This window comes from Salinirubellus litoreus, assembly GCF_037335815.1.
Taxonomy (GTDB): domain Archaea; phylum Halobacteriota; class Halobacteria; order Halobacteriales; family Haloarculaceae; genus Salinirubellus; species Salinirubellus litoreus.
Genome location: NZ_CP147841.1, coordinates 3,133,205 through 3,244,693 on the forward strand (window position 1 = coordinate 3,133,205; position 111,489 = coordinate 3,244,693).

At 69.5% G+C, this 111,489-nt stretch carries 105 protein-coding genes and 1 pseudogene (2 of these 106 only partly in view); 56 read left to right on the forward strand and 50 right to left on the reverse strand.

The window, feature by feature from the left end; all coding sequences use genetic code 11:
* A protein-coding gene (locus WDJ58_RS15660) for a RimK family alpha-L-glutamate ligase (protein WP_338914210.1) crosses the window boundary here: on the forward strand, positions 1–359 show its 3' portion. It extends 1,021 nt beyond the left edge of the window; 359 of the gene's 1,380 nt are visible here — the last part of the coding sequence; its start codon lies off the left edge, out of view; the stop codon is at positions 357–359.
* Between the two features lie 181 nt (positions 360–540).
* A complete protein-coding gene (locus WDJ58_RS15665; RefSeq protein ID WP_338914211.1) occupies positions 541–948 on the forward strand; it encodes a VOC family protein in 408 nt (135 codons plus the stop codon).
* A 79-nt stretch (positions 949–1,027) separates the two neighbouring features.
* On the opposite strand, the gene WDJ58_RS15670 is transcribed toward WDJ58_RS15665, so the two are convergent.
* Entirely contained in the window at positions 1,028–2,251 is a 1,224-nt protein-coding gene (locus tag WDJ58_RS15670) for a PLP-dependent aminotransferase family protein (RefSeq protein WP_338914212.1), read from the reverse strand.
* Positions 2,252–2,578: 327 nt separating this feature from the next.
* On the opposite strand from WDJ58_RS15670, the gene WDJ58_RS15675 reads away from it, so the two are divergent.
* The gene (locus tag WDJ58_RS15675; protein WP_338914213.1) at positions 2,579–3,310 is read left to right on the forward strand and encodes an RraA family protein; all 732 of its coding nucleotides are present in this window, start codon (positions 2,579–2,581) and stop codon (positions 3,308–3,310) included.
* Positions 3,311–3,333: 23 nt separating this feature from the next.
* Here the strand turns inward: WDJ58_RS15675 and WDJ58_RS15680 are convergent, their stop codons facing one another.
* From WDJ58_RS15680 to fba, 4 genes are all read right to left on the reverse strand, one after another.
* On the reverse strand, positions 3,334–3,765 hold the full coding sequence (locus tag WDJ58_RS15680; RefSeq protein WP_338914214.1) for a cupin domain-containing protein: 432 nt from the start codon (positions 3,763–3,765) through the stop codon (positions 3,334–3,336).
* Between the two features lie 469 nt (positions 3,766–4,234).
* Entirely contained in the window at positions 4,235–5,281 is a 1,047-nt protein-coding gene (locus WDJ58_RS15685; protein ID WP_338914215.1) for an NAD(P)-dependent oxidoreductase, read from the reverse strand.
* A gap of 102 nt (positions 5,282–5,383) precedes the next feature.
* A complete protein-coding gene (locus WDJ58_RS15690; RefSeq protein WP_338914216.1) occupies positions 5,384–6,925 on the reverse strand; it encodes an FGGY-family carbohydrate kinase in 1,542 nt (513 codons plus the stop codon).
* A 54-nt stretch (positions 6,926–6,979) separates the two neighbouring features.
* Positions 6,980–7,996 carry a class II fructose-bisphosphate aldolase gene (gene fba / locus WDJ58_RS15695; RefSeq protein ID WP_338914217.1) on the reverse strand — a complete coding sequence of 339 codons (1,017 nt, stop codon included), beginning with the start codon at positions 7,994–7,996 and terminating at the stop codon, positions 6,980–6,982.
* Positions 7,997–8,251: 255 nt separating this feature from the next.
* Here fba and WDJ58_RS15700 point away from each other — a divergent pair, with 255 nt between their 5' ends.
* Positions 8,252–9,241, forward strand: coding sequence for an aldo/keto reductase (locus tag WDJ58_RS15700; RefSeq protein WP_338914218.1), 990 nt, complete (start codon positions 8,252–8,254; stop codon positions 9,239–9,241).
* 91 nt (positions 9,242–9,332) lie between these two features.
* Here WDJ58_RS15700 and WDJ58_RS15705 read toward each other — a convergent pair whose 3' ends face one another.
* The gene (locus tag WDJ58_RS15705) at positions 9,333–10,379 is read right to left on the reverse strand and encodes a mannonate dehydratase (RefSeq protein ID WP_338914219.1); all 1,047 of its coding nucleotides are present in this window, start codon (positions 10,377–10,379) and stop codon (positions 9,333–9,335) included.
* A 235-nt stretch (positions 10,380–10,614) separates the two neighbouring features.
* Between WDJ58_RS15705 and WDJ58_RS15710 the strand changes: the two genes are divergently transcribed.
* Entirely contained in the window at positions 10,615–12,294 is a 1,680-nt protein-coding gene (locus WDJ58_RS15710) for a thiamine pyrophosphate-binding protein (RefSeq protein ID WP_338914220.1), read from the forward strand.
* 85 nt (positions 12,295–12,379) lie between these two features.
* Here WDJ58_RS15710 and WDJ58_RS26365 read toward each other — a convergent pair.
* Both WDJ58_RS26365 and WDJ58_RS15720 read right to left on the reverse strand, forming a co-directional pair.
* Positions 12,380–12,786: pseudogene (locus tag WDJ58_RS26365) on the reverse strand (VOC family protein).
* Between the two features lie 98 nt (positions 12,787–12,884).
* Complete coding sequence (locus tag WDJ58_RS15720) at positions 12,885–13,805, reverse strand: dihydrodipicolinate synthase family protein (RefSeq protein ID WP_338914221.1); 921 nt, start codon at positions 13,803–13,805, stop codon at positions 12,885–12,887.
* A 132-nt stretch (positions 13,806–13,937) separates the two neighbouring features.
* On the opposite strand from WDJ58_RS15720, the gene WDJ58_RS15725 reads away from it, so the two are divergent.
* The 3 genes from WDJ58_RS15725 to WDJ58_RS15735 all read left to right on the forward strand — a co-directional run bounded on the left by WDJ58_RS15725 (position 13,938) and on the right by WDJ58_RS15735 (position 16,609).
* Positions 13,938–14,759 carry an NAD-dependent epimerase/dehydratase family protein gene (locus WDJ58_RS15725; RefSeq protein ID WP_380661628.1) on the forward strand — a complete coding sequence of 274 codons (822 nt, stop codon included), beginning with the start codon at positions 13,938–13,940 and terminating at the stop codon, positions 14,757–14,759.
* Between the two features lie 165 nt (positions 14,760–14,924).
* On the forward strand, positions 14,925–16,283 hold the full coding sequence (locus tag WDJ58_RS15730) for an acyclic terpene utilization AtuA family protein (protein ID WP_338914223.1): 1,359 nt from the start codon (positions 14,925–14,927) through the stop codon (positions 16,281–16,283).
* Positions 16,280–16,609, forward strand: a complete 330-nt coding sequence (locus tag WDJ58_RS15735; protein WP_338914224.1) for a hypothetical protein — start codon at positions 16,280–16,282, stop codon at positions 16,607–16,609. The genes WDJ58_RS15730 and WDJ58_RS15735 overlap by 4 nt, the downstream gene beginning before the upstream one ends.
* A 113-nt stretch (positions 16,610–16,722) precedes the next feature.
* Here WDJ58_RS15735 and WDJ58_RS15740 read toward each other — a convergent pair whose 3' ends face one another.
* Both WDJ58_RS15740 and WDJ58_RS15745 read right to left on the reverse strand, forming a co-directional pair.
* Complete coding sequence (locus tag WDJ58_RS15740) at positions 16,723–17,025, reverse strand: hypothetical protein (RefSeq protein WP_338914225.1); 303 nt, start codon at positions 17,023–17,025, stop codon at positions 16,723–16,725.
* Positions 17,026–17,153: 128 nt separating this feature from the next.
* Entirely contained in the window at positions 17,154–18,419 is a 1,266-nt protein-coding gene (locus WDJ58_RS15745) for an MFS transporter (RefSeq protein ID WP_338914226.1), read from the reverse strand.
* 190 nt (positions 18,420–18,609) lie between these two features.
* Here WDJ58_RS15745 and WDJ58_RS15750 point away from each other — a divergent pair, with 190 nt between their 5' ends.
* The 5 genes from WDJ58_RS15750 (at position 18,610) to WDJ58_RS15770 (ending at position 21,150) form a co-directional block, all read left to right on the forward strand.
* Positions 18,610–18,945 carry a hypothetical protein gene (locus WDJ58_RS15750; RefSeq protein WP_338914227.1) on the forward strand — a complete coding sequence of 112 codons (336 nt, stop codon included), beginning with the start codon at positions 18,610–18,612 and terminating at the stop codon, positions 18,943–18,945.
* A gap of 99 nt (positions 18,946–19,044) precedes the next feature.
* Complete coding sequence (locus tag WDJ58_RS15755; RefSeq protein WP_338914228.1) at positions 19,045–19,338, forward strand: DUF433 domain-containing protein; 294 nt, start codon at positions 19,045–19,047, stop codon at positions 19,336–19,338.
* Position 19,339: 1 nt separating this feature from the next.
* The gene (locus WDJ58_RS15760; RefSeq protein ID WP_338914229.1) at positions 19,340–19,552 is read left to right on the forward strand and encodes a hypothetical protein; all 213 of its coding nucleotides are present in this window, start codon (positions 19,340–19,342) and stop codon (positions 19,550–19,552) included.
* A 156-nt stretch (positions 19,553–19,708) separates the two neighbouring features.
* A complete protein-coding gene (locus tag WDJ58_RS15765) occupies positions 19,709–20,788 on the forward strand; it encodes an amidohydrolase family protein (protein ID WP_338914230.1) in 1,080 nt (359 codons plus the stop codon).
* A complete protein-coding gene (locus WDJ58_RS15770) occupies positions 20,785–21,150 on the forward strand; it encodes a Rieske (2Fe-2S) protein (RefSeq protein WP_338914231.1) in 366 nt (121 codons plus the stop codon). Before WDJ58_RS15765 ends, WDJ58_RS15770 begins: the two co-directional genes overlap by 4 nt.
* Before the next feature lie 156 nt (positions 21,151–21,306).
* Here WDJ58_RS15770 and ddh read toward each other — a convergent pair whose 3' ends face one another.
* A complete protein-coding gene (gene ddh / locus WDJ58_RS15775; RefSeq protein ID WP_338914232.1) occupies positions 21,307–22,239 on the reverse strand; it encodes a D-2-hydroxyacid dehydrogenase in 933 nt (310 codons plus the stop codon).
* A gap of 121 nt (positions 22,240–22,360) precedes the next feature.
* Positions 22,361–23,818 (reverse strand): amidase, encoded by a 1,458-nt coding sequence (locus WDJ58_RS15780; RefSeq protein ID WP_338914233.1) that lies wholly within the window; start codon positions 23,816–23,818, stop codon positions 22,361–22,363.
* 91 nt (positions 23,819–23,909) lie between these two features.
* On the opposite strand from WDJ58_RS15780, the gene WDJ58_RS15785 reads away from it, so the two are divergent.
* Positions 23,910–25,043, forward strand: a complete 1,134-nt coding sequence (locus WDJ58_RS15785) for a serine hydrolase domain-containing protein (RefSeq protein WP_338914234.1) — start codon at positions 23,910–23,912, stop codon at positions 25,041–25,043.
* Between the two features lie 9 nt (positions 25,044–25,052).
* Here WDJ58_RS15785 and WDJ58_RS15790 read toward each other — a convergent pair whose 3' ends face one another.
* From WDJ58_RS15790 to WDJ58_RS15805, 4 genes are all read right to left on the reverse strand, one after another.
* A complete protein-coding gene (locus WDJ58_RS15790) occupies positions 25,053–25,955 on the reverse strand; it encodes a DMT family transporter (protein WP_338914235.1) in 903 nt (300 codons plus the stop codon).
* 26 nt (positions 25,956–25,981) lie between these two features.
* Complete coding sequence (locus WDJ58_RS15795) at positions 25,982–26,956, reverse strand: D-2-hydroxyacid dehydrogenase (protein WP_338914236.1); 975 nt, start codon at positions 26,954–26,956, stop codon at positions 25,982–25,984.
* 11 nt (positions 26,957–26,967) lie between these two features.
* Entirely contained in the window at positions 26,968–27,837 is an 870-nt protein-coding gene (locus tag WDJ58_RS15800; RefSeq protein ID WP_338914237.1) for an SMP-30/gluconolactonase/LRE family protein, read from the reverse strand.
* Positions 27,838–27,930: 93 nt separating this feature from the next.
* Complete coding sequence (locus WDJ58_RS15805; protein ID WP_338914238.1) at positions 27,931–28,896, reverse strand: D-2-hydroxyacid dehydrogenase; 966 nt, start codon at positions 28,894–28,896, stop codon at positions 27,931–27,933.
* 100 nt (positions 28,897–28,996) lie between these two features.
* Between WDJ58_RS15805 and WDJ58_RS15810 the strand changes: the two genes are divergently transcribed.
* Entirely contained in the window at positions 28,997–30,151 is a 1,155-nt protein-coding gene (locus tag WDJ58_RS15810; RefSeq protein WP_338914239.1) for an enolase C-terminal domain-like protein, read from the forward strand.
* Between the two features lie 48 nt (positions 30,152–30,199).
* Here WDJ58_RS15810 and WDJ58_RS15815 read toward each other — a convergent pair whose 3' ends face one another.
* On the reverse strand, positions 30,200–31,420 hold the full coding sequence (locus WDJ58_RS15815) for an MFS transporter (protein WP_338914240.1): 1,221 nt from the start codon (positions 31,418–31,420) through the stop codon (positions 30,200–30,202).
* A gap of 128 nt (positions 31,421–31,548) precedes the next feature.
* Between WDJ58_RS15815 and WDJ58_RS15820 the strand changes: the two genes are divergently transcribed.
* The 3 genes from WDJ58_RS15820 to lhgO all read left to right on the forward strand — a co-directional run bounded on the left by WDJ58_RS15820 (position 31,549) and on the right by lhgO (position 34,861).
* Complete coding sequence (locus WDJ58_RS15820) at positions 31,549–32,760, forward strand: MFS transporter (protein WP_338914241.1); 1,212 nt, start codon at positions 31,549–31,551, stop codon at positions 32,758–32,760.
* Between the two features lie 59 nt (positions 32,761–32,819).
* On the forward strand, positions 32,820–33,542 hold the full coding sequence (locus WDJ58_RS15825) for a fumarylacetoacetate hydrolase family protein (RefSeq protein ID WP_338914242.1): 723 nt from the start codon (positions 32,820–32,822) through the stop codon (positions 33,540–33,542).
* 116 nt (positions 33,543–33,658) lie between these two features.
* Positions 33,659–34,861 carry an L-2-hydroxyglutarate oxidase gene (gene lhgO / locus WDJ58_RS15830; protein WP_338914243.1) on the forward strand — a complete coding sequence of 401 codons (1,203 nt, stop codon included), beginning with the start codon at positions 33,659–33,661 and terminating at the stop codon, positions 34,859–34,861.
* Positions 34,862–34,864: 3 nt separating this feature from the next.
* Here the strand turns inward: lhgO and WDJ58_RS15835 are convergent, their stop codons facing one another.
* Both WDJ58_RS15835 and WDJ58_RS15840 read right to left on the reverse strand, forming a co-directional pair.
* Entirely contained in the window at positions 34,865–35,968 is a 1,104-nt protein-coding gene (locus WDJ58_RS15835; RefSeq protein WP_338914244.1) for an Ldh family oxidoreductase, read from the reverse strand.
* A gap of 585 nt (positions 35,969–36,553) precedes the next feature.
* On the reverse strand, positions 36,554–37,945 hold the full coding sequence (locus WDJ58_RS15840; RefSeq protein WP_338914245.1) for an FAD-binding oxidoreductase: 1,392 nt from the start codon (positions 37,943–37,945) through the stop codon (positions 36,554–36,556).
* 95 nt (positions 37,946–38,040) lie between these two features.
* Here WDJ58_RS15840 and WDJ58_RS15845 point away from each other — a divergent pair, with 95 nt between their 5' ends.
* Positions 38,041–38,724, forward strand: coding sequence for an AzlC family ABC transporter permease (locus WDJ58_RS15845; RefSeq protein ID WP_338914246.1), 684 nt, complete (start codon positions 38,041–38,043; stop codon positions 38,722–38,724).
* Complete coding sequence (locus WDJ58_RS15850) at positions 38,725–39,060, forward strand: AzlD domain-containing protein (RefSeq protein ID WP_338914247.1); 336 nt, start codon at positions 38,725–38,727, stop codon at positions 39,058–39,060.
* Positions 39,061–39,080: 20 nt separating this feature from the next.
* Here the strand turns inward: WDJ58_RS15850 and WDJ58_RS15855 are convergent, their stop codons facing one another.
* On the reverse strand, positions 39,081–39,866 hold the full coding sequence (locus tag WDJ58_RS15855) for an SDR family NAD(P)-dependent oxidoreductase (protein WP_338914248.1): 786 nt from the start codon (positions 39,864–39,866) through the stop codon (positions 39,081–39,083).
* Between the two features lie 272 nt (positions 39,867–40,138).
* Between WDJ58_RS15855 and WDJ58_RS15860 the strand changes: the two genes are divergently transcribed.
* The gene (locus WDJ58_RS15860; protein WP_338914249.1) at positions 40,139–41,197 is read left to right on the forward strand and encodes an isocitrate/isopropylmalate dehydrogenase family protein; all 1,059 of its coding nucleotides are present in this window, start codon (positions 40,139–40,141) and stop codon (positions 41,195–41,197) included.
* Positions 41,198–41,269: 72 nt separating this feature from the next.
* Positions 41,270–42,043: an SDR family NAD(P)-dependent oxidoreductase gene (locus tag WDJ58_RS15865; RefSeq protein WP_338914250.1), complete on the forward strand. Its 774-nt coding sequence runs from the start codon at positions 41,270–41,272 to the stop codon at positions 42,041–42,043.
* A gap of 60 nt (positions 42,044–42,103) precedes the next feature.
* Here the strand turns inward: WDJ58_RS15865 and WDJ58_RS15870 are convergent, their stop codons facing one another.
* The 3 genes from WDJ58_RS15870 to WDJ58_RS15880 all read right to left on the reverse strand — a co-directional run bounded on the left by WDJ58_RS15870 (position 42,104) and on the right by WDJ58_RS15880 (position 45,023).
* Positions 42,104–42,796 carry a haloacid dehalogenase type II gene (locus tag WDJ58_RS15870; protein WP_338914251.1) on the reverse strand — a complete coding sequence of 231 codons (693 nt, stop codon included), beginning with the start codon at positions 42,794–42,796 and terminating at the stop codon, positions 42,104–42,106.
* A gap of 2 nt (positions 42,797–42,798) precedes the next feature.
* Positions 42,799–44,022 (reverse strand): enolase C-terminal domain-like protein, encoded by a 1,224-nt coding sequence (locus WDJ58_RS15875; RefSeq protein ID WP_338914252.1) that lies wholly within the window; start codon positions 44,020–44,022, stop codon positions 42,799–42,801.
* A 98-nt stretch (positions 44,023–44,120) separates the two neighbouring features.
* On the reverse strand, positions 44,121–45,023 hold the full coding sequence (locus WDJ58_RS15880; RefSeq protein ID WP_338914253.1) for a dihydrodipicolinate synthase family protein: 903 nt from the start codon (positions 45,021–45,023) through the stop codon (positions 44,121–44,123).
* Between the two features lie 95 nt (positions 45,024–45,118).
* Here WDJ58_RS15880 and WDJ58_RS15885 point away from each other — a divergent pair, with 95 nt between their 5' ends.
* The 7 genes from WDJ58_RS15885 (at position 45,119) to WDJ58_RS15915 (ending at position 52,322) form a co-directional block, all read left to right on the forward strand.
* Positions 45,119–45,868 carry an SDR family oxidoreductase gene (locus WDJ58_RS15885; RefSeq protein ID WP_338914254.1) on the forward strand — a complete coding sequence of 250 codons (750 nt, stop codon included), beginning with the start codon at positions 45,119–45,121 and terminating at the stop codon, positions 45,866–45,868.
* Between the two features lie 60 nt (positions 45,869–45,928).
* A complete protein-coding gene (locus WDJ58_RS15890) occupies positions 45,929–46,906 on the forward strand; it encodes an aldo/keto reductase (RefSeq protein WP_338914255.1) in 978 nt (325 codons plus the stop codon).
* 93 nt (positions 46,907–46,999) lie between these two features.
* Entirely contained in the window at positions 47,000–47,965 is a 966-nt protein-coding gene (locus WDJ58_RS15895; RefSeq protein WP_338914256.1) for a hydroxyacid dehydrogenase, read from the forward strand.
* Between the two features lie 86 nt (positions 47,966–48,051).
* The gene (locus WDJ58_RS15900) at positions 48,052–48,831 is read left to right on the forward strand and encodes an HpcH/HpaI aldolase family protein (protein ID WP_338914257.1); all 780 of its coding nucleotides are present in this window, start codon (positions 48,052–48,054) and stop codon (positions 48,829–48,831) included.
* A gap of 65 nt (positions 48,832–48,896) precedes the next feature.
* Positions 48,897–50,345, forward strand: coding sequence for an amidase (locus WDJ58_RS15905; protein WP_338914258.1), 1,449 nt, complete (start codon positions 48,897–48,899; stop codon positions 50,343–50,345).
* 69 nt (positions 50,346–50,414) lie between these two features.
* Positions 50,415–51,206 carry an SDR family oxidoreductase gene (locus WDJ58_RS15910; protein ID WP_338914259.1) on the forward strand — a complete coding sequence of 264 codons (792 nt, stop codon included), beginning with the start codon at positions 50,415–50,417 and terminating at the stop codon, positions 51,204–51,206.
* A gap of 24 nt (positions 51,207–51,230) precedes the next feature.
* The gene (locus WDJ58_RS15915) at positions 51,231–52,322 is read left to right on the forward strand and encodes a mandelate racemase/muconate lactonizing enzyme family protein (protein ID WP_338914260.1); all 1,092 of its coding nucleotides are present in this window, start codon (positions 51,231–51,233) and stop codon (positions 52,320–52,322) included.
* 82 nt (positions 52,323–52,404) lie between these two features.
* Here WDJ58_RS15915 and WDJ58_RS15920 read toward each other — a convergent pair whose 3' ends face one another.
* The gene (locus WDJ58_RS15920) at positions 52,405–53,571 is read right to left on the reverse strand and encodes a mandelate racemase/muconate lactonizing enzyme family protein (protein WP_338914261.1); all 1,167 of its coding nucleotides are present in this window, start codon (positions 53,569–53,571) and stop codon (positions 52,405–52,407) included.
* A 106-nt stretch (positions 53,572–53,677) separates the two neighbouring features.
* On the opposite strand from WDJ58_RS15920, the gene WDJ58_RS15925 reads away from it, so the two are divergent.
* Positions 53,678–54,973, forward strand: a complete 1,296-nt coding sequence (locus tag WDJ58_RS15925) for a DUF362 domain-containing protein (RefSeq protein ID WP_338914262.1) — start codon at positions 53,678–53,680, stop codon at positions 54,971–54,973.
* 35 nt (positions 54,974–55,008) lie between these two features.
* On the opposite strand, the gene WDJ58_RS15930 is transcribed toward WDJ58_RS15925, so the two are convergent.
* A complete protein-coding gene (locus tag WDJ58_RS15930) occupies positions 55,009–56,283 on the reverse strand; it encodes a hypothetical protein (protein ID WP_338914263.1) in 1,275 nt (424 codons plus the stop codon).
* A gap of 189 nt (positions 56,284–56,472) precedes the next feature.
* Here WDJ58_RS15930 and WDJ58_RS15935 point away from each other — a divergent pair, with 189 nt between their 5' ends.
* Positions 56,473–58,143 carry an aldehyde ferredoxin oxidoreductase family protein gene (locus tag WDJ58_RS15935; protein ID WP_338914264.1) on the forward strand — a complete coding sequence of 557 codons (1,671 nt, stop codon included), beginning with the start codon at positions 56,473–56,475 and terminating at the stop codon, positions 58,141–58,143.
* A 32-nt stretch (positions 58,144–58,175) separates the two neighbouring features.
* Here WDJ58_RS15935 and WDJ58_RS15940 read toward each other — a convergent pair whose 3' ends face one another.
* Positions 58,176–58,487 (reverse strand): ubiquitin-like small modifier protein 1, encoded by a 312-nt coding sequence (locus WDJ58_RS15940; protein WP_338914265.1) that lies wholly within the window; start codon positions 58,485–58,487, stop codon positions 58,176–58,178.
* A 123-nt stretch (positions 58,488–58,610) separates the two neighbouring features.
* On the opposite strand from WDJ58_RS15940, the gene WDJ58_RS15945 reads away from it, so the two are divergent.
* Both WDJ58_RS15945 and WDJ58_RS15950 read left to right on the forward strand, forming a co-directional pair.
* Positions 58,611–58,853: a MoaD/ThiS family protein gene (locus WDJ58_RS15945; protein ID WP_338914266.1), complete on the forward strand. Its 243-nt coding sequence runs from the start codon at positions 58,611–58,613 to the stop codon at positions 58,851–58,853.
* Positions 58,854–58,922: 69 nt separating this feature from the next.
* Entirely contained in the window at positions 58,923–60,092 is a 1,170-nt protein-coding gene (locus WDJ58_RS15950) for an enolase C-terminal domain-like protein (RefSeq protein ID WP_338914267.1), read from the forward strand.
* Positions 60,093–60,218: 126 nt separating this feature from the next.
* On the opposite strand, the gene WDJ58_RS15955 is transcribed toward WDJ58_RS15950, so the two are convergent.
* Positions 60,219–61,358 carry a mandelate racemase/muconate lactonizing enzyme family protein gene (locus WDJ58_RS15955; protein WP_338914268.1) on the reverse strand — a complete coding sequence of 380 codons (1,140 nt, stop codon included), beginning with the start codon at positions 61,356–61,358 and terminating at the stop codon, positions 60,219–60,221.
* Positions 61,359–61,522: 164 nt separating this feature from the next.
* Here WDJ58_RS15955 and WDJ58_RS15960 point away from each other — a divergent pair, with 164 nt between their 5' ends.
* From WDJ58_RS15960 to WDJ58_RS15970, 3 genes are all read left to right on the forward strand, one after another.
* Positions 61,523–62,731: a PQQ-binding-like beta-propeller repeat protein gene (locus WDJ58_RS15960; RefSeq protein WP_338914269.1), complete on the forward strand. Its 1,209-nt coding sequence runs from the start codon at positions 61,523–61,525 to the stop codon at positions 62,729–62,731.
* Between the two features lie 71 nt (positions 62,732–62,802).
* Complete coding sequence (locus WDJ58_RS15965; RefSeq protein ID WP_338914270.1) at positions 62,803–63,582, forward strand: HpcH/HpaI aldolase family protein; 780 nt, start codon at positions 62,803–62,805, stop codon at positions 63,580–63,582.
* A 127-nt stretch (positions 63,583–63,709) separates the two neighbouring features.
* A complete protein-coding gene (locus WDJ58_RS15970) occupies positions 63,710–64,507 on the forward strand; it encodes an MBL fold metallo-hydrolase (RefSeq protein ID WP_338914271.1) in 798 nt (265 codons plus the stop codon).
* Positions 64,508–64,578: 71 nt separating this feature from the next.
* On the opposite strand, the gene WDJ58_RS15975 is transcribed toward WDJ58_RS15970, so the two are convergent.
* From WDJ58_RS15975 to WDJ58_RS15990, 4 genes are all read right to left on the reverse strand, one after another.
* On the reverse strand, positions 64,579–64,854 hold the full coding sequence (locus WDJ58_RS15975) for a hypothetical protein (RefSeq protein WP_338914273.1): 276 nt from the start codon (positions 64,852–64,854) through the stop codon (positions 64,579–64,581).
* A gap of 60 nt (positions 64,855–64,914) precedes the next feature.
* Positions 64,915–66,180, reverse strand: a complete 1,266-nt coding sequence (locus WDJ58_RS15980; protein ID WP_338914274.1) for a mandelate racemase/muconate lactonizing enzyme family protein — start codon at positions 66,178–66,180, stop codon at positions 64,915–64,917.
* Between the two features lie 129 nt (positions 66,181–66,309).
* A complete protein-coding gene (locus WDJ58_RS15985; protein WP_338914275.1) occupies positions 66,310–66,774 on the reverse strand; it encodes an MOSC domain-containing protein in 465 nt (154 codons plus the stop codon).
* 75 nt (positions 66,775–66,849) lie between these two features.
* Positions 66,850–68,019, reverse strand: a complete 1,170-nt coding sequence (locus WDJ58_RS15990; protein ID WP_338914276.1) for an enolase C-terminal domain-like protein — start codon at positions 68,017–68,019, stop codon at positions 66,850–66,852.
* A gap of 120 nt (positions 68,020–68,139) precedes the next feature.
* On the opposite strand from WDJ58_RS15990, the gene WDJ58_RS15995 reads away from it, so the two are divergent.
* From WDJ58_RS15995 to WDJ58_RS16020, 6 genes are all read left to right on the forward strand, one after another.
* Positions 68,140–69,363, forward strand: coding sequence for a mandelate racemase/muconate lactonizing enzyme family protein (locus WDJ58_RS15995; RefSeq protein WP_338914277.1), 1,224 nt, complete (start codon positions 68,140–68,142; stop codon positions 69,361–69,363).
* 189 nt (positions 69,364–69,552) lie between these two features.
* Positions 69,553–69,711 (forward strand): hypothetical protein, encoded by a 159-nt coding sequence (locus WDJ58_RS16000; protein WP_338914278.1) that lies wholly within the window; start codon positions 69,553–69,555, stop codon positions 69,709–69,711.
* A gap of 69 nt (positions 69,712–69,780) precedes the next feature.
* Positions 69,781–70,911, forward strand: a complete 1,131-nt coding sequence (locus WDJ58_RS16005; RefSeq protein WP_338914279.1) for a mandelate racemase/muconate lactonizing enzyme family protein — start codon at positions 69,781–69,783, stop codon at positions 70,909–70,911.
* Entirely contained in the window at positions 70,908–72,422 is a 1,515-nt protein-coding gene (locus WDJ58_RS16010; RefSeq protein ID WP_338914280.1) for an alpha-N-arabinofuranosidase, read from the forward strand. Before WDJ58_RS16005 ends, WDJ58_RS16010 begins: the two co-directional genes overlap by 4 nt.
* 49 nt (positions 72,423–72,471) lie before the next feature.
* Positions 72,472–73,311 carry a sugar phosphate isomerase/epimerase family protein gene (locus WDJ58_RS16015; protein ID WP_338914282.1) on the forward strand — a complete coding sequence of 280 codons (840 nt, stop codon included), beginning with the start codon at positions 72,472–72,474 and terminating at the stop codon, positions 73,309–73,311.
* 97 nt (positions 73,312–73,408) lie between these two features.
* Positions 73,409–75,007, forward strand: a complete 1,599-nt coding sequence (locus WDJ58_RS16020) for an N-acyl-D-amino-acid deacylase family protein (RefSeq protein ID WP_338914283.1) — start codon at positions 73,409–73,411, stop codon at positions 75,005–75,007.
* 214 nt (positions 75,008–75,221) lie between these two features.
* Here WDJ58_RS16020 and WDJ58_RS16025 read toward each other — a convergent pair whose 3' ends face one another.
* Both WDJ58_RS16025 and WDJ58_RS16030 read right to left on the reverse strand, forming a co-directional pair.
* The gene (locus WDJ58_RS16025; protein WP_338914284.1) at positions 75,222–76,157 is read right to left on the reverse strand and encodes a carbohydrate ABC transporter permease; all 936 of its coding nucleotides are present in this window, start codon (positions 76,155–76,157) and stop codon (positions 75,222–75,224) included.
* A 191-nt stretch (positions 76,158–76,348) separates the two neighbouring features.
* Positions 76,349–77,401: a zinc-dependent alcohol dehydrogenase family protein gene (locus WDJ58_RS16030; protein ID WP_338914285.1), complete on the reverse strand. Its 1,053-nt coding sequence runs from the start codon at positions 77,399–77,401 to the stop codon at positions 76,349–76,351.
* Positions 77,402–77,522: 121 nt separating this feature from the next.
* Between WDJ58_RS16030 and WDJ58_RS16035 the strand changes: the two genes are divergently transcribed.
* Entirely contained in the window at positions 77,523–78,323 is an 801-nt protein-coding gene (locus tag WDJ58_RS16035) for an HpcH/HpaI aldolase family protein (protein WP_338914286.1), read from the forward strand.
* Between the two features lie 28 nt (positions 78,324–78,351).
* On the opposite strand, the gene WDJ58_RS16040 is transcribed toward WDJ58_RS16035, so the two are convergent.
* The gene (locus WDJ58_RS16040; protein WP_338914287.1) at positions 78,352–79,401 is read right to left on the reverse strand and encodes an NAD(P)-dependent oxidoreductase; all 1,050 of its coding nucleotides are present in this window, start codon (positions 79,399–79,401) and stop codon (positions 78,352–78,354) included.
* Positions 79,402–79,539: 138 nt separating this feature from the next.
* Complete coding sequence (locus tag WDJ58_RS16045) at positions 79,540–80,760, reverse strand: mandelate racemase/muconate lactonizing enzyme family protein (RefSeq protein ID WP_338914288.1); 1,221 nt, start codon at positions 80,758–80,760, stop codon at positions 79,540–79,542.
* A gap of 174 nt (positions 80,761–80,934) precedes the next feature.
* Between WDJ58_RS16045 and WDJ58_RS16050 the strand changes: the two genes are divergently transcribed.
* Complete coding sequence (locus WDJ58_RS16050; RefSeq protein ID WP_338914289.1) at positions 80,935–81,342, forward strand: double zinc ribbon domain-containing protein; 408 nt, start codon at positions 80,935–80,937, stop codon at positions 81,340–81,342.
* A gap of 71 nt (positions 81,343–81,413) precedes the next feature.
* Here the strand turns inward: WDJ58_RS16050 and WDJ58_RS16055 are convergent, their stop codons facing one another.
* The 4 genes from WDJ58_RS16055 to WDJ58_RS16070 form a co-directional block, all read right to left on the reverse strand.
* Positions 81,414–82,517, reverse strand: coding sequence for a mandelate racemase/muconate lactonizing enzyme family protein (locus tag WDJ58_RS16055; protein ID WP_338914290.1), 1,104 nt, complete (start codon positions 82,515–82,517; stop codon positions 81,414–81,416).
* A gap of 72 nt (positions 82,518–82,589) precedes the next feature.
* Positions 82,590–83,624, reverse strand: coding sequence for a hypothetical protein (locus tag WDJ58_RS16060; RefSeq protein WP_338914291.1), 1,035 nt, complete (start codon positions 83,622–83,624; stop codon positions 82,590–82,592).
* A 2-nt stretch (positions 83,625–83,626) separates the two neighbouring features.
* Positions 83,627–83,911 (reverse strand): hypothetical protein, encoded by a 285-nt coding sequence (locus WDJ58_RS16065; protein ID WP_338914292.1) that lies wholly within the window; start codon positions 83,909–83,911, stop codon positions 83,627–83,629.
* A gap of 94 nt (positions 83,912–84,005) precedes the next feature.
* Complete coding sequence (locus WDJ58_RS16070; RefSeq protein ID WP_380661038.1) at positions 84,006–84,977, reverse strand: D-2-hydroxyacid dehydrogenase; 972 nt, start codon at positions 84,975–84,977, stop codon at positions 84,006–84,008.
* A gap of 150 nt (positions 84,978–85,127) precedes the next feature.
* Between WDJ58_RS16070 and WDJ58_RS16075 the strand changes: the two genes are divergently transcribed.
* From WDJ58_RS16075 to WDJ58_RS16095, 5 genes are all read left to right on the forward strand, one after another.
* The gene (locus WDJ58_RS16075; RefSeq protein ID WP_338914293.1) at positions 85,128–86,420 is read left to right on the forward strand and encodes a DUF362 domain-containing protein; all 1,293 of its coding nucleotides are present in this window, start codon (positions 85,128–85,130) and stop codon (positions 86,418–86,420) included.
* Positions 86,421–86,579: 159 nt separating this feature from the next.
* Positions 86,580–87,371: an SDR family oxidoreductase gene (locus WDJ58_RS16080; RefSeq protein ID WP_338914294.1), complete on the forward strand. Its 792-nt coding sequence runs from the start codon at positions 86,580–86,582 to the stop codon at positions 87,369–87,371.
* Positions 87,372–87,512: 141 nt separating this feature from the next.
* Positions 87,513–87,857 (forward strand): cupin domain-containing protein, encoded by a 345-nt coding sequence (locus WDJ58_RS16085; RefSeq protein ID WP_338914295.1) that lies wholly within the window; start codon positions 87,513–87,515, stop codon positions 87,855–87,857.
* Positions 87,854–88,687, forward strand: a complete 834-nt coding sequence (locus WDJ58_RS16090; RefSeq protein ID WP_338914296.1) for a fumarylacetoacetate hydrolase family protein — start codon at positions 87,854–87,856, stop codon at positions 88,685–88,687. The genes WDJ58_RS16085 and WDJ58_RS16090 overlap by 4 nt, the downstream gene beginning before the upstream one ends.
* Before the next feature lie 299 nt (positions 88,688–88,986).
* Positions 88,987–90,153: an enolase C-terminal domain-like protein gene (locus tag WDJ58_RS16095; protein WP_338914297.1), complete on the forward strand. Its 1,167-nt coding sequence runs from the start codon at positions 88,987–88,989 to the stop codon at positions 90,151–90,153.
* A 21-nt stretch (positions 90,154–90,174) separates the two neighbouring features.
* Here WDJ58_RS16095 and WDJ58_RS16100 read toward each other — a convergent pair whose 3' ends face one another.
* Positions 90,175–90,939, reverse strand: coding sequence for an HpcH/HpaI aldolase family protein (locus WDJ58_RS16100; RefSeq protein WP_338914298.1), 765 nt, complete (start codon positions 90,937–90,939; stop codon positions 90,175–90,177).
* Positions 90,940–91,066: 127 nt separating this feature from the next.
* Between WDJ58_RS16100 and WDJ58_RS16105 the strand changes: the two genes are divergently transcribed.
* The 4 genes from WDJ58_RS16105 (at position 91,067) to WDJ58_RS16120 (ending at position 95,445) form a co-directional block, all read left to right on the forward strand.
* A complete protein-coding gene (locus WDJ58_RS16105) occupies positions 91,067–92,161 on the forward strand; it encodes a Gfo/Idh/MocA family protein (protein ID WP_338914299.1) in 1,095 nt (364 codons plus the stop codon).
* Positions 92,162–92,328: 167 nt separating this feature from the next.
* Positions 92,329–93,060: a fumarylacetoacetate hydrolase family protein gene (locus WDJ58_RS16110; RefSeq protein WP_338914300.1), complete on the forward strand. Its 732-nt coding sequence runs from the start codon at positions 92,329–92,331 to the stop codon at positions 93,058–93,060.
* 154 nt (positions 93,061–93,214) lie between these two features.
* Positions 93,215–94,381 carry an enolase C-terminal domain-like protein gene (locus WDJ58_RS16115; RefSeq protein ID WP_338914302.1) on the forward strand — a complete coding sequence of 389 codons (1,167 nt, stop codon included), beginning with the start codon at positions 93,215–93,217 and terminating at the stop codon, positions 94,379–94,381.
* 80 nt (positions 94,382–94,461) lie between these two features.
* Positions 94,462–95,445, forward strand: a complete 984-nt coding sequence (locus tag WDJ58_RS16120; RefSeq protein ID WP_338914303.1) for an aldo/keto reductase — start codon at positions 94,462–94,464, stop codon at positions 95,443–95,445.
* Between the two features lie 22 nt (positions 95,446–95,467).
* Here the strand turns inward: WDJ58_RS16120 and WDJ58_RS16125 are convergent, their stop codons facing one another.
* The 10 genes from WDJ58_RS16125 to WDJ58_RS16170 form a co-directional block, all read right to left on the reverse strand.
* Positions 95,468–96,523, reverse strand: coding sequence for an isocitrate/isopropylmalate dehydrogenase family protein (locus WDJ58_RS16125; protein ID WP_338914304.1), 1,056 nt, complete (start codon positions 96,521–96,523; stop codon positions 95,468–95,470).
* A 116-nt stretch (positions 96,524–96,639) separates the two neighbouring features.
* Positions 96,640–97,812, reverse strand: a complete 1,173-nt coding sequence (locus WDJ58_RS16130) for an ABC transporter ATP-binding protein (protein ID WP_338914305.1) — start codon at positions 97,810–97,812, stop codon at positions 96,640–96,642.
* 86 nt (positions 97,813–97,898) lie between these two features.
* Positions 97,899–98,711, reverse strand: coding sequence for a carbohydrate ABC transporter permease (locus WDJ58_RS16135; RefSeq protein WP_338914306.1), 813 nt, complete (start codon positions 98,709–98,711; stop codon positions 97,899–97,901).
* A 49-nt stretch (positions 98,712–98,760) separates the two neighbouring features.
* Positions 98,761–99,642 carry a carbohydrate ABC transporter permease gene (locus tag WDJ58_RS16140; RefSeq protein WP_338914307.1) on the reverse strand — a complete coding sequence of 294 codons (882 nt, stop codon included), beginning with the start codon at positions 99,640–99,642 and terminating at the stop codon, positions 98,761–98,763.
* Positions 99,643–99,879: 237 nt separating this feature from the next.
* Positions 99,880–101,490 (reverse strand): ABC transporter substrate-binding protein, encoded by a 1,611-nt coding sequence (locus WDJ58_RS16145; RefSeq protein ID WP_338914308.1) that lies wholly within the window; start codon positions 101,488–101,490, stop codon positions 99,880–99,882.
* A 226-nt stretch (positions 101,491–101,716) separates the two neighbouring features.
* Positions 101,717–102,976, reverse strand: a complete 1,260-nt coding sequence (locus tag WDJ58_RS16150; RefSeq protein ID WP_338914309.1) for a mandelate racemase/muconate lactonizing enzyme family protein — start codon at positions 102,974–102,976, stop codon at positions 101,717–101,719.
* Between the two features lie 122 nt (positions 102,977–103,098).
* Positions 103,099–104,001, reverse strand: a complete 903-nt coding sequence (locus tag WDJ58_RS16155) for a dihydrodipicolinate synthase family protein (RefSeq protein WP_338914310.1) — start codon at positions 103,999–104,001, stop codon at positions 103,099–103,101.
* Between the two features lie 223 nt (positions 104,002–104,224).
* A complete protein-coding gene (locus WDJ58_RS16160) occupies positions 104,225–105,199 on the reverse strand; it encodes a C-terminal binding protein (protein ID WP_338914311.1) in 975 nt (324 codons plus the stop codon).
* 102 nt (positions 105,200–105,301) lie between these two features.
* Positions 105,302–106,618 carry a phosphopyruvate hydratase gene (gene eno, locus WDJ58_RS16165; protein WP_338914312.1) on the reverse strand — a complete coding sequence of 439 codons (1,317 nt, stop codon included), beginning with the start codon at positions 106,616–106,618 and terminating at the stop codon, positions 105,302–105,304.
* Positions 106,615–107,637 carry a phosphotransferase family protein gene (locus tag WDJ58_RS16170; RefSeq protein ID WP_338914313.1) on the reverse strand — a complete coding sequence of 341 codons (1,023 nt, stop codon included), beginning with the start codon at positions 107,635–107,637 and terminating at the stop codon, positions 106,615–106,617. Before WDJ58_RS16170 ends, eno begins: the two co-directional genes overlap by 4 nt.
* Before the next feature lie 143 nt (positions 107,638–107,780).
* Here WDJ58_RS16170 and WDJ58_RS16175 point away from each other — a divergent pair, with 143 nt between their 5' ends.
* From WDJ58_RS16175 to WDJ58_RS16185, 3 genes are all read left to right on the forward strand, one after another.
* Complete coding sequence (locus WDJ58_RS16175) at positions 107,781–108,548, forward strand: HpcH/HpaI aldolase family protein (RefSeq protein ID WP_338914314.1); 768 nt, start codon at positions 107,781–107,783, stop codon at positions 108,546–108,548.
* Positions 108,549–108,650: 102 nt separating this feature from the next.
* Entirely contained in the window at positions 108,651–110,387 is a 1,737-nt protein-coding gene (locus tag WDJ58_RS16180; protein WP_338914315.1) for a TCP-1/cpn60 chaperonin family protein, read from the forward strand.
* 88 nt (positions 110,388–110,475) lie between these two features.
* Positions 110,476–111,489, forward strand: the 5' portion of a protein-coding gene (locus WDJ58_RS16185) for a Gfo/Idh/MocA family protein (RefSeq protein WP_338914316.1). It continues 96 nt past the right edge of the window; the window shows 1,014 of its 1,110 coding nt (coding positions 1–1,014); its start codon is at positions 110,476–110,478; its stop codon lies beyond the right edge, outside the window.

Consider the following 111,489-nt stretch of genomic DNA (forward strand, 5'->3'; position numbering starts at 1 on the left):
AGCGGGTCGTCGTCAGCGGGACCAGCGGGACCCGGACGATCGTCGGTAAATCGGACACCGGTGCCGCTCGGACGAGCATCGACCTCCAACTGGCGGCGGAGATCGGTGCCGGCCCCATACACACGGTGAGTCGGGTCCGCTCGGGGTCGAGCGACCGGAGCCGTCCGCGGCCGGTAGTGGACCTCGTCGTCGGTATCGCGGGCACACAGCACACCGTCGAGGCGAACGTCGAGGACCGCTCGCACATGACCCACTCGCTGTTGCTCGGCCGGGACGTCCTCAGGCACTACCACCTCGACATCAGCCGGCGGGTCGACGATACGTCCGTCACCGGCGAGGAGCAGCCACCGGAAGAGTAGCCGGCGAGGGGAGCGTTTCGCGCCCCGCTCGTCGCCCTGGAGACCGGTCGAGTCGTCACACCACGCCCGGAGGGGAACGGCTGTCAGGTTCGGATCCGACCGTTCGGCTGATTCGTGGAACGCGAGTGCGGCGAGGAGTGCCCGTCGAACGACCTATGCTCGCAGAGCGTCTCCGTGGAGCATGACCGCCATCGAGGGCCTCGGCGAGGTCGCCTTCCGGACCGAGCGGCTGGGCGAGATGGTCGAGTTCTACGGCGAGGTGCTGGGGCTCGAACGTATCGACGACCCGCCCGGCGAGACGAGCGCGTTCTTCCGGGCGGGCGACGGCGTCGCCGGCCACACGCAGGTGCTCGTGGTGTTCGACCGGACGGGGACCGAGGGGTACGTCCCGCCGGATCCCGACCGGACGACCGTCGATCACGTCGCGTTCGGTATCCGCCGCGAGGCGTTCGACGCCGAGGCCGAGCGGCTGGAGGGGCTGGGGTACGACCTCGACTACGCGTACCACGACTGGGTCGAGTGGCGCTCGCTCTACCTCGCCGACCCGGACGGGAACAGCGTCGAACTCGTGTGTTTCGACCCCGAGTGAGGTCGACAGATCTGATCGACGGATCACGTGCGGTCTGCACCCTAACGGCGGCCCTCGCGTCCCCCTCGGGGTTCGCCCGTCAGTGCTCCGCCATCCTCGACCGGGTCGCGCGGGCCAGTGCCTCGATCCCCCGCTCCATCTCCTCGTGCGAGACGTGGCTGAACGAGAGCCGCAGGCAGTCCTCGCCCCGGTCGTCGGGGAAGAACTGTTCGCCCGGGAGGTACGTGACGCCCTCCTCTGCGGCCCGCGGGAGCAGTTCATCCGTGTCGATACCCTCGGGGAGCGTCACCCACACGAAGAACCCCCCGTCGGGTTCTGTCCAGTCCGTCCCCGGCGGCATGTGTTCCTCCAGACGGTCGAGCATGTGATCGCGCCGCTCGGCGTAGCGCCCGCGCAGTTCGGCGACGTTCTCCTCGAACGGCCCCTCGGTGCAGTACCGACCGAGGACGCCCTGGGTGAACGTGTTCGCACCCCCGGCGCGCATCCGGGTGACCTCCTCGAGTATCTCCTCGTCCGCGAGGACCCACCCCGAGCGCACGCCGGGCGCGATGGTCTTCGAGAACGTGTTCGTCCGCACGACCCGTCCCGACTCATCGAGCGCCGCGAGCGGCGGCAGGTCCTCCCCGTGGTACCGGAGCGCGCCGTAGGCGTCGTCCTCGACGATGACGAAGTCGTGTGCCTCTGCGAGGTCGAGCAGCCGCTCGCGGCGCTCGCGCGACAGGGTGGTGCCGGTCGGGTTCTGGAAGGTCGGGATGGTGTAGAGGAGCTTCGGTGGGGTCTCGCCCGCCTCCTCGCGCCGTTCGAGTTCGTCCGCGACCGCGTCGACCCGCAGGCCGTCGGCGTCGTTCCCGAACCCGGTGATCTCGACGCCGTAGTTCCCGAGCAGTTTCAGCGTCCCCATGAACGTCGGTGCCTCGACGAACACCTCGTCGCCCCGCTCCAGGAACGTGTGACACACCACGTCGATGGCGTGGGTCGCCCCGTTGGTCAGCAGGACGTTCTCCGTCCCGCAGTCGATCCCCCGGTCGCGCTCGCGCTCGGCGACGACCTCGACCAGCCGGTCGGCGTAGTCGCCGCCCCCGTACTGCAGCGCCGTGTCGCGCTCCTCCTCGAACACGGCCTCCGCAGCCGCGACGAGTTCGTCGTGCGGGAACGATTCCGGGTAGGGGAAGCCAAAGCTCAGCGACACCGCGTCGGGCTCGTCGATCGACCGCCAGCTCCCGTAGCCCTCCTCGCCGAGGCCGTCCCGGACCGCCGCGGTGAACAGGTGGTCGAACGCGCCCGAGCGCTCGTCGTCGCTCACGTCCGGTACCTCCGCGTGCCGCGAGCCGGTCCGTCCGCGGCGGGCCCCGACCCGAGCGGGTCCCGGCCCGCTGGCGGACTCTCCGTCGGTCCCGCGTTCGACCCCCACCGCGTCGAACGGCTCGGCGCGTACGTGTCTCCGGTCTTCCCCTCGCCGCCTTCGAGTTCGATGTCGTGTAGCATCCTTCGGTTCGGTCCCTACCCTCCGATCTGGTGGGTCCTACATCAACGCTGTGCGAGGCCCCGGCCGTCCTCGTACCGCGGAATCGGCCGACTGCCCGGGAGGCGTGGGAAAGGTTATTCCCCCCACTCCTCGACGGGCGGACCGATGACGACGCAGGAGAAACTGGCGGAGCTGGAGGAGTTCGACACGCCCTCGATCACGAACGTCGTTGCCACGTATCCGGACGACCCGCTCTGTCTCGGGCTGTACAACCCGTGGAGCCGGGACTGGTACACCGATCAGACCGTCGAGACCATGTACCCCGAGCTGGGGCCGCGTGCGGGGTTCGCCGTGACGTGCGTCTACGGGCTGCCGGACCCGAACTTCGGCGAGCTGAGCTTCATGAACGTCGTCGACGCGCTCGACGACTCGGAGAAGCCCACGATACTGGCGCTCGAACAGGACTTCCCGGAGGAGATCGCGGGGAGCGTCGGGCTCACCGGCGGGAACATGACCACCGCGATGCAGTCGCTGGGCTGTATCGGCTGTGTCTCGAGCGGCCCGATACGCGACGTCGACGAGGTACGCCCGATGGAGTTCCAGTACCTCGCGACGGGCACCGCGGCAGGTCACGGCGACATGGCCGTCCACGCGGTGAACGTCCCCGTCTCGATCCAGGGGATGGACGTCGCGCCGGGTGAGATCATCCACATGGACGAGAACGGCGCGGTGAAGTTCCCCGCGGACCGGCTCGACGACGTCCTGGAGAACGTCAAGGCACTCGAGGACCGCGAGGAGGACCTCCAGGAGCAGGTCCAGGCGGCGTCGAACGCGGCCGACGTGCGTGCCGCGTTCGGTGGCGAGGAGTACGGCGACGACGAGGACGAAGGCGAGTAGCCGTTCCCGGATCCCGGGGGGCGCTACCCGGTGGGGACCTCCTCGCCGTAGCGCTCCTCGAGGAGGTCGGCGGTCTCGCGGACCATCTCGACGGGGTATCGGCCGTCGGGCGGCCACCCGACGGCGACCACCTCGCAGGGCTCGTCGTAGGGGTTGTGGAGGACGTGGACGCCCGCCTCGCCGGCCTCGAACGTCACCACGTCGCCCCGCCCGAGGGCGTACCCGCCGTCCGCGACCTCGACCCGGCACCGGCCGCTGGCGACGTAGCAGAGTTCGGCCTGGTTCTCGTGGTAGTGATAGTGGTTCTTCGAGAGCCGATCGCCCGGAGCGACGACGGCGACGTTGAAGTTGAACGGTTCGATACCCAGCTCGGGCGAGAGCTCCCACCGCGTCCCCGGTCTGTCGGGGCGGGGATCGAGTTCGTCGCGGATTCGGACGGTGTAGCCGGACGACATGGATTCCCTTTCGCGGTCCCCGACTTATACTCCGACGTCGGACGGATCCGAAGCGACGATTTCGACCGAAACTACATCTACTAATATATGGTCCGGTCGATCCCGTGTGAAATCACGCAACGCTCTCGTCCGGTTTCGTTCGGTTATCGGACCTAATACGCGATTCGAGCCGGTACCAACCGATCGAATCTCGAACCGGACGGAACGACGAACGGCTGTTCTTGTGCTGGTTTAGACACGTCTCAGAGGCGGTACGCTCGTCTCAGCCCGTATTAGTGGAATCCGTTCGTCGTTCGGGCGGAGTCGTTATCGATAGAAGTAGCCGTAATAATTCGTCGGGGCGACCCCGGCTGGAGAGCCGGGCATCGAGGCCGACCGACGGGATTCGAGATCGGCCTGGCGTGCGATGGAGCCTGGCTTGGCCCGCCCCCGACCGACGAGGCAGGCCCCGGATCCCGCGCGGACCGACTCAGGTCAGTTCGTTCCCCGGCGTCTCCCCGTCGAGGATCGCCAGCAACCCCTCGACGACGATCGCCGAACCGTTGAGCACGGCGTCCCGGGTCGACCCGGCCGTGTGTGGTGACAGCGTCACGTCGTCGCGTCCGAGCAGCGGGTGGTCCTCGGGGAGCGGTTCGTCCTCGAAGACGTCGAGTGCGGCCCCCGCGATCTCGCCCGCGTCGAGCGCCTCGACGAGCGCGTCCTCGTCGACGAGCCCGCCCCTGGCCGTGTTGACCAGGAACGCGGATTCCTTCGTCCGCTCGAACGCCTCGGCCCCGAGGAGGTCCCGCGTCTCCTCGGAGAGCCGGACGTGTAGCGTGACGATGTCCGACCCTTCGAGCAGGTCCTCCAGGGAGACCGGCGTCGCGCCGGTCTCCCGGACGACGTCGTCCTCGACGTAAGGGTCGTGGACGAGTACGTCGCCCTCGAACCCCGCGAGTCGACGGGCCACCTTCCGCCCGACGTTCCCGAATCCGACGACTCCCGCCGTGAGGTTCACGAGGTCCCGTGGAAGCCGGTCGGGGTCGAACTCCAGTTCCCAGTCGCCGGCGGTCGTCGTCCGGTCGAAGAAGGGGACCCGGCGGTGGTGTGCGAGCATCGTCGCCAGCGTGTAGTCGGCGACGGCGTTCGCGTTCCGGCCGGGTGCGTGGAGGACGCGGACACCGTCCTCCCTCGCCGCCTCGACGTCGACGTTCTCGGTCCCGCCGCGGGCAGCGCCCACCACCTCCAGGTCCTCGGCCGCCTCGACCAGCCCGGCCGAGACGGGGGCCTTGTGGACGACGAGGTAGTTCACTCCATTCAGGTTCGCCCTGATGGACGAGTCGTCGTAGTCGGCCGGCCCCCGCTCCTCCATCTCCATCGTCACTTCGCGGAACTCGGCGGCCGAGACGTCGGCCCGCCAGTCCATCGTCCGTACTTCGATACCGCGCTCCTCGAGCGCGGCCGCGTTCTCGTACATGTACTCGCTCGGCTGCTGCGGGTCGCCGCACAGCAGGCAGGTGGGTGTATCGTCTGTCATGTGTCGTGGTGGTCGTCGGTCGCGGTCGTGGTCGTGGTCACGTGTCGTCCGCCTTCTGTCGATCTCCCTCGCCGTCCGCCCGGGTCGCGATCGTCGGTCATCTCAACCGTCCTCCGTGGCCGTCCGCTCGCGAAGTTCCTCCAGTCGGTCCCAGGTGGGCTCGATCCGGTCGAGCGTCTCGCGGAAGGTCCGCTGGAGGTGTCGGTACGTCTCCGCCCGGTCCGGATCGGGGTCGTGGGCCCGTTCGAGGCCGACCATCGCGTCGACGGCGTCGCCGTGCGAGGCGTGGACGCCGGTGGCGACGGCGGCACAGATGGCCGCGCCGCGCGCGCCGGCCTCCGAGCCGTCGGCGACCTCGATCGGCGCTTCGAGCAGGTCGGCGAAGATCTGTACCCAGACGGGGCTCTTCGCGCCGCCCCCGCCGAGACGGACCGTCGAGAGCGACGACGGGTCGGCGATCCCTCGTACTCCCTCGCACTGGGCGATGGCGACCCCCTCGTAGACCGCCCGGAGCATCTCGGCCGAGCCGTGTGACTCCCGGAGGCCGTAGAACCCCGCCCTCGCGCTCGGCCGCGCGGTCGACCCGTGGAGGAACGGGTGGAAGAGCAGCCCCTCCGCGCCTGGCGGGACCGAGTCGACGACGCGCTCGTACACCTCGTAGGGGCTCACTTCTTTCTCCCGAGCCTCGCGATGCCAGTCCGTCCCGGCCCGCTCGGCGAACCAGTCGACGCAGGTCGCCGCCGATCGGTTCCCCCGGTAGACCAGCCAGCCGTCCTCCAGGTACCGCCGGGTGATGCTCCCCGCCGCCTCGTCCCGCCCGGGGGGCTCCTCCCGGACGACGATGCTCTGACCCCACGTGCCGACGATGAGCATCGCCTGACCGTCCCGGTGGACGCCGGACCCGAGCGCGGTCGCGCCGACGTCGTGGAGCCCCGACGCGACGGGTGTGCCGGGGTCGAGCCCCGTCTCCGCGGCCGCCTCCTCGGTCACCTCACCACAGACCTCCCAGCTGGGCGTGATCGGCGGGAGCGCATCGGCTACCTCGCCGATGCCCAGCGAGTCGAAGAGGTCGGTCGCGTACTCGCTGGTCGAGTGGTCGGTGAAGGCGCTCGCCTCCATCTCGTCCGTACAGACGACACCCGTGAGGCGGTGTTTCAGGTAGTCCTTGCAGAAGAGGACCGTCTCGACGGCGTCGTAGGCGTCGGGTTCCTCGCGCTTCAGCCAGGCGAGCAGACAGAGCGGGTCGCCGGCGAACGGCCGGTAGCCGGCGACCGCCTCGACCTCGTCGAGCAGGCCCTCGCGTTCCCACTCGTCTCGGATGCCCACGGCCCTGTTGTCCGTCGACTTGATCCCCGGTCTGACGGGGTCACCCGATCCGTCGAGGGCGTACAGCCCGTGGCCGTGGGCGGTCACGCCGACGCCGGTGACGTCCTCGTCCGAGATGGGTGCGTCCTCTATCGCCTCCGAGACGGCCGACGTGACGACCGACCAGAGTTCGTCGAGGTCGCGCTCGGCGCGGTCCGGGGCGGGCGCGAGGTCCGCCGGACTGGCGACTCCCACGCTCCGCTCGGCCCCGGATTCGTCGTAGACGGCCGCCTTCACGTTCGTCAGGCCGGCGTCGATACCGAGCAGCCAGTCGGTCATCGCGACCTCCACGTCCGTCCGCCGTCGGTGACCAGCCGTCTCCTCGCGATCCGCTCACTCATCGGCGCTGGAGTCGGCGTACAGGCTCTCGCCGGCACTCCCCGTGAGGTGGGTCAGGTCGGCCATCACCTCGGCGATGCGCTCGCGGATCTCCTCGATCACCACCGGCGGGCCGAACTCGGCCTTCCGGGGCGACCACTCGGCGTCCGCGAAGAACCCCTCGCGGTCGTCCTCGACCCCCTCGGGGGGGACGATGGCGTCGCCGTGGGCGGCGTAGAAGTCGTGGGCCGTCCGGGCGTACTCGTACTGGTAGCGGGTGTTCTTGTTGAACTTGCAGACGCCCGTCTCGAGGAGCCGACGGATCTGGTCGTCCTCGAGGCCCGACGCGCCGTGGACGACCAGCGGGACGTCGAGGCCGTGATCCCTGAGCGCCCGGTCGATGTCGGCGGCGAGGTCGGGACGGAGGTCGAGGTCCCGGCCCGCCGAGACGCCGTGTTCCGTCCCGATGGAGACCGCGAGCAGGTCACACCCCGATCGGTCGACGAACTCGACGGCCTCCTCGGGGTCGGTGTAGAACGCCTCGTCCGTGCGGACGCCACCCTCCTCGCCCTCGATGGTGCCGAGTTCGGCCTCCAGGAGTATCCCGTCGTCGCGGGCGTCGAGTCGTTCGCGGATCTCGCGGGTGATGCGGACGTTCTCCTCGAAGGGCTCGTGGGAGGCGTCGATCATCACCGACGCGGGGGTCCCGACGTCGAGGCAGGAATCGAGGAACGCCTCCTCGCCCGGGCGGAGGTGATCGACGTTCAGGAAGACGCCGACGTCGGCGTTCTCGCCGATCGTCCGGAGGTACTCGCCGATGATCGAGGCACCCGCGGCCGGGTCGCCCGCGCCGACGTGTTCGGCGGTGTCGCGCTTGAGCTGGAGCACGACGTCCGAACCGGTGCGCTCGGCCCCCCGGATCAGCCCGACGAGTATCTCCGGGGTGGTGACGTTGCTGGCGAAGAACCCGTGACCCTCGGCCCGCGCGTGGTCGTACACCGTCTCGAGTTCCGGGCCGCCCCGGAACGTCATCCGACCGCCCCCGTCGCCCCGTCCCCGGTGTCCGACGGGTCGGTCGCACGGACGCCGGGCGGTTCACCTGACTCCCTGGGTGCTGTGGCCCGCATACCGAAGCGGATGCTCGGGCTGGAGGGATAAAACTACCAGTCCCACCGCTCTCGATCCACGAGTCTCCGCAGAGGTCGCCGGCGGGACGACGACTCTCGCGACCCGAGCGTACGTCCGCCGAGCGAACGCTTATGTCGCGTGCCGTCGCGTGGGGAAGTCATGGAGTACACGACGCTGGGGTCGACCGGCATGACGGTTTCGCGGATCTGTCTCGGGTGCATGTCGTTCGGGTCGAGCGACTGGCGCGAGTGGGTCCTCGACGAGGAAGGGGGACGGGAGATCATCGAGCGGGCGATCGACCTCGGGATCAACTTCTTCGACACCGCCAACATGTACTCGGTGGGGGAGTCCGAGCGGGTCCTCGGGAACGTCCTCGCGGACTACGACCGCGATTCGCAGGTCGTCGCCACGAAGGTCTACAACCCGATGGATCCCGACAACCCCAACGCCCAGGGGCTCTCGCGAAAGGCCGTCGAGCAGGAACTCGCCAACTGCCTCGACAGACTGGGGATGGACACGGTCGACCTCCTCCAGACCCACCGCTGGGACTACGACACGCCCATCTCGGAGACGATGCGGGTGATGGACGACGCGGTCCGGCGGGGGCAGGTCCGCTACCTGGGTGGGTCCTCGATGTGGGCCCACCAGTTCGCCGAGGCGCTCCACACCAGCGACTCGCTGGGCCTCGACCGCTTCGCGACGATGCAGAACCACTACAACCTGGCCTACCGCGAGGAGGAACGCGAGATGCTCCCCCTCTGCGAGAAGGAGGGCGTCGGCGTCATCCCCTGGTCGCCGCTCGCCCGCGGCTACCTCTCGCGTCCCCACGAGGCGTTCCTCGACACGGTCCGCGGCCAGCACATCGAGGGGAGCCGTTTCCAGAAGCGCGTCGACGCCTACCGGGCGAACGGGGGCGACGAGATCAACGAGCGGGCCGAGGAACTCGCCGCGGAGAAGGGCGTCTCGATGGCCCAGATCGCCCTCGCCTGGCTCCTCCACCAGGACGCCGTCGACGCCCCCATCGTCGGTACCACCTCGGTCGAGCACCTCGAGGCCGCCGTCGAGGCACTCGAGGTCGACCTCTCCCAGAGCGACCAGGACTACCTCGAAGAACCCTACGGGCCGGTCCAGGTCGTCGGCCACGAGTAGAGACGGGACCCGGAGCCCCGTTCGTCACGGGCGATCGGAACGGTGCCGGTCGGGACGGGAGCGATCCGATGTGCGCCGGTACGCTACTCGGCTACTCCGACCGGACCGTGTCGATGACGCCGCGCAGGTAGCCGACGGTGAACCCGCGGGCGCGGTGTCGCCAGTCGTCGTCGCCCTCCATCTTCGGGACGTGGTCGGGAATCACCACGCCGTCGAACCCGACGTCCCGGAGGGTCCGGACCGCCTCGACGGTGTCGAAGTTCCCCATGTCGACGAACGTCTCGTGGAACTTCGGCACCGTGCCGACGACGTCCCGGAAGTGGATGAACACGATCTGGTCGCGCTCGCCGAACCGACGCAGGACCTCGTTCATGTCCTCACCCATCTGCGAGAAACAGCCCATGCAGAGCTTGAGGCCGTGGTAGTCGCTCGGGACGATCCCCATCGCACGCTCGAAGTTCTCGACGTTCCGGAACAGCCGCGGGATCCCCTTGAGCGACTCGATCACCGGCGGATCAACCGGATGCAGCGCGAGTCGGACGCCCGCCTCCTCCGCGACGGGGACGATGTGCTCGACGAACCGCTCGTAGTTCTCCCAGAACTCCTCCTCGGTGTACGCGCGGTCGATACCGGGCGCGAGCGCGTCGGGGTCCTCGACCTCGTCGAAGTCGAACGCCGTACCCTCCGCCTCGCCGCGGGTCCTGACCGGCGCGGTCCGCATGGGTACGACGCCGCGCGGGTTCCACTGGTAGCCGAGGATCGGGACTCCCGCTTCCCCGAGGTTCCGGATCAGGGTGGTGATCTGCGAGAGCGCCTCCTCCTCGCCCTCGCGGCCAAACATGATATCGCCGTACAGGGAGTACGGTAACGACTGGATCCCCCGGAGCGTCAGCCCGTGGGACTCGACGCGCTCCTGGGCGGCCTCCAGTTCCTCGACCGACGGGATCATGTCGCGGCCGACGGCGAGCGTGTTCGTCCCCTCCCGGTCGTTGAACTCGTCCGGCTCCTCCTCGATGTCGGCGTGGTCGACGAAGATGTCGGTCGCTCCGAGCTGTCGGACGAACCGGAGTCGCTCGGGGGACAGCGTTCGCGTCCGTACCCCGACGCGGATTCCCGTCTCTCCCGTCCCTTCTGGCATATCACCGCTGAATCCCCCATCCAGTTACCTGTTACGACCGGTCGAGCGCGCCCCGGCGGGGATACACGGGGTCCCGGAGTGGCCCGTGCATCCCGGGGGAGCCCGGCGGAGAGGTCCCGTCCCCGATCCGTTCCGCACGGGCCCGGTGCCCCGTTCCCGTGGTCGACGCTCCGTGGGCCCGTTTCGTCGTCGCCGAGGGCAAGGACTAACCTCCCCGGGGGTGGCAGAGGCGTCCATGAGTGACCAGCCGACCCGACGGGGGAGCGAGTACGTCTACGACGCGCTCGTCGACGCGGGCGTCGAACTCCTCGTCGGCCTGCCGGGGACACAGACCCTCCCGCTCGACCGCGCGGTCGCCGAGCGGGACGACATGACCTACGTGATGTGCCGCCACGAGACGGCTATCCCGCACGTCGCGTGGGGCTACAACGAGGTGAGCGGCCGGACCGCCGCCACGCTCACCGTTCCCGGGCCGGGCGACACGAACGCCATGCACGGGCTCAAGAACGCCACGGAGGACTGCGTGCCCATCCTGCACGTCTCCGCGGACGCCGCGCCCGAGGACCGCGGGAAGGGACCCATCCACGAGATCGATCCCGAGACGTTCGACCACGCCGTGAAGGCGAACGTCAACGTCGAGCGGCCGATGGACCTCCGCGAGGAGGTCGCCCGCGGCATCGAACTCGCACACACGCCGCCGACCGGTCCCGTCCGTCTCGGCGTCCCGAGCAGCATCCTCGACAGCGAGTTCGCCGCCCCGCCGGTCACCGTCGATCCCGAGCGTGCCGAGTACGACAACGAGGGCGAGATATCCCGCGCGGCCGACCTGCTCGCCGGGGCCGACCGTCCCGTGATCTACGTCGGCGGAGGCGCGCGCCGGACGCCCGAAGGCGTCCGCGTGATCGGCGAACTGGCCGACGCGCTCGACGCGCCGGTCGCCGCCTCCTACAAGGGCAAGGGCGTCTTCCCCGAGGACGACCCACAGTTCCTCGGCGTCACCGGGAGCCACTTCCCGGCGGGTGCCAGCCGGGTGCTCGACCGCGCGGACGTCGTGCTCGCCCTGGGAACGGATTTCGACGGCGTCACAACCGCACACTGGGAGCTGCCGATGGGCGAGACGCTCGTCCACGTGAACCTCGCGCCCGAGGACATCGGGGCCGCCTACGAGGCCGACGTCCCTATCGTCGGTGACGTCACCGCCGTCGGCGACGCGCTCCTCGACGATCTCGACGGTGGCGGAGCCGGCGGGTGGGACGGTGCCGAGGTGTCCACGTCCGTCCGCGAGGAGTACTACGACGCGCTCGAATCCAGGGGCCTGTACGAGGACGATCCGCCGCTACACACCCCCCGCGTGCTCGGGGAGGTGCGGGAGGCCACGCCCCGGGACGCGGTCGTGACGACCGACGTCGGCGGCTTCAGGTTGTGGAGCATGCAGGTCTTCGAGACCTACCGTCCGGACCGGTTCGTCAGCGCCGGCTCCTGGGCCGGCATGGGTGTCGGCCTCCCGGCGGCGGTCGGGGCCGGCCTCGCCGAACCCGACACGCCGATCGTCTGTCTCTCCGGCGACGGCGGCCTCCTGATGTGTATCCACGAGCTCGCGACCGCCGCCGAGGAGGACATCGACCTCACTCTCGTGGTCTCGAACAACCGCGACTACGGCATCATCAGCAAGTCCCCCGCCATCGAACAGTACACCGAGGGGCACCGATTCACCTGGGAGACGCCCGACTACGCGAAGATCGCCGAGGGGTTCGGCTGCTCGGCCGTCCGGGTCGAGACCGCCGACGAACTCGGCGAAGCCGTCACCGAGTCGATCGGTAGCGAGGGCCCGACGCTGATCGACGTCGGCGTCCGCACGGACGAGCCGTCGGCCGCCGAGGCCGCCGACTACGATTCGACTATCGACCTACCCTGACCGCGATCGCCGTTCGCAGCTCCTCCGCCCCACGCCTCGGACGGTCCGTATCGCACTTCCGGGGGGAGCCGCCACGGGACGACGGTCACCCCTCTATCGGGAAGTCGGGGGCCCAGGCGACCTCCCAGAGGAACCCGTCCGGGTCCGAGAAGTAGCCCGAGTAGCCGCCCCAGAAGATGTCCGCCGGCGTCGTCGTGATCTCCGCGCCGGCCGACTCGGCCTCGGAGAGGACGGCATCTACGTCCTCCTTCGATCCGACGTCGTGTGCGAGCGTGAACCCTCGAAATCCCGTCCCCTCCGCCGGGACCGTCGCGTCCTCGGCTAACGCCTCCTACGGGTACAGCGCGAGCCACGCACCCGACATCGTGAAGAAAGCGACGTCCCCCTCCTCCTCGTTCGTCCGCTGGGGTAACCCGAGCCCGTCCCGGTAGAACGCCGTCGATGCTTCAGGTCCCGTACGCCGAGTGTGACGATGCTGATCCGCGGGTCCATACCCTCCGAACGTCGCGCGAGGGCTTTGGCCCGCCGTACGCACGGATCTCGGTTCGGGTGCGGTCGAACAGTCCCGGGACTCCCGGGCCGATCGGACCTCAGAGGTCGGCGGTGACGATACGGTCGTAGTACTCGCGTGCGCGCTCGCGGTCGGCCTCGGAGAGGTCGACCAGCGGCTCGCGCACGGGCCCGCCGTGGAGGTCCGCGAGCTCCATGCCGAACTTCACGGCGGGGACGTTGTTCCCCGCCGAGATCGTGCTGCCCTCGCCGGGCTCCTCGCGGAGGTCCTCGTACGGTCTGAGGACGTCCCGGATCTCGCGGGCGCGCTCCCAGTCCTCCTCGCGGAGCGCCTCCATCAGCGCGAGCGTCGCCTCGGGGACGAAGTTGCCGATGCCGGTGGTGTAGCCCTCCGCGCCCTCGACGGCGAAGGAGGGGCCGAACCGCTCGGCGATACCGTTCGACCAGACCACGCCGTCGATCGAGGAGGCCGCCGAGGAGAACGCCTTTACGTCGTTGTCGGCGTACTTGACCGCGACGACGTTGTCGTAGTCGGCGAGCGAGGCGAGGTGGTCGTGAGTGAGTTCGGGACCGCGCTTGTAGAGCACCACGCCGAGATCCGTCGCCTCGATGATCCGCCGGTAGTACTCCTCGACCCCGCGCTCGTGCATGTAGGTGTGGACGGGATGCATCACGAGGAGCGCGTCCGCGCCGGCCTGCTCGTACCGTTCGCTCAGGTCGAGTGCGGTCTTGGTGCTCCCGCCAACGCCCGCGACGACCGAGGCCGAGTCGCCGACCGCCTCGACGGTGGTCTCGACGACGGCGACCCGCTCCTCGTTCGTCAGCGAGTAGTACTCGCCCGTGTTGCCACACGGGATGATCAGGCGTCCCCCCGCGTCGACGATGGCCTCCAGGTTCTCACGCATCGCCTCGTGCCGGACGCTCTCGCCGTCCTCGGTGAACGGGGTCGGGTTCGTGAACGCGACGCCTCGCAAGTCCTCCTTCAGCGACTCGTAGCTCATGCTAGTCGTCAGCAACACTGACCCCAGGTTCAAAGTCTTTGCGTCCGGGGGGCCCCGGTGGTCGCGAGAGCGGGCGACCGGACCGGCATCGGCACAACAGCTATTAGGGCGTTCCCGGAGGTGGGAGACGAGATGGACGTGCTACTCACGGGAGCGTACGGTCGCGTCGGGACGGCGCTCGTCGACCACCTCGCGGACGAGGACGCCTACGAGTTCACCTACCTCGACCGGGAGAACCACCCCGAGCACGAGACGGTCGTCGCGGACGTGGCCGACTACGACGCCATCCGACCGGCCTTCGACGGCAAGGACGCCGTCGTCCACCTCGCGGGCTACCCCGAGACGGACGGGACCTGGCGGGAGATCCTGGAGAACAACGTCGTCGGGATGCAGAACGCGCTCGAAGCCGCCGCGGACGCCGGTGTCGAGCGGTTCGTCTTCGCCTCCTCGAACCACGCCGTCGGGATGTACGAGGTCGAGAACGCGCCCGAGGTCTACTACCCCGGACACGGAATCACGGTCGATCACACCGATCCGCTCCGGCCCGATTCGTACTACGGCACCTCGAAGGTGTTCGGCGAGGCGCTCGGCCGCCAGTACGTCGAGACCCGCGATGCCCCCACGAAGTTCTACGCGATACGTATCTGCTCGGTCCGTGATCCGGAGTACGACCACCCGTACGGGGACGCCGAGCACGGCGTCGACCGCGGCGACTGGGAGCGCGGGAGCGAGGCGTACGATGAGCAGGCCGCCCGGATGAAGGCGATGTGGCAGTCCCGGCGGGACTTCGCCCAGATGACCGATCGGTGTCTGCAGGTCGACGGTCCCGCGTTCGATATCTTCTACGGCGTCAGCGACAACGAGCGCCGCTGGTTCGACGTCGACCACGCGCGTGAGGTGATCGGGTACGACCCGCAGGACGACGGCGAGAAGTGGGACGCCCCGCCCGAGTGAGTCTCTTCGTTCTCCCCCGCCCGAGCCCGTCCCGACGGGCGTAGCTTTACACTCCCGCCCGGAGCAGGCGACGGGCATGGTATCCACGAGTCCGTTCCGCAAGCGACCGTCAGCCCGGGGATCGGCGACCGACGACTCGATCGACGCCTCGAAGGGGTCGAACGCGTGACCGTCCGCATCGGAGCCGGCGCGGGCTACGCCGGCGATCGGATCGAACCCGCCGTCGAACTCGCTCGGGATGGAGACCTCGACTACCTCGGGTTCGAGTGTCTCGGCGAGCGGACGCTCGCGCTCGCCCAGGAGCGGATCGGGCGGGGGGAGCCGGGGTACGACCCGCGGCTCCGCGAGCGGATGCGGCGTGTCCTCCCCGAGTGCGTAGAGCGGGAGACGACCGTCGTGACGAACATGGGCGCGGCCGACCCGGAGGGGGCCGCCGAGGCGACGAGCGAGATCGCCGAGGAGGTCGGCCTCGACGTGACGGTGGCGAGCGTCGCCGGCTCGGACGTCCGCGACCGGCTCGACCTCGTCGAGGAGGAGACCTACGGGGGCGGGCGCGTCTCGGAGATCGAGGGCGTCGTCGCGGCGGACGCCTACCTCGGCGTCGAGGGGATCGTCGCCGCGCTCGACACCGGCGCGGACGTGGTGATCACCGACCGCGTCGCGGACACCTCGCTGTTCCTCGCCCCGCTCGTCTTCGAGTTCGGCTGGTCGACCCGAGAACCCCGCGGCCCGATCGGGCAGGGCGTCGTCACCGCGCATCTCCTCGAGTGCGCCGGGCAGGTGACCGGCGGATACTTCGCCGATCCGGGGTACAAGGACGTCGACGGGCTCGCCGACCTCGGTTTCCCGCTCGCCGAGGTGGAGTCCGACGGCGGCCTGATCGTGACGAAGCTCCCGGATGCGGGCGGGGAGGTCACGGTACGGACCTGCACCGAGCAGCTCCTCTACGAGGTCCACGACCCGTCCGCGTACGTCACGCCGGACGCCGTCGCTGACTTCTCGGCCGTCGAGTTCGAGGCCGTGACGGAGGGTCGTGTCCGGGTCACGGGCGCTCGCGCCCGGCCCCGAACGGACACCCTGAAGGTGAACGTCTGCTACGAGGACTCGGTCGTCGGCGAGGGGTCCATCGGGTACGCCGGGCCGGGGGCGCTCGACCGGGCCGACCTCGCGGCGTCGGTGGTCGAGACGCGCCTGGAGCGCCGGGGCACCGAGTCGGATATCGAGGAGCTCCGCGTCGACCGGATCGGCGTCGATTCGCTGCACGGCGACCTCGGACGCGGACATCCGGGAGAACCCTACGAGGTGCGACTCCGCGTGGCCGCCCGGTGTCGTGACCCGACGACCGCGCGGGCGGTCGCGAACGAGGTCGAGACGCTCTACACCAACGGTCCCGCGGGCGGCGGCGGCGTGACGACCGATACCCGGCGGGTCGTGGGGATCGCCTCGACCCTCCTCGATCGCGACCTCGTGGATCCCACTGTCACCCTCCACCCCGAGGGACGAACGGTGGAGGTAGAGCGATGAACGTCCGCGACCTGGCTCACGTCCGGTGTGGCGACAAGGGGAACACGCTCAACGCATCCGTCGTCGCGTACGACGCCGAGGGGTACGCCCTGCTCGAAGAACGGCTCACCGCGGACCGCCTCGGCGCGGCGCTCGACCCCCTGATCGAGGGGACGGTGACGCGCTACGAACTCCCCCAGCTACGCGCGCTGAACTTCGTCGTCGAGGACGCCCTCGCCGGCGGGGTCACCACCTCGCTGCGGCTCGACGGCCACGGCAAGTCCCTGTCCTTTGCCGTCCTGGGCATCGAACTCGACGCCGAGGACGGACCGTCCTCGGAGGGATGAGCACGAACGCCGGGCGCAGGTCCGTGCATGACCCCGACTCTCGACCGTTCCCGGAAGCATAGCGGTTCGGGTTCCGTCCGAGGGGGACACGTGAGGGCGACACCCGGGCCGGCTCACTCGCGTCGGAAGGCGTCGGCCAGCCAGTCGATCAGGCCCGTCTTCCCGCCGCGCCCGGGATCACCCATCGGTTTTCGACGGAGCGTTCCGGGGTACTTCGTGTAGCCGACGGAACTCCCCTCCTCCTCGTACAGGTGGAAGGCGGCCGCGAGGTTCCCGTACGCCTCGGCCTCGACCTTGCCGATGCCGGTGCAGCCAGTCTCGGGGTCGCGGGCGGTCCACATCGCCCGTTCGAGGCCGTGGACCGGCGGCTCCCAGTGGGTGGTCACGGCGCGGTCGCGCAGGCTGCGGTCGTCCACGGCCGAACCATGTGTCGAAGTACCAAAGATCTCCGGGTGCCGGCGACTTCCAGGGGCGCTCGTGGTGGCGTCCCGGCGAGCGGTCGACCGGAGAGGGGAGCGCCGACGAACGACCCCGCGTAGCCGGGTCAGTCCTCGGGAGCGGCGGTCGTGCGGGTTCCCGCGCCCTCGTAGCTCTCGACGAGCCGCCAGGCGACGAGCGCGGTCCCGCCGAAGGCGAGCAGGCTGGCGGCCGCGAAGGCCGTCTCGAAGGTCGTCACGGTGGCGACGAGCCCGATGAGCGGCGGGCCGACCATCCCGCCGAACCCGCGGAACGTCGAGTGGAGTCCCATCAGCTCCGACTCGCGGGCCGTCGGGGCGATGTCGCCGATGAACGCGTACGTCCCTGTCGTCTCCGCGGAGAACGCCGCCGCCAGCACGAACAGCCCCCCGGCCGCGACGACCGCCCGGAGCGGGATCGTCCCCGGGAGGACGGCGGCGGCCATCACGAGCGCGTGGACGCCCGCCCCGGCCATCCCGGCGACGACGAGCGGTTTGCGCCCCCAGCCGTCCGCGACGCGGCCGAACAGGTACATGAACGCCATCTGGGCGGCCGGGTTGATCGCGAGCAGGATCCCCATGAGGAACTCCGAGACGCCGACCTCCGAGAGCAGGTACACCGGGAGGAGGCTCGATATCCCGAGCACGGTCATGTTCCGGACGAGCACCGCGGCGTAGAGCGACCGGAGCCCGTTTCGTCGGAGGTGCTCGCGGTTGCCCTGTGCGGGGAAGAGCCGGTGGCGGACCTCGCTCGTGACCTCGCTCAGCGTGGCCGAGGTATCCGACGGTGGCGCGGGGTCGCTGACGAACATCGCGGCGACGAAGACGACCGCGCTCACGCCGGCGACGAAGAGGTAGAGCGCCCAAGGGGCGACCAGACCCAGCAGGACGCCGGCGAAGAACTGTGCGCCCATGAACCCGACGGCCTGCATGCTGTTGAAGTAGCCGAGTGACTGGCCCCGGCCCGTGGACCCCCCGCGCTCGCTCACGACCGTGAGCATCACGGGGAGGAACCCGGCGGCGAAGACGGCGAACAGTCCCCGAAAGGCGAGCGGGGCCCACACGCCGTCGACCACCGCGAGCGGGAGGATCGCGACCGTCGAGAGCAGCGCCGTCCCGACGAGGACCGCACGCCGCCGCCCCGTCACGTCCGCGACGGCCCCCGCGACCGGCGAGAACGCCATCAGCCCGAACCAGTAGACGGTGAAGACGAGGCTCACCTCGAACGGCGTCCCGACGCGGCCGATGTACACCGCCATCGCCGTCCCCATCAGGACGGCCCGGCCCTTGTTCGCAGCCGCCGCTACCCCGATGGCGAGACGCTGGAGGCGCTCGGTCCGCGGTTCGTCCGTCACTCGGCTCTCCGACCTCGCCTGCCACAACCGCGACCCCGGGTCATAAATGGGACGGTCGGGGGGTGACTGGCCGATAGACGGACGCCGCCGACGGCCCTCGTCCGGCCTCCCGCGGCGAGTCGGGGGACGCCCGAACCACGCGGGCCAGCGTGCCGGTGGTTTCTTGCCGACGCCCGTCCCTCATCCGGGCGTGACCGGGGCCGACGACGTGTCGCCCGACGACCGCCCGTCCTGGTGGGTCGAGAACGAGCGACTCCGCGAGGAGATGTCGCTCCCGCCGTACGAGCCCTCCCGGTTCGCCGACGACGTCTACACCTACCGCGTCGTCGAGCGCCTCGAGGAGGAGTACGGGTGCACCCTCCGGTTCGTCTCCCTCGAACCCCGGTACCCCGAGGACTGGGAGGTCCGCGCGGACGGCGAGCGGATCTTCCCCATCGGGAGACACCGCGACGAGCACGGCAACACCGTCTACGAGATGGAGTCGGCGGAGTTCGAGCGACTGGTCGCGGAAGAACTGGGGGGATAGGCCGAGGGGTTGCGGGTCAAATGGCGTCGAACGAGGTTCGGATGTGACCGAATTCTCGGTCAGCAGTACGCTTTTGAACACCTGGTGGATAGATCACCCATGGCCGAACGCGATGTACGACGGATCGCTCACGATCACCTGAGCGAACCGCACGTCCGTGGTCGGCGGATCAGCGTCAGACAGGTTTACGCACTCGTCGAGGAGCGCGGGGAGGACCCCGAGGCGGTCGCCGACCGCTACGACCTCGACGTCGCCGACGTCTATCACGCACTGGCATACTACCACAACCACCCCCGCGAGATGCGCGAGGTGGAGGACGAGCGGGCGGACGCTGTCGAATCGTTCCGCGAGAGGGTCGACCGCCCCGACGGTGTCGGGCCGGACGCGGCATGAGATGAGCGCCTGGCGGTTCCTCCTGGACGAGAACGTCGACCCGAAGACGGCAACCTACCTGGAGAAGGAGGGACTGTACGCCGAGCACGTCCGTGATGCGCTCTGGCTAGGCGCGACGACGAGGAGGACGTTCTCCCGTACGCACGCGAGCACGACCTCGTCATCCTCTACGACGACACGATGGCCGCCTACCGGGAGGCTTCGGCACTCGTAACGATGGTCGACGCCTATCGGGATCGCGAGGAGTTCACGGGGCGTGAGGAACTCGACCCCTGGGCGTAACCGGTACGGATCGCCGGACTCGACCCGATGGCCGTCACCTCCGCCACGGGACGAACATATTTACGGGCGGTTCCCCTCGCTCCCCGACATGGCAACGCAAGCCGAGCAGAGTCCCCTGACGAAGCACACGGTCGTCGACGCCGACCTCCACCTCCGGATCCCGCTCGAGGACCTGGCCGACTACTGCGACGAGCCGTACCGTAGTTCCATCAAGAACCCCACGTACACCCCCGTGAACCGGAGCGGCTGGGACCGCTACATGGGGGGGAACATCAAGAAGGAGTCGCTCCCGGACGCCGAGACGGTCAACGAGAAGGTCTGCGAAGGGTTCAACATCGACTACCCCATCATCAACGCCTTCCCGGTGCTCGCGTCGGTGCCCGAGTCGGACAAGGCGGTCAACATGATGTACGCCTACAACGACTACCTGATGGAGCACTACCTCGATCACTACGACCACTTCCGGGGGCTGGTCTCGGTCGCCACGCAGAAGCCCGAGAAGGCAGCCGAGGAGATCGACCGGATGGCCGACGAGAAGGGGATCGTCGGGGTCTACGTCCTGAACAGTGGGGCACACCTCCCGCTAGGTAACCCGGACTTCGACCCGATCTACCGCGCCGCCGAGGACAACGGCCTCCACGTCGCTTTCCACGCCTCGGCGGGCGCGCCGTTCGCCCGGGACTTCCCCATCCAGGACAACGCCATCGACCGGTTCGCCGCGACGCACGTCCTCGCACACCCCTGGGCACACATGCTCACGCTGTCGAGCATGCTCGTCAACGGCGTCCCCGAGAAGTTCCCCGACCTCAACTTCACGTTCCTCGAAGCCGGCATCTCGTGGGTGCCGTACATGATGTTCCGCTGGAACAAGGAGTACGGGATGCGCCGGCGCGAGGCCCCCCTGCTGGAGAAGAGCCCCGAGGAGTACATCCGCGAGTCGTTCTACTTCGCCAGCCAGCCCCTCGGGGAACCGAACGACCCCGCACACCTCAAGTCGATCATCGACATCCTCGGAACCGACCGGCTGATGCTCGCCACCGACTACCCCCACTGGGACTTCGACCACCCGGACGCGCTCGACAACCACATGAAGCGGTTCTACGCCGCGGAGGACCGCGAGCGGGTGCTCTCGGGGACCGCGAAGGAAGCGTTCGACCTCGATATATGACGGAGTTCGTGGTCGCGGCCGCCGAGGAGGTCGGCGAGGGAGAGCGGGTCGTGACGGAGCTGAAGGGCCGGGAGATCGCCGTGTTCAACCTCGGCGGGGAGTACCGCGCGTACCTCAACTGGTGCCGTCATCAGGGGGGACCGATCTGCGAGGGGAACCTCACCGGGACGGTCGAGGCGAGCTACGATCGCGATTCGGGGGAGACCTCCCTCTCCTGGTCTCGGGAGGGCGAGGTCCTGATGTGTCCCTGGCACGGCTGGGAGTACGACGTCACGTCGGGCGACTGCCTCTCGAAGCGTTCGGTCGGGCTGCCGTCCTACCCCGTCGAGGTCCGGGACGGGGAACTGGTCGTCACGCTCTGATAGGGATCATCGTCGTGGTTCGTAGATTCCCCGCCGGGAGTTACGCCCCGCGACCCACGTCGAACGGTCGAATCCTCCGGCTGGCTACGATGATCCCTACGATATCGCACGCGAGACCACACCTACGGCCCGTCACGCGCTACTCCGAGCGGCCGCTCACACCACCCGGTTGATCAGTTCCTCCCCTCGTTCGTCGCGTTCGAGGTTCTCGTAGACCAGCTCACCCACTAGCTGGTAGTACTCCCAGGTCGACCCGGACTTGTGTGGTGTCACGAGCACCTCCTCGAAGTCCCACAGCGGCGAGTCGGCGGGAAGGGGTTCCTCCTCGAAGACATCGAGTGCGGCACCGGCCAGTTCACCCCCGCGAAGCGCCTCGACGAGCGCGTCTTCGTCGATCACGGATCCCCGTGCGACGTTTAGGAGGTACGATCCATCATCCATCGCCGCCAGCACCTCCTCGTCGACGAGGTGGTGCGTCTCCTCGGTGAGCGGGCACGCGAGCGCGACGAAATCCACGCCCTCGACGGCCGAGAGGAGCTCGTCCTGGGGGTGGACTTGCTGGACGTCCGGGACCGGCTCGACGGTCCGCTTGACGCCCGTGACGCGCATGCCGAGCGCCGACGCCCGGGAGGCGATGCCGCGCCCGAGCGTCCCCAGCCCGACGACGCAGACCGACCGTCCGTTGAGGGTGAACGGCTCGTCCCACGCCGGAGTCGTCCACTCGTGGTCGCGCTGATTGTGGAGGTAGACGTGGAGCCGGCGGGCGAACGTCAGCATGTAGCCGACGACGGTCTCGCCGACGCTCTCGCCGTGGATACCCGTACTGTTGGTGAGGGTGATCCCGTTCGATTCGAGATCCTCGAAGGGGAAGCGGTCGACGCCGGCCTGGATCGAGTGGATCCACCCGATCCCCGCGTCGAGGAACCGCTCGTCCCAGGCGAGCGTCACCAGCAGGTCACACCCCTCGACCTCGTCGGGGTCGCCGACGACCGCGACCTCCGGGCCCGCGTCGTCGAGGAACTCGCGCAGTTCTTCGGGGGGGAAGACCCGTTCGACCGACTCGTGTACACCGATCCGCGCTACGTCCATGCGGGGGGCTTCTCGGGTCCCCGAGTTGAACCTTCGTGTGCGACCCGTCGCACTCGCCCGTGGACCCCGCCCAGGTCCCGGATCGCGGGCGACTCGCGCGCCTCGGATCTCGTCCACCCCCTCAGATGGCGTCGTAGGTGTCGTGCCAGGGTCGCTCGCGCTCGAACGCGGCGCTGGCCGCCAGGACGGTTTCGTCCTCGAAGCGGCGTCCCGCGAGCTGTAACCCGACGGGGAGGCCGTCCCCGTCGAGCCCCGCCGGGATCGACGCGACGGGGTGGCCGGTCATGTTGAACGGGTAGGTGAGACACCAGCCCACCAGCGGGTCGACGGGCTTCCCGTCGATCTCCGTCGGCCCGACGGTGTTCCCGTCGTCGCGGTTCTCGACCGGGGGAACGGCGAGCGTCGCGGAGGCGAGCAGGTCGTACTCGGAGAGGAGGTCCTGTACCGCGAGGAACGCCGACGTCCGGACGTTGTCGGCGCGTTTGTAGTCGACGGCCGACATCTCCTGCCCGGTCTCGATGGCCTCGGCGAACGCCGGCGTCGTGTCCTCACGGTCGGCACCCAGGTAGTCTATCCCCTCCGACTCCCGGAGGTTCTCGGCCAGCGCGGCGAACTTCACCTCGAACCCCCGTACCCACGCCGCGTAGAGCTCCTCGTGGGGCTGTCGGAACACCTCATCGACCCGCTCGACGGTCGCGCCGGCCGCCTCGAACGCCCCGACCGCGTCGTCGACGACGGTCCGGACGCGTTCGTCGACCGGGAAGACGCCGAGGTCGGGACTGTAGGCGATCCGGAGGTCGGAGACGTCGCGGTCGAGCGCTTCCGTGTAGTCGGTCCCGTCGTCGGGGAGGACGAGCGGATCGCCCGGTCCCGGTCCCGAGAGGACGTCCATCATCAGCGCGGCGTCCTCGACGGTTCTGGAGTGTGGGCCGAGCTGGGAGAACGGCGTGTGCGAGAAGGCGTCCGGCTCGCTCGGCCGGGGGATACGCCGGTAGGTCGGCTTGAGGCCGAAGATCCCACACCACGCCGACGGGATCCGTACGGAGCCCCCGCCGTCGGAGCCCTGCGCGATCGGGGCCATGCGGGCGGCGACGGCCGCCGCGCTCCCGCCGGAGGAGCCACCGGCGTTACGCGAGGGGTCGAACGGCGTCCCCGTCGCGCCGAAGAGGAGGTTGTCGGTCGTCCCCTTGTGCCCGAACTCCGGCGTGTTCGTCTTCCCGAGGACGATCGCGCCCGCGTTCCGGAGGCGTTCGACGAACAGCGCGTTCTCCTCGGCGACGTTGTCTTCGAGGGGTTTCGAACCGTCCGTCGTCGGCAGGCCCGCGACGTCCTCCAGGTCCTTCACGGCGACCGGGACGCCCGCGAGCGGCCCGGGATCCTCGCCCGCCTCGATCTCTCGCTCCACCTCGCGGGCTTCCTCGCGTGCCTCGTCGGCACGGAGCGCGACGAAGGCGTTGATCTCGTCGTCCAGGGCCTCGATCCGGTCGAGGTGCGCCTCGACGACCTCGACCGGCGAGACGTCGCCCGCGCGGACCCGCCGGCCCAGTTCAGCCGCCGACACCGCAGGAAGGTCGGTCATGGACCCCTCTCTCGGTGGACCGGCATAACGTTGGGGTGCTCGCGCTCGTCCCGGGAACACGCTTTTGTCCCCGCTCCGCCCACGGCGACCGATGACGCTCCACTTCCCGAATGCCGAGTTCGAGCGCCGCGCTCCGGAGTCGGTGGGTCTCGACCCCGATCGGTTACGCGAAGCGGTCGACTACGCGAAGGTGAACGACACGCCGGCCGAGCAGGTCCGTTTCGACCTCGCCAACCGCGAGCGGTACGACGAGTCCGAGGACGAACACGGCGAGATCATCGGGCCGATGCCGGATCGACGCGGGGGCGCGAACGGACTCGTCCTGAAGGACGGCCACGCGGTCGCCGAGTGGGGCGATACGACCCGTACGGACCACGCCTTCAGCGTCACCAAGAGCGCCCTCTCGCTGGTCGCCGGCGTGGCCCACGACCGCGGGCTGTTCGACATCGACGACCCGGTGGCCGAGACCGTCGACGACGGGGGGTTCGACTCGCCACAGAACGCCCCCATAACCTGGGAACACCTCCTCCAGGGGACCAGCGAGTGGGAGGGGACGCTGTTCGACAAGCCCGACTCCGTCGACCGCAATCGGGCAGTGGGAAAGGACGCGAGCGACGTCGGCGAACACGGCGTCCGCGAGCTCCGCGATCCGGGGACCTACTGGGAGTACAACGACGTCCGCATCAACCGGCTCGCGCTCTCGCTGCTCCGGGTCCTCGGCGAACCGCTCCCGCAGGTCCTCCGGGAGTCCGTCATGGATCCCATCGGTGCATCCGGGAACTGGGAGTGGCACGGCTACCGGAACTCCTCGGTCGAGGTCGACGGCCGTCCGATCGAGAGCGTCTCGGGGGGTGGGCACTGGGGCGGCGGGCTATGGATACCCACGAGGGACCTCGCGCGGATCGGACTGCTCGCGCTCGCCCGCGGCCGGTGGGGCGACGAGCGTCTCGTCTCGGAGGCGTGGATGGAGGCGAGCACGACCCCCTGCCCGATCAAGCCGACCTACGGCTACCTCTGGTGGCTCAACACCGATCGCGAACTGTGGCCGAGCGCGCCCGAGTCGAGCTTCGCGGCCATCGGCCACGGCCACAACGTCCTCTGGGTCGACCCCGAGCACGACCTCGTGGCGGTCGTCCGCTGGCTCCGCGACCACGAGGGCGAACCCCGCGCGGACTACCCGGTCATGGACGGCTTCTTCGAGCGCCTGCTCGACGCCGTCGAGTAGCTCGGGGGTTCAGACGGCGGTCGCGGTCAGCAGCGCCACGCCCCCGACCACGAGGACGACGCCCGCGGCGAGGCGGGGGGTGACCCGCTCTACGTCCCGGAGGACGAGCGCCGCGACGGCCGTGGTGACGAGCGGCGCGGTCGCGGTGACGGGGTCGACGATGGAGACCGGGCCGGCCCGGAGGGCGACGAACACGGCGAGCAGCCCGACGGCGGCAGTGACACCGTTGAGCGCGAAGTAGCCGAACGCCCGTCGGGGCGCGCCGTCGGCCCCCAGCCGTCCGGTCGCGGCCGCGAACGCGACCATCGAGACGAGGGCGGCCGTCTCGCCCACCGTCACCGCCTGGAGGCTCGTCACCGGCGAGATCGTGAACCCGAACCGGCGGACGACGTTGCCGGCGGCGAAGACCACCGCGGCGAGCAGGGGGAAGACCAGGTCCGACCGCTTCCACCCCGAGAGGTCGCCGCCGCGAGAGAGCGAGAGGACCGCGAGCCCGAAGACCAGCACGAGGACGCCCGCGGTCATCCCGGGCGTGACGGTCTCGCCGAGCCACACGACCGCCATCAGGACGGCGAACAGCGGCCGCGTGTTGGTGAACGCGTTGCTCAGGCTCGACCCGATCCGGTCGATGCCGATGGCGAAGACGATCCGGCCGATCCCCGAGGCGAGGACGCCGCCGAGGACGAACACGCCCGCGACGAACGGCGAGAGGCCGGCGAACGGGTCGGTGCCGGCGAGTCCGACGAGGGCGACCCAGAACAGGGAGGTCCGGACGCCGAGGACGAGGAGGACGGCCTGCATCCAGGTCCCGCCCATCGAGAGCCCACGCTTCGAGATCGCCGGCCCGAGACCGAGGAACAGCGCCGCGGCTCCCGAGAACAGGAACACCTCCGGGCCGGCGCTCGCGGCCATCCGGTCGACTCTTTCGGGGGACGCGTTTAACCGGTTCGGTGCCCCTCGCCCTCGACGACGGTCCCGTGCGGTGACTCTCCTCGATACCACCGGTCGTAGCTCCCGAGGAACCGCTCGATCACCCGGTCGGCGTACCACCGCGAGTGGACCGCGACGTGCGGCGTCAGGAGCGCCTCGTCGAGATCCCACAGCGGCGACTCCTCGGGGAGCGGCTCCTCCTCGAAGACGTCCAGTCCAGCGCCCGCGAGTTCGTTCTCCCGCAGCGCATCGACGAGCGCCTCCTCCTCGACGACCGGTCCCCGGGCGACGTTCACCAGCACGGCGGTCTCGGGGAGTGCGTCGAGCGCCCTCGTGTCGATCATCCCCTCGGTCTCGTCGGTGAGCGGACACGCGAGGACGAGCACGTCGGTCGCTCCGAGGACGTCGAGGAGCGCGTCGGGCGGGTGGACCGCTCCGGACTCCAGTCGGCCGTCGTACGCCTCCGGACGGCGGGTGACGCCGACGACCCGCGCCTCGAAGGCGAGCGCACGCCGGGCGATGGCCTCGCCGATCTCGCCGAGCCCGACGACGGTCAGGGTCCGGCCGGCGAGCGAACCCAGCCCCGCACCGAGCGGGCGGTCCCACTCGCGCTCGCACTGGCGGTCGCGGAACGTCGGGAGGCCACGGAGGACCGAGAGCGCCAGCGCGAGGGCGTGTTCGGCGACCGCCGACCCGTGGACGGTCCCACGGGAGAAAGTCACGCGGCGGTCGCGGAGCGCCTCCAGGGGGACGGTGTCGTTCCCGGCGCTCATGCTCTGGACCCAGTTCCCCCGAACGAGCCCGTCGAGGTAGGCGTCGTCCCACGACTCGTTCGAGAGGAGGAGGACGTCCGCACCGGGGACGGCTTCGCGGAAGACGGCCTCGTCGTCGGGACGCTCGACCGCGAGGTCCTCGCGGGCGTTACGGAGGCGCGAGCCGTCGAGCCCCAGCGGCAGGCCGGGGTGGACGAGGACGGTCGGCACGGCGGGTCGGTTCAGGGCACGCCCAGCAGACCCCGACGGTCGGTCTCGGCCCGGTGGAGGTGGCCCGAACTGCCGGTGACGTAGATCGTCTCGAGGTCCTCGCCGCCGAAACAGCAGTTTGTGGGCCGCGGGACGTCGATCGGGTGGGTCTCCAGGACCCGTCCCTCCGGGGTGAAGACGTACAGCATCGGCCCCGGGCCGCCCTCGTCGTAGCCCGCCGTCGCGACGACGTTCCCCTCCTCGTCGAGGCACATCCCGTCGATCCCCCGGTGGGGGTAGAAGTTGTGGAGCACCTCGTACTCGCCGACGTCCTCGCCCTCGATGGGGTAGGCACGGAGTTCGCGGTCGCCGTCGTAGTCGCTCTGGGCGACGTAGAGGTAGTCGTCGTCCGGCGAGACTAACAGCCCGTTCGGGTTCGTCGTGTCGTCCGTCATCCGGGTGAGGGTGTCCGGGTCGGTGGGGTCGACGCGGTAGACCGAGCGGTGGTCGAGGTCGAACCCGTGGGTCTCGGCGTCGAGCCAGCCGGTGGCGTAGAACGGGTCGGTGAACCACAGGCGCCCCTCGGAGTCGAACGCGAGGTCGTTCGGGCTGTTGAACCGCCCGCCCTCGTACTCGTCGACGACGGTCTCCGCGCCCTCGTCGGTGTAGCGGGCGACCCGTCGACCCTCCATCTCGCAGGCGTAGAGCGCCCCGTCGGGACCCAGTTTGAGCCCGTTGGCCGCGTTCGTCCCCTCGTGATGGACGGCCGTCTCGCCCGTCCCGGCGTCGTAGCGCAACACCCGACTGTTCGGGATGTCGGTGAACAGCACGCCGCCGCCGTCCCAGACCGGTCCCTCGGTGAACTCGTACGGACCCGCCACGGGCTCGAACTCCCAGCTCATGGGGAGGAGTGTCACCCCTCGCAATATAAACGTGCGTCCGATCCGCGGCCGTCGGGCAGGTCCGCGAGTCGGGTCCGACCTCCCGGCCGCCGCTCACACGACGCGGTTCTCCATCGCGTCCGCGTCCCCCTCGACGAAGGCCTCGAGGTTCGACGCGAACAGGTCCGCGAGGCGGTGTTCCTTGTGCGGCGTCGACCCGGCCATGTGCGGCGTGACGACGACGTTCGGGAGGTCCCACAGCGGCGAGTCGGGTTCGAGGGGCTCCGCCTCGAACACGTCGAGTGCGGCCCCCCGGATGACTCTCTGTCTGAGCGCGTCGACGAGCGCGTCCTCCTCGACGATGGGGCCGCGGGCGACGTTGACGAGGACGGCGTCGTCGTCCATGATCCCGAGTTCCTCGCGGCCGACCAGACCGCGGGTCTCGTCGGTGAGCGGGCAGGCGACGACGACGTAGTCGGCCCGCGAGAGCACCCCGTGGAGGCCGTCGGGCGCGAGGATCTCGTCGACAGCGTCGGGGGCGGTGCTCGTGTCGCGCTTCGTTCCGACGACGCTCATCCCGAGCGCGGAGGCGAGTTCCGCCACGCGACTCCCGATCGCTCCCACGCCGACCACTCCGAGGGTCTTCTCGCGGAGCTCCCCACCCTCGTAGCGGAGCCACTGTCCCGTCTCCTGCTGGCGGATCCCCCGGAGGATCTCGCGCTCGAACAGGAGGAGATACCCCAGAACCTGTTCGGCGATGGGCTGGGCGTGGACGCCCGCCGCGGTCGTCAGGACGATCCCGGCCTCCGCCAGCGCGTCGTGGTCGTAGAAGTCGACGCCGGCGCTGAGCGCCTGGACCCACTTCAGGTCCTCCGCGGCGGCGAAAGCCGCCGACGGGAGCCACGCCGAGAGGGCGACCTCGGCGTCCGCGATCAGTTCCCGCGACTCGGCGGGCGTCCTCGCCACCCGCAGGTCGAGGTCGGGGAGCCGGTTCCGCACCGCCGCGGCGAGCGCGTCGGCGTCGGTCCAGTGACTGCTCGCGGCAGTGTGGAGCAGTACGGTCGTCGGCTGTCGTGGCATCGAACGGGAGAACTCGCGAGGGGGAGATCAACCTTGGCCCCGGCGGGGCGGGCCCCGCCTCGGCCCAACGGTTTTGTGAGCCGATCCCGTGGGTGTGCCGATGCGCATCAGCGAGGTGGAGATCCACGAGTTCGAGTACGACCTCCCCGGCGTCGGGTCCGCCGGCGGCAACTGGGTGTACGACCCGGACGCGCGGCGCGAGCCTCCGGGGTTCGTCCTGACGATCCGAACCGCCGACGGGACGGAAGGGAACTACCGCGGGTTCGCGTTCACGCCGCCGATGGTCGCCCAGATCGGGATGGTCGCCGAGGAGCACCTGCTCGGGCGCGATCCCCTCGAACGGGAGGGTATCTGGACGGAGCTCTGGCGGGCGCTCCGGCACACCGACCACCTCGGCCTCGGGCCGATCGACGTCGCGCTGTGGGACCTCGCGGGCAAGCACCACGGTGCGAGCGTCTCGACCCTCCTCGGTGGCTACCGCGAGCGCCTCCCCACGTACGCCTCGACGTTCTTCGTCGACGAGGAGGCAGACGGGCTCGATACTCCGGAAGCGTTCGCCGACTACGCCGAGGCGTGTCTCGACCGGGGCTACGATGGGTTCAAGTTCCACGGCCACCCCGACTCCCGGCCCGAGTTCGACATCGCCATCTGCGAGGCGCTCGACGAGCGGGTCGGCGGCGAGATGGACCTGATGATCGACTCCTCGAGCCTATACCGGACCTACGCCGACGCGATCGAGGTGGGCCGGGCGGTCGACGACCTCGACTTCTTCTGGTACGAGGACCCGCTCTGCGACGGCGGGGTGAGCGGCTCGATGGTCCGGAAGCTGGTCGAGGAACTCGAGACGCCGGTGATCGGTCTCGAACACGTCCGGACGGGGCCGTACGGGACCGCCGACCACCTGCGGGACGAGGCCCTGGACTTCGTCCGCTCCAGCGCGCACCTCGACGGCGGGATCACGGGCGTCATGAAGGCCGCGAACACCGTCGAGAGCTTCGGACTCGACGTCGAGCTCCTGCTCGGCGGGCCGGCCCACGCCCACGCGATGAGCGCGATGCGGAACTCGAGCTACTTCGAGCACGGACTGCTACACCCCGAGGTCGACTGGCTCCACGACCAGGGGTTCGAGGGCGAGCCCGAGTCGCTCGACGACGACGGGACGATACGCGTCCCCGAGGGACCGGGCCTCGGTGTCGAGATCGACTGGGAGTTCGTCGAGGAGCGTCGAACCGGGCACACCGTCTTCGGCGGATAGGCGGCCGTCACGGGGGTGGTCGCACTCATCGGAAGGTTGGCAGGCCCCTCAGTGGCCGACCGATCCGGGGCCGTGCGTGCGGACGAGCCAGGACGTGACGCCGGCGTACGCGACCAGACAGATGGCGAGCCCGACGAACGCTGTCCCGAACCCCGCTCGTTCGGCGACCAGCCCGACGTATCCCGGCCCGAGGCTCCCGACGGCGATGAAGACGGTCCCGACCGCACCGAAGTCACCGCCGACACTGGAGGAGGGGACCGCGTCCATCAGGTGGGCGAGCATGACCGGCCAGTTCGCCGTGAGGCCGACGGCGAGGACGGCGACCCCGGCGAGTGCGACTGTCGGACCCTCGGCGAGGACGAGCAGGCCGACGCCGGCGGCGCTCACGAGCCCGGCCGTCGTCGCCACGCGGAGCGGGCCGAAGCGGTCGCCGAGTCCGCCGGCGAGGGGATTGACCAGCATCCCGACGACGAAGAACGCCGCGAACGCGTTGCTGGCGAGCGCCGGTGCCAGCCCCTTCTCGACCTGGAGGAACGTCGGGAGGAAGGCGATGGCCCCCTCGTTGGCGAACGCGAGGAGGGCGAAGGCGACGACCAGCCGGCGGATGCGGCGGGTCGCGAACACCCGACGGACGGTCTCCTCCAGCCCGAGCGCCGGGACGTCGAGGTCGTACGACTCCTCGCTCCAGTAGTGGAGCAGCACGGCGACGACCACCAGCAGGGCGGCCATCACGAGGTAGCCGTCTCGCCACCCGAGGACGGCCGGGACGAGCAGGGCGGTCCCCGCGGCGGCGACGCCGCCGAGGTTGAAGAACGCCTCGTAGACGCCGTAGGCCTGCCCGCGGCGCTCGACGAACAGGTCCGAGACCGACACGACCGCGGCCGGCAGCCAGAGCCCGATACCGACGCCGAGGACGGCCGCGGCGAGCAGGAACGTCCAGTAGGTGCGCGCCCCGAGCATGAGCGCGGCACCGGCGGTGGCTCCCACGAGGCCCGCGGCGAGGACGGTCTTGCGGGAGAGCCGGTCGGCCAGCCGCCCGCCGGGGTACCGGCAGAGGGCGACCATCGCCCACATGACGGAGAGCGCGACACCGGCGAGCCCCGGCGAGATCCCCAGGTCCTCGATCACCCGCGGGAGGACCGGCGCGAGCACCAGCCGGGTCGTCATCACCACGGTCGTGCCCGCGGAGACCAGAAGCAGGAGTCGGCCGGTGTAGCCTGTCAGCAGTCGTTCCCGGTCCGTCCCCGTGGCCTGTGCGTGTTCGCCCACGGTCACCCTGCACCCGACCGGTACTTGACTCTGTATGACGGCCGTGAGGTGGGGTGGAATCCGGGCACGGGTATCGGACACGAGAAGCACACCGAACGGTTATCAGCACCCCACGCCGGACGTAGCCCGTGAGAGACGTGGCGCGAGAGGAGTGGGTTCTGGTGCTCCCGCTGGTCGCCCTCTCCGCGCTGTCGAACGCCTACATCATCGTCCCGGCGAGCGTCCTCCCGCTGGTCCGACGGGGCCTCGACATCGACGCGACGGCCGCGGGGTGGGTGGTGAGCGCCGTCTTCGCCGCACAGATCGTCTCGAGCGTTCCCGCGGGGGTCGCACTCGACCGATTCGGGGCCCGGAATCTGCTCGGGCTGGCGGCCGCCGGGCTCGTCGCTGCCGGTCTGTGGGGGACCGCGAGCGCGGCGAGCGGTGACTACGCCTCGCTGGTCGCCTCGCGGCTGCTCGGCGGTACCGCCAGTATCGTCGTCTGGAACGCCGGCGTCACGGTCATCGGTGCCGCATTCGAGGCGGAACGCCGTGCGACCGCCGTCGGTCTGTTCACCGCCGCTTCACCCGCCGGGTTCGCGCTCGGTCACCTCACTGGGCCGCTCGTGGCGGCGGTCGACTGGACCGCGATCTTCGCCGTCTACGCCCTACTCGCGGGCTTCCCCCTGGCGGTGTTCTGGTTCGGGAGCACGAACGCCCGGACAGGAGCCGACGATGCTCGGCCCGAAGTGGTGGACTCCGGGTCCCTCGGAGACGTACTCTCGATATCGAGCGTCCGCGTCCTCGCCCCGACGGCGTTCGCGGCGATGTCCGTCTACGTCCTGCTCAACAGCTGGACCCCGACCTACCTGGCCGAGGAGCTGGGTGCCACGCTCGCAACCGGCGGCCTCGTCGTCGCGGTGCTACCCGCCGTCGGCGTCCTCTCGCGGACCGGCGGGGGCGTCGTCTCCGACCGGCTGTTCGGCGGCCGTCGCCGGCCCGTGGTCGCGCTCTCGTTTCTCGTCCCGCTCCCGCTGCTCGCGGCGCTCGCGGGCGTCTCGACGCTCGCGACGGCGCTCCTCGTACTCCTGCTGGCGGGGTTCTTCGTCCAGCTCGCCGTCGGCGTGCTGTTCACCGCGGCCGGCGAACTCGTCGAGCCGTCGATCGCCGGAACCGCCGTCGCCACCGTCACCGCGGCGGGGGCGGTCGGATCGTTCACCGCGCCGCTCGTCGCCGGCGCGCTCATCGACGCGACCGGCTCGTTCCTCCCCGCCTTCGGCTACGGCGGACTGGTCGGACTCGTGGGGCTCGGGCTGGCGTACCTGCTGCCGGAGCCCGGTCGCCGTCGGGGGAACGAGTAGTCCGGATGCACACCGGCCACCCGAAGGACTAACCCGCAGAGCGTCGAGGCCCGACCACCATGCGCACCGCGAGGGTCCGCACGCCGGACGGAGTGGTCACCGGGGAGTACGACGACGAGAGCGTCACCGCCGACGGGGAGACGCACGATCTCGCCGACGGGGACGTCGAACTGCTCGCGCCGGTCGAACCACCGGTGTTCTACTGCGCCGCCCGAAACTACGGGTCGTACATCGAGGAGAACGAGTTCGAGGACCCGGGAGGTGTGGAGTTCTTCCTCAAACCGCCGGTGTCCGTCCACCCGCCCGAGGCGACCATCCCGTACCCGTCGTTCTCCGGGGAGATCGGCTACGCCGGGGAGCTCGCGGCGGTGATCGGGACCGAGTGCAGGGACGTCCCACGGGACGAGGTGGCCGACGTGGTGCGCGGATACACCATCATGAACGACGTGGATGCGAAGGACCAGCCGCGTATCTCGATGCGCAAGGCGTTCGACGCGGCCGCGCCGCTCGGCCCCTGCATCGCGACGGACGTGGATCCGACCGACCTCGATATCGAAACGCGGATCGAGGGTGAGCTCCGCCAGCAGGCCAACACGGGCGAGATGAACCACCCGCCGGACGAGGTGATCTCGTTCCTCTCCGAGCGGTTCACCCTCCGGCCGGGCGACGTGATCGCGTTCGGGAGCCCCGCCAACCCGGGGCCGTTCGAGCCCGGCGACGAGATCGCCGTGACATACGAGGGGATCGGCACGCTCCGGAACACGCTCGGCTCGCCGGAGTGATCCCGTAGTCGGCCAGCCGAACTCGCCGACACGGTCGGTGATCAGCGCCGTCGAGCGGACGGCTCGTGCCGACATGACGCAACCGTCAAGTCCCCACGTGACTGAGCCGTAGCAGTATGTCAGACCACGACGTCGCCGTCATCGGGGGCGGGTGCGTCGGCCTGTCGGTAGCGAAGCATCTCCTCGAACGCGACAGCACCCTGGACGTCTGCGTGATCGAGAAGGAGTACCACCTCGCGGAGCACCAGAGCGGGCGTAACTCGGGGGTACTCCACCCGGGGTTCAACTACCCGCCCGGATCGCTCAAGGCCCGCTTCGCCACCGAGGGGACGAGCCGGATGAAGTCCTACTGCCGGGAGAACGGCATCCCGCTCGAGGAGTTCGGCGTCGTCGTGGCGGCGACCGACGACGCCGAGGTCGAGCGCCTCGACGACCTCGACGAGCAGGCCGAGGCGAACGGCGTCGAGGCCTCGATCATCGACGGCGACGAGCTCCGCGAACACGAGCCCCACGCGGCTGGCATCGCGGCGCTGTACTGTCCGGAGGCGGCCTCGGTCGACTCCCAGCAGTACGTCTACACGCTGGCGCGCGAGGTGTCAAGCCAGGGCACGACGTTCTACATGGGGCACGAGGTCGAGTGCCTCGACGAGGTGGCCGGCGGGCACCGGATCGAGACGTCCAACGGGAGACTGACCGCCGACTACGTCGTGAACGCCGCCGGCCTGTACGCCGACCGGCTGGCACAGCAGGTCGGCGTCGGGCACGACATGCAGGTCGTCCCGTTCCGCGGGGAGTACTACGAGCTCGTACCCGAGCGCCGGGACATCTGTCGGACCATGATCTACCCGACGCCGGACCCCGAGCTACCGTTCCTGGGCGTCCACTACACGCGGCGGACGGACGGGAAGGTCATCGTGGGCCCGAACGCGGTGCTCGCGTTCGGACGCGAGGCCTACCGGAACACCGACTTCGATCTCGGGGAGCTGAAGGAGACGCTCGGCTACGAGGGGTTCTGGCGGCTCGTCGCCTCGCGGAAGATGCTCGGCGTCGCGGTCGACGAATTAGGAAAGTCCTACCGGAAGGAGCGGTTCGTCGAGGCATCGCGGAAGCTCGTCCCGGGGGTGCGCGAGGAGGACTTCGCGCGGAGCTACGCCGGCATCCGCGCACAACTGGTGAGCGACGACGGACAGCTCGTCAAGGACCCGGTGTTCGAACACGGGGCGCGCTCGACGCACGTGCTCAACGCGGTCTCACCGGGGCTCACCTCGTCGCTCCCGTTCGGCGAACACGTCGCCGAGCAGGTCGCCGAGCGGCTCTGAACGCTATTCGAACGAGGCGGGTGTCTCCTCGACCCCGAGCGCCTCGGCGAGGTCGACGAACAGGTCGATCGTCTCCTCGGCGACGGGGATTCCCTCGGCCTCCCGCTCGGTCCGCATGCGGTGTTCGGACTCGCCGGGCAGCAGCGCCCGGTCGCCGCGGGCGGCGTCGCCGGCCGGAATCTCCTCGGGGAAGTCGGCCGAGGCGATGTTCTCGGCGAACGCCTCGACCCGTGCGCGGTTGGCCTCCTCCGAGGCGAACCGGTCGGGGTCGATGGCGACGAACGCGGCCGCGTTGTTGACGACGCCCTCGGCGTCCTGCCCGGCCACGAGCGAGTCGCCGAGCATCCCCGCGAACAGTTCGACCATCGCCGCGAGACCGAACCCCTTGTAGCCCGACGTGAGCCCGCCGAGCGGTAGTATCGCACCCTCGCCCTCCTCGTACGACGAGGCGTCGGTGACGTACTCGCCGTCCTCGCCGACGGCCCAGCCCTCGGGGAGGGGTTCGCCCTCGACAGCGCGCTTTGTGACCTTCCCGTGGGCGACCTGGCTCGTTGCCATGTCGAGGACGACCGGGAAGTCGAGTGCGCCGAACGAGGGCGTCCCGAAGGCGAGGGGGTTCGTGGCGATCCGGCGGTCGCCGCTCCCGGGGATGCTCACCAGGGGGGCGAGCCCGCCGGTGTTGACCCAGGCGGCGAAGACGAACCCCCGGTCGGCGGCGCGCTCGGCCCACTCCCCGATGCGCCCGAGGTGGGCCCCGTTCCGGACGCCGACGGCCGCGACCCCGTGTTCGGCCGCCCGCTCGGTCGCGGCGTCGACCGCGTGCCGCCCGACGACCTGGCCGAAGGCCTTGTGGCCGTCGACCTGCGCGGTCGCACCCATCTCACCCACTACCTCGGGGGTCGCGGTGGGATCGATCTCGTCGACGTCGAGCATCCGACGGTACAGCATCGGCAGCCGAATGGTCCCGTGTGAGCGGTGGCCCCGCAGGTCGGCGGCGACGAGCGACTCCGCGACCTGCTCGGCCGCCTCGCCCGACGCGCCGTAGGCGGCGACGATATCTCTCGCGAACGGTTCGAGCTCCTCCGCAGGGATGCGTCTCTTGCTCATGGCGCTCCCCTCTCGGGGTGGCATAAATAGACTGGTGATCACGGATCGGTCTCGATCGCTCGGGCGGACCCCTCACGAGTCGCTTTGCTCCCCGTTCGGGTGTCAGTGGTCCTCGTTCCCTGGATTCACGGCTCGCTTCGCTCGCGGGTCACTCCGTTCCTCGCTCGCGTTTTGGGACGCTCCCATCCGATCTCGTCCCGCTCTCGCCGTTCGGGTGAAGGTGGTCCTCGCTTCCTGGGTTCACGGCTCGCTCCACTCGCCGTTCACCATCGAGGCCTCCCGCTGGTCGGCCTCGCTTCGCTCGGACCACCCTACTGCTCACGGGTCGTCGCATCGCTCCTCACGGCTCGCTCCGCTCCCCGTCTGTTCGCGGGCTCTGCCCGCTCGCACGGTCCGAGGGACCTCCGGTCCCTCGCCGTTCGTCCGTCCGCGGCCGAACGTAGGGAGGCCGCGCTACTGCTCGCGGTTCACTTCGTTCACCGCTCGCTTTTCCGAGGCGCTCCCTACGGTCGCGCCTCGCTACTCCTCACGGCTCGCTCCACTCGCCGTTCGGATGAAGGTGGTCCTCACTCCGTTCGGACCACCCTACTCCTCGGGGACGACCTTCCCGGGGTTCATGATCCCGTTCGGGTCGATCAGGTCCTTGATCCCCCGCATGAGGTCGACTCCGGCGGCGTGCTCCTGATCCATGAACTTCCGCTTGCCGATGCCGACGCCGTGTTCTCCCGTCGCCGTTCCGCCCATCTCGATGGCCGCGCTCACGATGCGGTCGTTGAGTTCGAGCGCGCGCTTGATGGCCGCGTCGTCGTCCGTGTCGACCAGGGGAGTGTAGTGGAGGTTGCCGTCGCCGGCGTGGCCGACCGCCGGGCAGAAGATGCCCATCGTCTCGGCCTCCGACTCGACCCGCGCGACGATGTCGGGATACTTCGAGATGGGGACCACGACGTCGCCGACGACCGCGATGTCCCACTCCTCGCGGTAGTTCTTCGTGGCGTGGTAGACGTCCCGTCGGGCCTGCCAGATCTCGTCCATCTCGTCCTCGCCCGCGGACTCCCACCCGGTCGCGCCGTTGTCCTCGCAGATGCCCCGGACGAACTCGACGTCCTCGTCGATCCCCGAGTTGTCGCCGTGGAGTTCGATGATCAGCGTCGGCGACTCGGCCAGGCCGGTGTCGCTGTACTGGTTGACCATCTCGACCGTCCCCCTGTCCAGGAACTCGATCGCCCCCGGCTTCGCGCCGAAGCGGATGGTGTCGGAGACGGCCTGGCTCGCCTCCCGGGCCGACTCGAACGTGACGAGCGCCGCCCGCTTGTACCGCGGGATCCCCTCGAGCGAGAGCGTCGCCTCCGTGACCACACCCAGGGTACCCTCGCTCCCGATGAAGAGGTCCTTGAGGCTGTACCCCGCGGAGGTCTTGATGACGTTCCGTCCGCACTCGATGACGCGGCCGTCCGGGAGCACCACTTCGAGCCTGAGGACGTGATCGCGGGTCTCCCCGTAACGGACGGCGTTGAACCCGCTGGCGTTGTTGGCGATCATCCCGCCGATGGTCGCCACGTCGCCGCTGGAGATGCCCGGGGCGAACCGGAGCCCGTGACCCACCAGTTCGTCGTTGAGGTCGTCGTAGACGATACCGGGGCCGACGGTGGCCTGCAGGTCGTCGGGCCGCACCGAGACGCCGTCCATCTCGTAGGTGTTCAGGACGATGCCGGCGTCGACGGGGATCGGGTTGCCCTCGAGGCTCGACCCACCGCTCCAGGGTGTCACGGGGACGCCGCGATCGTTCGCACCCGCGAGGACCCGCGAGACCTCCTCCGTCGATCCCGGCCAGACCACCGCGTCGGGGAGGGGCCCCTCGTGTGGGCTGGCGTCCGCCCTGAACTGCTCGCGCTGGCCCTCCGCGAAACTCACCCGTCCCTCGGTCACGACCTCGGACAGGAACCGACAGTCGTACCCTTCGGGGGTCTGCTCGCTCATGGCCCTGCCTCGGACGGGGTCCCGATAACGGTTGTCATGCACGACGCCGGACGAGGATACGAAGCTTGATGGCCGGCGGAGTCGCCGACCCGTTCGTGCGCACGTTACCCTCTGACCTCCGGGCCGGCGCGACCGACATGGCCCCCCTCCTGGTCGGGGTCGCGCCGTTCGGCCTCGTGGTCGGCGCGGCGATGATCTCCTCGGGGCTCTCCGTCCCGCAGGCGCTCGGCATGTCGGTGACCGTCTACGGCGGTGCCGCACAGCTCGCGGTCGTCGACCTGCTCGCCCGCGACACGCCGTTCCTCGTCGTCACCGTCACCGGTCTCGTCGTCAACCTCCGGTTCGCCATGCTCAGCGCCTCCATCGCCTCGTACTTCCGTCGGCTCCCGACCGCCTGGCGCTGGTTCGTCGGCGTCCTGCTCGTCGACGTCGTCTACGCCCTCTCGGTCACGGCGTTCGAGCGCGACGCCGACATCGACCGCCGGTGGTACTACCTCGGTGCCGGGATCGTGACCTGGGTCGGCTGGCAGGCCGGCACCGTCGCCGGCGTCTTCCTGGGGACGAGCATCCCCGAGGGCGTCCCGTTCGAGTTCGTCGTCCCGCTCATCTTCATCGGGCTGTTGGTCCCGGCTCTGGACGACGTCCCGGCGCTCGTCGCCGCTGCGGTCGGCGGAGGGATCGCCGTCGGTGGGGCGAACCTCCCGCTCAACGCCGGCCTGCTCGTCGCGGCGGCCTGCGGCGTCGGTGCCGGCCTCCTCGCCGACGGGGGGGTCGAATAGATGGTCGGCGCGACCGACGACGCGCTCGTCTGGGGGCTCGTCGTCCTCGTCGGCGCGGGGTCACTCGCGTTCCGGCTCTCCTTTCTCCTCCTGCTCGATCGGCTCGGCACGATCCCGCCGCGCGCCGAGCGCGCGCTGGAGTTCGTCCCGCCGGCGGTGTTCGCGGCCATCGCACTCCCGGCCGTGTTCCCGCTGGAGGCGATCCTCTCGCTCTCGCCCGACGTCGGCAAACTCCTCGCCGCCCTCGCCGCCGTCGTCGTCGCCCGGCTGACCGGGAACCTCGTCGCGACCATCGCCGTCGGGATGGCCGTCCTCGTCGTCGTGCGGGCGGTCTGAGCGTCCGCTCCGACACCTCCTCAGATCGCGCTGTATCCGCCGTCGACGTAGAGGAGTTCGCCGGTGACGTACGCCGCCTCGTCGCTCGCGAGGAACAGCGCGGCCCCGGCGACGTCGGCGGGGTGACCGGCCCGGCCGAGCGGGATCGGCTTCGACCCCTCGCCTTCGGCCACCAGCCGGGCCTTCTCCGACGCGCCGATGCCGCCGAACTCCGTGGCGATGCGTCCGGGCGCGAGCGCGTTCACCCGGATCTCCGGGGCGAGGTCGACCGCCGCACCCTTCGTGATCATGCGTATCGCTCCCTTCGTCGACTCGTAGGCGACCTGTCCCGGCTTCGACTGCGTGGAACTGATCGAGGCCATGTTGAGTATCGCGCCGCCCTCGCCGCGCTCGGCCATCGCGTCGGCGGCCGCCTGCGTCCCGAAGAACGTCCCGCGGACGTTGACCGCGTGGATACGGTCGAACGACTCGGGGGAGATCTCGCGTATCGTCCCCGAGACGTGGATCCCCGCGTTGTTCACCATCACGTCGAGGCCGCCGAACGCCTCTGCGCGGTCGACTGCCGTGACGAGCGCATCGGGGTCGGTCACGTCGGTCTCGACGTACGCGGCCTCCCCGCCCGCCTCCGCGATCAGCTCGTGGGTCGGGGTCGTCTCGCCCTCGTCACGCGGCGTCTCGCGGACGTCGGCGACGACGACGGCCGCGCCCGATTCGCCGAACCGGCGGGCGACCTCCCGCCCGATGCCCGAACCCGCCCCCGTGACGAGGACGACCTCCCCTTCGAAGTCGAAGTTGGCGCTACCCATGTCCCAGCGTGACACGCCCGTGTCATAGCTCTTCGGCGGCCCCGAGCGGAACCCGCAGGTGACCCCGACGTGAACCCAGCCGAGTGCCCGATACGCCGCTCCACAGGTTCAAGTTCGATGACGGGACCACCGACCCCGTGACCTGACCGTCGTCACGGGACGTCTCGCGGGAGCGCGGTGGCACGTCCCATGGCTCGCGGAAGCCGCCACCGCCTGTTCGCAACCCGTCACCCCGGCCGAGCGTTTATGTCCTCCCCCGGGGACCTCCGGGCGTGACTCACGACATCGCGTTACTCCCCGGCGACGGCATCGGCCCGGAAGTGGTTGACGCCGCGGTCCCGGTGTTACGGGACCTCGGCGAGCATCACGACTTCGGCGTCGAGTTCACCCGGTACGGCTGGGGGAGCGACCGCTACATCGAAGAGGGCGAGATGATCCCCGAGGACGCGTCCGAGCAGTTGCGGCCACACGACGCCGTCCTCCTCGGTGCGATGGGCGACCCGCGGGTTCCCGACCACGTCAGCTCCACGGAGGGCCACCTCGTCATCCGCAAGGCGTTCGACCACTACGTCAACCTCCGGCCGGCACGACTCTACGAGGGGGCACCGACGCCGCTCGCGGGCTACGACGGCGGCGACATCGATATCGAGTGGTACCGCGAGAACACGGAGGGGGAGTACGTCGACATCGGGGGGCGACTCGCCCGCGGCGGAAAGACCGAGATGGCGCTCCAGACGGCGGTGTTCACCCACGACGGCGTCGAGCGGATCGCCCGCGCCGCCTTCGAGGCCGCACTCGACAGGGATCAGAAGGTCACGAACGTCACGAAGTCGAACGCGCTCCCCTACGGCCCGGTGTTCTGGGACGAGGTGGTCGAGGAGGTCGCCGACGACTACCCCGAGGTGGAGCTCGAACACCTGTTCGTCGACGCGGCGAACATGGACCTCGCACTCCGACCCGAGGAGTTCGACGTCGTCGTCTCCTCGAACCTGTTCGGTGACATCCTCACAGATCTCACCGCAGCCGTCACGGGCGGGCTCGGGCTGGCCCCCTCGGCGAACCTCAACCCCGACGTCGACGACGTTCCCGGGATGTTCGAGCCGGTCCACGGGAGCGCACCCGACATCGCCGGGCAGGGGATCGCCAACCCGCTCGCGACGATCCTGAGCGTGGCGCTCATGCTCGACGACCTCGACGAGGGGACGGCGGCCGAGGCGCTCCGGGGAGCCGTCGAGGCGCACCTCGCCGATCCCGACGCCCCGCGGACGCCGGATCTCGACGGGGAGGCCGAAACCGAATCGGTCGCCGAGTCGGTGCGCGAGCGGCTGTGAGGTGAGGCTCGTCGGTCGGTCGGGAACGGCCGGCTACAGAACACCTATCCGCTCCCGCGTCGAGCGACTGCCATGCTCGACGGAATCACGGCGTTCGTCACGGGTGCCAGCCAGGGTATCGGCCGCGTCATCGCCACCGAACTCGCCGACGAGGGGGCGAACGTCGTCCTCGCCGCGCGGGGGGACGGCATCTACGAGACCGAGGGGATGATCGACGACGACGACCGAACGCTGACCGTCGAGACCGACGTCACCGACGAGGGGTCGGTCGAGAGTGCCATCGAAGCGACGGTCGAACGGTTCGGGGGCCTCGACTGCCTCGTCAACAACGCCGGCATCGCCGGTCCGACGAAGCCCGTCGAGGAGGTCACCGTAGAGGAGTGGCAGAAGACGATGGACGTGAACGTCCTCGGGCCGTTCCTGTGTGCCAAGCACGCCTCCCCGCAACTCCGAGCGAGCGAGCAAGGGAGCGTTATCAATATCGGCTCGATCAGCGGCAAGCGGCCCCTCGCGAACCGGACGCCGTACACCGCCTCGAAGATGGGCGTGATCGGTCTCACCCGGACACTCGCCTTCGAACTCGGCGACGACGACGTGACCGTGAACGCGATCTGCCCGGGGGCGACCCGCGGCGACCGCATCGAGCGGGTCATCCAGGGCCAGGCCGACTCCCAGGGCATCTCCTTCGAGGAGGCCAAAGAGCGGGTGTTCTCCGAGGACGCCGCGCTCGGACGGCTCGTCGAACCCGCGGACGTCGCCGGGATGGTCGCCTACCTGGCGAGCGAGCGCGGGCGACACGTCACCGCACAGGACGTCAACGTCGACGGCGGGACCGTCTGGTACTGACCGGCTCGCGCCGCCCCCCGCCCGCCGCCCGCCTTCGAGGTCTCGCTTCGCTCGACCTCGCTACGCGTCGAACGCGTCGGCCAGCGCTGCGAGCGAGTCGACGATCAGCGACGGCTCGCCGTCGAAGGCGTCCCACGGCCGGCCGCGTCGATTCACCCAGATCGCCTGCGCACCCGCGCCCATCGCGCCGTAGACGTCGTACCACGGGGTCGCGGCGTGGGCGAGGTTCTCGAGGGGCGTGTCGGTCCGCTCGGCCCCGTGCTCGTAGATCGCGGGGGACGGCTTGTAGGCCCGTATCTCGTCGGCGCTCACCACTCCCGAAAGCAGGTCCTCGATGCCGGCCCGCTCGACGATAGAGGCGAGCAGATCGGGCTCGCCGTTCGAGAGGATAGCCACGTCGTAGCCGGCGTCGACGAGGCGGGCGATGCTCTCGTGGACGTCGTCGAACACGGGGAGCTCGTCGAACGTCGAGACGACCTCGTCGACCGCAGAGTCGGGGAGGTCGTGGCCGTGGACGGCCAGCGCGTACTCGAGGGCCTCGCGGGTCGTCTGCCGGTAGGGTTCGTACCGGTCGAGGAACGTGGCGACCATCCGGTAGTCGACGGCCCGCGAGCGCCAGAGGGTCGCGACGGGATCCGGGTCCTCGACGTGCTCGGCGAGCGCCTCCCGGGTGGGGCCGTGGACGTCGACGAGGGTCGTGAACGAGTCGAGCGTGATCGTCTCGACGGCGTCGGGGTCGAACTCGGACGCCATCGCTACCACCTCGGCTTGTTCGGCAACCAGTCGCTCCGTCCGACCTCCGTCTCCGCGTCGGCGTACTCCGCGGCCATCGATTCGACCGACGAGTACGCGAGCGTCTCCTCCTCCCGGTAGCGCTGGTGCATCCGTTCGAGCTCTCCCTCGTCGATCTCGATCCCGAGTCCGGGGTCGTCGGGTACCTCGACGTGGCCGTCCTCGAACTCCAGCGGGTCGGTCACGACGTCGTCGGCCATCCAGGGGTAGTGGCTGTCACACGCGTACCGGAGGGTCGGCATCGCGGCGGCGACGTGGGTCATCGCGGCCATGCTGATCCCGAGATGCGAGTTCGAGTGCATCCCGACGCCGAGGTCGAACGCCCGTGCGACGGTGTCGAGCCGGAGGTTCCCCGACATGCCGCCCCAGTAGTGGTGGTCGCTCAGGATGACGTCGACGGCGTCGGCCTCCACCGCCGGCGCGATCTCGTCGAACTCGACGACGTACATATTCGTGGCGACGGGGAAGTCGACCTGGTCCTTGAGCCGCGAGTGGGCGTGCATCGTCGGAACCGGGTCCTCGAGGAACTGGACGTGCAGGTCGGAATCGCGGAGCCGGCGGGCGATACGGATGGCGGTCTCGACGCTCCAGGTCCCGTTCGGGTCGATACGGAGGGGTGCGTCGGGGAACTCCTCGGCGAGCAGATCGAGCGTTTCGAGTTCCTCCTCGGGTGGGAGGACGCCACCCTTCAGTTTCAGCACGCGGAAGCCGCCGTGGTCGACGAACTGACGGGCCTCCTCGACCATCGCCTCGGGCGAGCCGACCTCCTCGGGCGCGATGGCCGCGGTGTCGGGGTCGGAGTCGGCGTACTTGTAGAACAGGTAGCCCGAGAACTCGACTCGATCCCGCACCCGTCCGCCGATTATCTCGCACGCGGGCTGGCCCGTCTCGCGTCCGAGGAGGTCGACGATTGCCGTGTCGATCGCCCCGTAGGCCATCGGGTCCTGGAGCCGGAGTTCGAGCGCCCGTCGGTCGTAGGGGTTCATCCCCTCGACCTGTCCCCGTGCGCGTTCGAGCGCACCGATGACCGCGTCGTCCCCGTACGTCTCGGCGACGCCGACCTCGCCGTCCGCGGTCGTGAGACGGACGACGGTCCTCGCGGCCAGTTCGGTGTGCGCGCCCCAGGAGTTCCGGAGGGGTGGCTCCCGGTGGGCCACCGGGATCACCCCCATGTCAGTGATACGCATGTGAGGTCACCCCTCACGCCCGACCGTAACTCTACCGGTCGTCACTGCGTCGCACGTGACACCACCAGAAGGCTCGGCTATCCACATCGGGGATCCGATCAGTCGTTCTCGTACACTCCGCGGTCGCGCATCGCCTCGATGGCTTCGGCGAGTCGCCCGCGCTCCGCCTCGTCGGGGAGGCGGATCGGGTTCCGGGGGTGGCCCGCTTCGCGGCCGAGCAGGTCGATGGCCGCCTTGACGCTCCCCGGGTAGTTGCCGTCTCGCGCCCAGACCGCCTGCCGGGCGAGCGGCAGGGTCGCCTCGTGGATCGTCCGGGCGCGGTCGTGGTCGCCGGACTGGACCGCGTCCCAGAGGTCGACGCTGACCCGCGGGTACATGGAGGTGACGCCGCCGATCGTCCCGTCGGCCCCGAGCGCGTACGACGGGTAGAGCAGGTCGTCGAGGGCGCTCATCACACACAGGTCGTCGCCGACCGTCGTGAGCATGTTCGCCAGCCCGTGCATGTCCCCGCCGCTCTGCTTGATACCGTACAGCGCGGGTACCTCCTCGGCGATGCGCGCGGCGAGTTCCGCCGTCACGTCCACCTTCTCGATGACGTCGTAGATGAGTATGGGAAGGTCGACTTCGCCGATGGCCGCGAAGTAGTCGACGAGCCCCTGGTCGGTCGGTCGTTCGTAGTGCGGCGGCGTCGCCATGACGTAGTCCGCACCGGCATCCCGCGCCAGGCGCGCCTTCTCGGTCGCGTCGCGCGCGTTCGTGGAGATGACGCCCGCGACGACCGGCATATCGCCGTCCGCCTCCTCGACCGCGGTCCGGTAGATCAGGTCGTGCTCGTCGACCGACAGCGCGTTGCCCTCGCCGGTACTACCTGCCACGGCGACGCCCGCGACGCCGGCGTTCAGGTGGTATCGAAGCTCCTCTCGCAGGGCCGCCTCGTCGATGTCGCCCGCGTCGTCGAACGGCGTCACGACCGGCGGGACGACCCCTTCGAGTTCTGGCATGGTTCCGAGGGGGCCCTCGACACACCGGCTAATAAGTCTAGGTCCGGCGGCCCGCGGCGGGCTATATTACCCCCGCCGTCCATGACCCGAGCGTCATGCCAGCGGAACTAGCGGAACGAACGGCGTTCGTCACCGGGGCGAGCGCCGGCATCGGTGAGGCGACGGCCCGACTCCTCGCCCGCGAGGGCGCTGACGTCGCGCTCGTCGCGCGGCGCGAGGAGCGACTGACCGACCTCGCAGCGGAGATCGAGGACGAGCACGGCGTCGAGACGCTCGTCCTCCCGACGGACGTCTCGGACGACGGGCAGGTCGAGGAGGCCGTCGAGGAGGCCGCCGAGACGTTCGACGGACTCGACGTCGTGGTGAGCAACGCCGGTATCAACCGCATGGGCGACGTAGAGGACCTCTCGACCGAGAAGTTCCGCCAGGTGATGGGCGTCAACGTCGACGGGACGTTCTTCGTCACCCGAGCGGTCATCCCGCACCTGCGCGAGTCGTCGGGGTCGCTTGTCTACGTCGGGAGCTTCGCGGGGAAGTACCCCCGGCCCGGACAGGCGGTCTACGCCGGCTCGAAGTGGTGGCTCCAGGGGTTCGCACAGAGCCTCGCCGGCGACCTCGGCCTCGACGATATCGGTATCACCGTCGTCAACCCGACCGAGGTCATCACGGAGATCGGCATCCAGGACGACCGGCCGGCCCACGAGCGGTTCGACCACGACAACGCCGCCCAGCCCGAGGACGTCGCGGAGGCCGTCGTCTTCGCCGCGAAGCAGGAGCCCCCGAACGTCGTCGCCGAAGTGGGGTACTACCGGCGCGACAAGTTCGACGAGTTCCGGCGGGACTGAACCCGGAACCCCGCCCACCCGCGGCCCAACCCTTTTGCGTCGACGGCGCGCGCCCCGCCCATGGAGTACACGACGCTGGGATCGACGGGGACGACCGTCTCGCGGATCGCCCTCGGGTGTAACAGCTTCGGGAACGGGGCGGAGTGGATGCTCGACGAGGAGGGGAGCCGGGAGATCATCGAGCGGGCGATCGACCTCGGGGTCAACTTCTTCGACACGGCGAACGTCTACTCGCAGGGCGAGTCCGAGCGGATCCTCGGGAACGTCCTCGCCGAGTACGATCGGGACGAACTGGTCGTCGCCACCAAGGTCTACTTCCCGATGGACGAGACCGACCCGAACTCGGGCGGGCTGTCGAGAAAGACGATCGAGCAGCAGCTCGCGGGGAGCCTCGACAGGTTACGAATGGATACGGTCGACCTCTACCAGACCCACCGGTGGGACGACGACACGCCCATCACGGAGACCCTCCGGGCGCTCGACGACGCGGTCCGCCGGGGCCAGGTCCGCTATCTCGGGGGGAGTTCGATGTGGGCCCGCCAGTTCGCCGACGCGCTCCACACCGCCGACCGGCTCGGCACGGAGCGGTTCGCAACCATGCAGGACCACTACAACCTGGCCTACCGCGAGGAGGAGCGCGAGATGCATCCGCTCTGCCGGAAGGAGGGCGTCGGCGCGATCCCGTGGTCGCCGCTCGCCCGGGGCTACCTCGCCCGACCCCACGAGGAACTGGAGGCGACGACCCGGGGCCGGTCGGACGGACTCATGGACGAGCGCGTCGCGGCGTACCGGGCCAACGGGGGCGACGAGATCAACGAACGGGTCGAGGAGTTAGCCGACGAAAGGGGCGTCTCGATGGCCCAGATCGCCCTCGCGTGGCTGCTCCACCAGGAGGCCGTCGACGCACCCATCGTCGGCACCACCAGCGTCGAACACCTCGAGGAGGCCGTCGAGGCACTCGGGATCGACCTCTCCGAGTCGGATCAGGACTACCTCGAAGAACCGTACGGCCCGGTCGAGGTCGTCGGCCACGAGTAGTCCGGGAGCGGTCGGGAGCGGCTGTCGACGGATGTGGGCGGGGATCCGCCGCCCGAGGGCAGGTTTTTGTCGCCTCCCCCGGAGTGGACGGACATGACCGACTGGCGGGTGCTGGTCCCCGAGCCGATGGACGAGACGGGCGTCGAGGCGATGGCGGAGTTCGCGGAGGTGGTCGGGATGGACGCCCATCCCGGCGACGCGGCACGGCGCGAGGATATCGGGCGGTTCGACGCCGTCGTCGTCCGGACGTTCGAGGTCGATCGCTCCCTTCTGGAACGGGCCGATCGGCTGAAGGTGATCGCGAAGCACGGCGCGGGGCTCGACAACGTCGACGTCGAGGCGGCGACCGAACACGGGATCGTGGTCTGCAACACCCCGGACGTGAACGCCCCGTCCGTCGCCGAGCACGCGATCACGCTCGCGCTCGCTGTCCGCAAGCGTCTCCGCGTCGCCGACGCCGACGTCCGCGAGGGGACCTGGGACCGGGCGAAGTACGTCTCCCCCGAGATGGCGGGCGACACCCTCGGGCTGTTCGGCTGTGGGAGCATCGGCGCGCGGGTCGCCGAGCTCGCGGGCGCGTTCGGGATGGACGTCGTCACGTTCGACCCGTACCTCACCCCGAAGATGACACCGCCGGACGTCCGGCTCGTCGATTCGTCCGCCGACCTGTTCGAGCGCGCCGACGTCGTGAGCGTCCACGCGCCGCTCACCGACGAGACGGAGGGAGCCATCGGAAGCGAGGAGCTCGCGGCGTTCGGGGGAGGGATCCTCGTCAACACCGCCCGCGGGGGCATCGTCGACGAGGACGCGCTCGCGGCAGCGCTCGGGGATGGAACGCTCGCCGGCGCGGGACTGGACGTGTTCGAGGAGGAACCGCCGGACACCGACGACCCGATATTCGGGGCCGAGAACGTGATCGTCACGCCCCACGTCGCCGGCGCGACCGTCGAGGCGATGGAGCGGATGGCCCGCGGCGTCGCGGAGAACGTCCGGACGGTCTACGAGGGCCATCTGCCGGGAACGACGGTCAACGCCGACGGGCTCGACGGCTGGGAGTAACGGAGTACGGGAGCGCCCGACAGGGTCCGACCTCGGCGGATCGCGCTACCCCAACCCTTTTGCCGGGTATGAGCGAGAACCGCCGTATGCCGACGAACCACGTTCGCGAACGGCTGGAGAGCGACGAGCCGGCGCTGGGTGCCCGCGCGGAGACGTTCTCGCCGACGATGGTCGAGGTCTACGGGCGGCTCGGGTACGACTTCGTCTGGCTCGACTTTGAACACGGCGGGCCGAGCCCCTACGACGGCACCGCGTTCGACGCGCTCGTCCGGGCGGCCGAGAGCGCCGGGATCGAACTCCTCGTTCGGCTTCCCTCGGGCGATCCGCCGATGATACACAAGGTGCTCGACTCGGGCGTCAGTACGATCCTGATCCCGCAGGTCGAGAGCGCCGAGGAGGTCCGCGAGGCGGTCGAGGCCGCACACTTCGCCTACGACGGCGGGCCCGGTGCGCGGGGGTTCGGCGGCGGCCGACCGACGGGGTGGGGCGAGGACAGCGAGGGGTTCACCGATCGGCAGGACGAGACGGTCCTCGTCGGCGCGATGCTCGAACACCGCGACGCCATCGAGAACGTCGAGGAGATCCTCTCGGTGCCGGAGCTCGGCTTCGCCTTCATCGGCGCGAACGACCTCTCGATCTCGCTCGGTCACCCCCAGCAGACGGACCACCCCGAGGTCGTGGAGGCCATCGGCACCGCCGAGGACGCGTGCAAGGAGGCGGGTATCCCGTTCGGCGCGCCGAAGCACGACACCGAGGCCGCGACGGAGGCCATCGAGAACGGCTACCGCGTCCTCCGGGTGGGCGACGAGGTGGGTGCCGTCCGCGACTCGCTCGGGGCGCGCCTCGGCGCGCTTCGGGACGTCTGAGGTCCCCTCGCGGGGACACTCACTCGCGGCACAGGTTTTATACCCGCGTGTGCGATTCCGGAGATATGCCTACGGAGCCGTGTCTCACGTCGGCGGTTGAACTGGCCCGGGAGATCAGGGACGGCGAGCGCTCGCCGGTCGAGGTCGTCGAGGCTCATCTCGACCGAATAGCGGAGCGCGACGAGGCGGTCAACGCCTTCGTCACGGTCGCCGACGAGCGCGCCCTGGCGGCGGCCGAGGAGGCCGAACGCGCGCTTGAGGATGGCGAGAAACTGGGACCGCTCCACGGCGTCCCCGTCGCGGTCAAGGACCTCGACGACGTCGAGGGGATGCGGACCACGTTCGGCTCCCGGCTGTTCGAGGAGAACGTCGCCGAGGGGAGCGAGCCGTTCGTCGACCGGCTTCTGGACGCGGGTGCCATCGTGATCGGGAAGACCAACACCCCGGAGTTCGGCCTCGGCTGTACGACGGACAACCTCGTCGCGGGCGAGACCCACACGCCCTTCGACACGTCACGCAACTCGGGCGGTTCCTCCGGCGGGGCCGGCGCGGCGCTTGCGGCCGGCATGGCACCCATCGCCCAGGGTTCCGATACGGGCGGGTCGATCCGGACGCCCGCGTCGTTCTGCGGGGTGTACGGCATCAAGCCCTCGTTCGGGCGCGTCCCCCGGGTGAGCCGCCCGGACGCCTTCGAGGCGCACGCCCCCTTCTCGCACGTCGGCCCGATGGCCCGAACGGTCGAGGACGCCGCGCTCATGCTCGACCTGATGGCCGGCCCCCACCCCGAGGACCCGTTCTCGCTCCCCGAGACCGGCGACGATTACCTGGCCGCGACCGACCACGGCATCGAGGGACTCGACGTCGCGTACAGCCCCGACCTCGGGACCTATCCCGTCGAACCCGAGGTCGGGGAGGTCGTCGCCGACGCCGTCGACGCCTTCGAGGACGCCGGAGCAACGGTCGAGGAGGCCGAGATCGACCTCGGCTGTGAGCAGTCCGAGGTCCTGGAGGCGTTCTACACGTTCGCGCGGGTCCGCTGGCAGTCGCTGTTCGACGCGCTCGAACGCCAGGGGTTCGATCCTCGCGGTGCGGACCGGGAGAAGCTTCGGCCGGTAGTCGTCGAAACCATCCTGGAGGGGCCCGAGTCGGAGGTGACGACCCGGGAGTACAAGCGGGCCGACCGGACCCGGACGCGGGTCTACGACGGTCTCCAGGAGACCCTCGACGAGTACGACCTCCTCGTGAGCCCGACGCTATCGGTCCTCCCGTTCGCCCACGGCGAGGAGCCCACCGAAGTCGACGGGGTCGAGATCGAACCGCTCCGGGGGTGGGTGCTCACCCAGCCGTACAACATGTCGGGACACCCCGCGGCCTCGATCCCGGCGGGGTTCGTCGACGGCCTGCCCGTCGGGATGCAGGTCGCGGGTCGGCGCTACGCCGACGAGACGGTCATCGCCGCCAGCGCCGCGTTCGAGCGCGAGCGACCCTGGCACGACGCCTACGAGCGGCTGTAGGGGCCGAAGGGATCGAACTCGCAGAAATCGCCCCCGGAACTTATCCCACCCCACACCGAGCGACCGGGCATGGAACTCGACATCGAGGGGAACGCGGCGCTGGTGCTGGCTTCGAGCAGCGGTCTGGGCAAGGCGTCGGCGACGGCGCTCGCCAGGGAAGGGGTGAACGTCGTCGTGAACGGCCGGGACGAGGAGCGCCTGGAGGCGGCGGCCGAGGAGATCCGCGAGGAGGCGACCGGCGACGTGGTGACAGTCCCCGGGGACCTGACCGACCGCGAGGACGTCGAGGGGCTGGTCGAGGCGACCGTCGAGGCGTTCGGCGGCCTCGACCACCTCGTGATCAGCTCCGGCGGGCCGACCAGGCTCCGCTTCGGGGAGACGACCGACGAGGACTGGTACGACGCTTACGACCTGCTCGTGATGAGCGTCGTCCGGGCGATCCGCGAGTCCGTCCCGCACCTCCGAGAGAGCGATCATGGCACCGTCGTCAACATCACCTCGCGGGTCGTCAAGGAGGCCACACCGACCAACGTCCTCTCCAGTTCGGTTCGGATGGCGGTCATCGGCCTCGAGAAGACGCTCTCGGAGGAGCTCGGCCCCGACGTGCGGGCGAACGCCGTCCTGCCGGGCACACACCGTACGCCGCGGATCACAGACGGGGCCGAGGCGGAAGTCGAGCGCGGCGAGTACGACTCCCTCGAAGACGCGCTCGCCGATCGTGCGGAGGGGATCCCGCTCGAACGGATCGGCGACCCGATGGAGCTCGGCAACACCGTCGCGTTCCTCTCCTCGCCGCTCTCGGGCTACATCAATGGCCAGGCGATCGTCATCGACGGTGGGAGCGGGTCGTCGAACCTCTAAGTCACCCCGCGTCTCACCGGGGGCATGGAGATCACCGAACTACGGACGTATATCCTCCAGCCGCCGCTATCCGGCGAACTGGGCGACGCGCGGGCGGCCGTCGCCGAGCGCTACTGGGTCGTCGTCGAACTCGACACGGACGCCGGACTCACGGGGACGGGCTGGCTCGGGACGTGGACGATACCGGACCTCTACGAGCGCTATCTCCGCGGGTTCGAGGACCTGCTCGTCGGCTCCGACCCCCTCGCTATCGAGGCGCGACGTCGGGAGATGCGCGAGCGGGCGCTCTACTACCCCGGCGAGGTGGGGTTCGCGGCGCTCCCGCGGAGCGCCGTCGACGTCGCGCTCTGGGATCTCAAGGCAAAGGCGGCCGGCCAGCCCCTCTACGCCCTCCTCGGTGGTGATGGCTCCGCCGTTCCGGCCTACTGCTCGCGGCTCGACGCGACCGTTCCGACCGACGACCTGGGCGAGCACCACGCTCCCTACGCCGAGGCGGGGTTCACGGCCTTCAAGACCAAGGTCGGTGGCCGACCGCTCGACGAGGACGTTCGCCGGGTTGACGAGGTCCGCGAGGCAGTCGGTTCTCGTGCGGAACTGTTCGTCGACGCGAACCAGTCCTGGACCGTGAACGAGGCGGTTCGCGGGGCTCGCGCAATCTCCGAACACGACGTCGGCTGGATCGAGGAGCCCATCTCGGAGTGGAACCTCGACGGGCACCGACGGGTCACGAACCGAATGGACGCGCCGCTCGCGGCCGGCGAGATGTTCTACCGCCCCGAACGGTTCGAGTGGCTGCTCTCCCGCGGGGCGCTGGACGTCGTTCAGCCCGACCTGCTTCGGGGAGGCGGTGTCTCCGCCCTGCGCGAGGTCGCCGCGCTCGCCGCCACGCACCACGTCCCCTTCGTCCCGCACATCCACTACCCCGTCAGCGCACACCTGGTGAACGCCGCCGCGACCGGCTCGTACGTCGAGTACATCCCCGAGTACGACGCGACCGACGTGCTGGTGGACGCCCCGGAGATCCGGGACGGGGAGGTGGTGCTGTCCGAGGAACCCGGACACGGCTATGCGGTTAGCGAGGCGGCCCGCGAGGCGTTCGGCGTCTCGTTCGACTGAGTGCCAAGTGAGCGCTGTCCCGTTTCGGAGGATAGCCCGATTCCGCTGTTCCGGAGATCCAAGAACCTGCCGAGTCGACCTCTCAGAACTCGTATTCGGGACCTTCGACGTACTCGAACCGCTCGGCGAAGTCCTCGCGCACGGTGAACCCCAGGCCAGGGCGGTCCGGGGCGTACACCCGCCCGTCGCGGATGTCGAACTCCTCCTCGTACAGGTCGTCCAGGAGCGGCATGTACGCCTGTGGCACCTCGAGTATCGGGCAGTTCGGGGTGGACATGGCGAGGTGGAGGCTGGCGGCGAAGAGCGCGCCGCTACCCCAGGCGTGTGGGGCGAACTTGACGTTCCGCGCGGAGGCCATCGTCGCGACCCGGCGCGACTCGGTGATACCGCCACACCGGGCCACGTCGGGCTGGGCGACGTCTAACGCGCCGTGATCGAACAGGCTCCGGAAGTCGAACCGGGTGAACTCGCTCTCGCCGGTGGCGATGGGTATCTCGGTCGCGTCCCGGACCTCCGCGAGCCCCGGGTGGTCGTCGGGCGAGATCGGCTCCTCGAACCAGGTGAGGTCGTACGCCTCCATCCGTCGTGCGAGCCTGATCGCGGTGGGGACGTCAAGCGACCCGTGGGCGTCGACCATCAGGTCCACGTCGTCGCCGATCCCCTCGCGTGCGATCCCGACTCGTTCGAGCGTGTTCTCGACGGAGAACTCCTCGTGACCGACGGCGCGCATCTTCACGGCGTCGAAGCCCCGGTCGACGTACCCGCGGAGTTCGTCCGCCGCCCCTTCGCCTGTCGCCCATCCCCCGCTCGCGTAGGCCCTGATGTCGTCCCTGACCGCCCCAAGGAGCTTGTAGACCGGCTGGTCGAACGCCTTGCCGGTGACGTCCCAGAGCGCGATGTCGACCCCGGAGATGGCTTCGAGGGTGTAGCCCCGTCGGTCCCACCGTGGCTGGGAGTACCCCCGTTCGAGGGAGGGCTCGGCCCGCGACCCGCTGTAGAGCTTCTCCCACAGACGGCCGGTGTACGTGGGATCCTCGCCCACGAGGGCGGGCGCGAGCGAACCCTCGACGATGGACTCGACCGTCGGTGGGTGTCCGAGCGCCGCACCGACGCCGGTGTGTCCCTCGTCGGTCTCGACGAAGACGAGCGTCGCGTCGGTCTTCACCTTCGTCCCGAGGTCGGTTCGGTGGCGCTTCTCCTCGGGGACCGGATCGGACAGGGGGACCGCCCGTATCTCCGTGATCTCCATGGCGACCCGACCGACGCTCCAGGGGGTAATAGCCCTGTGGCCCGAACGCCACGGCCCGGGCGAGGGACCCCACAAGACCTTAGCGGAGGGGCCTCGAACCCGGGCCATGTTCCAGCCCCCCGACCCCGCGGCGCTCGACGCCGTGAACGAGGTGACTATCGAGGATCTCCCCCGATTCGCGCCCGTCCGGTACGAACGCGATCAGCCGGCGGTCGACGACGTCGAGGCGACGACGGTCGACGCGCTCTCGGCCGTCGGCGGACTCTCCGACCTCGATCCGGGCGCTCACGTCGCCATCACCGCTGGGAGCCGTGGGATCCACGACATGCCGGAGGTCCTCCGGACGGCGGTCGCCGAGCTCCAGTCCATGGATCTCGACCCCTTCGTCGTCCCGTCGATGGGGAGCCACGGGGGGGCGACCGCCGAGGGCCAGGTCGAGACGCTCGCCTCGCTCGGGATCACCGAGGAGTCGATGGGCTGTGAGATCGTCGCCTCGATGGACATCGAGCGGGTCGGTTCCGATTCGGACGGTCGGCCGGTCTACGCCTCCCGGGACGCCCTGGGGGCCGACGCGGTCCTGCTGGCGAACCGCGTGAAGCTCCACACGGACTTCTCGGGCGACGTCGAGAGCGGGCTCTGCAAGATGGCCGTCATCGGCATCGGCAAACAGCGCGGCGCGGAGGCGACCCACAAGGCGGCGCTCGCGGGGACGTTCGCGGACGTCATCAGGGAACGCGCCTCGATCCTGTTCGAGGAGGTCCCGATCGTCGGCGGGCTCGCGCTCGTCGAGAACGCCAACGAGCGGGCGGCCGCGATCGAGGGGCTCGACGTCGGGGAGATACTCGACCGCGAACCCGACCTGCTCGACCGCTCGCGTGAACTGATCGGCACCATCCCGATCGAGGAGCTCGACCTGCTGGTCATCGACGAGATCGGCAAGGAGATCAGCGGGACCGGCATGGACACGAACGTCGTCGGTCGGATGCTGATGCACGGCGAGGCAGAGCCCGACTCACCCCGCTACACCCGTATCTACGTCCGGTCGGTCACGGAGGGATCACACGGCAACGCCATCGGGATGGGGCTCGCGGACTACGCCCACCGGCGGCTCGTCGAGGCGGTCGACACGACCGACACGTACGTCAACGCGCTCACGTCGGGCGAGCCGGTCCGCGCGCGCGTCCCGGTCGTCTTCCCTGACGACCGCATCGCGCTGACGGCGGCATACTCGGGCTGTGGCGTGGTCGACCCCGCGGAGATGCGCATCGCGCGGGTCGGGAACACGCTCGACCTCGATCGGTTCTGGGTCTCCGAGCCGCTCGTCGACGAACTCCGGGAGGACCCGAACGCCGACGTGGGGACCCCCGAACCGCTCGCGTTCGAGGACGGCGACCTGGTCTGACGGTCGGGCGGCGGAGCCGAGCCGACGCCAGCACCTCAGGTCGTTCCGGTCGTTCGCGTGTACCTCCGTCCGCCCTGCGTCGCCGCGTTCGTCGTGGTCCCATTCGGGCTCGCGCTCAGGAGTTCCGAGACGCACGCGCCACCCAGTCCGACGCCGTCCGGCGTCCTGACGGCGGCGAGGAGCTGTCGCGCGGCCGGCCCGCTCCGTTCGTTCGTGGGCTGCCGCTCGACCCAGACACCGTAGGCACCCCAGGGGAACGCGAGCGACCAGGGGCCACCTCGTTCGATAGCTGTCTCCGCCCGTGCTGGGGACTCCCAGCGATCCAGCCCGAGCCGGAGCCGGACGCCGGCCTGCGTCTCGAACACCGCCAGATGTCTCATCTCCGGGACGGGCCCGAGCTGCTGGTCGTTCGGGTCGAAGTCGTACTCGGAGATGTTCTGGGTGGCCAGCAGTCGCCAGCCCTCGAGGCCGTCGGCGCTGGCGGTCGTGATCACCCCCGGTCGGAGCGACGCCGGGTGGGTCCCCGTCGGTGCCGGCGGGCACGACTCGGGGAGGACGACGGCGGACGCCGGCGTCCCGGAAGCGGCCGCGGCCGCCGTGGGAACCGGCGTGAGTCGGGGTGTGGGCGTGTCACCGCCGTCGTCCACCGTCTGCCCCGGCGACGAGAGGAGGCCGGCCGGACCGGCAGTCGCTGTCGCCAGGAGGGCGAGCGCGGCCAGCAGTATCACCGCCACGGCCCGACCGGAGGGTCTGGGGACCCGCCCGGACCGCGTCACCGCGCCGCCGAACGCCTCTAGAAGTCCCGACCACACGCGTTCGAACGCCGACGGTTCGGTCGCGTCGAGGTAGGTCGCCGCGAGCGCCGCCCGGGTCTCGGCGTCGACCGCGTAGGCGAACCACTCGTAGAGGGTGTCGATGCCGACGACGCCCGGCCCGTCGTCCGGCACCGGGACACCCGCCCGGACGATCGATCCGACGGTCGCCGCGAGGGGACCGCCGGTGACGACGACGGCGTCGATACGGGGCGTGCGCCCGACGGCGGCGACCGTACGGAGCCCGTCGACGATCAGGAATCGCATCGTGTCCCCTGCGTCCACGGGGCTCTCGGCACGCTCCACGTCCATCGGGCGCGCGCGCGATTTCGACAGGTCCTCCTCGGTGGTCCGGGCTCCCTTCGTCGCCGTCACGACCGGTCCCTCGATCGACGTCCGGTAGCCGCGCGCGTCGAGCAGGTCGGCGACGAACCCGCGGGTGTCGTCGCCGTCGAGACGGCGGACCGCACGCTCGAAGGCGGCCCGCTGGAGCGTCATCGGACGGGTGAAACGGCGGCCCGTGCGGTCATCTCTCCCGCGAACCTTCCGGTCCGTGCCCCTTAGCCCTCCCGGTAGGTGTGGGGTCCCGCCGGGAATCGGGGGAGCCCGGACCGGGACGGACGAATCGCTGGAGGATAGTGGATCGAGGGAGTCTTTTTGTAGCTGGGTACCGGAGACCAAACCGAAATGCTACACGCGAAAGGGCCGCTACTGAGCGTCGACGTGGGAGAGCGAGAGGCGACCGAGGTGGACGTCGACGAGGAACTGTCGACCTTCATCGGGGGTCGGGGGCTGGCGACGAAGCTCGCCCACGACCGCATCCCGTTCGACGCCGACCCGTTCGGGCCGGAGAACGCCGTCTACCTCGACACCGGGCCGCTCCAGATATCGACGATGAGCTTCACCGGTCGGATGAACGCGACGGGGCTCTCGCCGCTCACCGATGGATTGCTCTCGACCAACGCGGGCGGGTACATGTCCCGGAACTTCGCCGGCACCGGTATCAGCGCCATCGAGATCACGGGCGCGAGCGACGAACTGCTCGCCGTCCACGTCACCGACGAGGGCGTCGAGTTCGAGGAGGTGCCGGAACTGGAGGGCGCGGAGGTACCCGACGTGACGGAGTACATGAACGAGAATCACGGGCTGGAGGCCGAGCACATCGCCTGCATCGGCCCGGCCGGCGAGAACCTCGTCCGGTTCGCCTGCATCATGACCTACGAGAGCCGGGCGTTCGGCCGCGGCGGGCTCGGTGCCGTCCTCGGGTCGAAGAACGTCAAGGCGGTCACCTTCCAGGGGGACTCCGCGCCGGAACTGGAGATCCCCGAGGAGACCCAGATGGAGGTCCACCGGCACGCCGCCACCGCCGACGACATGATGAAACGCCAGGGAACGACGGCGGGAACGGCGTTCATCAACGACAACTTCTCGCTGCCCACCAGGTACTTCTCCGAGATGGAGTTCGAGGGCGTCGACGGCATCGACGGCGACGCCGTCGAGTCCAAGAAGTACAAGAAGGCCGCCTGCTCGCAGTGCGCGTTCGCGTGCAAGCTCCCCACCCGCGACGACGAGACGGGGTTCGAGACCGAGGGCCCGGAGTTCGAGACGGTCATGTCGTTCGGGTCGAACTGCGGCGTCGACGACGTGGTCGACGTGATGAAGTCGAACGAGCTCTGTGACCGCCTCGGTCTCGACACCATCTCGGCCGGCGACACCGTCGCCGCCTACCTGATGTCCGAGGACGAGTTCGGCAACGCCGACCTGATCCACGAGACGGTCGAGAAGATCGCCCACCGCGAGGGCATCGGCGACACGCTCGCCGAGGGGGTCGCCCGCTGTCACGAGGAACTGGGCGTCGAGAACTGGTCGGTCAAGGGCATGGAGTTCGCCGCCCACGACGGCCGCGCCATCAACGGGCAGGGGTTCAGCTACGCCGTCGCCAACCGCGGCGGCGACCACATGTACTCGACCACCCTCAGAGTGGAGTACGACGGCGATATCGATCCGATCGGTCTCGACGGCAAGCCAGCGGTGGTACTCGACCGCGAGAACCGGGCGGCCATCCGCGACACGGCCATCATCTGTGCGTTCGGCGAGGACGACTACGTCACCCAGGAGGTGCTCGAGACGCTGTTCGACGCCGACTACGACGACCTCCTGTCGATCGGCTCGCGCGTGATCGAGCTCGAACGGCACTTCAACAACAAGCGCGGCATGGACCGCGCCGACGACGTCCTGCCCTACGAGCTCCCGGACTTCGAGGCGGCACTCGACGAGTACTACGAGCTCCGTGGCTGGAACGACGACGGGACCGTCCCCGACTCCGCGGTCGCCGAGTACGCGGTCGCGGACGACTGAGCCGGACGCCCCGGCCGTTGTTCTGGGGAGCGTTACGACCCCCGTTCTCGCCGCTGTCTCCCGCCTCCACCGACGACCGGCGGTGCGATCCGCACGACGTCGCCGTCCGAGAGCGCCGTCGCCGCCCCGTCGAGCTGGCGGACGTTGTCACCGTCGACTGTCACGTTGATGCTCCCGCTCACCTCGCCCGTCTCGTCCAGGAGCTGCCCGTCCAGGTCGGGCGCGTCCTCGACCAGCTCCGACAGCAGATCGGCGACGGTCGCCCCCTCGGGGAGTTCGCGTGTCGCGCTCTTGGTACCGACCGCCTCTCGAACCGGTCCGAAACACCGCAACTCGACGTTCATCGACCGTCCGTTCTCACCCCGGGGACTTGTACGCTGTCGCTCGGGCCCGGAGCTCTTCTCCCGGACGACACCGGACGGGGATCGACGGGAACGCTCATGGGTCGGCTCCGCGAACGCCGGGACATGCAGGTCGAGATCCGGTGTTACGGTGCCGTGCGGAGCGCGGTCGGGGAGAAGTCGGTCGAACTCGACCTCGAGGAGGAGGCCACGGTCGGCGACGTCCTCGACGCGCTGGCCGCCCGGAGTGAGAGCGACTTCCCGACGGACGCCGTGGTGATGCGTGACCGACGGCATCTCGACCGCGAGACGACCATCGCCGGCGGCGACGTGGTGAGCGTCACCGACTCGCCGATGCCGGAGGGGTAGAACGACCCCCGGGGACGGGGACCCCCATCGCCGGTGGGTTTTACGTGACCACCCCGCGAGCGGGGGGTCATGCGCATCAGCGAGGTCGAGATACACGAGTTCGATTTCGAACTCGAGGACGTCGGAACGTGGAACAACCGCCAGGCGTACGATCCCGATAGCACGCTCGAACCGCCCGGGTTCGTGCTGACGATCAGGACCGCCGACGGCGAGGAGGGGTACTACCGGGGGTTCTACTTCGTTCCGGCGATGCTGGCACAGGTGCGGATGGCCGCGGGGACGCTGATCGGCAGAGACCCCCTCGAGCGTGAGGAGCTCTGGCAGGACCTCTGGAAGCGGTTCAGACACCTCGACCACGCCGGCGTCGGTCCCATCGACGTGGCTCTGTGGGACCTCGCCGGCCGGCACTTCGACGCGCCCATCTCGGCACTGCTCGGCGGGAGCCCCGACCCCGTCCCCGCGTACGCCTCGACGTTCATGGCCGACGAGGAGGACGACGGGCTGAACTCCCCCGAAGCCTACGCCGACTTCGCCGAGCAGTGTTGCGATGACGGCTACCCCGGGTTCAAGATCCACGGGTTCGGCGACCCCTCCCGTGATATCGAGATCTGTCGTGCGGTCGCCGAGCGGGTGGGCGGGGAGATGGACCTGATGCTCGACCCGGCGAGCGAGTACGACACCTACGCCGAGACGCTCCGGGTCGGCCGGGTCATGGACGAACTCGACTACTTCTGGTACGAGGACCCGATGGGCGACGGTGGCGAGAGCCTGGAGATGAACCGGAACCTCGCACGCGACCTCGACACGCCGATACTGGGCGTCGAGCACGTCCGCGGGGGTCCGTTCGGTCGGACCGACCACCTCGCACACGACGCGCTCGACATGGTCCGCGCGGAGGCTCACCTCGACTGCGGAATAACTGGAGTGATGAAGATCGCCCACGTCGTCGAGGGGTTCGGCCGCGACGTCGAACTCCACGTCGGCGGCCCGTCGCATCTCCACTGCATGAGCGCCATCCGGAACACGAACTACTACGAGCACGCGCTGCTCCACCCGCAGGGGTTCGACTGGATGGTCGACCAGGGGTTCGTCGACTCGCCCGAGGTGGTCGACTCCGACGGACACGTCCCCATCCCCGGCGGCCCGGGCCTGGGCGTCGAGATCGACTGGGACTTCGTGGAACGGCGACAGACGGGCCACGAACTGTTCGACAGCGAGGCGGCGAGCGGGCTACCGTAGGTCGCCGGAGACCGGAGTCGGTCCCGATCCTCCGCGGGGCTCCCCCGACACGTCCTATCGCCCGCCGCCGTAACGTTTGCTCGCCCGCGGCACCCGCCCGCAATCGAGCGATCGTCGAGGCCGCGCCTATAACTCCACGCGGTACTCCTCGATCGTGTCCCGGTTCAGTGTGATCCCCAGGCCGGGACGATCGGGGATCCCGACGTACCCATCGGTGGCGGTGAGGTCCTCCTCGACGAGATCCCACCGGAGCGGGGAGTCCTCGACGCAGTACTCCAGCAGGGGGGCGTTGCGGTTGGCCGCGATGAGCTGGAGGTTGGCGGCGACGATGACGTCCGTGCTGTAGCCGTGAGGGACGAAAGGGATGCCGCGTTCGGCACCGAGCGCCGCGATCTTCTGGAGGTGCGTGATCCCACCCGAGCGGGCGACGTCGGGCTGGAGAACGTCCGGCTTCCCCCGATCGACGAACTCGCGGAAGCCGTAGAGCGTATACTCCTCCTCGCCGCCGGCGATCCGGGTCTCCGTGGCCTCGCTCAGTCGTCGGTAGCCGTCGAGGTTGTCGGCGTAGAACGGCTCCTCCATCCAGTAGAGGTCGTGCGCGCGGTCGAGTTCGTTCGTCCGCTTGATCGCCCCCTTCACGTCCTCCTGCCAGACCATCCCGGCGTCGACCATGATGTCGAACTCCTCGCCGAGCACCTCGCGCGCCGTCCCCACGAGTTCGAGATCGTTTCGCCGATCCCGTCCGAACCCACCCCAGCCGAACTTGATGGCGGTGAACCCCTCGTCGAGCGCCGCCTCGGCCTCGCGGCGCATGTGGTCGGTGTCGGTCGGGTCGTCGGGGAAGAGCGTGCTCGCGTAGGCCCGCACCGAATCGCGGTGCTTGCCGCCGAGGAGCCGGTGGAGCGGCCGGTCGAGGGCCTTGCCCATGATATCCCAGAGGGCCATGTCGACGGCGCTGATGGCCGTGATGGCCGCGCCCTTCCGGCCGTAGAAGTACGTCCGGTCGTACATCTCGTTCCAGAGCACCTCGACGTCGAACGGGTCGCGCCCGACGACGACCTCCTTCAGCCCGGCGCTCTTGTCGTGGCTGACCGGTGCCTCGATTATCGCCTCGACCACCCGTGGGGAGGAGTCGGCTTCGCCGATACCGGTGAGCCCCTCGTCTGTCTCGACCTCGACGATGCAGGCGTCCTGCGAGCTGTCGGCCTTCGTCGACTCGACGGCCGGGAGCGACAGCGTGTGCACGACGACGTCGGTTATCTCCATAGTCCACGCTCGTCGGAGACCGGCATAAACCCGGAGGGGCGATCGATCTTCCACCGCGTCAGTAGCGTGTACTGGCCCCGAAGGGCGGGACGTCCGGGAGTCCCCGTGGCGCACTTCCCGCACGTCCGCCCCGTCCTTTTGTCGGCCGACTCCCTGAGGGCGGCATGGATCGGGGTATCACCCGGCGAGGAGTACTCGCGGGGATCGGAACCGGGGGGATCGCATCGCTCGCCGGCTGTAGCGGACTGTCGCTCCCCGGAAGCGGCGAGCCCGAGGCGGGCGACTGGCCGACGTTCGGGTACGACGCGGCCAACACGGGTGTCTCGCCGGACTCGCCGGGGCCGTCCGGGCCGGGCGTTCGGTGGCGCTTCCCGCTTGACCTCGGCGTCGGCGCGTCGCCGGCGGTCGTCGGCGGGACGGTCTACGTCACCACGCTCCAGGGCACCGCCCACGCGGTCGAGGCGGCGACGGGCGAGGAGGACTGGTGGTTCCGGGCTCCATTCTCCCTCTTCGGCACCCCCGCCGTCGCCGACGGCAGGGTGTACGTGGCCGACGGCGGAGGGGTCCTGCACACGCTGGCCGAGGGGAGCCAGTCGAGCGGGTCGGGGGAGAGCGGGGCCGACGTTCGGCCCGCCGGCGAGGCCCTGTGGTGGGCCGAGGGCGACGCGGGGTTCACCGCCTCGCCGACCGTCGTCGACGGGAGCGTCTATCTCGGGACCTACGAGGGAGACCTGCACGCGTTCGACACGAGCGACGGTACCGGGCGATGGACGGACGTCCTCGGTGACAACGTCGACGTGACACCGGCAGTCGTCGACGGGCTCGTCTACGCCGTCGTCCCGCGGGGCGTCATCTACGCGCTCGACGCGGCGACCGGCGAACGCGTCTGGCAGACCGCCCTCCACGTGGGGGTCACGAAGGACCCGGTCGTCTACGGGGGCTCCGTCTACGTCGGGTCGGCCGATACCAGCAGGTACGGCCACGAGACCCGGCTGTTCGCCCTCGACGCGGCTACGGGCGAGCGGGAGTGGGACCTGCCGCTCGATACCGGTATCAGCGGTTCGCCGGCCGTCGTCGACGGGACGGTCATCGCCGGTACCTGGGGCGGGACCCTGTACGCGTTCGACGCGGACGACGGGACGGAACGGTGGCACGTCGACACCGGCGTCGGTATCACCGCCGCACCCGCCGTCGCCGACGGGAGCGTGTTCGTCGGGACGCTCGATAGCGAACTCCACGCTATCGCCGTGGACGACGGGACCATCCGGTGGACGGTCGAGACCGGTTCCGGCGTGCCACATTCCCCCGCTATCGCCGGCGATGCGGTCTACGTCGCGACCGACGGGCCCGAACTCCTCGCCATCGGCGCGTGACCGTCCGTATCCGCCGGAGCACTTCCCGGTCCACGGACAACGTTTAACCCCCGACCTCCCGTCGCGCCGCCGTGCACCTCACGAACCACACGAAGGACGGACTCGCGGACGGCGGTCGGGTGTTCGGCGCGCGGGCGAACAGTTTCTCGCCGGACCTGGTCGAGGTATACGGCGGACTCGGCCTCGACTTCGCCTGGCTCGACCTCGAACACGGCGGCCCGAGCGCCGAGGACGCGGTGAGTCTGGAACACCTCGTTCGCGCGGCGACCGTCGGCGGCGTCGACCTGATGGTCCGCCTCCCGTCGAACGATCCCTCGACCGTTCGGAAGGTACTCGACACGGGCGTCCGGACGGTGATCGTCCCGCGGGTCGAGACGGCCGATGACGTCCGTCGAGCCGCCCGGGCCGCGTTCTACACCTACGACGACGGGCCGGGCGAGCGGGGGGTCGCTCACGCCCGCGGGTCGTCCTGGGGCGCTGACGTGGACACCGACCGCGAGGACGCGAGCGTCCTCGTCGGCGCGATGATCGAGAACCGGACCGCCGTCGAGAACGTCGAGGAGATCCTCTCGGTCCCCGAGATCGGGTTCGCGTACCTCGGGCCGGGCGATCTCGCCGTCTCGATGGACCATCCCGGCAGGAGTGACCACCCCGAGGTCCGCGAGGCCATCGAGACGTCCAGGAACGCCTGCGTCGAGGCGGGAATTCCCATCGGCGTCTCGGCCACCAGCGTCGAGGGTGCCCGTGCGGCGCTCGACGCGGGCCACCGGATCGTGCGCCTCGGCGACGAGATGGAGGCCGTGCGACGACTGGTCGGCGACAGGCTCGAGGCGGTCACAGGCGGGGACTGACGGGCGAGCGAAGTCGGGCCGTTGTCGACGGATCGCGTTCGGGACTACTTGGACGGCTGTTCGATGACGAGGGAACCGCTCACGCTCGGCGTAGATTTACCACACCCCCTGTCGTGGGTGAGCCGGGATGTACACCGTCCATCCGATCCGCTGTGGCACGCTCGACCTCCCGAAGACGATCCTCACCTACATGCTCGACGAGGGCGTGACGGTCGCCTCGCCGGTGGTCGTCCTCCTCCTGCTGCCCGAGGACCCGGACGATCCCGTCGTCGTCGTGGACGCGGGGGCCGAACACGGGGAGGCCGCCGGACGTTCGATACCGGACGGCGGCCCGGATCCCATCCGCGAGGGGCTGGCCGAACACGGCGTCGACCCCGGCGACGTCGACTACCTCGTGCTGACCCACCTGCACCACGACCACGCCGCCAACGTCGACCTCTTCCCCGGGAGCGAGGTCCTCCTCCAGCGCACCGAACTGGCGGCGGCGCGGGACCCGCTGCCGCCGCTGCGCCGGGCGTACCTCGACGAGCACGTGGCGGCGCTCGACGACGCCGACCTCACGCTCCTCGACGGCGGCTACCGCCTCGCCCCGGGCCTCGAACTGCTCCACACGCCGGGCCACACCGAGGGGATGCAGTCGGTGGTGGTCGAGACGGCGGGGGCGAAGCACGCCCTGGCCTGTGACCTGATCTACTGCCGGCAGAACCTCCGGCCCGGCGTGACCGAGATACGGGACGTCGACGGGGAGCGCATCGAGGTGACACCGGTCGAGCACGACCCGCCGTACGTTCCTCCGGGGCTCCACGTCGACGTCGCGGCGTGCTACGAGAGCGTCTCCCGGCTACGGGAACGCGTCGGCCCGGACGGCGTGCTACTGGGTGCACACGACCCGGAGCTGCTCGACGGGGCCTTTCCGCGAGCGTAGCCGGTGCTCGGCGGCGTGCACGCCGAAAGAATTTGGATCCGGTCGTCTCCGCCGATCGCGAGGCGACCGTCTCAGACCGGCGAGGTCCGATCCTCGACCTCGTAGAGACCGTAGCCGAGCGCGACCACGGCACCGACCGCGAACAGCAGCGCGTAGAACACCTCCGCGCCGGTCGTCCACACTCCCTCGTTGAAGTGGAAGTAGCTGGCGGCGGCCACGGCGACGGCCGCGAGTACCCACGCCTGCCAGACGTCAGCGGCGGCGTCGAGAGGTCCCTCGGCATCGGGGCCGGTCGATTCGACCTCGCTACCGCTGTCGCTCTCCTCGCGAAGCGCGTAGTCGTCCATGACAAGTCGCCTCCACCGGGCTGAGTGCCCGGAGTCCTTAAAGAGTGGTGCTTGCGAACCTCAGAGCGGCTCCAGCGGTTCCTGTCCGGGAGCCATGTGTTCGGCCACGACGTCGTAGTCGAGGTCGATACCCAGGCCCGGCTCCTCGGGGACGACGACCGCGCCGTCGTGGATCACCGGGTCGTCGCCGGTGTGCATGTCGTCCCACCACTCGACCTCCCGGGCGTGCCACTCCAGGGCGAACGCCCCCGGTACGGTGGCGCAGGCGTGGACGCTCGCCATCGTCCCGATGGGGCTGGAGATGTTGTGCGGGGCGACGGGGATGTCGAAGGCGTCGGCGAGTGCGGCGATCTTCCGGAGCTCGAGGAGGCCGCCGCACTTCTGGATGTCCGGGGCGACCAGGTCGATGGCCTGCCCGGTCAGGAACGGTTCGAACCCCTCGAACCGCGTGATGTTCTCGCCGGCCAGGATGGGCGTGCTCGTGCTCTCGGTCACCTTCCGGTGGGCGTCGACGTTCTCCGGAGGGACCGGATCCTCGATCCAGTCGAGTTCGTACGGCTCGACCTTGCGGGCGATCTTCGTCGCCGTCTCGACCGAGAAGTTCCAGTGGAGGTCGAACCCGAGCGTCGGCTCGGACCCGATGGCCTCGCGGACCGCCTCGACGATGTCGACCTTGTGCTGGATGGCGTCGGTCGAGAGCCGCCGGGTCGCGGTGTCGGCCGGCTCGACCTTCACGTCGAGGTCGAACTTCAGCGCGTCGAACCCCTCGTCGACGACCTCCTCGGCCGCCCGCGCGTACGACTCCGGCGTGTAGATATCGCGGGGCTCGGCGTCCGCGGCGGCCGCCAGGTTCTCCCCCGCGTGACAGTCAGCGTAGATCTGTACCTCGTCGCGGTACTTCCCGCCGAGGAGCTGGTAGACCGGCAGTCCGGTGACCTTCCCCGCGATGTCCCAGCAGGCCGTCTCGATCCCGCTCACCGCCGCCTGGGAGTAGCCGAGCGACCCGCCGAGCCCCGAGACGAGCTGGGTCATGTGCTCGACGAGCCGATCGACGTCGAGCGGGTTCTGGCCCACGAGCCCGGGTTCGAGGAACTCGACGTACTCGCTCGCCGGGCCGGGGAACGCCTCGCCGAGCCCGTAGACGCCCGCGTCCGTGCGGACCCGGATGAGATTCCACGGGAAGTTACCCTCGACCACCACGCAGTCGATCCCGGTTATCTCGACGTCCCGCTCCTCGGTTCGGTTCTGGGGGCCGTCGCTCAGATCGCGCCAGCCGACCCCGCCGATCATGTCCGATACGAACTGTCGGTACTTCGAGTCGGGCATATACGAGCGGGCGTGCAGCCGGACACCTGATAGGTGTTGGCATCGGAGAGGTTCCCGCACGTTCGAACACGAGCGGGCCGAAGCGAGCAGGGTGTGCCTCCTCCCGCCGTGAACCGAGCGTGACGACGGTTACTCGACCCGCTCGACCGTGTCGCCGACCCGTATCTCGCCGCTCTCCTCGACGTCGGCTCGGAGCCCGCCGCGGTGTGTCAGTGCCGCGACCACGCCGTCGGCCGTCAGCGATTCGAGGTGGTCGCACGGCTCGCAGAGCCTGATTCCACGGCAGACGACCTCCCCGATCCGGAACCGCTCGCCGACGAGGTGGTTCAGCGCCACGCCACGCGTCGTGACGTTGCGCCGGTGTTCGCCGGGAGCGAGGTCGATCCCCGACTCGCGCTCGATGGCCGCGACCGACTCCCGCTCGACGAGCGTGAGCTCGTTCCCGCCGGCCGACGCCCCGGAGAACGTCCCCTCGGCGTCGAAGTACCGGTCGCCGCGCAGTCCCCGCCCCGCGACCGCCTCGACGGACTCGCGGGGTTCCATCGGCTCGGTCGCCTCCCTCGCGACGTGTATCGACGCTATCGTCCCGTCCATGCACCCCGGTCGCCGGGGGGTGTCCTAAGGCTTTCCGAGGCCCCGGGTGAAGCGCCAGGGCGGTCGAAGACGGAGCTACTCGTAGGTACGCCCGCCGACCGCGTTGTCCTCGATGTAGTCCCAGTCGTACTCGACGCCGAGACCGGGCCCGTCGGGGACGGGGAACGTCCCGTCGTCCTCGATGGCCTCCAGCCGGTCGGTGTAGTCCTCGTACACGGGGGGTTCGGCGTGGGGCGGACCAGAGGTGGGGCCGACCAGCCCGAGCTCGTAGTAGTTGGAGTTCCGGCTCGCGGCCATCAGGTGGCGGTGTGCGGGTCCGGGGAGGTGGTACTCGACGTCGAGGCCGAGCCCCTCGGCGATCCGGGCGATCTTGATCGCGCCCGTGATACCGCCGTCCCACTCCGGGTCGGCGCGGAGGAAGTCCGTCGCCTCCGCGGCGGCGAAGTCGGCGTGTGGTTCGAGGTCCCTGACGAGCTCGGTCAACAGCAGGGGCGTGTCGAGTGCCTCCCGGAGCTTCCGGTAGGCGTGCTGTGAGCTCCCGCCGCTGCCGATGGGGTCCTCGTACCAGTAGAACCCCTGCTCGTCGCAGGCCCGACCGACCCGGAGGGCGTCGGCGAACGTCTCGTACTGGCTGACCGGATCGAGCATCAGGTCCATCTCGTCGCCGACCCGTTCGCCCACCGCGCGAACGCCCTCGACCTCCCTACCTATGTCGCGGTCGTCGATCCCGCCGACGGGGTGCATCTTGAACGCCGGATACCCCAGATCCAGACACCGCTCGGCGAAGTCGGCGTACGCCTCGGGCGAGTCCAGCCCCGTCTCGCTGCCGAAGTAGCTCGACGCGTACGCTGGGAGCCGGGTACGGTAGGTTCCGAGGAGTTCGTGGATGGGGGCGTCGTGGTACTTCCCGGCGAAGTCCCAGAGCGCGATGTCGATCGGTCCGATGCCCATCCGGTCGTACTTCCGGAGCGCGCGCTTGAGTTCGCTCCAGTGGCGCTCACGATCCAGTGGGTCCTTCCCGACGAGGTAGTCCGCGACCATGTTCACCTGCGCGAACGCGGGCGGGTTCCCGCCCACGTACTCGCCGGCGATCCCCTCGTCCGTCTCGATACGGATGGCGTAGGTGGTCCGCTCGTGGGTGTTCCCCGGGAGGTAGACCATGTCGAACCCCTTCGGGTTGTTCCCGGCGTCCTCGACGGGGTAGGTGAACTCGACGGTCTCGATCCCGGTGATGGTGGGTGTCACACCCGTTCGTCCCCGGGGAGGGTCATGGTGGTTTGGGTGATCCGGCCACCCACAGGAGCGGACCCCGATCCGTCCGGGCGTGAGGTAGTTTTATCCGGCCCCCGGGGGGAAGGGGGCACGATGCGACTCAGTGACGTCTCCGCACACACGCTGTCCTCGCCGATCGACCCGCCCCAGGAACGCCACTTCCTCGGCGGTTCTCGTCGACTGCTCAAGCGCGACGCGATCTTGGTGGTCGTCGAGACGACCGACGGCGCGGTCGGGTACGCCCCCGCCGGCGCGTCGAGTTCGGCGATGCGGGAGTACTTCGACGACGCCTCCCACAGCGACTTCGCCGGCCTGGTCGAGGAGGAGGTCGCACCGCACGTCCTCGGCGAGGAGATCGAGACCGCCGCCGACCTCCACGCGCTGGTCGACGAGGCCGGGCTCCCCCCGTTCCTCGAATCCCAGGCCGCCGCACCCCTCGACGTCGCGTTCTACGACCTCCTCGGCAAGGAGCGGGGCGCGCCGGTGTACGACCTGCTGGCCGACGGCGGCGACGTGACGACCGAACTCCCCCTCTACGCGAGCGCCGGGATGTACATGGAGCCCGAGGGGTACGCCGAGCAGGCGAAGGCCATCCAGGATCGCGGGTTCGGCGGCTACAAGTACCGACCCGGGATCGGGATCGAGGAGGACCTGCGGACGCTCGAACTGATCCGGGAGGCCGTCGGCCCGGAGATGGACGTGATGATCGACGCCCACACGTGGTGGAAGCTCCGGGATCACTCCTACTCCTTCGAGGAGGTGGTCGACCTGGTGAACCGGATGGCCGAGTTCGACCCCTACTGGCTGGAGGAGCCGGTCGAGCCCGCCGACTACGACGCCTACACCCGCCTCGCCGAGGAGGTCGACGTGCCGCTGGCGGGCGGCGAGAGCGAGGAGACGCCCGCGGGGCTGGTCACGCTCGCCGAGACCGGTGCCGTCTCGTTCCTCCAGGGCGACGTCCGGCACCACCGCGGGTTCACGGGCTGCTGGGAGGCGGTCGAGGCCTGCGTCGGCCGCGACGTGACGTACGTCCCCCACCAGTTCGGCACACAGCTCGGGCTGGCGGCGAACGCCCACCTCACCGCGGCCGCCCCCGGGTCCGAGCTCCTCGAGTGTCCCGTCTTCGGCGACGACACCGCCGGGATGTACCCGTTCCCGCTGGCCGAGGAGATACTGGTCGACCCTCTCGACGTCTCGGACGGAACGCTGACGGTCCCCGACGGCCCGGGGCTCGGCGTCGAGGTCGACGTGGACGTCCTCGATCGCTACCCCCACATCGAGGGACCCTGGACGGAGTTCCACTACGACGAGGACTGATAGGGGTTATCGTGGCCGACCGGAGGATTTCGACCCGCCGACACGGGTCGAGGAGCGTGGCCTCGGGACGAGAAGGGGTGACCAACTACGGTAACCCCTAGAGCGGGTCGCACGGAACCCGCCCGCACTCACCCCTACAATGCATACTGTTATCACCCCACAATGCGAACACGAGAGGGGTATCCACCAATGGGACTGACCGACTCGCTCAGGCGCCTGATGGGCGGCGACAGCGACACGGAGGAGGGACCGCTCTACGAGTGCTCGACCTGCGGCCGACAGTACGAGGAGCAGCGGCGACTGTGTGTGGACTGTAACAGCCGCGTCCAGGAAGTGACCCCGGCCTAACCGACGGTCGGCGTCCCCGTCACCGTGTCGTGCACAATCACTTATCACCACCGGGGTGGGACGGGGGATATGCAGGTCCGTTCGGTAGCGGCGATACCACTCTCACACCCCCTAGAGGAGGGTCGGTCGTTCGGCCACGCGAGAGGGCTAGCGACTGCGCGTAGTGCGACGCTGGTCCGCGTCGAGACGGCGGACGGGACTGTCGGGTGGGGCGAGGCGCTCGCGCCGCCGCGGTCGGTGGCGACCGTCGTCGACGAGGTCGTCTGCCCGCACGTCGAGGGGCGGGACCCCCACGAGATCGAGACGCTCGCGGAGCGGCTCTACGCCGGCGCGTACCACGTCGCCCGCGGTGCGCTGACCCAGTGTGCGCTCTCGGCCGTCGACATCGCGCTATGGGATATCCTGGGGAAGGAGGCCGGCGAACCGATCTATCGACTGCTCGGGGGCGACGGGAGCCGGGAGATCGTCCCCTACGCCTCGACGGCGTACATCACCGAGTGGGGCGAGGACCCGGCCGAGTCGATCCGCGAGGCGGTCGACGAGGGGTTCGCCGCCGCGAAGCTCAAGATCGGCCGCTCGGTCGAGGACGACGTCGAGCGGGTCGCGGCGGCCCGGGAGGTCATGGGCGACGACGCGCGGATCATGGTCGACTGCAACGGGAACTACCGCCCGAAACAGGCGGTCCGCTCGGCGGAGGCGCTGGCCCCCTACGACCTGACGTGGTTCGAGGAGCCCATCCCGCCCGAGGACTTCGAGGGGTATCGCTACCTCCGTGAGCGCGTCGACGTCCCGATCGCGGCGGGAGAGGCCCACTACAGCCGCTTCGAGTTCGACCGGCTCCTCGACGTCGTCGACGTGGTCCAGCCGGACCTCTGTCGTGCGGGCGGGTTCTCCGAGTCGCGGGTGATCGCCAAGCTCGCCACGACGCGAAACGTCGCCGTCAGACCGCACGTCTGGAACGCCGGCGTCGGGGTCGCGGCGGCCCTCCAGTACGCCGCGAGTCTCCCCGCCTACCCGCACGTCGAGAACGAGCCCGGGCCGTTCCTGTTCGAGTTCGACCGCTCGCCCAACCCCCTGCGCGACGAGCTGCTCGAGGAGCCGTTCGACCCGACGGGTGGCACGCTGGAGGTCCCCAGCGAGCCTGGGCTCGGTGTGACCGTCGACGAGGACGCCGTCGAGCGCTACCGGGTGGAGCGATGACCGACACGATCCGCGTCCGGGCGGACGACCCCGTGGGGCGCATCGCCCCCGAGATCTACGGCCACTTCGCCGAACACCTCGGCCGCTGTATCTACGGCGGCCTCTGGGTCGGCGACGACGACCGCGTGGAGACCGAGGACGGCGTCCGGACGGACACGCTCTCGCTGCTCTCCGATCTCGAACTCCCCGTCCTCCGGTGGCCCGGCGGCTGCTTCGCCGACGACTACCACTGGGAGGACGGCGTCGGTCCCCGCGAGGAACGACCGCGCCGCCGGAGCCTCTGGTGGGCCCAGGGCCGCGAGGACGAGTGGGAGGAGTCGAACGCCTTCGGCACCGAGGAGTTCCTCCGCGTCTGCCGCGAGATCGGGGCCGAGCCCTACCTCGCGGGGAACGTCGGGAGCGGTTCTCCGGGGGAGCTGGTCGACTGGGCGGAGTACTGCAACCACGACGGCGACACGGAGCACGCGCGGATGCGTCGCGAGAACGGCCGCGAGGAGCCACACGACGTGCGCTGGTGGGGCGTCGGCAACGAGAACTGGGGCTGTGGCGGCCGGTACGACCCCGAGAGCTACGCGCTGGAGTACCGCCGATACGCGAACTACCTCCGGGCGTTCGAGCGCGTGCTCGGCGAGCGATGCCTGGAACTCGTCGCCTGCGGGGACAACGACCCCGACTGGAACCGGCGGTTCATGGAGACGCTCGGCGAGAGCGGGGCCATCGCCGAGATCGGCGGCTACGAACTGCTCGATCACCTCTCCGTCCACCGCTACTACGAGGCCGGCGACGCGGTCGACTTCGACGAGGAGGAGCACTTTCGACTACTCGCCCGCGCGGGCGAGGTCGGCCGGGACGTCGACCGCGCCGCACAGGTGATAGAGGAGTTCGTCCCGCCGGGGAGCGTCGGGGTCATCGTCGACGAGTGGGGCGTCTGGCACCCCGAGGCCGTCCCCGCGAACGGCCTCGAACAGACCGGGACGGTCCGCGACGCCCTCTCAGCGGCCGGCGTCCTCGACGACCTGAACGCCCGCGCGGACGTGGTGACGATGGCAAACCTCGCACAGACGATCAACGTCCTCCAGTGTCTCGTCCGGACGGACGAGACCGACGCCTGGCCGACGCCGACCTACCAGGTGTTCGACCTCTACCGGCCGCACATGGGGAGCGAAGCGCTCCGGACGGACGTCGAAACGGACGGGCGGGAGGTCGCGGTCGACGGGGATACCGAGGAGGTCACCCTGCTCAGCGCGTCCGCTTCCCGGAACGAGGTGGGCGTCTTCGTCACGCTGAGCAACCGGGCGCTCGACGCCCGCGAGGTCCGCATCGAACTGGAGACCGATCCCGGTACCGCGAGCGCGAGGGGCGCGTTCGACGGACAGGCACCCGAGAGTCACGCGACGGCCGAGGACGCGGAGGACTTCGCGCCCGTCGAGCGGTCGGTCGATCTCGACGGGGCGACCGCCGCGGTCGAGGTTCCCGCGGCCTCCGTCCTCGCCGTCGAGTTCGAGGGATAGTGGGGGCGGTCGGGGCCAGCTATATCAGCCCGGCCCGAGCGGGCGGGGTATGCAGTTCGCCACCTCGCAGGACGTCCTCGGCTGCGACAAGGTGACCGGGATCGAGCGCGCCGCGGAGCTCGGCTTCGACGGCGTCGAACTGGTCGTCCCCGACGGGATACACCGCGTGGACGAGGAATCGGGGATGGTGCTCGACCTCGACGGGATCGACGTCTACGAGGACGACCTCTGGACGCCCGAGGGCAGAGAGCGGGTGCAGGAGGCGGCCGAGAGGCACGAAATCGCCCTGCCCTCGGTCTGTCCGAGCTACCTCAACTGCCGCCCGGGACTGAAATCGAGCGACGAGGCCGAACGCGCGGCCGTCGCCGCCGACGTCGAAGGGTTGATCGAGGCCGCCGCCGACCTCGGGTCGACGGCGATCCTCGTCCCGTTCTTCTACGACGCCGAGATCGAGGACGAGGCCGACCGCGAGCGCGTGGTCGACGCCGTCCGCGACCTCGCCCCGGTCGCCGAGGACGCGGGCGTGACGCTCGCGCTGGAGACCAGCCTGCCCCCCGAGACGGACCGCGCGATGCTCGACGCCATCGACTCGCCCGCGGTCGGCGTGTACTACGATATCGGCAACTCGACGTGGTTCGGTTACGATCCCGCGAGGGAGTTCGACCTGATCGGCGAGTCGGTCGCCTCGATGCACGTGAAGGACTCCGTCGATAGCTCGGGGGACGCGATGCTCGGGGCTGGCGAGGTCGACTTCGAGGGGTTCGCCGTCGCGCTCGACGGGCTCGGATACGAGGGCTGGCTCGTCCTCGAGACCGTCCACCGCGGCGATCCGGTCGCCGACGCGGCGGCGAACCTCGAGTTCCTGCGCGAGGCCGTCGGGCGGCGCTGAACGGGCACGACGACGGCAGTGACCCATCCGACGATTGGCAGTCGAGCGGCCCACTCTCACCCCCTGCCTTTTTACCACACCGCGGATAGACGCGAGCATGACAGCCGACGTCCTTCTCCGGAACGCCCGCATCGTCGACGGGACGGGTGCCCCGTGGTTCCGCGGATCGGTCGCGCTCGTCGACGGGCGTATCGAGGCGGTCGAACGGGGGAGCGCCGCCGCCCCGGACGCGGCCGAGACGGTCGATCTCGACGGCTCCGTCCTGGCACCCGGGTTCGTCGACCTCCACGTCCACTCGGACCTCCGCCTGTTCGAGGAGTCGACGCTCCCGGCGAAGGTCCGCCAGGGGGTCACCACGGAGGTCCTCGGCCAGGACGGCTTCTCGATGGCACCGATCTACCGCGAGGGCGGCGCGACCGAGTGGGAGGAGCACCTCAGCGCCCTGAACGGGACGACCGGGCGCGAGTGGACCTGGGGATCGGTCGGCGACTACCTCGACGCCATCGAGGAGTCGGGGACCGCTCAGAACTTCGGGACGCTCGTCGGCCACGGGACGGTCCGCTTCGAGGTTCTCGGGCTGTCGGAACGCGCTCCGGACGAAAGCGAACTCGAGGCGATGGCCGACCTCGTGACCGAGGCACTCGACGAGGGAGCGCTCGGGTTTTCGACCGGACTCGTCTACCCGCCGCAGGTCAATTCGGATACCGAAGAGGTCCGGACGCTCGCGGAGCGACTGGGGCCGTACGGCCGGCCGTTCGTCGCCCACATCCGTAGCGAAGGGGCGGGGATCTGGGAGGCGCTCGACGAGTTCGCCGACGTGGGAGCCGAGGCGGGCGTGCCGGTCCACCTCTCGCACTACAAGCTCTCGGGGCACGCCCAGCACGGGAAGGCCGACCGCGCCAACGCCTTCATCGAGGCCTGCCGCGAGCGGGGGATCGACTTCACCGCCGAGCAGTACCCTTACACCGCGGGCAACACGGTCCTCTCGGCGGTTCTACCGCCGTGGGTCCACGCCGGGAGCCGAGAGGAGACGATGTCGCGACTCCGCGACGAGGGAGCCCGCGAGCGGATCAGACGCGACATCGAGGAGTGGCGCATCGACGGCTGGAACAACAACGCCGGGGCGATCGGCTGGGAGAACGTCGAGGTCACCGACGTCGCCGAGGGGCCCAACAAGGGCTACGAGGGGATGCGCGTGAGCGAGATCGCCGACGAGCGCGACGTCCACCCCGTCGACACGGTCTGTGACCTCCTCGTCGAGGAGGAGATGGCGGTCAACATGTTCGTCCACGCGATGAGCGAGGCGGACGTCCGGGCGATCATGGCGAACGAGCGGGTCGCCGTCGCTTCGGACGGACTGTTCGGTGGCCGGCCCCACCCCCGGGTGTACGGCACCTTCCCGCGGGTGCTCGGTCGGTACGTCCGCGAGGAGAACCTCCTCACCCTGGAGGAGGCGGTCAGGAAGATGACGTCGCTCCCCGCACGTATCGTGGGGCTGGAGTCGAAGGGGCTCGTCCGGGAGGGGATGGACGCCGACATGACCGTCTTCGACCCGCTGGTCGTCGGTAGCGACGCCGACTACGACGATCCGGCGCGGTACCCCCGTGGTATCGAGCACGTCCTCGTCGACGGCGAGTTCGTCATCCGGGACGGGTCGGTGACCGGCGAGACGCCCGGGACGGCGCTCAGAGCCTGAGCATCCGAAGTATTCCGGACCACCCTGTCCCGGTTCCGGCACCGCACGTGAACTGGTTACCGGGCCCCGCGCGGCGTTTGTCCTCCGGCCGGGACGGGAGACATCCCTCGACGATGACCACGAGCCGACGGCGACGTCCGCACGATCGGATCCCTCGGTCACGTGATGGACTGTCCAACCGGCGTCACTGGATGTCGGGCGGATCCGATCCACGTCACCCGGTGTCGATAAACCGTCGGACGTAGACGGCCGTCACGACCACCGTGATGGCCGCGAGCGACGCGGAGACGGCCGCTCCCCGTCCGAAGTCGAGGTAGAGGATACCGACCTCGTAGACGTAGAGCGCGATCGTCCGGGTCCGGAAGATCGGGCCGCCGTCGGTCAGCACCCACACCGCGGAGAACGCCTGGAACGCGGACGCCCAGAGGAGCAGGACGACCGTGGCCACGTACGGCCGGAGCTGCGGGAGGGTGACGTGACGGAACATCTGACCCGTCGTGGCACCGTCTATCCTGGCCGCCTCGTACAGCCGGGTGGGGATGCCCTGCCGCCCGGCGAGGAACACGAGCAGCGCGAGCGGCATCCTGACCCACCCGTCGATGAAGGCCACGAGCGGGAGCGCCAGCCACCCGATCTGGAGATAGGCGATCGGCTCGGTCACGAGCCCGAGATCCATCAGCACCGCGTTCAGGAGCGCGGCCTCCTCGTCGGCGAGCACCGTACGCCACGTGAGGGCGGCGATGGACACCGGGACCGCCAGCGTGGCCGTGAGGCCGGCAAGGTAGGCCGCCCGGAGCCGACGACGACGGACGCGGTTGAGCAGTAGCGCGAAGAAGAGCCCGCCGGTGAACGACACCGAGAACGACCCCAGGCTGTAGAGGAGGGTCCGGCGCAGGCTCCCCCAGAAGTCACTGGACGTGAGCACCCGCCCGTAGTTGTACGCCGGGTCGATGCGGTGTTCGAGCCCGGGGACGGTCACCCACATCGACTGGTAGAGCATCCAGAGCAGGGGGTAGACGAACAGGGCGAGCAGTACGAGGAGGGGGATACCGAGCATGACCGCCACGGCGTGGTCGTCCCCGATCCGCCGCAGACGACGACGCAACCCGTCGTATCCCGTATCCACCTCCCGTCCGCCGTCCGAGCCCATCCGGTCGCATCGCCGGGGGCACGGTGTAAAGTGTTACCGTTCGATGAGGCGTTCTCCGGTACGTCGGGGGCGAACCGGACGCCTCCGGCGACCGCGGGGGCGTCGGGATTCATACGGGCGGTTGTAGTCTTTTACCGGTGATCGCCGATCCCGTCCGGGCGATCACCGGAAAGTCGTTACAACCGTCCGTATCAGTACTCGGTGATGACCTCGATCCCCTGGGTCTCGAAGTCGGTCATCGCCTCCAGACGGTCGTTGAGGTCGTCGAGGGAGACCCGCTTCGAGACGAGGTCGGCAGGATGAATACGGTCGTGCTCGACCATGCTGAATATCTCGTCGTAGCGGGTCGGCTGCATGCCGTAGGAGCCGATGAACTCGAGCTCCTTGCGGACCATCTCGTCGGTCGGCAGCGAGACGTGGCCGCCCTCCTCCTTCGTCGTGAGTCCGATCTGGACGTGCTGGCCGAAGTAGTCGAGCGAGGCGACCGAGTTCTGACACGTCTCGGCGATGCCGAGCGCGTCGACGGAGACGTCTGCCCCGCCGTCGGTGACGTCGCGCACCTCCTTGGGCACGTCCTCGACGTCGCGGGCGTTGACGGTCGCCACCGCGCCGAGGTCACGCGCCAGGTCGAGTTTCTCGTCGTCGAGGTCGACCGCGACGACGTTCCCGCCGAGCGCCGTCGCGACGTCGACCGCCGAGAGGCCGATGCCGCCACAGCCGTGGACGGCCACCCAGTCCCCGGCCGAGACGTCCGCGCGGTGGGCCAGGGCGTGAAAGGAGGTCATGAACCGGCAGCCTAGTCCAGCCATCTCGACCGGGTCGACCCCGTCGGGGAGCATGCTGAGGTTCACGTCGGCCCACGGCGAGTGGATCTCCTCGCCGAACGCCCCCGGGACGGACTCGTGGAACCCGAGCGACGGGCCGTTCTCGCAGACGTGGGTGTGGCCGTTGCGACAGCGCGAACAGCTCCCGTCCGCGATGCGGAAGGGGACGACCACCTCGTCGCCCTCCCGGAACTCCTCGACTTCCTCTCCCACTTCGATCACCGTGCCGGCCGGCTCGTGGCCCATAACCTGGCCGATGAGGTCCATCCCCTGGTAGTCGCCCTGCCAGCCGTGCCAGTCGCTCCGGCAGATGCCGCAGGTCTCGACGTCGACCACGACGCCGTGTTCGGCCGCGCTCGGGCGCTCCACGTCCGTGATGTCGAGCGGTTCGCCGTACTCCCGCAGGACTGCTGCGCGCATACCCTCGTCTCGGTAGTCCGTAACATAAACGGTGGGGGTGGGTGGCCCGGGTGGCGGCGTCGAGTGCCACCGGACCCTCCGTGGCGGAAGAGTTTAGTCGGGGCCTGACGGACCGCGGGCCGTGTCGAACACGAAACGGAACCGCCTCAGAGAGCGGATCGAGAGCGACGAGATCAGTATCGGGACGCGGATGCAGAACCAGTGGCCGGGACTCCTCGAGATACTCGGACAGACCGAGCGGTTCGACTACGTGGAGTTCCTCGCCGAGTACGCGCCGTACGACCTGCGTGACATGGAGAACATGGCGCGGGCGGCCGAACTGTCCGACCTGTCGATGATGATCAAGGTCGACGCCGAGTCGCGGGCGTTCACGGCCCAGCGCGCGATGGCCGCCGGCATCCAGAACATCCTCTTTGCCGACGTCCGGACCGTCGAGGACGCACTGGAGGCGGTCGCCGCCGTCCGGCCCGAACCGGAGTGGGACAACGGCGTCCGCTCCGACCGGCGAAACGGCTACGTCGGCGGCTACGCCTCGCCCGGCGAGGTCGTCGAGTGGTGCGAGGACGCCGTAATCGCGATCATGGTCGAGAAGGAGGAGACCGTCGAGAACCTGGAGGAGATCCTGGAGATCGGCGAGATCGACATGGTGCAGTTCGGCCCCGCGGACTACTCGCTCAGCATCGGCAAGCCCGGCGAGTACGACGCCCCCGAGGTCAAGGAGGCCGCACAGACGACCATCGACACCGCGCTCGACATGGGCGTGGCCCCGCGCGCCGAGATCAACCACCCCGAGGAGGCCGCCGACTACCTCGACCGGGGCGTGCGGGACTTCAACCTCAGCACGGACACCCGCGTCATCAACAACTGGTACAACGAGCACGTCGGTCGGCTCGAAGAGGAGGTCTCGGACTTCTCGCGCTGAGCTGAACTCGCGGTTCCGGTTCCCCCGATTAGCCCCGGAACGAAGGGGAGTAGCTCTCCTCGGGGAGTGCCTCGCCGGTGACCGTCTCGTAGGCCGGCGGGTTCAGCACGTTGATCGGCGACTCTCCGTTCTTGAGGTTCACTATCGACTCGGCCATGAGTTCGTGCATGTGCCTGACGGCGTCGTGGGTGACACCCGCGACGTGGGGCGTGAGGTGGATGTCCTCGATGTCGAGTAGCGGGTTCCCCTCGACGTCGGGTTCGCCCTCGAAGACGTCGATTGCGGCCCCCCGGATCTCGCCCGCCTCCAGGGCCGCCGCCAGTTCCTCGTCCGGGTAGATGCCCCCGCGGGAGGTGTTGACGAGGTACGCCGAGTCCTGCATCCGCTCGAAGTCCTCCGTACCGAGCATGTGGTGGGTCTCGCTCGTCAGGGGGACGTGTATCGTGACGATATCCGAGGTCTCGAGCAAGGTGTCGAGGTCGACCTTCTCGACGCCGAGCTCCGCGACCCGCCCCTCGGACATGTAGGGGTCGTACACCTGCGCCTCGAGCCCGTCGGCCCGGAACGCCGAGAGGTTCGAGAGCACCTTCCCGCCGATGAGGCCCATCCCGACGAATCCGAGGGTAGCGCTCTGGAGTTCGAACCCGTAGTTCTCGGGGACGCGCCCCTCCCAGCCGTTCGTCCTGAGTTCGTGCTCCAGCCGGGGGAAGTTGTGGGCACAGGAGATGATCATCCCGGTCGCCGCCTGGGCGGCCGAGGCCGTCGGTCCCTGGGGCGCGTGGGTCGCGATGACGCCGTGTTCGGTCATGGCGTCGAGGTCGAAGTTGTCGTAGCCCGCACCCGAGCGGGTGGCGATCTTCAGCGACTCGACCCCCTCGAGCGACGCACCGTTCAGGGTGTGGGCGTACGAGACGTACGCGTCGGCCCCTTCGAGATCCTCGGGCGTGAGTTCCGGCCCGCGATCGCGCGCGAGGTAGGATATCTCGACGTCGGGGTCCTCGTACAGGGGTTCGAGGCCCTCGATGACCTCCTCTCCGGGCTTGCGTCGATCGTACTCGACGGTGACGTGGAACGTCATGGTGCTGTGGTGGGGACTCCCAAAGCGCCTACAAACGGTTTTCGGTTCTCGACCACGGCGGCGGGTTTCCGACCCCGTGAACGGACCCGCGGGGGTGAACGCCTCGACGTTTTCGTCTCCTCCGCCGACCGAACCCGTCTACCCGAACATCGTGCCGGGGTCGTGGAGGTGCTCGCGCGCCACGTCGTCGTCGAGGTCGATCCCGAGCCCGGGCGTCTCGGGCACCTCGATGTAGCCGTCCTCGATGAGCGGGTCGTCGTGGTCGTGGAGGTCGTCCCACCAGTCGACGTCGCGGGCGTGGTACTCTAGCACGTCGAAGTTGGGGACCGACGCGCCGAGATGGACGCAGGCCATCGTCCCGATGGGGCCACAGACGTTGTGCGGCGAGAAGGCGATGTAGTTCTCCTCGGCGCGGTTGGCGATGGCCCGCGACTCGGCGAGCCCGCCGCACGTGGTCGGGTCGGGGGTGACGATGTCGACCCCGAACTCGTAGAGGAGGTCCTTGAACTCGTGGACGCGGAAGCGGTTCTCGCCGGTCGCGATCGGAACCTCGGACGCGCGGGTCACCTCGCGCTGGGCCTCCATGTTCTCCGGCGGGACGGGGTCCTCGAGCCACATGAGGTCGTACGGCTCGAGCTTCCGGCAGACCCGCTTGGCGCTGTCGAGCGTGTAGTCCCAGTGGATGTCGAACGCGAGGTCGATGTCGTAGCCGATGGCGTCCCGGATGGCCTCGACGGTCTCGCGCTTGCGCTCGATGGCCCCGTTCGACACCCGCCCGTTGTACGGGTCGGGGTGGTTGTCGAACGGCTGGTCGAGGTCGAACTTGAGTGCGGTGAAGCCCTCGTCGACGACCTCCTCGGCGGCCTCGGCGTACGCCTCGACCGCGTAGGCGTCGTCGCTCGCGGGGGAGTGGTAGCCGTGTTCGAGCGCGAACGCCTCGCCGGCATGACAGTCACAGTAGATGCGGACCTCGTCGCGGTACTTCCCCCCGAGGAGCTGGTAGACGGGCAGGCCGAGTATCTTGCCCGCGACGTCCCAGAGGGCGATCTCGATGCCGGAGGCGGCGGTGACGACCTTTCCGGTCGTCCCGCTGTGGCCCGAGGTCTCCTGGACCATCCGGCGGAACAGCCGCTCGACGTCGAGCGGGTTCTCGCCGATGAGGAACCGCTTCATGTACTCCATGATATCGGTGACACCCCCGCCCCGGTAGGACTCGCCGACGCCGACGACGCCAGCGTCCGTGTGGACGCGGACGAGGTTCCACTCGAAGTTGCCCTTGATCACGCAGGTCTCGATGTCCGTAATCTCCACGTCGCGGCCCTCGCCGCGGTTGGTCGCGTGGTTGGAATAGTCTCTCATCGCGGTATGGTAGTCGTTTACGGGGGGTGTTGTATGCGTTTGGGTTCGGGTGTCGAGGGGGGAGGGGGAGCGGAAATACGGGTAGGAGTGAGCGCTCACGCCCCGGTCCTCCCCGGACGAACACGACCAGGGACCGAAGCCGGGGTTTTTGTCCCTCACCCGGAAGCAGGACGTATGGCCGGTGAGCTGGTCCTCGTCCTATTCGTCTGGGGGATGGTCGCGTTCGCCGTCGCCATCGACGCGAGCAGACGGGGTCACCACGGCGGATTCTGGGCCGTCCTGACCCTGTTCACCGGTCCCTTCGGTGCCCTCCTCTACGGACTGGTCGCCCTGGTGACGAACGGTCGGCCCGATGACGGGCCGGAACCGGAGCCGGAGCCGATCCGCGTCTGTCCCGCCTGCTCGTCGGAACACGACGATTCGTCGAACTACTGTGGCGAGTGTGGGGCCGAGCTCGGGTCCGAGCACGAACGCCCGGTCGGACGGCGGCTCATGACCGGGTCGAGGCGGTACTGCAACAACTGCAGGTCCGAGGTCGGCCGCGAGGCGGACACGTGCCCGAGCTGCGGCGCTGTCTTCTGAAAGGACCGTCTATCTCCGTCCTCTCCTAACCCCGTCCGTCCCGCGTGAGGGCGAGACGGACCGAAATCGCTCTAGATCCGGTACTCCTCGAGCGCGTCGCGGTCGAGTGTCACGCCGTGGCCGTGACGGTCGGGGATCTCGATGGCCCCGTCCTCGGGCGTGAGGGGGTTGTCGACCACGTCGTCGAAGGATTTGACGTCCGAGTCGCGGTAGAAGTACTCCGCCCAGAGCGCGTTCTCGGTGGCCGCGAGCAGCTGGACGTGGAGGTCCCAGTTGTAGTGGGGGGCGACGGGGACGTCGAACGAGGCGGCGGTGTTGGCGACCTTCAGCCACTCGGTGACGCCGCCGACCACCGTGACGTCGGGCTGGACGATCTCGACCGCCCCCTCGCGGAGGAGTTCGGCGAAGCCGTAGCGCGAGAACTCGAGTTCGCCCGCGACGACCGGGTAGTCGAGCGCCTCGTTGACCTCCCGCATCAGGTCGACGGAGTCGGGCATCACCGGCTCCTCGATGAAGTAGGGGTCGTACTCGCCGAACGCCCGGCAGGCCCGGACCGCCTCCTGCTTGTTCTTCCACTTGCCGTTGGCGTCCATCAGGAGCGTCCGGTCGGGGCCGATGGCCTCGCGGACGGTCCGGACCCGCTCTACCTCCTCCTCGACGGAGAGCCGACCGACCTTCATCTTCACGACGTCGTGGCCGCGGTCGACGTAGGTCTCCATCTCCTCGCGGAGCCCCGAGAGCCCCTTGCCCTCGCGGTAGTATCCGCCCGAGGCGTACGCCGGTATCGGCTCGGTACCGCCGCCGAGGAGTTTGGCGAGGGACATCCCCGCGGCCTTGGCCTTGATGTCCCAGAGCGCGAGGTCGACACAGGAGATCGCCCGGACCAGAACGCCCTTGCGTCCGATCTGGACCGTCCCGTCGAACATCTCGCGCCAGAGACGCTCGGTGTCGCGGGGGTCCTCGCCGACCAGCATCGGCTCGAGGAGATCCGAGACCGCGTCGGCGACCAGTGGCGCGCCACCGTAGCCCAGCGAGTAGCCGAGCCCCTCGTGGCCCTCGTCGGTGCGCACGTAGACGATGGCGTGATCGCGTCGTTCGAGTGTCCGCGTCGCGAACGACACGGGGCTGTCCAGCGGTATCGAGATCGGAAACGCCTCTACCTCCGTTATCTCCATGTGTGCTCGTCGCACACGGACCTGGTTGAAAGCCTTTTCCGTCGACCGGGGGCCCACCCGCCGCTGACGGGTTCAGACGGGCCGGTCGGCCGCGCGCCGGAGGGCGTCGCGCGTGGCCAGAAGCTCGTCCGTCCCCCGTGTGTCCCGCTCGATACGCCGGGTGAGCGCCGTCGCGATCGCCGCCTCGGCCTCGTGGAGGTTCGCCTCGATTCGATCGGCCCGGGCCGCCTGCGCCGATGTGAGCGACCCGTCCCGCGCCTCGGAGAGCAGGTCGCGCACGTCCTCGCTCATCCGTAGCGACTGCTGGCCGTGCTCGACCAGTCGGGTGGTGTTGTTCGACTCCCACCTGACCTCGACGGCCTCCTCGCCGAGCGCACCGACGAGGAACCCCGCCTTCGAGAGGGCCGCGTCCGTCCCCGAGACGCCGGGGACGACGTCGGCCCGGGCGTCGATGGTGACGAGCACCGCCTTCTCCCCCGAGGTGTACGCGTCGGCCGGGTAGGCCCCGTTCACGATGGCACCGGCACCGACGACGAGGAGCGCGACGAGGAACACGCCCAGGAACACGCGGGGGGCACCCTGGACCCGGTCGGGGCGGCGAAGCGGGTTGTTCGTCCGGTCGGTCAGCGAGTGGGATCGCACGGATTCGATGACGTCGACGAGCCGTCGGGTCCGCTTCGAGGCCCCGGTCACCGCGAGGTGGCCATGACGGGTCAGACGGACGAACGAGCTGTGAAAGCCCGCGTGGGTGACGATCAGCCCGTCGCCGTCGCTGAACTCCTCGTGACGTACCCCGTCGAAACCCTCCGCGTCGCGGACCGCGTCGGCGATGGCCGCCAGCTCGGCGTCCGGGTCATCGACCCTCGACTCGGAGACGTACGTCGCGTCGCGCTGTCCGTCGCCCGATCTGACGGCCCGCAACTGTCGCCAGCCGCGCCGCGTCCAGAGCTTCCCGTGTGCCAGGACCGTCGGTAACACCATCACCACGAGCGCCAGCGCCGCGGCCACCGCGAACGAGACCCACCCAGGATACCGAAGGAGGGCCCAGCCGCTCGCCACCAGGAGGAGTACCCCACCGCCGAGCGAGAGGCCCCTGAGTTTGTTCATGGTCAGCGCCGGAGGAACGTCCGTTTGATACGCCCGAACAGTCCCGTCTCGCGGGCCGCGAGCTCCTGTTCGACGAGATCCCCGACCTTCTCTTCGAGGTCGCTCCGGCTCTCGAACCGGTCGAGGTCACCGTGCGCGAACAGCTCCGAGAGCATCGTCGAGTTACCCTTCTCGTCGAGCTGGACGTTCGCGAGGGCGTGCTCGCGTTCGAGCCGCCGGACGGAGACCGGGTACGACCACCCCGACTCCTCGATGAGTTCGTGCACCGCATCGGGGCCGTGAGCCATACTCCAGATAGGTGCGCTCGCACCTATAAACCTTGCAGAGCGCGGCCGGTCGACCCGCCGGACCCCGATATCCCCGGATCTTCCCGTCGTCCCGTTACCGGACCCTGTTCTCGACGTCATCGAGCGCGCCGGTCTCGACCCGCGCGACGTTCCCGGCCACGATCTCCGCCAGCCGGGCGTAGTACTGCGACGTGTGTCCGGAGTTGTGCGGCGTGACGACGACGTTGCCCATCCCCCAGAGCTCGTGGTCCGCGGGGAGCGGCTCCGGATCCGTCACGTCGAGTGCCGCCCCCCGGATCCCGTTGTCCCGGAGCGCGTCCAGCAGCGCGTCCGTCTCGACGATGGGCCCCCGCCCGACGTTCACGACGACCGACTCCGGCGAGAGCGTATCCAGCGCCGCCCCGTCGACGAGCCCGCGGGTCGTCTCGGTCAGCGGACAGGCGAGCACGAGGTAGTCCGTCTCGGCGAGGGCCTCGTGGAACGAGGCCTCGTCGAATCCGAACACCTCGTCGGTCGGCCCGCCCTTCTCGGGCGTGTAGCGGACGCCGAGGACCCGGGGACCGAACGGTCGTAGCCGCTCGACGACGGCCTGCCCGATTGCCCCGAGTCCCGCGACCGTGACCGTCGAGTCGCCCAGCTCGGTGGGGTGGGCCTGGTAGTGACGCCACTCCGACCGCTCGTTCCGACGGACGCCCTCGTGGAGGTTGCGGCTGAACAGGAGTATCGACCCGATCACCTGCTCGGCGATGTTGGGGCCGTGGACCCCCGAGGCGTTCGTCACCACGACGTCCCGTTCCTCCAGCTCGTCGAGCGGGAGGTGGTCGTAGCCGGCGGCGGCACACGCGAACATCCGCAGTTCTGCCGCGCGCTCGACCAGCCCGTCGTCGAGCCCGTGGCCGGTCGCGACGGGCGCTCTCGCGACGAGTTCGCGTTCCTCGGCCGGCGTCCTCGCCCTGACGACCTCGTGGTCGGGGAGCCGCTCGCGGAGCTCCTCGGCGTACGTCTCGGTCGACATCCCGTGGGCGCCCCGCCGGAGCACGAGCACGTCCGGGTCTGTCCCGCTCACCGGTCCTCACCGTCCACTCGAAGCGACATGTGTGGTGAGCGTGCGGCCATCCCCTTAGTTTCGCTAGCCCTCACTCGCATGCCGCGGGATCCGGGAGCCGGTGCGGTCGGCCCGCGCTGGGTTTATGCGCCTCACCGCCGAGCCCCGGCCATGGAGTTCCCCGACGAAGCGACGATCTCGGGAGTGCTCGACCCCGTCGAGTTCCCGCACTTTCACGACGTCCGCTACGATCCGCCGACGCCCGAACTCGAAGATACGCCCGGGGCGGCCCGCGAGGCGGTCGACGCGCTCGCCGTCGACGCCCTGCCGGCGGGTGCGTCCGTGGCGGTCGGGGTCGGGAGCCGCGGGATCACCGACCTCGTGCCGATCGTCGAGGCCGTGGTCGGACGACTCGACGAGCACGGCCTCTCGCCGGTGGTCGTCCCCGCGATGGGGAGCCACGGCGGGGCGACCGCCGAGGGCCAGCGCGAGGTGCTCGCGGCGATGGGAATCACCGAGGAGTCACTCGGCTGTCCCATCGATGCCCGGATGGAGACGGTCGTGCTCGGCGAGTCCGAACTGGGCCAGCCCGTCCGGTTCGGTGTCGCAGCCCTCGAAGCCGACGCCGTGATGGTCGTCAACCGGGTGAAGGCCCACACAAACTTCACTGGGCCGTTCGAGAGCGGCCTCACGAAGATGTCCACGGTGGGTCTCGGGAAGCAGAAGGGCGCGAGCGCGATCCACGAGCGGGCGCTCGTCGAGGGGTACGTCCCCGTCCTCGGGGCGGCGTTCGAGGTCGTCCGCAGGGAGGTGGACCTGCTCGGCGGCGTCGCCATCGTCGAGAACTTCGAGGACCGAACGGCGGAGGTCGAGGGCGTCCCCGCGAGCGACCTCCCCGAGGCCGAGACCGCCCTGCTCGAACGCGCCTACGAGTACATGCCGACGCTCCCCTACGACGAACTCGACGTACTGGTCGTCGAGGAGATCGGCAAGGACGTCTCCGGGGCGGGGATGGACACGAACGTCATCGGTCGGTACGAGGTGCTCAACGCCGAGGAGCCCGAGTCACCCGATATAAAGCGTATCCTCGTCCTCGGGCTGACCGAGGCCACCCACGGCAACGGTCAGGGGATCGGCCTCGCGGACCTCACCACCGTCGACGTGGTCGAGGAACTCGACCTGGATCAGGTGTACGCGAACGCGCTGACGAGTTCGTCGTTCTCGAAGGCGCGGCTCCCGCTCGCGCTCCCGAACGACGAACTCGGGCTCGCCGCGGCCGTCTCGGGGGTCGGCCCGTACGACCCCGAGGAGGCGCGCATCGCCTGGATACGCGACACGGGTCACCTCTCGGAGTTCCGCGTCTCGCCAGCACTGGCCCGCAGTGCTCCGGAACACGTCGAGGTCGTCGGCCGGTCGCGGCTGACCTTCGAGGACGGCGAGGCGCGGTTCGAGCCCGTCGAATGATGGCGAGTATCGTAGGTGGTCATAGATCCTCCGTCGAGGATCGCACCACTGGACGCACGCCCACGGGTCGAACCCCCCGGCTGGCTACGATACTCCCTGCGGCCCGGCCCATCGATCCCATACGTCAACCCTTTTGAGGGTCGACCTCGCAGGCCCGCTATGGACCTCGACATCGAGGGGAACGCGGCGCTGGTAACGGCATCGAGCAGCGGCCTCGGCAAGGCGTCGGCGACGGCGCTCGCCAGGGAAGGAGTGAACGTGGTCGTCAACGGCCGGGACGAGGACCGACTGGAGGCGGCGGCCGAGGAGATCCGCGAGGAGGCGACCGGCGACGTGGTGACCGTCTCGGGCGATCTGACCGAGGCGGCCGACATCGAGGCGCTGGTCGAGGCGACCGTCGAGGAGTTCGGCGGCCTCGATCACCTCGTCACGAGCGCCGGCGGCCCCCCCTCCGGCCCGTTCCTCGAGACGACCGACGAGGACTGGTACGACGCCTACGACCTGCTCGTGATGAGCGTCGTCAGGCTCGCCCGCGAGGCCGAACCCCACCTCCGGGAGGGCGACACCGGCACCATCGTGAACATCACCTCGCGATCGGTGAAGGAGGCGATCAGTTCGCTCGTCCTGTCCAACTCCGTGCGGATGAGCGTCATCGGCCTGGAGAAGACCCTCTCGAAGGAGTTCGGCCCCGACATCCGGGCGAACGCCGTCCTCCCGGGGGTCCACGAGACCCCGCGCATCGAGGATCTGGTCGAGCAGTCGGTCGAGCGCGGCGAGTACGACTCCTACGAGGAGGGGCTCGCGGCACGGGGCGAGGGGATCCCGCTCGAACGGATCGGCGACCCGATGGAGCTCGGCAACACCGTCGCGTTCCTCTCCTCGCCGCTCTCGGGCTACATCAATGGCCAGGCGATCGTCATCGACGGCGGCGACGGGAGCGCGAACCTGTAACGTAACCGGCGATCACTTCTGTGGACCCGGTGCGGCGTCGCGACGCTCGAAACGGTACGGCGTCCGGGACTCGGCGCGATCGGTAACCTCGCGTCGAAGACGCCAAGATTCATTCCGTAGGGGTGCGGTGGTGAGGACGTCATGCAACCAGTGCAGTTCGACGATGCGGAGACGTACGAACCCGAGGAGGGATGGCGACGGGTCGCGATGGCCGGGAGCGAACAGTTCAGCTTCGAGTGGTTCGAGAAGCCGCCGGGACACTCCTCGCCGATGCACGACCACGAGAACGAACAGGTCTGTCTCGTCACCGAGGGCGAGCTGACCGTCGTCACCGAGGACGACGAGGTGACACTCGGCCCGTACGACTCGGTCCTCCTCGAATCGAACGAGCCGCACCGCGTCGAGAACACGGGCGACGAGCGTGCGGTCGGCATCGACGTGTTCGCCCCCGGCCGGTCGTTCGACTTCTGGCTCGACCGCGAATGAGCGCGCGCTACCTCGCCCGCTCCGCCGACGGACGGGCGCTGCTGGGTGACGATGAGGGGTACGTCCCGCTCGACACGGCCGACCCGTCGCTCCGGAGCGTCGACGACGCCCTCCGGGCCGCACCCGACGGGCTCCCGGACCCCGACGGGGCGACCGCGTCCCGGCGGCTAGCCGAGCACCTCGGATTCGCCTCGCCCATTGAACGGCCGGGCAAGCTGTTCGGCATCGGCCTCAACTACGCCGACCACGCGACTGACCTCGACGAGGTCCGACCCGACGAGCCGGCGAGCTTCTTCAAGCCCGCGACGGCCGCGACGGGCCCCGGCGGACCGATCCGGCTCCCGCCCGCCGAGATATCCGACCGGGTCACCGCCGAGGCGGAACTGGCCGTCGTCATCGGCCGTACCTGTCGGGACGTACCCGAGGAGCGCGTCGACGAGGTCGTCGCGGGGTACGTCCCCGTCATCGACATGACCGCCGAGGACATCCTGGAGCGCAACCCCCGGTTCCTCACGCGCTCGAAGAGCTTCGACACGTTCCTCGTGTTCGGCCCGCGGATCGTCGTCCCCGACGACGACCTCGCCATCGGGAACCTCGACGACGTCGAGGTCCGGACGGTCGTCGACGACGAGGTGATCGCCGAGAACACCGTCTCGAACATGCTGTTCCGGCCGCACGAGCTCGTCTCGTTCCACTCCTCGGTGATGACGCTCGAACCCGGCGACGTCATCTCGACGGGGACGCCCGGCGCGGGCGTCATCCGCCCCGGCGATTCGGTCCGCGCCGAGGTCGACTCGGTCGGAACCGTACACGCCGACGTCGTCCGGTAGTCGGGCGACCCCGCGGATCGTCCTATCGGTCTTTTTCGCCTCGATCGCCGTGTTGCTCGCGTCTTACCTACTCACGGTTCCCGACGCTCGCCGCTCGCCACGCGGAGGCTTTCCCTGCGGTCAGGCCTCTCTCTCGCGGTTCACGATGTTCTCCGCTCGCCGCTCCGAGACGCTCCCTCCGGTCGCGTCTCGCTTCTCGCGGGTCGCTTCGCTCCCCGCTCGATTCTCCGGAGCCTCCCTTCGGTCGGCCCCGCTACCGCCGAACGCTTTTCAACCCCCCCGCCGTCGGTGGGTCCGACATGCCGCCGGAGATAACCCGCATCGAGAGCACCGAGTTCGGCTACCCCCTGGAGGACATGGGCCCCGCACCGAACGGCTTCAGCCTCGCCTACGACCCGGGTGAGACCGCCGAGCGGCGACTGTTCGGTCTGAAGGTCCACACCGACGAGGGGATCACGGGCGAGTACGTCGGCGGGAACTCCCCCGCGTTCGCCGAGGTACACATGGTCGCGGACTACCTGATCGGGAAGAACCCCCTCGACAGGGAACGCCACTGGTCGGAGATGAAACGCGCGCTCCGGAAGTACGACCGGATGGGGATGGGGCCCCTTGACATCGCGCTGTGGGACTTCGCCGGCAAGTACCACGACGCCCCCATCCACGAACTCCTCGGCACCTACCGCGAGCGGCTGCCGACGTACGCCTCGACGCTCGGCGGCGACCGCCACGGCGGCCTCGAGACGCCGGAGGACTACGCCGACTTCGCCGAGGAGTGTCTGGAGATGGGCTACCCCGGGTTCAAGCTCCACGTCTGGGACGGCGACTGGCGGGACACCGACGGCATCGTCGACGCCGTCCACGCGGTGGGCGAGCGGGTCGGCGAGGAGATGGACCTCATGCTCGACCCCGCCTGCCAGATCGAGACGTTCGCGGACGCGCTCGACGTGGGACGGGCCTGCGACGAGCAGGGGTTCTACTGGTACGAGGATCCGTTCCGCGACGCCGGCATCTCCCAGCACGCCCACCGCAAACTCCGACAGAAACTCGACACCTCCATCCTCCAGACCGAGCACGTCCGCGGGCTGGAGCCGTTTACGGACTTCGCCGCCACCGAGTCGACGGACTTCCTCCGAGCCGACCCCGAGTACGACGCGGGGATCACGGGCGCGATGAAGCGCGCCCGGGTCGCCGAGGGGTTCGGCCTCGACGTCGAACTCCACGCGCCCGGCCCCGCACAGCGTCACTGCATGGCGGCGATCCGCAACTCCAACTACTACGAGATGGCCCTCGTCCACCCCGAGACCGCCAACACGACGCCGCCGGTCTACCTCGACGGCTACGACGACCAGCTCGACTCCATCGACTCGGACGGGACCGTCGGGATCCCCGACGGCCCCGGACTCGGCGTGGAGTACGACTGGGACTACATCGAGGAGAACGCCCACGGCGGGCGCACCTACGAGTAGGGTAGTCGACGAACGACGGGCCTACTCGCTGTCGACGATCGCCTCGCGCCTGTCGGCCAGCGCGTCCATCAGGATGGGCGCGTCCTCCAGGAGCGCGATGTACTGTGCGCCGACGTCGATCCACCGGCGGGCCATCTCGGGGTCGTCGGCGAACGTCCCGACGATCTTCCCCGCCTCGCCCGCCCGCTCGCAGACCTCGTCCATCAGCTCCTCGACACGCTCGTGTCTGACCTGTCCGGGGATGCCGATCGACTGGGACATGTCGTACGGTCCCAGGAATAGCACGTCGATCCCCTCGACGGCCATGATCTCGTCTAAGTTCTCGACGCCGCGCTCGCCCTCGATGTGGACGATAACGGTGACCTCCTCGTTCTGCGTGTCGGTGTAGTCCGGGCCGCCGTTGTAGCCGGCGGCGCGGGTGTACGGCGAGAGCCCGCGGCCGCCGAGCGGGCTGAACCGCGCGTGTTCGACGGCCGCCTCGGCGTCCTCGCGGGTCTCGATCTGCGGTATCTCGACGCCCGCCGCCCCGACGTCGAGCGCGCGCTGTATCTCCCCCTCGGTGTTCTCGCGCACGCGGACGATCGGCGCGGCCCCGCCCTGCGCGGCCGCCGCGCACATCCCCACCGACGACTCCGCGGTCAGCGGGCCGTGCTCCTGGTCGATGATGGTGAAGTCCATCCCCGAGAGCCCGACGATCTCCGAGACCATCGGCGAGTCGATGATCTGGAAGGTCCCGATGGTCGTCTCGCCGTCCTGCAGTCGCTGCCTGAAGGTTCGCTCCGCCATGGACGGTGCTCGAAGAGTCGGGCCTTCAACCTACTGCCAGGCCGACCGGGCTGGACGATCACCGGACCGGGCCGCAGACCGTCCCCACCCACACTTATCCCCTCCGGGAGGGAACCGCCGGCCGAGCATGACATACAGGGCGGGCATCATCGGCGCGGGCGGCATCGCCGGACTGGGCATCCTCGGACTCCACGACGAGGAGGACATCGGGAAGAAGAAGTTCACGGAGAGCCACGCCGGCGGCTACCACGCGACCGACGATATCGAACTGGTAGCCGTCGCCGACCTGGACGAGGAGAAACTCGGCACGTTCGGGGAGGCGTGGGAACTCCCCGATTCGGGGCTCTACACAGACCACCGCGAGATGCTCCGCGAGGCCGACCTCGACGTCGTCTCCGTCTGTACCCCGTCTTTCCTCCACCACGAGCACGTCGTCGACGCCGCGCGACTCGGCGACCTCGACGCGATCTGGTGCGAGAAGCCCATCGCCTCCAGCGTGACCGAGGCCGAGGAGATGTGTGCCGTGTGTGACGAGGAGGAAGTCGAACTCGTCATCAACCACTCGTTCCGGTTCACCGACCGGCTCCAGCGGCTCCGGGAGCTCGTCGTCGAGGAGGGTATCCTGGGGGAGGTGAAGTCGGCGTCGGCGCTGTTCAGGCGGGAACTGCTGCGCAACTCGACGCACCTCCTTGACACGCTCGTCTACCTGCTCGATGCACGCGCCGAGCGGGTGAGCGGCTACATCAACGGCGAGAACGACGCCGTCGACGCCCTGGAGGGCGACCGCGAGGTCGACGACTCGGGCGGTGGCGGCTTCGTCGTCATGGACGACGGGACGTTCGCCACCGTCGACTGCACCGTCTCCCGACCCATCTCCTCGATGTCGTTCCAGTTCATCGGCACCGAGGGGAAGCTCTACCTCAACAACGACGACGGCGAGTGGCGCTACTGGCGGCTCGAGGACGGCACGCACGTCGAGGAGGACCTCCCGGGGATCGAGGGCGCGTGGCGCTGGGACGTCGACTACCGGGGGTCGTTCGCCAACGCCGCCGGCCACGTCCGCGACCTGCTGGAAGGCGACGCCGAGAACCACTCGACGGGGAAAGAGGCGACCCGCTCGCTCGAGATCATCGTCGGCTTCTACATCTCGCACTACACCGACGGGCAGGTGTCCGTACCCCTGGATCGGCCGCTCCGGGACGTCACGATCACCTCCTGGTGACCGAGTGAGTCGGATCGGAATCGCCTCCGGACCGTGGGTCCGGACACCCGGTCGCCGATCACGAGCGCCCCGGACGTTCGGAGTGTTCCCCTCATCGAGCCGGTGCCACACCCCATCGCCCGAGTCGACCCCGGAACCGTTTTACCGTCCCCGCCGGAGCGGTCGGTATGCACCGCGTCAGGTTCAGGGACCCGGCAGGGTCCGTCCGCACCGGCGAGTGGCACGGAGACGAAGTCAGCTTCGCGGGTCGCACCTACGACCTCGAGGAGGTCGACGTCCTCCCGCCGTCCGATCCGACGAAAATCCTCTGCATCGGGCTCAACTACGCCGCCCACGCCGAGGAGTCCGGCTCGGAGATCCCCGACCGTCCCCTGATCTTCATGAAGGGGCTGAACGCCCTCGCGGGCCACGGCGACACCGTCCCGCTGCTCTCGGGCAAGGAACGCATCGACTACGAGGCCGAACTCGGCGTCGTCATCGGCGAACAGTGCCGACACGTCTCCCAGGACGACGCGATGGACGTCGTCGAGGGATTCACCTGCTTCAACGACGTCTCGAACCGGGACGACCAGCGCCAGGAGCAGAACTGGATCCGCGGGAAGGCGTTCGACAACTCCGCGCCGGTCGGCCCGGTGCTCGCCACCCCCGACGAGGTACCCGACGACGCCTACGTCCGCTCGCGGGTCAACGGTGAGCTCCGGCAGGACTCCTCGCGCGACGACTTCATCTTCACCATCCCGGAACTCATCGAGGAGATCACGACGTACGTTACCCTCGAACCCGGCGACATCATCGCCACGGGCACGCCGGAGGGCGTCGGCCCGCTCTCGGACGGCGACACCGTCGAGGTCGAGGTCGAGGGCGTCGGAACGCTCGTCAACGACGTCGCCGACGAGTAGCTCGGCCAGTTTCATCGACGGGAGCGTCTCACGGGGACGACACACCCGCAACACGACTTCTTTCGCGTGCGCATACGATCAGCCGATCGAGAGGCCAGCGCGGGCGCGAGTGGGTGCGGGGGAACTATATGGCGTCCCGCTATCCTCCCGGTCGATGGCTCCCGAGATAACCCGCATCGAGACCACCGAGTTCAGCTACCCCCTGGAGGACCTCGCGCTCGACGAGCTGGGGTTCAACCTCGTCTACACCCCCGGCGAGACCGCCGAACGCAAACTGTTCGCGCTCCGTATCGAGACCGACGAGGGGATCAACGGGGAGTACATCGGCGGGAACTCCCCCGGGTTCGCGCAGGTGAACATGGTCGCGGACTACCTGATCGGGAAGAACCCGCTGCACCGCGAGCGCCACTGGTCGGAACTCAAGCGCGCGCTCCGGAAGTACGACCGGATGGGAATGGGACCCCTGGATATCGCGCTGTGGGACTTCGCCGGCAAGTACCACGACGCCCCCATCCACGAGCTACTGGGGACCTACCGCGAACGCCTCCCCGCCTACGCCTCGACCTACCACGGCGATCAGAACGGGGGGCTCGACTCCCCCGAGGCGTTCGCCGACTTCGCCGAGGAGTGTCTCGACATGGGCTACCCGGGGTTCAAGATCCACGGCTGGGGTGGCCACGACCGCGACATGGACCGGGAGGTCGAGACCGTCCACGCGGTGGGCGAGCGGGTCGGCGAGGAGATGGACCTCATGCTCGACCCCGCCTGCGAGTACGAGACGTTCGCGGACGCGCTCGACGTGGGCCGGGCGTGTGACGAGCAGGACTTTTTCTGGTACGAGGACCCGTTCCGCGACGCCGGCATCTCCCAGCACGCCCACCGCAAACTCCGACAGAAACTCGACACCTCCATCCTCCAGACCGAGCACGTCCGCGGGCTCGAACCACACACGGACTTCATCGCCACGGAGTCGACCGACTTCCTCCGCGCCGATCCGGAGTACGACGCGGGGATCACCGGCGCGATGAAGCTCGCGCGCGTCGCCGAGGGGTTCGGCCTCGACGTCGAGTACCACGCCCCCGGCCCCGCACAGCGACACTGTCTCGCCGCGACGCGGAACGCGAACTACTACGAGATGGCCCTCGTCCACCCGGACACCGCGAACACCCAGCCCCCAGTCTACGAGGGCGGCTACGAGGACCAGCTCGACTCCATCGATTCGGACGGAACGGTCGGCGTGCCCGACGGCCCGGGCCTCGGCGTCGAGTACGACTGGGACTACATCGAGGACAACGCGCTCGGCGGACGCACCTACGAGTAGGGGGAGCGCCGGACCCCCGGGCGACCGGCCGGACGCTGGGGCTGGCATAACTTTTTCTCGCTGTTCTGCGATCGGTGGCCATGGAGTACACGACGCTGGGATCGACGGGAATGACGGTTTCGCGGATCTGTCTGGGCTGTATGTCGTTCGGGTCGAGCGACTGGCGCGAGTGGGTCCTCGACGAAGCGGAGAGCCGGGAGATCATCGAGCGGGCGATCGACCTCGGGATCAACTTCTTCGATACCGCCAACGTCTACTCGCAGGGCGAATCCGAGCGTGTCCTCGGGAACGTCCTCGCGGAGTACAGCAGGGACGCACAGGTCGTCGCCACCAAGGTCTATGGAGCGATGGGCGAGGACCCCAACGCGAGCGGGCTCTCGCGAAAGGCCGTCGAGCAGGAACTGGCGAACTCGCTGGAGCGCCTTCGAATGGACACGATCGACCTCTACCAGACCCACCGGTGGGACGACGACACGCCAGTAGAGGAGACGCTCCGCGTGCTCGACGACGCGGTCCGGCGGGGGCAGGTCCGCTACCTGGGTGGGTCCTCGATGTGGGCCCACCAGTTCGCCGAGGCGCTCCACACCAGCGACTCGCTGGGCCTCGACCGCATCGTCACCATGCAGAACCACTACAACCTCGTCTACCGCGAGGAGGAGCGCGAGATGCTCCCCCTCTGCGAACGCGAGGGAATCGGCGTCATCCCCTGGTCGCCGCTCGCCCGGGGGTATCTCGCTCGTCCACACGAGTCGATCGACGCGACCACGCGCGGCGCGTCGGACTCGGAACGGGACCACCTCTACGAGCATCCATACCGCGAGGGCGGCGGTCCCGAGATCAACGAACGGGTCGAGGAACTCGCCGCGGAGAAGGGTGTCTCGATGGCCCAGATCGCCCTCGCCTGGCTCCTCCACCAGGACGCCGTCGACGCCCCCATCGTCGGCACCACCAGCGTCGAGCACCTCGAAGCCGCCGTCGAGGCACTCGAGATCGACCTCTCCCAGAGCGACCAGGACTACCTCGAAGAACCCTACGAGCCCCTCGAGGTCTCCGGACACTCGTAGTCGGAGTCGGCGGGACCGGGGTTCAGAGGCGCTCGCGCAGATCGTCGACGACGTCCCCCGTCCCGCTCTCGCCCCCGAGGTCGGGCGTCCGTGGCGCGTCGGGGTCGGCGAGCTGGTCCGTAACGGCGTCCCGGAGGGCGTCGGCGGCACCGGGTTCCCCGAGGTCGTCGAGCATCATCGACGCCGAGAGGATCGTCGCGAGCGGGTTGGCGATCCCCTGGCCGGTGATGTCGGGGGCGCTCCCGTGGACCGGCTCGTACATGGAGGGGTAGCGCTCGTCGTGGGTGACGTTCGCCGAGGGGGCCAGCCCCATGCTGCCGGAGACGATGGCCCCGATGTCGGTGAGGATATCGCCGAACAGGTTCGAGGCGACGAGGACGTCGAACTCGTCCGGCCGCCGGATGAGATCCATACTCGCGGCGTCGACGAGCAGCCGTTCGACCTCGACCTCCGGGTACTCCTCGGCGACCTCCTCGACGATATCGTCCCAGAGCACCATCCCGTGAGCCTGGGCGTTCGACTTCGTGACGTTCGTGAGCTTCCCCGAGCGATCGGTCGCGGCCTCGAACGCCGCGCGGACGATCCGTTCGGTGCCGTGGCGGGTGAACACGGCGCTCTGGACGGCGAGTTCGTGTTCGTGTCCCCGGTGTTCGCGGCCGCCGACGTCCGAGTACTCCCCCTCGGTGTTCTCGCGGTAGACGACGAAGTCGATGTCGCCGCCCTCGTACCCGCGGAGCGGGCTCTCGACGCCCTCGAACAGCACGGAGGGCCGCTCGCAGATGAACTGGTCGAACGTCTTCCGGATCGGGAGCATCATCCCACGGAGCGTCACGTGGTCCGGGATGTCGGGGTGACCGACGGCACCCAGGAGGATGGCGTCGTGTTCGGCGAGCCGCTCGAGCGCCCCCTCGGGCATCATCGACCCGTGTTCGAGGTAGCGCTCGCTTCCCCACTCGTACCGTGTCGTCTCGACGGAGAACCCGTGATCGTCGGCGACGCGGTCGACCAGCGGTAGCGTCGCGTCGGTCACCTCGACCCCGATACCATCACCCGGCAGGTGTGCGATGTCGTATGTCACAGCCGGCAATCGGGTGAGGATACCAAAAAGCTGCCCGTGCGAGGCGTGAGGCCATGGCGTCGGGCGATTCGACGGCGAACCGGCGGACGTTCAGTCGGCGACCGGCCCCGGTCGGTCTACTGCTCGGCGGTCGTTCCCTGCTCGACCGTCGTCTCCTGGCCGCCAGGGGTCCGGTGGCCGTGGATGACAGCGTCCTCGGTGTTCGCGTCGAACAGGCTGATGTCGCCCTCGTCGAACGTGACCTCGAGCGTCGAGCCCAGTTCGGGCTCGCGCTCGGAGGTCGTCCGCAGTCGGAATTCCTCGCCGTCGATGTCGAGGTAGATGAAGTTGTCCGAGCCGACGACTTCGACGACCTCGACCGTCCCGGTGACGGTCTTGCCCTCGTCGGCCGCCGAGCCGAACCGGGCGTTCTCCGGTCGGATGCCGAGGACGAAGTCGGTCGTGTCGGTCTGCTCGCGAACCGCGTCGACGAACCCCTGCGAGACGTCGTAGGTGAACCCCTTGTGGACCAGCCGACCGCCGCTGGCGTCGGTCTCGAGGCTGACGTCGAAGAAGTTCATGCTCGGCGATCCGATGAAGTCGGCGACGAACAGGTTCGTCGGCCGGTAGTAGACGTCCTTCGGGGTGCCGACCTGCTGGAGCTTCCCGTCGTTGAGCACGACGATGCGGTCGGCGAGCGTCATCGCCTCCTCCTGGTCGTGGGTGACATAGACGGTGGTGATCCCGAGTTCGGAGTGGATCCGTGCCAGCTCGGTCCGCATGTGCTTGCGTAGCTTGGCGTCCAGGTTCGACAGCGGCTCGTCGAACAGGAACACGGCGGGCTCGCGCACGATGGCCCGCCCGGTGGCGACGCGCTGCTGCTGGCCGCCCGAGAGCGCGCCCGGCTTCTTGTCCAGCAGGTCGTCGATACCCATCATCTGGGTCGCCTCCTGGACGCGCTTGTTGATCTCCTCGTCGGAGAGGTCCGTACTCAGCCGGAGGCCGTACCCGATGTTCTCCCGGACGGTCTTGTGCGGGTAGAGCGCGTAGTCCTGGAACACCATCGCGATGTCCCGGTCCTTCGGCGCTTTGTCGTTGATCACATCGTCGCCGATGCGTATCTCGCCGTCGGTGACCGTCTCGAGCCCCGCGAGCATCCGGAGGGTCGTCGACTTGCCACAGCCGGAGGGGCCGACCACCACCACGAACTCGCCGTCCGGTATCTCGAGGTCGAGCTCCTCGACCGCCACGAGGGGCCCACCCGCTGCTTCGAACACCTTCGTCAGATTGTCTAGTTGAACGCGTGCCATGGTTTCTCTTGTCTTGAATTTGGACCGCTCTTATTTATTATTACGCTTCTGTCGGACCGGGGCCGCGCGCCGGACGAGGGGTCGGGTCATCCGGCCGGCCCTCCGCCCAGCCCCTCGCCGACGTAGTTCTGGGCGAGCCCGTAGAAGATCACCGGCGGGAGCACGAGGATGACCACCGCGGCCATCAGGAGGTTCCACTCGCGCAGGGTGTCGCTCCCCAGGATGTAGTGGATCGCGACGGTCGCCGTCCGGACGTTCTCGTCGCTGGTGAGGATGAACACCCACAGGAAGTTGTTCCATCCCGAGAGGAACGAGAACAGCGCCGCCGCGCCGATCGCCGGGGCGGACAGCGGCAGCACGATCCGGATGAACGCGGTGATCTCGTTGAGGCCGTCGAGCAACGCCGCCTCCTCGATGTTCGGCGGGATCCCCTGCCTGAAGAACCCCTGGAGCAGCCAGATGTTCTGCGGCAGGATGAAGATCGAGATGGCGATAATCACTCCCAGCAGCGTGTTCACCAGCCCGAGGTTGAAGAAGACCTCGTACACCGGGATCGTCAGCACGATCCACGGGAACATGATCGTGAACACCGCCGTGTAGAACAGGAGCTGTCGCCCCGGGAAGTCCAGGCGAGCGAACGCGTACGCCCCCGGAATCGAGAAGAACAGCGAGATCACCGTCGCGGCGAGCGCCACGATGATGCTGTTCCGGAAGAACAGCGGGAAGTTCGAGCGCTCCCAGACGTTGAAGAACGGCTCGAGCGTGATCGTGTCCATCGCGCCGAAGAACGGGATGTACGGCGTGTCGGTCGAGATGGCCGCGAAGTTCGTCAGGATCGACGTTCGGATCATCCAGAGGTACGGGGCCAGCGCCCACAGGAAGACGGCTGCCAGTGCCACGTACAGGACCGTTCTCGATCGGTTTGTTTCGTTTAGCATTTTCGTATCCTCAGACGTAGAGGTTCTCCTCTTGTTTGATCGCGGTCACGTAGACGATCGCCGCCGTCATCGACAGGACGATCATCGCGACGCCGACCGTGAACGCGCGGCCGAACTGCAGGTTGACGAACGCGACGCGGTACGTGAGGATGCTGAGTAGCATCGTTCGCGTCCCGGGGCCGCCGGCGGTCAGCTCGAACGGCTGTGCGAACTCGGCGATGTTCCACGCGGTCCGCAGCGCCAGGATGACCACCGTCGGGATGAGCAGGTGGGGCAGCGTCACGTCGCGGAACCGCCGGAGCCGACCGGCACCGTCGAGCGCGGCCGCCTCGTACTGCGCTTTCGGCACGGCGGTCAGCGCCGCCGCGTAGATGATCCCCGCGTACGCGTAGTCGTGCCACGTCTGTGCGACGATCAGCGACACGTACGGCCAGAAGGTCCCCGCCAGGAACGACGGGGGGGTCACGCCGAGGTCCCTGAGCACCTGGTCGACGAGCCCGTAGTCCCCGTTGAGGAACCAGAACCAGATGACACCACCCGCGAGCGGAGCCGAGAAGTACGGCGAGAACAGGAGTGCCGTCAGAATCGCCTTCGACCGCCCCGCCACCTCGTTGAGCAGGAGCGCGACGATCAGTCCGATGCCCAGCTGGAGCGCCGTCGTGCCCAGCACGAACACGATGGTCCAGCCCAGGGCGAACCAGAACAGGTCGTTGGATAACAGCCACGCGTAGTTCGCGAGCCCGACGAACTCCCCGCCCGTCCCACCGAGTCCAATGTTCGTGAACGTGACGTACAGTCCCCGGAGCATCGGGTAGTAGAACAGGAGCCCGAACATCAGGAACGTCGGGATGATGAACACGTACCCGATCCAGTTCTCTCGGAGCCTGTCCATCAGGGTCCGGTCGGTCAGTCCGTACCGATCGCGTATCGCCTCTGCGCTTCGTTGTTGTCCTTGAGCCACTGTCACACACCCCTGCGTGTAGTCTGACTGGGGAACGGGCTATCAAAAAGGTTGCTCTCTCTGCCGCGAGCGGGGCGCTGTCGGCGGGTTTAGCACTGGCTTACCGCGAGCGAAAAATCCCCTAACGGGGGAGTCGACGGGGCAGGCTCCGCTGGGAGCCGGCCCCGCCTACATGTCGATGTTGTTCTGCTCGTCGAGGGTCGTCTGGACCCGGCTCTGGACCTCGCTGACGAGGTTCGAGCCGTCGACCTGGCCGGCGATGGCCTGGCTGATCGTCTCGTTGATGTCGGTCCACCGGATCTGGTCGGTCCCACCGACGTCCCAGGGGGCCCCCGTGTTGTTGTACTGGGGTCCGTACTCGTTCAGGTTGGCGAGGACCTGCGTGAAGTTCTGGGGCAGGTCGTCGCCCATCTGGTCCAGCAGGACGCTCTGGAGCTCGGTGTCGGCCGGGATCGACGGGTACGTCTCGCCGTACTGTTCCATGACGTGCTGCTCGTCGCGGTGGAAGAACGTGTTGAGCGCCCAGCCGGCTTCCAACTGCGGCTGCTCGAAGCCGGAGAACATCCCGTGGGCCTGCTCGAGCGCCCACACGTGGCCGCCGTGCTGACCCGAGTCGACCTCCGAGAGGGTGTCGACGCCGGACGCCTCGGCGAGGTCGCCGCCGTTGCCGACCCTGGGGTTGGGCAGCAGCATGAAGTCGCCGTCGCCGCCGTCCCACCCGATTACCGCGTCCTCCTTCGTCTGGTACCACCGGGTGAAGTTCTGGGTTGCGTAGGTGAACGAACCGACCCTGTCGGTCAGCATGAGCGAGGGGATCTCCTCGTCGCCGCGCGAGGCCGCCTCCGGGCTGGAGAACTCCTGGGCCAGCGCGAGCGTGTGCTCGATCATCCCGTCCGTCCGCGGGTTGTTGCCGATCTGGAGTTCCGGGTTCGAACCCTCGCCCCGGATCCAGGGGTCCTGCCCGTCGGTGTGGGCCGTCCGGGCCTCGCCCCAGTAGTCCTCGAGGTCGCCCGGGACGCCGGTCTTCTCGTAGGCGAACGCGTCGGGGAACTCCTCGGCGACAGCACTGGTGTGCTCCCAGAACTGGGTCCAGGTCGACAGCTCCTCCATCGGGTCGCTGACGCCGGCCTGACTGTACATCTTCGGCCGGATACCGAGACTCGAGACGCTGTGGCGCATCGGGCCGCCACACCAGTACTCGCCCCGGAAGTTGGCGGTCGCCTCCGACGCCGCGCTCCAGGCGTCCGGGTACAGGTCGGACTCCTCGACGAACGGCGTGTGGCTGGGAACCTGGTCGTCCAGGAAGAACGAGAGGCCCGCGCCACCGAACTCCGCCAGGGTCGGCGGGTTGCCGCCGGAGACCCGCGACGAGATCTGCTGTCTGACGTCGGAGTACGACGCGGTCTGCAGGGTGACTTCGACGTTGCCGTACTGGTCCTCGAACCGGCCGATTGACTTCTCGAACTGCGGCCCGGTCAGGGAGTTCTCGGCCGCTTCGGCCGAGAGGTAGCTGATCTCGACGGTTTCGCTGCTACCGCCGTCGCCACCGTCGCCGCCGTCGCCGCCGTCCCCACCGTCGCCCTCGGTCGGCGTGGAGCCACCGTCGCCGCCGTCACTACCGCCGTCGCCACCGTCACCGCCGCCGTCGCCACCGTCACCGCCCGTGCAGCCGGCCAGCGCACCCATCGCCCCGGCCGCGCCTATCGCACTCGTTGCTTTGAGCACGTTACGTCGGGACGTGCTCTCGTCTCGCATTTCAGAACTGTCATCGTCTGGCATACGACCCAACGCTGGGGGTGAATAATGATAAAGTTTTTCCTAAAATGTTATGTGTTCCTGACACACTCGCCGGGAATCGGCCGCCAGACCCCGACGCACACCCTCGATTGACCTCCCGGACAGCGAAGGAGAAGGCCGTCCTGTCATACGGACGGTCGTAACGATTTACCGGAGACCACCGATTCCCGTCCGGGCGGTCACCGGTAGAGGACCACGACCGCCCGTCTCAGACGACGAGTGACGACCCGTCCGTGAGGTACCGCTCCGCGACCGTCGGATCGAGTTCGACGCCCAGACCCGGCCCCTCGGGGAGGTCGATGTACCCGTCCTCGATGATGGGGGCGTCGGGATCGTCGACCCGCCGGACGAGGTCGCCCCACCAGGGGACGTCCCTGGCGTGGAACTCGAGCGCGAGGAAGTTCGGGAACGTCGCACAGACGTGTGCGCCCGCGACGGTCCCGAGTGGGCTCGAGAGGTTGTGCGGCGAGAGCGAGATCCCCTGGAGCTCACAGACGAGCGCGATCTTCCGGAGCTCCCAGAGCCCGCCGCACTTGTTCACGTCCGGCGCGGCGATGTCCATCGCCCCCGCGCTCGCGAGGTCGGCGAACCGCGACGCGGTCATGATGTTCTCGCCCGTCAGGAGGGGGACGTCGAGTTTCTCGCGCAGGTGGCGGTGCCCCTCGACCTGCTCGGGCGGGACGGGGTCCTCGAGCCACGCCAGGTCGTACGGTTCGAGTTTCTTTCCGATCCGCGCCGCGGTCTCGGTCGTGAAGTTCCAGTGGAGGTCCATCCCGAGGTCGACGTCGTAACCGATCTCCTCGCGGACGGCCTCGACGAGGTCGACCTTGTGCTCGACGGCGGCGTTGTCGAGCCGTCTGGCGGCTGTGTCGGTCGCGTGGGTGAGCACGTCGAGGTCGAACTTCAGCGCCTCGAACCCCTCGTCGACCACCTCGCGGGCGGCCCTGGCGTACGACTCGGGCGTGTAGACCTCCTTCGGGTCCCGACCCGCGGCCTCGCCCAGCGACTCCCCGCCGTGGGTGTCACAGTAGACCTTCACCCTGTCGCGGTACTTCCCCCCGAGCAGTTCGTACACCGGCGCGTCGAGTACCTTCCCCTTGATGTCCCAGCAGGCGGTCTCGATGCCGGTGAACGCCGCCTGCCCGATGCGACCGCTCCCCGTGTAGCGCTGGTTCAGCAGCGCCGTGATGCGGTCGATGTCGAGCGGGTTCTCCCCTTCCAGGTCGACGAGCAGCCGCTCGGCCATGTCGAGGGCGGCCTCCGCGCGGAACGTCTCGCCCAGCCCGTAGACCCCGGCGTCGGTCTCGACCTTGACGATCCCCCAGGTGAAGTTGCCCGCGATCGCCATCGTCTCCACGTTCGTTATCTCGATGTCCCGTTCGGGGGGACGGTGAGTCTCTTCCATCGACAGGTCCCGCCAGGGGACGCCGCCGCCCGCCGCTATCCGGTAGTCCGGCTCGTCGTCCATGCGAGCGATCCTGTGGGGGACTGGAAATAAAGATGGGGGAGGGTCGGGCGGACGGTAGTCCTCCGTCCACGCGGGACGGGTCAGCGCGGGCGGTCGCTACCGCCGTGACGGTGGCGGTCCGGTCAGACGAGCGAGTGGGCCTCGGCGCGCTCGCGAGCCCGATCGTAGCCCTCGGCCAGGGCCTCGCGCTGCTCGGGGTCGAGTTCCGAGAGCGGGAGCACCGGGGGCCCGACGTCGTGACCGGCGAGCGCGAGGAGGTGCTTGAGCGCGGTCGCGGTCGGGAGGTCCGAGTAGGCCGCCACGAGCGGGTTCGCGACCTCGTTGGCGATGGCGACGGCCCGATCGTGTTCGCCCGCCCGGTGGGCCTCGTACAGCGCCGAGAGCGCCGCCGGGAAGACGTTCGCCGCCCCGGAGATGAGCCCCGACGCGCCGCTGTCGAGCGACGGCAGCGCCAGCATCGAGAGCCCCTGGATGACGTCGAAGTCGTCGGGAGTCTCGTCGAGGGTCCGGAAGACGTCGGCCATCCCCCCCGAGGAGTCCTTGACCCCGACGACGTTCTCGTGCTCCGCGAGCGCGACCGTCGTCTCCGGCTCCAGGGTCACGCCGGTCCGCTGTGGGATGTTGTAGAGGACGATCGGGAGCGGCGATCGGTCGGCGACCGCCTCGTAGAACCCCCGAAGCCCGGCCTGGTCGACCCCCAGGTAGTAGGGCGTGACGACCACCGCGGCGCTCGCGCCCGCCTCGGCGGCGTCCTCGGTCAGCGCGACGACATCCGAAATGCTCGTCGCGCCACACCCGGCGAGGACGGGGACGTCCCCCGCCGACTCGACCACGGTCTCGACGACGGTCAGCCGTTCGTCCCGCGTAAGGCTCGGGAACTCGCCGATCGAGCCACAGGGGAAGAGCCCGTGGACGCCCCCCTCGACGAGGAACTCGGTGTACGACTCCAGCACCGGGACGTCGACGCCTCCTTCCCGGCTCTCCGTCGGTGTCACCATCGGCGGGATGGTTCCTTCGAATCGCATGGCCGCCGGGTCGACGACCGGGGATAAAAGCGTTCGCGTGGGTGGGTGGACGGCGAACCTCGTGGGGGTGGCGCGGGGAACGCGGAGGCCCCAACCCCGGAGCCCACCCGCACACCGGCGGTGTGATTCGGCTCGGAAGCGACTCGGGCGGGTCCGCCCGGTCGGTCCCTGGGGAGACGACCGTGGCGGCGACCCGTCGAAGAACCGCGGACAGCGGTGGTCCCTACGGCGCGTCCTCCCCGACCCCGTTGACTACGTTCGGCGGGCGGCGTCCCTCGAGGGCGAGTCGGACGGCCTCGGTGATGGTGTGACGCCGCTCGGTGTTCGCCTCCTCGGAGTACCAGGCGTCGTGGGGCGTCGCGACGACGTCCGGGTGCCCGCGGAGCGGGCTGTCGGCCGCCGGCGGCTCGACCTCGAACACGTCGAGCCCCGCGCCGGCGATCTCGCCCGCGTCGAGCGCGTCTATCAACGACCGTTCGTCCACGATGGGTCCACGCGCGACGTTGATCAGGAACGCGGTGTCCTTCATCCGCTGGAACGCCCCGGCGTCGGCGAGCCCGCGGGTCCCATCGGTCAGGGGTGTGTGGACCGTCACGTAATCGGCCCGCTCGTACAGTCCCTCCAGCGAGACGAGCGTCGCCTCCTCGCCCACCTCCTCCGGATCGAGGTACGGATCCGAGGCGAGCACCTCGGCGCCGAGCGCCGCCGCGTGTCTCCCGACGAGAGCTCCGATGGTACCGTATCCCACGACGCCGACCGTCTGCGAGGAGAACCGGTGCTCGATGGGATCGGCGCGGTCGGTCTTCCACTCCCCGTCGGCCATCGCGGCGTCGTAGGGCTTGAGCCGGCGGGCGAGCGAGAGGATCATCGCTACCGCGTGGGTCGCCACCTCCTCGACGCAGTAGTCGGGGTCGTTTACGACCGGGATCCCCCGGGCCGTCGCCGCGTCGACCGCGATGTTATCGACGCCGATCCCGTACCGGGCGATGACCCGACAGTCCGACGGGAGGGCGTCGACCATCCCCTCGTCGAACGGGCGGACGAGGTTGATGACCGCGTCGGCCCCCGCGAGCTGGTCGAGCGCCCGAGCGCGGTCCTCGGCGAGCTCCTCGAGGTCCGCGAGCCCCGACAGACCCTCCCGTTCGATGGCGAGGTCCCCGAACCGGTGGTCGGTGACGACGACCGTGTAACGACTCATGACACCTCCGTCCCACCCATCCGTAATGCGCTTTGTGTCGGTCGCGTGCCAGTCGCGTTCGACACGGTGCGTGAGCCGGAGGCGGACGGAGAACCGGTCGACTTACCCCTCTGTCGTCGGGGGCCACCGGCCACCGGCGTACCCGCGCTCCGCTTCGTGGTCGATCCCCAGGAGCCGATTGTACTTCGCCAGTCGCTCCGAGCGGGCGAGCGAGCCGATCTTGATCTGTCCGGCGTCCAGCCCCACGGCCAGGTCCGCGATGGTCGCATCACAGGTCTCGCCCGACCGCGCGGAGACGACCGTCGCCAGCCCGGCCTGGCGCGCGCGCTCGACCACGTCCAGCGTCCGCGTCACCGTCCCCGCCTGATTCGGCTTGACGAGGACGGCCGATGCCGCCCCCCCGGAGACCGCTCGCTCGACCCGCCCGGTGTTCGTCGCGAGCAGGTCGTCGCCGAGCACCTGACACTGCACCCCGGTCCCGTCCAGACGCTCGCGGAGCGCGGCGAACCCGTCCCAGTCGTCCTCGGCGAGCGGGTCCTCGACCGAGACGAGCGGGTAGCGCTCCGTCCAGCCCTCGACCAGGTCGAGCATCCCCTCGCGGTCGAGTTCACGACCCAGGCTTTCCAGTCGATACTGCCCAGCATCGGCATCGTAGAAGTGCGTCGCGGCCACGTCGACGGCGAAGGCGACGTCCTCGCGTGAGGGCTCGTGGCCCGCGTCCCTGGCCGCCGACTCCAGCAGCGAGAACGCCTCGTCGACCGATCCGAGCGGTGGCGCGAACCCGCCCTCGTCTGCGACGAGCGGACGGTGGCCGTCCGCGATCAGTCGTTCGCGGAGTGCGCTCCGGACCGCGTGGACGGTCTCGATCGCCTCGGGGTAGGTCTCCGCCCCCGCCGGAATCACGAGGAAGTCCTGTATCTCGATGCCGCCGGCCGCGTGGAGCCCGCCGCTCAGGAGGTTCACCATCGGGAGCGGCACTCGCCCGGGTTCGCGGCCGGCGAGGTCCGCGACGTGGGCGTAGAGGGGGATCTCGCGAGCGGCGGCCGCGGCGTGCGCGACCGCACCCGAGACCCCCAGGACGGCGTTCGCTCCGAGCCGCGAGAGGTCCTCGCTGCCGTCGCGGTCCTCCAGCGTCGCGTCCACCGCTCGCTGGTCCGTGGCGTCCACCCCGACGACGGCCGGCGCGAGCTCCTCCCGGACCGCCGCGACCGCCCCCCGGACCCCTCGGCCGTCGTACCGGTCGTCGCCGTCCCGCCGCTCGGTCGCCTCGTGAGCGCCCGTACTCGCTCCCGCCGGGACGGTGAAGACGCCGCGTTCGCTCCTGGCCTCGCCGTCGACCTCGCACGCCACCCGGACCGTCGGATCGCCGCGCGAGTCGAGCACCTCCCAGGTGTCCACCGCGGTGATCGTGGGGGTCATCCGGCCACCTCCTCGACGATCCCCGCGAACCCGTCGATCGTATCGGTCCCCTCGCGGAGCGCCCGAGTCGAGATCCCCCGCAGGAGGTCGCCCTCCCCGGCGTCGAGGTACTCGACGGGGGACTTGCCGTCGACCCGTGCGAGCATCAGCACCGCGAGCTCCCGGACCGTGTCGCGCTCGACGTCCCACCCGGCGGCCTCCTCGTACCGCGCCCAGAACTCGCCCGCCGCGTCGATACAGGCGTCGAGTCGACCCTCGACGTGGATCGCCTTGATGAACAGGTGGTTGAGCATGAACGCGGTGTCGAAGGCCGGGTCACCCCAGTGGGCGACCTCGAAGTCGAGCAGCCACCGTATCCCAGTACCTCGGTCGACGAGCACGTTCTTCGGACTGTAGTCGCCGTGGACGAGCGTCCGGTCGGCGGCGAGCACCCGCTCGGCCTCCGCACGGATCTCCTCGCCGACCTCCGGGTGGCGGTCGGCCGTCGTCCGGTGGTAGGGGTCGACCCGCAGCTGGTCGAACGGCGTCGGGTCGGCGAACCGCTCGCGGAGCTCCTCGTCGGTGCTCGCCCGGCGGTGGACCGTCCCGAGCAGTCGGCCGAGCGACCGCGCCACGTCCGCGTCGACCCGGCCGTCGAGCAGTTCCCGCTTCCACATGACCGCGCCGTCGGGCGCGTGCGAGAAGACCACGACGTGGGCGTCCTCGTCCTCCGCGAGGACCTCCGGGACACGGACGTCGTCGAGACCGGCCGAATCGATGATCCTCGCGTACGCCCGTGTCGCGGCGGCCTCGTTGTGGACCCGCGAGACGTCCGCCGGCCAGTCGTCCTCGACGGCGAGGTTCGGCAGCGGTTGCTTCAGCACGAACGACTCCTCGGGAAGATCGACCCGGACGACGCGGTTCGAGACGCCGCCGCCGAGCGACGACGCGCTCGCGGACCCCGCACCGGCGGCGAGGAGTCCCCGGTCGCGGAGGTACTCGGGAGCCGTCGCGGGCGAGAGCGTGAACTGCTCGGTCATCGTCCGGGACGGGCGGGCCATCGACTTTACCGTTACCCTGCCCCGGTCGCCCCCGAGGAAGTCCGCGCGAGCGTGGCGAAGCGCCGCGCCGACACGGACACCCGGAGGCATAGTTTCATGTGACCGGGCCGGGCACGACGGGCATGGACAGCGAGTTCGCGGAACGGTTACGCGCGGGTGAACCGCTCTCGGCCGGCTGGGTGTCGCTCGGTCATCCCCGGGTTGCGGAGCTCGTCGCGCTGGCGGGCTACGACTTCGTCATCGTCGACCTCGAACACTCACCGACGAGCCTCGAGACGCTCGACGACATCGTCCGGGCCCTCGAACTCCGGGGCGTCCCGGCCGTCGTCCGCGTGCCGTGGAACGATGCCGTTGAGCTGAAGCGCGTCCTCGACATCGGGGTCTCGGGCGTCATGATCCCGATGGTCGAGACCGCCGAGGCGGCCGAGGAGGCGGTCGACGCGATGACCTACCCGCCCGACGGGATGCGCGGGGTGGCCGGCTCGCGCGCGACGAACTACGGCCTCGACTTCGCCGAGTACATGGAGCACGCCGACGAGGACCTCGTCACGATCCTCCAGATCGAGACGGTCGACGGGGTCGAGAACGCCGGGGCCATCTCCGAGGTGGAGGGCGTCGACTCGCTGTTCGTCGGCCCTTCGGACCTGTCGGCCTCGCTCGGCGTGAGCGGCGACTGGGAGGACGAGTCGGTCCTCGGTGCCATCGACGACGTCCTCGGGGAGAGCGCGGTGCCCGTCGGGTCGCTCGCGGTGACCGACGAGGGCGTCGAGCGGTGGGTCGAGCAGGGGTTCGACTGGGTCATCGCGGGGGTGGACAGCCGGAGCCTCCTCAGCGCGTCGCAGTCGGCCAACGAGGCGTTCGAGCGGGCGGTCGAGCGACGGGACGAGTAGCCCCGTCCACCTCCGGCCGCGGCGTGGGAGACCCGTCCACGGCGTGCCCGACTCCGGCCCCGGACGGTCAGGCTTTTAAACGCCACGTCCATCCGGAGGCGCATGGATATCGGACGCGACGAGCCCGGGTACGAGGCGGTCGCTCCCGGGGAGTGGTCCATCGTCGACGCGGACGCCAGGCAGTACGTCCGGGGCGCGACGCGGGAGGTCGCCTCGCTGGTCCGGACGACCTACGGTCCGCTCGGGATGGAGAAGCAGCTCCGGACGAAGGACCGCAAGAACAACCCGGAGACCGTCCACACCGCCGACGCGGGTGAGATCATGGATGGGATCCAGCGGGCACAGGGGTTCAGCCACCCCGCGGCGGCGCTGTTCGTCGACGCGGTCGACTCGATGCAGCGTGGCCTCCGCGACGGGGCCACGACGGCCATCCTGCTGACGGACGCGCTGGTCGAGCGCGGGCTCGAACTCGTCGAGGAGGGGGTCCACCCGGGCACGATCGTGGTGGGGTACGCGATCGCCGCTGGCCGCGCCGGCGAGGTGCTCGACGGGATGGCCCGCCCGGTCGACCCCGAGGACGCGGCGCTGCTCGGCGACGTCGCCGCGACCGCGATGGCGGGTGAACTCGAAGCGCCCGTCCGGGAACGGTACGCCGATCTCGTCGTCGAGGCCGTCGGGGGGCTCGCGGCGACCTCGGGTGACTGGCTCGACACGGACGACGTGAAGGTGCTGGCCGGCCCCGGCGAACCGAGTGGGTTGACCCGCGGCCTGATCGTCAGGCGATACAAGGAGGAGCTCGGCGCGGGCGAGGAGGCCGAACGAGCGCAGAACTGGTCGATCCGGGACAAGGTCGACTGGGGGTTCGACTGGTCGCTCATGGAGCCCCGGGAGGACGTGACGCTCGCGCTCCTGGATCGGGAGATCGACTTCGAGGCGTCCGCCCTCTCCTTCGGCGACGACGAGGATAACATGAAGTCGGGCGTCGACATCCGGTCGGCCGAGGACCTGGAGGCGTACCGGGCGGGCCGCGACGACCGGATCGGGGCGACCGCCGACCGGCTGGCCGACCTCGGCGTCGACATCCTCGTCTCCCAGCCGGAGGTCGACGCGGAGATCACCTTCGCCATGGAGGAGCGCGACATCGTCGTGGTCGACGAGGTCGAGTACCCGCTGTCGGACGTCTACCGGCTGGCCAGGGCCAGCGGCGGCGAGGTGGTCGGGAACGTCGACGACCTGACGGCCGACCACCTCGGAACCGCCGGGCGGGTGAGCGAGCGGCGCGTCGGTGACGAGAAGTGGACGGAGTTCGGGGACTGCCCGGGCGGGGTGTTCACGCTGGTCGTCGGCTCCGAGACCGCCACCGAGCGCGAGCGCCGCGAGCGCATCGTCGAGGACGCCCTCGAGGTGACGGTGCGGGCCGCGATCGACCGCCAGGCGCTCCCGGGTGCCGGCGCGCCGGCCATGGCGGTCGCGAGCGACCTCCGGTCGTACGCGGAGTCGGTCGAGGGGCGCGAGGGGCTGGCCGTCGAGGCGTTCGGCGACGCGCTCGCGGACCTCGTCCGGGTGCTCGCGGCGAACTCGGGTGCCGACCCGCTCGAGGCCGTGACGACCCTCCGGGCGGCCCACGCGGCGACCGACGGCCCGGCGGCGCTCGGGATCGGACCCGACGCCGACGAGCCGATCGACGCCTGGGAGGCCGGCGTCGTCGAGCCCCGCCGGGTCTTCTCACAGGCCGTCGAGACGGCGCGCGCGACCACGGAACAGCTGATAACCATCGACGCCGTGCTCCACCCCGGCGTCGATCTCGAACGGTTCGTCTCCGAGCCCAACCGCGAGTAGCGTCGCCGAGCGCGCCCGCAGCCCGTACCCTGCCCCGTGATCGAACCCGCACCTGTACCTATTTGTGGCCGGCGGCGACAGTCTCGCCATGACCTACCGCGTCGCGGTCGTCGGTGTCGGTCCGGGGAGGGAGGTCGACATCAGCGGGAAGAGCCACGCGTTCGCCTACGAACACGCCGATGCCTACGCAGATCGCGAGGACTGCGAGCTGGTCGCCTGTGCCGACATCGAACGGGAGTACGCCGAGCGGTTCGCCGAGGAGTTTGGGATCGAGGGAGGCGTCTACGAGGACCACGGGACGATGCTCGACGAGGCCGACCCGGACCTGGTGAGCGTCTGTACGCCCATCCCGACACACGCGCCCATCGTCACGGACTGCGCGGAGGCGGACGTCGAGGCGGTTCACTGCGAGAAGCCGATGGCGGACACCTGGGGCGCGGCCCGCCGGATGGCCGAGGTCTGCGAGGACGCGGGCGTCAGGCTCACCTTCGGCCACCAGCGGCGCTTCGGCGACCCGTTCCGGCAGACGAAGGAACTGCTCGACGAGGGCGTCGTCGGGGACCTCGAGCGCATCGAGATATCGTGGGGGAACTTCTTCGACAACGGGACCCATTCGCTCGATCTCGCGGCGATGTTCAACGACGAACACCCCGCCGAGTGGGTGATGGGCCAGGTCGACTACTCGAAGGAGCACGTCCGCTACGGCGTCCCGACCGCCGACCACGCGTTCGTCTCCTGGCAGTACGAGAACGGCGTTCACGGGATCGCCGCGACCGGCGACGACGTGCCGCTCTCCGGGGGTTCGTACGACTTCTACGACTGCTGGCACCGGCTCGTCGGTACGGAGGGAGTGATCGAGCTCGGTCGCCGCGAGGAACCCGCGCTTCGCTACCGACGCGACGGCGAGGGCTGGACGGAAGTCGAGGTCGACGACGAGTTCGACGGCCGGGTCGACCTCGCCATAGACGACGTGGTGCGGGCGCTCTCGGAGGACGGGGAGACCGAACTCCGTGCCGAGCACGCGCTCAACACGACGGAGATACTGTTCGCCGGCCACGAGTCCTCCCGACGGCGGGGCCGCGTCGAACTCCCGCTGGAGATC

What these genes read in the sequence shown, in the direction of transcription:
- WDJ58_RS16045 (WP_338914288.1), bottom strand. Translation starts at nt 80,760, where the DNA reads ATGAGAGACTATTCCAACCACGCGACCAACCGCGGCGAGGGCCGCGAC.
- WDJ58_RS15985 (WP_338914275.1), bottom strand. Translation starts at nt 66,774, where the DNA reads ATGGACGGGACGATAGCGTCGATACACGTCGCGAGGGAGGCGACCGAG.
- WDJ58_RS16055 (WP_338914290.1), bottom strand. Translation starts at nt 82,517, where the DNA reads ATGGAGATAACGGAGGTAGAGGCGTTTCCGATCTCGATACCGCTGGAC.
- WDJ58_RS15980 (WP_338914274.1), bottom strand. Translation starts at nt 66,180, where the DNA reads ATGCCCGACTCGAAGTACCGACAGTTCGTATCGGACATGATCGGCGGG.
- WDJ58_RS15865 (WP_338914250.1), top strand. Translation starts at nt 41,270, where the DNA reads ATGCTCGACGGAATCACGGCGTTCGTCACGGGTGCCAGCCAGGGTATC.
- WDJ58_RS15905 (WP_338914258.1), top strand. Translation starts at nt 48,897, where the DNA reads ATGCCTACGGAGCCGTGTCTCACGTCGGCGGTTGAACTGGCCCGGGAG.
- WDJ58_RS16080 (WP_338914294.1), top strand. Translation starts at nt 86,580, where the DNA reads ATGGACCTCGACATCGAGGGGAACGCGGCGCTGGTAACGGCATCGAGC.
- eno (WP_338914312.1), bottom strand. Translation starts at nt 106,618, where the DNA reads ATGACCCCCACGATCACCGCGGTGGACACCTGGGAGGTGCTCGACTCG.
- WDJ58_RS15755 (WP_338914228.1), top strand. Translation starts at nt 19,045, where the DNA reads ATGGCCGAACGCGATGTACGACGGATCGCTCACGATCACCTGAGCGAA.
- WDJ58_RS15770 (WP_338914231.1), top strand. Translation starts at nt 20,785, where the DNA reads ATGACGGAGTTCGTGGTCGCGGCCGCCGAGGAGGTCGGCGAGGGAGAG.
- WDJ58_RS16120 (WP_338914303.1), top strand. Translation starts at nt 94,462, where the DNA reads ATGGAGTACACGACGCTGGGATCGACGGGAATGACGGTTTCGCGGATC.
- WDJ58_RS15885 (WP_338914254.1), top strand. Translation starts at nt 45,119, where the DNA reads ATGCCAGCGGAACTAGCGGAACGAACGGCGTTCGTCACCGGGGCGAGC.
- WDJ58_RS16130 (WP_338914305.1), bottom strand. Translation starts at nt 97,812, where the DNA reads ATGGCACGCGTTCAACTAGACAATCTGACGAAGGTGTTCGAAGCAGCG.
- WDJ58_RS16105 (WP_338914299.1), top strand. Translation starts at nt 91,067, where the DNA reads ATGACATACAGGGCGGGCATCATCGGCGCGGGCGGCATCGCCGGACTG.
- WDJ58_RS15920 (WP_338914261.1), bottom strand. Translation starts at nt 53,571, where the DNA reads ATGGAGATCACGGAGATACGGGCGGTCCCCCTGTCCGATCCGGTCCCC.
- WDJ58_RS16085 (WP_338914295.1), top strand. Translation starts at nt 87,513, where the DNA reads ATGCAACCAGTGCAGTTCGACGATGCGGAGACGTACGAACCCGAGGAG.
- WDJ58_RS16095 (WP_338914297.1), top strand. Translation starts at nt 88,987, where the DNA reads ATGCCGCCGGAGATAACCCGCATCGAGAGCACCGAGTTCGGCTACCCC.
- WDJ58_RS15685 (WP_338914215.1), bottom strand. Translation starts at nt 5,281, where the DNA reads ATGACAGACGATACACCCACCTGCCTGCTGTGCGGCGACCCGCAGCAG.
- WDJ58_RS15955 (WP_338914268.1), bottom strand. Translation starts at nt 61,358, where the DNA reads ATGGAGATAACCGACGTCGTCGTGCACACGCTGTCGCTCCCGGCCGTC.
- WDJ58_RS15665 (WP_338914211.1), top strand. Translation starts at nt 541, where the DNA reads ATGACCGCCATCGAGGGCCTCGGCGAGGTCGCCTTCCGGACCGAGCGG.
- WDJ58_RS15850 (WP_338914247.1), top strand. Translation starts at nt 38,725, where the DNA reads ATGGTCGGCGCGACCGACGACGCGCTCGTCTGGGGGCTCGTCGTCCTC.
- WDJ58_RS16040 (WP_338914287.1), bottom strand. Translation starts at nt 79,401, where the DNA reads ATGACGTTCCACGTCACCGTCGAGTACGATCGACGCAAGCCCGGAGAG.
- WDJ58_RS16145 (WP_338914308.1), bottom strand. Translation starts at nt 101,490, where the DNA reads ATGCCAGACGATGACAGTTCTGAAATGCGAGACGAGAGCACGTCCCGA.
- WDJ58_RS16150 (WP_338914309.1), bottom strand. Translation starts at nt 102,976, where the DNA reads ATGGACGACGAGCCGGACTACCGGATAGCGGCGGGCGGCGGCGTCCCC.
- WDJ58_RS15785 (WP_338914234.1), top strand. Translation starts at nt 23,910, where the DNA reads ATGACGCTCCACTTCCCGAATGCCGAGTTCGAGCGCCGCGCTCCGGAG.
- lhgO (WP_338914243.1), top strand. Translation starts at nt 33,659, where the DNA reads ATGTCAGACCACGACGTCGCCGTCATCGGGGGCGGGTGCGTCGGCCTG.
- WDJ58_RS15910 (WP_338914259.1), top strand. Translation starts at nt 50,415, where the DNA reads ATGGAACTCGACATCGAGGGGAACGCGGCGCTGGTGCTGGCTTCGAGC.
- WDJ58_RS16075 (WP_338914293.1), top strand. Translation starts at nt 85,128, where the DNA reads ATGGAGTTCCCCGACGAAGCGACGATCTCGGGAGTGCTCGACCCCGTC.
- WDJ58_RS15855 (WP_338914248.1), bottom strand. Translation starts at nt 39,866, where the DNA reads ATGGGTAGCGCCAACTTCGACTTCGAAGGGGAGGTCGTCCTCGTCACG.
- WDJ58_RS15875 (WP_338914252.1), bottom strand. Translation starts at nt 44,022, where the DNA reads ATGCGTATCACTGACATGGGGGTGATCCCGGTGGCCCACCGGGAGCCA.
- WDJ58_RS15975 (WP_338914273.1), bottom strand. Translation starts at nt 64,854, where the DNA reads ATGGACGACTACGCGCTTCGCGAGGAGAGCGACAGCGGTAGCGAGGTC.
- WDJ58_RS15765 (WP_338914230.1), top strand. Translation starts at nt 19,709, where the DNA reads ATGGCAACGCAAGCCGAGCAGAGTCCCCTGACGAAGCACACGGTCGTC.
- WDJ58_RS16025 (WP_338914284.1), bottom strand. Translation starts at nt 76,157, where the DNA reads ATGGGCTCGGACGGCGGACGGGAGGTGGATACGGGATACGACGGGTTG.
- WDJ58_RS16110 (WP_338914300.1), top strand. Translation starts at nt 92,329, where the DNA reads ATGCACCGCGTCAGGTTCAGGGACCCGGCAGGGTCCGTCCGCACCGGC.
- WDJ58_RS15690 (WP_338914216.1), bottom strand. Translation starts at nt 6,925, where the DNA reads ATGACCGACTGGCTGCTCGGTATCGACGCCGGCCTGACGAACGTGAAG.
- WDJ58_RS15725 (WP_380661628.1), top strand. Translation starts at nt 13,938, where the DNA reads ATGGACGTGCTACTCACGGGAGCGTACGGTCGCGTCGGGACGGCGCTC.
- WDJ58_RS16060 (WP_338914291.1), bottom strand. Translation starts at nt 83,624, where the DNA reads ATGAACAAACTCAGGGGCCTCTCGCTCGGCGGTGGGGTACTCCTCCTG.
- WDJ58_RS16115 (WP_338914302.1), top strand. Translation starts at nt 93,215, where the DNA reads ATGGCTCCCGAGATAACCCGCATCGAGACCACCGAGTTCAGCTACCCC.
- WDJ58_RS15835 (WP_338914244.1), bottom strand. Translation starts at nt 35,968, where the DNA reads ATGAGCAAGAGACGCATCCCTGCGGAGGAGCTCGAACCGTTCGCGAGA.
- WDJ58_RS15700 (WP_338914218.1), top strand. Translation starts at nt 8,252, where the DNA reads ATGGAGTACACGACGCTGGGGTCGACCGGCATGACGGTTTCGCGGATC.
- WDJ58_RS15935 (WP_338914264.1), top strand. Translation starts at nt 56,473, where the DNA reads ATGCTACACGCGAAAGGGCCGCTACTGAGCGTCGACGTGGGAGAGCGA.
- WDJ58_RS15950 (WP_338914267.1), top strand. Translation starts at nt 58,923, where the DNA reads ATGCGCATCAGCGAGGTCGAGATACACGAGTTCGATTTCGAACTCGAG.
- WDJ58_RS16065 (WP_338914292.1), bottom strand. Translation starts at nt 83,911, where the DNA reads ATGGCTCACGGCCCCGATGCGGTGCACGAACTCATCGAGGAGTCGGGG.
- WDJ58_RS15960 (WP_338914269.1), top strand. Translation starts at nt 61,523, where the DNA reads ATGGATCGGGGTATCACCCGGCGAGGAGTACTCGCGGGGATCGGAACC.
- WDJ58_RS15735 (WP_338914224.1), top strand. Translation starts at nt 16,280, where the DNA reads ATGAACGTCCGCGACCTGGCTCACGTCCGGTGTGGCGACAAGGGGAAC.
- WDJ58_RS15930 (WP_338914263.1), bottom strand. Translation starts at nt 56,283, where the DNA reads ATGACGCTCCAGCGGGCCGCCTTCGAGCGTGCGGTCCGCCGTCTCGAC.
- WDJ58_RS16180 (WP_338914315.1), top strand. Translation starts at nt 108,651, where the DNA reads ATGGATATCGGACGCGACGAGCCCGGGTACGAGGCGGTCGCTCCCGGG.
- WDJ58_RS15675 (WP_338914213.1), top strand. Translation starts at nt 2,579, where the DNA reads ATGACGACGCAGGAGAAACTGGCGGAGCTGGAGGAGTTCGACACGCCC.
- WDJ58_RS15705 (WP_338914219.1), bottom strand. Translation starts at nt 10,379, where the DNA reads ATGCCAGAAGGGACGGGAGAGACGGGAATCCGCGTCGGGGTACGGACG.
- WDJ58_RS15680 (WP_338914214.1), bottom strand. Translation starts at nt 3,765, where the DNA reads ATGTCGTCCGGCTACACCGTCCGAATCCGCGACGAACTCGATCCCCGC.
- WDJ58_RS15780 (WP_338914233.1), bottom strand. Translation starts at nt 23,818, where the DNA reads ATGACCGACCTTCCTGCGGTGTCGGCGGCTGAACTGGGCCGGCGGGTC.
- WDJ58_RS15710 (WP_338914220.1), top strand. Translation starts at nt 10,615, where the DNA reads ATGAGTGACCAGCCGACCCGACGGGGGAGCGAGTACGTCTACGACGCG.
- WDJ58_RS15805 (WP_338914238.1), bottom strand. Translation starts at nt 28,896, where the DNA reads ATGCCACGACAGCCGACGACCGTACTGCTCCACACTGCCGCGAGCAGT.
- WDJ58_RS16090 (WP_338914296.1), top strand. Translation starts at nt 87,854, where the DNA reads ATGAGCGCGCGCTACCTCGCCCGCTCCGCCGACGGACGGGCGCTGCTG.
- WDJ58_RS16170 (WP_338914313.1), bottom strand. Translation starts at nt 107,637, where the DNA reads ATGACCGAGCAGTTCACGCTCTCGCCCGCGACGGCTCCCGAGTACCTC.
- WDJ58_RS16100 (WP_338914298.1), bottom strand. Translation starts at nt 90,939, where the DNA reads ATGGCGGAGCGAACCTTCAGGCAGCGACTGCAGGACGGCGAGACGACC.
- WDJ58_RS15895 (WP_338914256.1), top strand. Translation starts at nt 47,000, where the DNA reads ATGACCGACTGGCGGGTGCTGGTCCCCGAGCCGATGGACGAGACGGGC.
- WDJ58_RS15840 (WP_338914245.1), bottom strand. Translation starts at nt 37,945, where the DNA reads ATGAGCGAGCAGACCCCCGAAGGGTACGACTGTCGGTTCCTGTCCGAG.
- WDJ58_RS16175 (WP_338914314.1), top strand. Translation starts at nt 107,781, where the DNA reads ATGGACAGCGAGTTCGCGGAACGGTTACGCGCGGGTGAACCGCTCTCG.
- WDJ58_RS15925 (WP_338914262.1), top strand. Translation starts at nt 53,678, where the DNA reads ATGTTCCAGCCCCCCGACCCCGCGGCGCTCGACGCCGTGAACGAGGTG.
- WDJ58_RS15890 (WP_338914255.1), top strand. Translation starts at nt 45,929, where the DNA reads ATGGAGTACACGACGCTGGGATCGACGGGGACGACCGTCTCGCGGATC.
- WDJ58_RS15825 (WP_338914242.1), top strand. Translation starts at nt 32,820, where the DNA reads ATGCGCACCGCGAGGGTCCGCACGCCGGACGGAGTGGTCACCGGGGAG.
- WDJ58_RS16020 (WP_338914283.1), top strand. Translation starts at nt 73,409, where the DNA reads ATGACAGCCGACGTCCTTCTCCGGAACGCCCGCATCGTCGACGGGACG.
- WDJ58_RS16005 (WP_338914279.1), top strand. Translation starts at nt 69,781, where the DNA reads ATGCAGGTCCGTTCGGTAGCGGCGATACCACTCTCACACCCCCTAGAG.
- WDJ58_RS15760 (WP_338914229.1), top strand. Translation starts at nt 19,340, where the DNA reads ATGAGCGCCTGGCGGTTCCTCCTGGACGAGAACGTCGACCCGAAGACG.
- WDJ58_RS16155 (WP_338914310.1), bottom strand. Translation starts at nt 104,001, where the DNA reads ATGCGATTCGAAGGAACCATCCCGCCGATGGTGACACCGACGGAGAGC.
- WDJ58_RS16030 (WP_338914285.1), bottom strand. Translation starts at nt 77,401, where the DNA reads ATGCGCGCAGCAGTCCTGCGGGAGTACGGCGAACCGCTCGACATCACG.
- WDJ58_RS15790 (WP_338914235.1), bottom strand. Translation starts at nt 25,955, where the DNA reads ATGGCCGCGAGCGCCGGCCCGGAGGTGTTCCTGTTCTCGGGAGCCGCG.
- WDJ58_RS15720 (WP_338914221.1), bottom strand. Translation starts at nt 13,805, where the DNA reads ATGAGCTACGAGTCGCTGAAGGAGGACTTGCGAGGCGTCGCGTTCACG.
- fba (WP_338914217.1), bottom strand. Translation starts at nt 7,996, where the DNA reads ATGACGTTCCGGGGCGGCCCGGAACTCGAGACGGTGTACGACCACGCG.
- WDJ58_RS16050 (WP_338914289.1), top strand. Translation starts at nt 80,935, where the DNA reads ATGGCCGGTGAGCTGGTCCTCGTCCTATTCGTCTGGGGGATGGTCGCG.
- WDJ58_RS15915 (WP_338914260.1), top strand. Translation starts at nt 51,231, where the DNA reads ATGGAGATCACCGAACTACGGACGTATATCCTCCAGCCGCCGCTATCC.
- WDJ58_RS16160 (WP_338914311.1), bottom strand. Translation starts at nt 105,199, where the DNA reads ATGAGTCGTTACACGGTCGTCGTCACCGACCACCGGTTCGGGGACCTC.
- ddh (WP_338914232.1), bottom strand. Translation starts at nt 22,239, where the DNA reads ATGGACGTAGCGCGGATCGGTGTACACGAGTCGGTCGAACGGGTCTTC.
- WDJ58_RS16010 (WP_338914280.1), top strand. Translation starts at nt 70,908, where the DNA reads ATGACCGACACGATCCGCGTCCGGGCGGACGACCCCGTGGGGCGCATC.
- WDJ58_RS15940 (WP_338914265.1), bottom strand. Translation starts at nt 58,487, where the DNA reads ATGAACGTCGAGTTGCGGTGTTTCGGACCGGTTCGAGAGGCGGTCGGT.
- WDJ58_RS15900 (WP_338914257.1), top strand. Translation starts at nt 48,052, where the DNA reads ATGCCGACGAACCACGTTCGCGAACGGCTGGAGAGCGACGAGCCGGCG.
- WDJ58_RS15995 (WP_338914277.1), top strand. Translation starts at nt 68,140, where the DNA reads ATGCGACTCAGTGACGTCTCCGCACACACGCTGTCCTCGCCGATCGAC.
- WDJ58_RS15870 (WP_338914251.1), bottom strand. Translation starts at nt 42,796, where the DNA reads ATGGCGTCCGAGTTCGACCCCGACGCCGTCGAGACGATCACGCTCGAC.
- WDJ58_RS15800 (WP_338914237.1), bottom strand. Translation starts at nt 27,837, where the DNA reads ATGAGCTGGGAGTTCGAGCCCGTGGCGGGTCCGTACGAGTTCACCGAG.
- WDJ58_RS15810 (WP_338914239.1), top strand. Translation starts at nt 28,997, where the DNA reads ATGCGCATCAGCGAGGTGGAGATCCACGAGTTCGAGTACGACCTCCCC.
- WDJ58_RS16000 (WP_338914278.1), top strand. Translation starts at nt 69,553, where the DNA reads ATGGGACTGACCGACTCGCTCAGGCGCCTGATGGGCGGCGACAGCGAC.
- WDJ58_RS16015 (WP_338914282.1), top strand. Translation starts at nt 72,472, where the DNA reads ATGCAGTTCGCCACCTCGCAGGACGTCCTCGGCTGCGACAAGGTGACC.
- WDJ58_RS15970 (WP_338914271.1), top strand. Translation starts at nt 63,710, where the DNA reads ATGTACACCGTCCATCCGATCCGCTGTGGCACGCTCGACCTCCCGAAG.
- WDJ58_RS16140 (WP_338914307.1), bottom strand. Translation starts at nt 99,642, where the DNA reads ATGGACAGGCTCCGAGAGAACTGGATCGGGTACGTGTTCATCATCCCG.
- WDJ58_RS15880 (WP_338914253.1), bottom strand. Translation starts at nt 45,023, where the DNA reads ATGCCAGAACTCGAAGGGGTCGTCCCGCCGGTCGTGACGCCGTTCGAC.
- WDJ58_RS15945 (WP_338914266.1), top strand. Translation starts at nt 58,611, where the DNA reads ATGCAGGTCGAGATCCGGTGTTACGGTGCCGTGCGGAGCGCGGTCGGG.